The sequence below is a fragment of the Sphingomonas agri genome (genome assembly GCF_038148795.1).
Lineage (GTDB): Bacteria > Pseudomonadota > Alphaproteobacteria > Sphingomonadales > Sphingomonadaceae > Sphingomicrobium > Sphingomicrobium agri.
The window spans coordinates 279422-388839 of record NZ_JBAPEU010000003.1 but is presented as its reverse complement, the minus strand read 5'-3'; the positions used below and the strand labels follow the sequence as shown (position 1 = coordinate 388839).

Below are 109418 nucleotides of genomic sequence, written 5' to 3'. Positions count from 1 at the left end.
GCCGGGGAGCGCCTGGCAGATGTCGCGCAAGTTGGGACAGTTCGTCCACCCTCGGCGCAAACAAATTGTGGAGCGGCCGGGAAGTGATTTCGGTATGCCTGTCGAGGTTAAGCGCATCGTTTGCAGGAACAAGCCGGTTCACCAGAAACTCTTCGAACCCTTCCTTGCTGTCCCAGATCTCGGTGATCCGAAATCCATCGTCGATGGGAGCCGTCATGTGCAGAAAAAGCCCCGGCGCCGGATTGCGCTCGACACCCATTTCGTCGAGCACTGCACGATATTCCTCCGGCGTGAGGCCCGAGACGTCCAATGTCGTCACTACCATTGCAAGTCCTCCTCGCAGCGGCTTGTCATCGGTTCGCCGGGGCAACAAGACGAGCTCTTATGCTAGTATCCGTGCTACTGGCCGGGCTTGCACGGGCCGGTCCAGTGCGATCCCGTCTGATCGATCAGGCAGCGGCGGAACGAGCGGCGAAGGATCGCAGCCGCCAAGCCTCCCAGCGGCTCACATCCATGCTCCGCGCGCCATTGCCGCAGCGCAAAGAAGGATCAAAGCAACGCCTGCAAGCTCAATGGTGACGATGGCCTTGAGGGTTGAGAGCTGGCGTGCCTGAATGGCCGGGGTTCCGGAACTGGGAAGCTCACGGCCCCACGACAAAAAGGTCTTGGTTGGGATGATCGACAGAAGGCCGACCGCGATAAAGAGCGAGATCTTGGCGATGAAGGCGGGGTTCGACAGGTAGAACTCGGCGCCTTTTTCCAAATAGAGCACGCGGACCACGCCGATTGCGAGGACGAGGCCGGCGGATACTCCGAAGATGGCATCGGCAAGCCGCAGCGAACGCGCGACCGACCTCGTGAATTCGAGCCTCAGCAAGACGAATTCCCCCCCAAGCGCCGCGGTGAGGGTTAATGCTGCAAGATGATGCAGGAATGCGAAGAGGGTCGGCACCGCTCAAGTTCTCCCGGCGCGGTTGGCGTTTGAGATTGCTTCGGCGAAACGCATCATGTGGGACATTCCCCCAGTCCGGGACGGCACTCGGTCGCGAGGCCGCGCCCGCAGTCGCAAGTGATCCATAATGGGCAGGATCTCCTTCAAAGTATTATCGCGAGATCTAAGATTCGAGTCAGCATCAGTCCCATGAAACGGTGCGTATTCATTCAATCAGGCAAGTATGACCTTCTTCGACCTTCTGTCGATGATGACGAGATCGATAGTCAAGACGATTAATGGTTCGTGATCCTGACTTGACCATTCACAGGTTACCTTAACGTACGTACCTTTTTAGGGTGTTTATCCCTATATATTTTTATTCTAACCAGTTCCCAAAGCAATTCCGGGGCGGAGAACAAGAGGATACTTCAAGCTTGCACCCGTCGGTTCGGGGAGCTTTGGCCGGGTAACAGGTCCTATTCGGTCAAGAATTCCATGTTTGTTTGTCGAAAGGGAGTTCATGCCTGACCAGCCCATCTTCGAGCTTGCCATCGAGCGTCACTTCAACGCTCCGCCTGTCAGGGTTTGGGAAAGAATGACCGGCAAGCTCGCCGAATGGTGGTCGCCAAGGCCTTGGACGACCGAAGTGACTGCGCTCGAATGGCGCGCCGGCGGCCCCTTCAACATGATCGTGCGCGGACCCGGCGGCGAGCAGATCGAGACGATCGGCGTGCTGCTCGAAGTTATCGAAGGGCGGCAAATCACCTTTACCGATGCGTTCGCCTCGGGTTGGTTCCCAAGACCCGCGTTCATGGTCGGGCAAATGACCATCGAACCCGATCGTGACGGGACACGCTACCGGGCGCTGGCGCGGCACTGGGACCGGGCCGCGCTCGACGAGCATCGCCAGAATGGGTTCGAAGTCGGCTGGGGTGCCGCCGCCGACCAGCTCGAGCAGCTCGTCGAGGCCTAGTCGCATGAGGACTGCAACAGGTGGTGCCAGCCCTGCAGCTCAGCCAGCGAGCGCGTCGCGGGTAGTGGTCGGACCCTTGGGGCTCCGCCATGAACAAGCGTGGCGTCGCTTGTGGGAAGGCTATCTCGCTTTCTATGAGGAAAGCATTCCACCCCAGGTCACCGACCGCAGCTGGCAAATGCTGGTGAACGCCGAGAACAGAACGATGGGCCTTGCCGCCGAAGCCGATGGCGAGCTCGTCGGTTTTGCCAATATTCTCGTTCATTCGCGCACTTGGTCGTCGGGTCCGGCGGCCTATCTCGAGGACCTTTACGTACGCGGCGATTGCCGCGGCCGGGGCGTCGGGCGAGCGCTGATCGAGGCCGTACTGGAGCGTGGGCGGCAACGGGGCTGGAGCGAAGTCTATTGGCACACCGCGGCCGACAACGCCGCCGCGCGAAAGCTCTACGACCAGTTCACAGCGGTCGATGATCATGTGCGCTATCGCGTTTTCCTTCCTTGACTGGTCAGCCGCCTGGTCGTCGCAGCGCAGCAAGTTGTCCGGTTGGGTGGAGGCCCGCGCCTTCACTCGAGGCTCGTCCCTGCAAGTCCATGCCCCCGGCCTTGCAGGGCAGTCTCCTGAACAAAAAGCACCATCATGATTTCCCGCCCGGCGCGCACTTCCGCGGCATCGCCGCGCTTGCACCCGGCTGCGCTGCGGCCGGCATCTTTCCTCCTTACCCGTCGGTGCGTTGCCGGCTTTCGTTTGGTCTGGTTAAGTGCCGTGCGCTCAACACGGCGGGACGACCAATGCGCTTTTACCGACTTGCCGCGATCCTGCTCGGCGCATCCGCGCCGGCCCAGTCGGGCGTCTTTACCGATGACCTTTCGCGTTGCCTCGTCGAGAAATCGAGCGATGCCGACCGGACCGCCTTCATGCGCTGGATGTTCGCGGCCCTGACCCGGGATCCCGCGCTCGCCGACCTTGCACAGGTCAGCCAGGCAAGGCGCGACCGGATCAACAGAACTGCCGCCGATATCTATGGACGGCTCATCTTCCTCGATTGCCGCCCCGAGGCCGTCGCGGCGCTTAAGAACGAAGGATTGGATGCCCTTGGACCGGCGGGCCAGGCCCTGGGTGGAGCGGCGGCGCGGCGGCTCCTGGGTTCGCCCGCCGGCCAGGCCGAACTGCGCAAGTTCGGCGAGCTGACCGACCCCCGAAAATGGAACGCGCTCGCCCGCGAGGCGGGCATTCCTGTGCCCGACAAATAGCGCGCTGGAGGCGCCGAACAGGCGGAAAGTCCTCGACCATGGCGATCGACACCAAGGAAAGTCTCTGCCGACACCTCCAGGCCGCCATCGAGCTGGAGCATTCGACGCTGCCGCCCTATCTTTGCGCGCTCTATTCGATTGTCGCGGGGACCAACGAGGACGCCCGCTGCGTCCTCCAGAGCGTCGCGCTCGAAGAAATGCTTCACCTGACGCTTGCGGCCAACATCCTCAACGCCCTCGGGGGACAGCCCGTGCTCGATGCGCCGACGCTGCTTCCCCCGCATCCCGCCACGCTCCCGCACAGTAACGGCAGCGTTAGCCTCCGGCTGCGCCCATTTTCGAAAGAGGCGGTCAGGGGCTTCATGGAGGTGGAGCGCCCGGCGGACGCCGGCAGCAGCGCGCAGGACGAGGGCTATGCGACGATTGGGCAGTTCTACCAGGCGATCGACGAGGCGCTGGTGCGTCTGAGCCAGGAGCTTGGCGATCGCGAGTTATTCACCGGCGACCCGCAGCGACAGGTGACGGAGGACCTTTATTATGGCGGCGCCGGTCGCATCATCGCCGTCAGCGATCTTGGCTCTGCTCGCCGAGCACTGCGCGAGATCGTCGACCAGGGCGAGGGCCTGGATCATCGCTCGGTATTCGACGGCGACCGCGACATGTTTCATCCCGACCGCGACGAGCTTGGCCATTATTTCCGTTTCGAACAGCTCCTCGTCGGGCGTGCGTTCAAGCGCGGCGATACGCCATCGACCGGTCCCACCGGCGAACCGATCACGGTCGACTGGTCGGCGGTTTATCCGATGCGCGAGAATCCGAGGAGATCAGACCATTTGCCGGGCACTGCAGCGCGCGAGGCGATGGACGCGTTCAACACCTCCTACTGCACCGTCCTTCAGCTTCTCGAGCGCACCTTCAATGGCGTGCCGACCCTGCTCAAGTTCGCAACCGGGGCGATGTACGGCCTCAAGCAGCAGATCATCGACCTCATGGCAATGAACCTGAACGGCGAAGTCGCTTCCGTCGGGCCGAGCTTTGAATGGGTTCCGCCAGAGCAGCGCCGCTTCAGCGGGGCTAGGATTTCGGTCCTTCCCGCAGGGCCCTATCTGATGCGCGGAGAGATCGACGTATTCGATGCTCAAGGGAAGGAGCGCCTTCACGGCGGCGTGTGCGTATTGTGCCGCTGCGGCGGTTCGCGAACCAAGCCCTTCTGTGATGGAACCCACGCGCGCATCGGCTTTAGGGGCGAGGAATCCGCCAGCCACGATACCATGGCGGACCGGCGCAAGGCCTATCCCGCAGCCGGCGGTGCAACGGTGTTCGACGACCGCACGCGGTGCGCACATTTCGGTCAATGCACCGATCGATGTCCGGAGGCTTTCGGGGTCGGCGAGGAGGACTTCGTCAATCCAGCAGCCGCGCCGACCGACATGCTTGCAAGGGTCGTCGCCGGCTGCCCTTCAGGCGCGCTGACCTTTGCGCTTGCAGGCAGCGAGACACTCGAGGAACGCGAGCAGCCCAGCGTTCATCCGATCGTCGATGGCCCTTACCGCCTGCGCGGGGGGATCGAGGTGATTGGCGCGGACGGCGTGCCTTTCGAGGTGCGCGAGCGGCAGACTTTGTGCCGCTGCGGCAATTCGCGCAACAAGCCGTTCTGCGACGGGTCGCACTGGTACGCCGGATTTAGGGACCCGCTTCCGCCCGAACTCGAACATGCCGACCCGTTTCCGTGGACGCAACCGGGCGCCGCCGAGCGCGGGCGCGAACGCTATGCGCGCGAGCAGGCGGCGAAGGCCGCGGCAAGTGGCCGGCCCCAACAGTCCTGAAGATCGTGGAGCGGGGACGCCTGGAGGCCTTTTCAGATGGCGTGATCGCAATCGCGATCACGCTGCTGACGCTCGACATCAAGGTTCCCGCACCGCGCGCGCAGGGGCTGTACCTCGCGCACGACCTCATTGCCCAATGGCCCTCCTACCTTGCCTACGTCGTGTCGTTCCTCACCATCGGCGTCGTCTGGATGAACCACCACGCGACGTTGCAGCGGTTGCGCGCCGTCGATCACACGCTACTTGCGATCAACCTCCTGCTGCTCATGATCATCGCAGCGCTGCCCTGGTCGACCCGCCTGCTCGCCGAATATCTCGCCCAAGCCCACGGCAGCCATCTCGCCGCGGTCGTTTATGCGTTTAGCTTCTGGTTGCTGACCGCGGTCTTCTACGCAATGCAGCGCCACATCCTGTTCGGGCGCAACCAGCTGGCGCACGAACGGGTCGACGAAGCTTCTACGCGCAAGATCGACCGGCGCGGCCGGCAGGGCCTCATTCCTTATCTGGTCGCGGCGGCGCTCGGGCTGGTGTCCGCTTACCTGACACTCGCTATCTGTGCCATCGTCGCGCTCTACTATGCGTTGCCCGCGACCATGTACGAGCGCTCTGGGAAAGCGCCCGGCTAGCCGTCCAACGCAAACTCGCCGACGGGTCATCTTCGACCATGTGATCGCGGAGCTCACGCACCTTCATTGGCAAGATGTTCAAATCTCGCTGCCGCTCCGCGGCTAGTAGACAAACTGGTCTGAAGGGCTCAATCGGGCGCGCTCGCTCCACGGCCTTTTGCCAGGCGGTAGAAGAGCCACGCGAATAGAACCAAGGAGAGCAGGGCCAACGGCCACGTGATCAATATCGCGTAGATGAACTCATGAGCGCCGACGAGAAACGGCCCGACGTCCGTTTGTCCTATTCGGCACCCGAACGGATCATTGATGTAGTCATTGGGTGTTCCGGTGAAGATTTCTCCGTCGCCGATGTAACATCCAAGCGCGTGCGCGCTGGTACTTGCAAGGATGTTGGAGGTCATGGGAGCAGTGCCTACCGCAAGAGAGCCCATTGCGGCCCACAGCAACCGACGATTGCTTGGAAAGCGCCTGTGGCCGTCGATGGTCACCCTGATCCGTTCCCATGGGAGCGGTCCTGTTCCGCGAAGATTGTTTTTGCGCCGGCACGCTCGAACGTCAGGTTCACCGACCTTTCGCCTGCCGGACGGGTGCGATGGAGCGTTCCTGCCGGAACAGTGACGAACTGCCCCGCCTTCACCACCAACTCGCCATCGGGAAATTCGATGATCAGCTCGCCGTCCACCCCGAGGAACGTTTCATCGGAGTCCGGATGCCGGTGCCAGCGGAACTGCTCCGTCATCACGCTCATCCGGATTTCGTGGTCATTGACCTTACCGAGGGAGATGTTCTGGTACGCCTCGAGCAGCGCTTGGCTGAGCGTGAGCGGATCGACGAGGACCGGAGAGCGATCAGTCATGCTCGTCAGTTAGCCGGGCTGAGATGGGGCCGATAATCAATGCACAGGCGCTTCTGATAAGCGATCCTTATGGTTGATCGCAGCTGCCGGTCTGCGCAGCGCAAATTGGGCGATCCAGGAGCGGCCGTTGGCCTTGCCGGACCGCGGCTGAAAGCGGTGCGCCGGGGCGGTAAGCGACGGGCGGACCATCATCCACGGGCACGCAGGATTGGGATGATGCGTACGAAGATCACGCCGTGGATCAGAAGATAAAACGGAACGAGCACGGTCGGAATGAGCGAGAAGGGGAGAAACTGCATCGCCTCGGATCCGGGAGGCGAATGGAAGACTTGCAGCGGCGACCCGCTCGCAGAGGTCACTCCAAGGATGATGGCGCAGATGAGATCGGCGGTGCCGAAGATGTTCCAGGCAAGAATGGCCGCCGCGAGTCCCTTGCGAGGAATACCGGTGCGGGCGAGCGCGAGCGCGAGCGGGATCGAGACCACACCGGTGATGATGTCCCCCCATCCGGCAAAGAAGGGGAAGGGCCCGGCCAAGCGGCCGGCGGAAGCGAGCGCAAGGAACAGGATTGCGGCGATCCGGCCGGTATTGAGGATAATCAGCCAAGGGGTGGGAACGCTCGCGAAGGAGGCACGGAACGGGCCATAGGCTCCTGCAAGCACGCCGAGGATGAGCGGTGTAATCAGGCACAGCCCGATCATCGGAAAGGGGTACGAGATCGCCACCACTCCGAGCGATGCCGCTCCGGTCGCGAATCCGCTCCATGCTGCTGCGACTGCCGCCGCTGCGATACGCAGCACGGGACTGCCCGAGGCAAGCACGGCAATGGATGAGACCATGAAAATGATCAGGGTAAAGATCGCAGTGTATCCCAGAAGATCCAGCATCGTGGTTCCTTTCCTCGCGGCTCGTGACCGCGCTGCGAATTTTGGGCCAGAACGCGGTACAAGGGATCTCCCGTAGGTTGCCGCCTCGCCCGGCAATGAAGCCCGGGGGGACCCTCTTTTCGAGGAACGGCTGCCCAACGAATTGCGGGAAATGGCAGAGTGGGGTTGTGCTTACCAAGTGGTGCGTTGAGCTGCGGCCTTGGTTGCGGTGGGAGGCGAGGCCGGGACCTCGGGCGTGTCGTCGAAATATAGTGCAGAAAGCCGCTCGGTCGCCGGTGAAGCATCGGCTGGCGCTTAATGCGGAAGACATGCCTCTCGCCGCGACACCATCTTCACGGCGTCAGGCTGCTCAATAGATTATCCTTGGCTCCCTCGAGGCGCGCTAACTCGATCTTGAATGGAAGGTCGCGCGCGACTTCGCGGACGGCCGTGAGCAGTTCGCCGTCGACCGATGCTGCGAAGAACAAATCGCGGCAGCCGCCGCCAGTGACTACAGCGACTTCATAGGTTTGCGCGTCCACGTCTTCGAGCTTTGCGAGGAGCCGGTCTTCAAATTCATCGAGCGCGTCGCTCGAGAGCGGAAAGCCGGTTTCGCCGACGCCGTCGCTCGGCAGAACGCATCTTAGCCTCGCCATGAAATTCGCGTCGGCAAATTCACGCAAGGGCGCGTTGGCGAGCCGCGATCGAACGATCACCGGTCGCTCGTCTTTCGAGCGGCGCCTGAAGACGTGCCACTCGGGGCCCTCGCCCGAAATCGAAAAGCTGTTCATCGATGTCTCGTCCTTCGTATGCGGGTCAGGGAATCTGCGGACAGACAGGCGTACTCATTTCGGTGGATTCCGAAGCGTTCGGCTCTCTCATGGCTGCGCCCGGTTCGGGCACTATTTGCGGATCTCCACCTGCATTTCAGCAGCGGTCGCAAGGCCCCATTCGTAGAGGCCCTGAAGCATCGGACGAAGGCCGGCCGTGCGCGCCGTCAACGAATAGCGCATTCGTTGGTCCGCCCCCTTCACGCGGGCAATCAGTCCGTCGGCTTCGAGATCTCGAAGGCGTTCGGTGAGTACCTTGTCACTAAGGTTTGGGACGAGGCGCCGAAGCTCACCGTAGGCGAGCGGCTTTTCCTTCAGTTTTGAAATAATCACGGATTTCCATTTGCCGCCAATCAAGTTCAGCGCAAACTCGATTGGACAGTCGTAGGACCTCCGCGTCCGCGGTCCGATGATGTCGATCATGAAACGCAACCTCGCATCTTTTGGTTTTCCTAACCAAATAGTTAGTGGCGGGGCGTTCGGGGCGGAGCCGATCTCAAGCTCGACTTGGCGGGTCGTTAGATCCTGATCCGGCGTACGTTCTCAACTGCCGAGTGCAGCCACCACCAGCGCAGCCGTTTCAGAGCCGGAGAAATTCTGCTGCCCGGTAATGAGATTGCCGTCCCGCGTTGCAAAAGAACGCCGCAGGCCGCCCTGGGTGAAAATTGCGCCAAGCGCGTCGAGCTCGTCCTCTATCCGCCACGGCATGATCGAGGTGCCGCGCGGCAACGCACCCATCGCCCAGGTCGCCTCATCGGCGGCGTCCTCTTCGGCGTTGGTGAAGCCGGTCACGATCTTGCCCCTGGCAAGGAGAGAGCCGTCGCTGAGACGTGCGTAGCGCAGCACCGCAACGCCGTGACACAGCGCGCAGGCGATCTTCCCCATCTCGAAAAAGCGCGCGAACAGGCGGTGAAGTCCGGTTGCCTCCTCGAACGTGAACATCGGTCCTTGCCCGCCCGCGACGACGATTGCGTCGAATAACTCGGGATCGATCTCGGCGACCGGGGACGTCACTTTCAGAAGGTCGGCATATTCGGGCGTGTGAACGAATCCCGTGGTGATGAGATCGCCCGCCGACCAGCGGCTCGGATCGCGCGGGTCGCTCAGCGGGTCACCTTCGCACGGCCCACCGTCAGGGCTGAAGATTTCGACGTCGTAGCCGTGTTCGGCAAAGACGTGGAACGGATGGGCGATCTCGCTCCACCAGAAGCCGACCGGCCAGCCGGTGGTCGTCGACTTAGCCGGGTTGGAAACCACCAAGGCGATGCGCTTGGGCTTGGGAGACGCCGGGTTAATATCTCTGTGACCGATCGCTTTCATTCACTTGGCTCCGCTGCGCCGGCATGCGTCGATGGACGCCCCAATAAGGAGCTCTGGGAAGGGCAGGTAGGCCAGCGCTTATCCTAGGATTGCCGCCACCACTTTGAGGGCGGACTCGCGATCTGGGCAAAGGGTTATCGGGGTCCGCCTCATCGCCGCCCAATCCTTACCTCAAGATGTCTTCCGAACCGCGGCCGAAGCCGAGAGCAGAGGTTCCGCTGAAGACGTCTTAGGACTTGCCCGCGCGGGTCATCGCGGCGGCGGTCACCTTGTTTCTCGGTGTAATGAAGAAAGTGAGATGATCGTTGAGCGTCGGCAGCGCAAACCGCGTCGACGCAAATTCGAGATGTCCGAGACGGGGATGTTCGAGCACGACGTCGACACTCTGGAGGGGCATCGTTCGATGCTCCCCCCACATCCGGGCAAAGTCGTGGCTCTGCACGGATAGTTCGCTGATGATGGCTTCGAACTCGGGATCCCCGATCCGCGTCGCATAGTTTGAGCGGAGGAAGGCGACACCGCCCGAGATGATGGCTTCCCAGTCGCGGTACAGCGCCTTTCGCTCGGGATCCATGAATCCGCGCCACAAATGGTTTCGTCCGAAGGGGCCGGGGCGTCCCCCGAAATCGAAAACCTCGTCGCCGAGGCGGTTGAATGCCAACACGTCGAGGCGCGGGCTGAGGAGAAAGGCCGGGCCGGCGAGAAAACCGTCGAGAACCACTTGGATCCGAGCGTCGACCTCGGTCGTGCTGCGCTTCATCGGCGCGGCATAGCCAGCGAGCCGAAACAGATAATCCATGTCGGTTTCCGAGAGCTGGAGCGCCCCTGCCAGCCGCTCGAGCATGTCGATCGAGCAATGGATGTCCCGGCCCTGTTCGAGCCACGTGTACCAGGTAACGCTGATGCCGGCGCGGTCGGCAACTTCCTCCCGGCGAAGGCCTGGAGTCCTTCGCCGCTGCCGGGGCCGCCCAGGCGGCGTATCGACGGGAAGGCTGGCGCGTCTTGCCCGCAGGAACTTCTTGAGTTCGGCCTGGCGCGAGGACTGGGCCATCGCTGAAGTCCGTTCTTCAGGGTCGCTCACCTCAGAACCTCGCCGCTACGCCGTCCATCCGGGACCTCGGATCGCTGCGTCAGGCCATAGTCGCGCAAAACCTGCGCCACCCTCAACCGGTAGTCGTCGAACAGGCCCGCCCGGCCGACGGCCTGTGCCGCGCGATGGCTCTCTTGCATCCGCCACGCGCGTACCGCGTCCTCGTCGCGCCAGAAGGAGAGCGACAGGATCTTGGCGGGGTCTGCCAGGCTGCGGAATCTCTCGACGGAAATAAATCCCTCGTTTGTCTCGAGCGTGGGACGAAGGTCGGCTGCACGAGCGAAATATTCCCCTTCCCCGCCGGGCTGGACGATCACTTCGAAGATGACGGCAATCATTGGCTGTCGCTCCCGAGAAACCATCCAACCGCATCGAACAAGGATTGGCGATTGTCTTCGAGATGCATGCGATGCGCGCCCCGCCGCAGTTTCACGTCGCGAACACCACCCGGAACGCTGGTCATCGCTGCGGCGAGCCATCTCGCGTCGTCGTCGCGCGCGATCGGATCCCATTCGCCGCGCACGATCAGCGTCGGAGCGATGATTGGCGAGGGATCGTACGGAAAATGGCCGCTCCACGCCTCGGCAAAATCGGCGTCGGGGCCAGCCGGAACCTGGACAGCGGCGGGATTCCGCGTGCTGCTGGCATGGTCGGTGGCAAGGTAGGTCCGAGCCCAGACTGCAAAACGGCTTGGCGAGATCGGCGAGCGCTCGCCTACAGGTACGCCCGATTGGAAGCTCTCCCACTGGTCCTTGGCCGTCACCATTCGCGACGGCGTCGCGGGCGCCTGGCGATGACCCTGACGCTGCGCGACGGGACCGAAAAGGACGAGCTTGTCGATCTCGCCCGGGTGGCGCGCTGCAAACATCCCGGCGGCGAGCGTTCCCCACGAATGAGCGATCAGCGATACGCGAGCAACCTTTCTGCGCGCTTTGATGTAGCGGACGACGCGCTCGATCTCGCGTTCGGCCTCGGCCGCGCGGCCCGGGATTTCGGCCCGCTTGGAGTTCACTGCAGGCCGATCGGAGCCTCCATAACCGGCAAAATCCAGCGACCAGACGTCAAAGCCGCGGGCATGCAGATCGTCCGCCCATGAGCTGCCGTCGAGACGATAGGCGATCGAAAGTGCCGTCGGAAAGGTAGAACCGTGGATGTAGAGAAGGCTCGAACCGTTGCCGGGCTCATGAAAGACCGCGAGCGCAGGTTCGCCCTTCTCGCGAAGGAGGACGGTGCTTTGTGTGGGAGGCAGCGCGGCGACGGCCATGGTCAGCGCGCCGATCAGATCTAGCATGAGACGTTTCCTTCGCGAGGACTTCGAACGCGGCGCCCAATCGCGGCGCGGAACCCTACTGTCACTTCCAATCGCTTCGGCCGAAACCGAAACGTGTCCTTCGCGACATCAGATGGCGAAGCGCTTATGCTGCACCCAATGAGCGCAAGTCCCTATATTGCGGAGGCCGCCGCGCTGATTGGCGATCCTGCTCGCGCCAACATGCTGGTCGCCCTGATGGATGGTCGCGCCTTGACCGCCACCGAACTTGGGCTCGCCGCGGGCGTTGCGCCTTCAACTGCGAGCGAGCATTTGGCAAAGCTCGTCGAAGGCGAACTCATCAAGGTCGCCGCGAGCGGCCGTCATCGTTATTTCCGACTGGGCTCACCGCGAGTTGCCGCAGCACTCGAGAGCTTGATGGTTGTCGCGTCCGACGGGCCGCGACGATTCCGCCCGCAATCGCGCTGCGACGAGGCTACGGCGCGCGCGCGCACCTGCTACGATCATTTTGCAGGGGGCCTTGGCGTCGGGATCGCCGACAGCCTGGTCGAGCGCGGACACGCGGTGCTGAGCGAGGACGGCGGCGCGATCACCCCATCGGGCCTTGCGCTTCTCGAGCGTTTTGGAGCCGACCTTGCCCCTAAGGGCACCAGCCGCCGAGCCTTTTGCAGGGCCTGTCTCGATTGGAGCGAACGCAGGTGGCACATCGGCGGCAGGGTCGGCGCAGCGATCACCGCACGCAGCTTCGAGCTCGGCTGGGCAGAGCGTCAACGGGACAGCCGTGCCGTCACGATTACGCGAGAAGGTCTGCGAGGATTCGAGAGCCTGTTCGGTCTCAGTCTCGCAGGGGTCGATAAATAGCCAGGGGACAACGGCGCCCTATCCGCCGACCCAGCGGTTTTGAGCGGCCGCGGGTCCATGATTTCCACATGCACAGGCAAGTGTGCTGGCGCGTAAATCACCGCGTTCATCACGACATCGCTGGTCCAGAAGTCGCCCCTTTCGCCGAGTGGCGGAAGGCATTCCCGCCACGTTGCAATGACCGGCCGTCCGTAACGGTCCTCGATCGTCACTGCACCGCCCGCGCGCTCAACGGCGAAGGTCACCGCGGCCGGATCTCCGGTTGCCGAGGTCGCCTCGATCGTCATTGCGGTAGATCCTTCACGCCGAACGATCCGAACCGAGCCGCGGACCAGCCTCACGACCAGCGGCCGGGTGCCCCTCTGGGTGTCCGACCACTGCCACTGGCTCGTTCGGCTGTTTTGGGAAGCAGAGGGCGCGGGCAATGGCGGACCGGCACTTGCAAGGGTGGAAAGGGCCAGCGCGGATCCCGCGACCAATTGACGGATCATGCCCTGTCGACCTTGAAGGCGAAGCAGCCGCGCCGAGCATGGTGGACATGAAGATAGCTGGCGCGCGGGTCGGAAAAGAGCGCTTCGATCAGCGTTTCGAGATCCGCCCCCGGAGCCACATCGGCGTCGACCATTTGATGCACGGCGTCGTAGGCGCGGACCGAGAATAGCCGGCCGCGCATTTCGTCCGGAATCCGGTCCAGCACGGCTGTTGGATGATTGCCTTCGCGCACGTAGATCGGGCCGGACGAGCGGTACGGGGTTACGCCCGGCTGATGCTCATAGGTCAACAGGAGGACCGCTTCGCCAGGCTCGGCGTCGCGAAGCGTCACCCGGCACGGGAATCCCTCGCCGGCGGCCACTCGGACGGCCCCTTCCAGCTTGAGTTCGGTTTCGGATTTCCCGAAAAGATGTTCGAACTCGCTGGCGGCGAGACCGGACAGAAGAAAGGCCACTTGATCCTCTCCTTGGGTGGATGGATCAGTAACCTAGGAAGGCAGAGCTACCCCCGCACTCCGCGCCTTGCTCTTGAATTCAGGTTTTTCGCCGAGACGATGATGCTGTCGCCGGATTGCTTTCAGCAACCAGCGCTGAGGCAAGGTCCAGGATGATCCTCGTCGAGCTAGGCTTGTTCAGGCCGAAACCCCGGCGGGGCCGCTTTTGCCGGCACCGGCCGTAGCTTCACGGTCGAGCAGGAGCTGCTTGCGCGCTGTTCCCCAGCGATAGCCGCCAGTCGACCGGTCGGACTTGACGACACGGTGGCAGGGAATCAGCACGGCAATGCGGTTGGCGGCGCAGGCTTGGGCGACCGCGCGGGTTGCCCTGGGCTGACCGATTTTTTCCGCGATCTCAGCGTAGCTCACCGTCTCGCCAGGCTCGATGTCGCGAAGCGCTTCCCAGACCCGCTGCTGAAACAGAGTGCCGCGGACATCGAGCGGCAGTGTGACCGCTTCCGCGCCCGGATTTTCGATGTGCGAGACGATCGTCTGAATGATTGTTTGGAACTCGGCATCGCCTTCGACCACGTCTGCCTCGTGAAATCGGGCGCGAACCTCGCCGACCAGTTCCTCGGGATCGTCCCCGAACCGAACATCGCAAATGCCCGCGTCGGTTGCTGCGACGATGACCTCACCGAGCGAGCTGTGTGCGAGCGCGAAGCGGACCCGTTCGTGGGCGCCGCCCGATGCATAGGCCTTGGGTTTCATTCCAAGTCTGCTGTGCGCAGTTTCATAGAAGCGGCTCGATGATCCGTAGCCGGCTGCATAGATTGCGGCGGTGACCGATTGTCCGCCCGCGAGGCTGTCCTTGACCCGTTCGGCCTTGCGCGCGGCTGCATAGCCGCGCGGCGTCAGACCCGTTACCCGCTTGAATATCCGGTGGAGGTGAAAAGGGCTGATCGCCACTGCGCCCGCGATTTCCTCGAGGGTCGGGGTTTCTTCCGCTTCGTCGATGAAGCGGCACGCCGCAGCGACGAGTTCCGCGTGGCGGCCGGCAGTTCCGTCGGCGGGCTTGCAGCGCTTGCACGGCCGGTATCCTGCAGAGATCGCCGCTTCGGCTCCCTCGAAAAAGCCGACGTTTTCGCGACGCGCGCGCTTTGCCGCACACGATGGACGACAAAAGATCCCCGTGGTCGAGACAGCGAAAACGAAATGGCCGTCAGCCGCCCGGTCACGCGCACAAACCGCTTCCCAGCGTCGATCGTCGGACGAATAAGGGTCGTAATGGAGCACCGCACTGTCAGCGGCAATTTTCAGAACCTGCATAATTGCTCAATCTAGAGATGGGGAATGTTTGATACACTCCGCCGCTTGCTCTTGAACTCGCCTGGCTGCAGACCGCCGGATGCGGAGGGTGCCTCGCCGATCGGCACATTGCCGCCCACAGGCCTTCCAGTCGTTTCAATGTGGGATCGGGAGAGCCGGGACGCAAGCGCGTCGGGCTCAGGCAAGAAGCCGCCAAAATCCGCCGGCCGCCATATGCCGTGCCGTGCGGACGAGGCGTTGGGCTCTCGAGCGAAGGCTGGGATGATTGACGCGCCAGCGACCAGCCGCCGCGTCGGCGCTTAGAAGCGCGCTTGCGATCTCTCTCTGGTCCGCCCCCGCAATCATTGCATCCCAAGTCCGGAGGAGGAGGATCTGGCGCGCTGAAGCGGCAAAGGCCCGCGGCGCGCGCGGGAACTGGCCGACGGTCATGAAATTCAAAAAGGCGTGGAGTGTGGCGAGCGCTGCGGCGGCCGAACGTATTCCTTCGACACCATAAGACAGTCGAACAGGCCCCAGGCGCGGCGAGGCGCCGGTCACGTCGATCCTTAAGGATCTCAAACCGTCGCTGAGCAGGATCCGTTCGCAGCCGGGGGAAAGTATGACGCGCGCAGACTGCGAGACCGAGTCCAGTAGGAACGCGTCCGCATCCTTGGGGGAAGGTTCCGCCCGGGCGGTGAGGACCGAGGTCATTTTTGCTGCACTCCACATCGGCCGGCCAGCAGCAGCCTCGAGCCGCGGATCTTCAAAGCGGTGCATGCCCCAGGCAAGCGCCGCTACCTCGGCGTCGTCCAGGCTGGCCCCCGTTACGGCCCGCTGAGCGATCGCTCCGCACGCGGCGCGCCGATAATCCTCCGAGCGGCGTAGCCATTCCCACGCGATCGCGGATCTGTCGGCAGCCAAAAGCTCGCGGTAAGCTCCGGCCTCCTTCCAGTTCGCAAGTCCACTCGGGAATTCCACGCAGTTCACCAGCGGGCTGACTTACTTCATGCCTCGGGTACTGCGTGCGCGGCGTGATTGATCGGGCATCATTCGCCTGCTCCGGCAGCTCGAGAGAGCCGCATCCAAGCAGGTGCGGGGCAGAACCGACATTCCCCCACAGAGGGGAATTTACGAGCGGGAATCATCGAGAAGTTCGGTCGGGCGACAGTCGAGCACGAAACGGCCATCCTGAAGCGCACGAACCGCAAGCTGCGTTCGGCTGACCACGTCGTAGGCCAAGCGAGCGCGCTTCACATATTGCCTGGCGGTCTCGCAGCTGATGCCGAGGATGACTGCAATTTCAAAGTCGCTTTTACCCTGCGCGACAAGCTCGACGCATTGAAGTTCTCGTCTGCTGAGGTGCGGCGCTCGGGCGGGTCGGTGTATCCCAAGAATGCGCCGCGCAGACCGGAACGCATGCGCGCCGATCAGTTCCGCGTAGCGCAAATGCCGGACCGGTAAGGCCTTGCCTGAACGGACCGCGAAGGAGCATGAGCCGCGCGGCTCGCCTGGAATGTTCGCGGGAACTGTGAAGCCGCCACCTAGTCCAAAGCGATGGCTTCGAGCGAAGATCGCCCGGTGGCGGTCGCTCAACTCGATGATCGAACTGGCCTCGTCCCAGCAAAAGCCGGTGTTCACGCGGCTGCATGCAAGATGGACTGGATCGTCCCGCGCAAAACCCAAGCGGTCGACCTCGTCGGACCAGCCTTGAGGGTATCGGACCAGCCTTATGAGGCCGCCTCTCTGCCGAACCAAGCTGTCATGATGAAGGAGTGCATAATAATCGAAGCCGAGTTCGAGCGATATCTCGTTTAAAATGAGCGCGAGCCCTGCTAAGTCTTGACATCCCGCTATACTAGCTATGAACTCTTCGATGGCCCTCGTCATTCTGCCTCGTATCAACTTACCAGAAGGTAAGTACTTGCAAGTCTATTAGAGGCAGATCAGTCACCCTTCGTATTAACAAACATATTATTTATTTGCTCAACGGCAAAGCTACGCTATTCTGTACTGCTCGGTTCCTGCGTTGCTGGTCGGATTGAGACCCGTCCTTGCATCTGCGCTTGGAAGAAAGGCCGCTGCGGAAGTGTCGTGCCTTGGAAGCACCCTCCTGCAGCGTCGCGGCGATGCCGCAGCGGGAGATGCTGGATCGCGTACAGGAGTTTGTAAGAGACGTCCGGGGCTTGCGAAACGAAGCCGAATTAACAGAGGCGATCAGCGAGGTCACCGCGGACCTCGGCTTTCGCTATTTCGCGCTCACGCACCATGTCGACGTGCGTCGCTCGAGCAGCGCCATCCGGCTTCACAATTATCCCGCCGGATGGGCCGAATGGTTCGACGAGCAGTCGCTTGGCCGTGTCGATCCCGTTCATCGCGCAAGCAATCTTACCAGCGTCGGCTTTGTCTGGTCGAAGCTCTCGGAAATGATGGCGCTGACGGTGCGCGACAAAGCCGTGCTCGAAGCTGCCCGGCGCGAGGGGATCGGCGACGGCTTCACGGTACCTGCGCATGTCCCGGGCGAAGCCCATGGCTCCTGTTCCTTTGCTTGCGCGACCGGCGAGCATTTTTCCGAGGAACACCTGGCCTTACTTCAGCTTGTAGGGGCGTTCGCCTTCGAAGCAGCTCGGCGCATGCGCCGGATGCGCGACCCAAATTCAGCAGTGCGGCTTACCGACCGGCAAACCGAGTGCGTCATCTGGGCCGCCCGCGGCAAGTCGGACTGGGAGATCTCGCAGATCCTAGGGATCAGCCACGAAACCGTCATCCAGCACTTGAAACAGGCCCGCGAACGTTACGATGTCGGTAAGCGAACCCTGCTTGCGATCCATGCCTTGTTCGACGGGACGATCGGCTTTCTGGACGTCCTTCGCCGTTAAGAGCCCACGAGCGGAGTTCTCGAGCGCCGGCGCTGGCCTTCAGCGCAACATCAAGACTGAAACATTTGGCCGTACTGCGGGCTGAGCATGATGCACGGTCATATTAGATCGCGCAGGACCAGATCGACCGAGCGCAATTGCCCGTCTCGCTTCAATACCAAGGTTACGTGCGATCCCGGTGAAAGGCTCCTCAGCAACATTCGTGCATCAGACAGCTTCTCGGCATGCACACGCTGTCCATTGATCGATTCGATCATGTCGCCCGCCCGGATGCCTGCGGCTTCGCCCGGACTGCCCGTCGCGACCTCAGTGACTTTGTAGCCATCGCTGGTTGCGTTGATCCAAAGCCCTGAACGATCGAACCGGCCGGCGTCAGCCGGCTGCGGGTCGAGGCGTTTCAGGAACATCGTCTGGTGGCTGTAGTCGAAGCTGACGACAAAGCGCTTGAGGAGGCCACTGCCGATATTGCCTTCGAAATTGGGGTCGCTTAGCGAACCGCCTTTGTCCTCGGACAGCCCGGCGACAATATTGTCCGCCTTCACCGTTCCGAGCGTCAAGGAAGGCAGGCGCACGACGTAGGAACGCGAAGCACCGCCCGCCCCCCAGCCCGTAGTGACGTCGATTCCCGGCCGGTAGCGCTCACGGAGTTTCTCCCGCGCGACAAACGCACTCGTGACACTGACTTCGCTTCTTGAACCGGTGTCGATGTCGAGCCGCGCCGGGAGCGTGTCGATGAGGCCGGTGACGGACGGCAGGTGATCGTAGAACTTGAAGGGAACGGGTGCCCCGAGGCCCTTCGGATCGAATGCGCCAAAGTTGCAAATCCGCATCGTCTTCGCGCCATAGTCGAGCGTGACCGCGAACCGCGAGAAGAGCTCGAAGCCGAGCATTCCGTCGACGTCTATGCCTTCGATCGATTTGTCGTAGATGTTGCTGATAAACGCCGGCTGGCCTCTGAGCTTGACCGGGCCGAGCGCAATCTCGCGATATCTGGCAAACCCCGTCTTGGTTGAGCCGGACCCGGCGCCCGTTGAGACGCCCTCGCCCGTCACCTTGAGGCCAACCTCGGCGGCGAGCCGGGGCGACAGCAAGGTATGGCCGCCGGTATCGACAATGAAGGTATAGGGTCCATGGCCGTCGACCATCGCCTCGACGTAGACGTGGTTGTTGAGCAGCCGGAAGGGCAGCGTGACGGACTTGGCGTCACCCTCGATATGCCCCCCGCTCGCGGGTCCCCGGGGCCGCGAAAAGGCGGACGCCCCCAAGGCCGGGCCGCGCGCTGCGCGCTGCATAACCAGTTGGTCGGCGCTTCCGGCTCCCGTGTCGATTGTCTGGCTGTGCGGCAGCATCATGCCGCTTTCGGGGCGATAATTTCCGTAAGCGGTCACGACCTTGAAGAACTGCTGCGGTTCGACGACCTGGACGAGAAAGTGAGTCCTTGTGTCGAACCACGCATCGAAGCTTTTGCCCCCGCGAGGCTTGACCAGTAGGCGGTCCGCCAGATGCCCGTTGATCGTTTCGCGAGAACGATAGGAAATCGAGGCTCCGGCCCGGTCTTTTCGCCACCAGAGGTTTGCGTTGCGATAGGCCTCGCTGACCGCGACCGGAACCCGGTCGCCTCCCTCCTGGGCCGTGCTGACTCCGGAAACGTCTGTTTGCCAGGGAACTTGATTGTCGAACCCATTCGCGCCGCTGATGGCCGAAAGGTCGTAACGATTGACGAACGCGCCCGTCCCAAGGTCGACACTGGTGTCGAATGAGCCATTCAGGCCGCTGCTTCGATAGGTGTAGGAAAGCCTGAGCGTCCCAGCCCCTGGCGTCCGACCCATCGCAGCCCGATTGGCATTAAGGACCCTATCGACCGTCGGTGAATTTCCTGACGCGAGGACGCCGCTTGAGACGAGGATCACCGGAAAAATCAAAAGTACACGCACCGGTCGCTCCGTTGGTGAAATGATGCGAACCGATTAGGAGAGGCGGCGATGGCTCGTCTTGAACGAATTTCACATGATCGCTTCCGCCGCGCCATGCCGGGCCGGACGCGGCACGGCTCCTGCGAAACGCTCCTCCGTCATTGTCACCAGGAGCCATTCGTGACCCTCGTCCTTAGTGGCTGCTATGTCGAAGCCGGGGACACGGGCTGCCATCGGTTGCAGCCCGGCGACGTCATCTGGCACCAGGCCTACGAAAGCCATCTCGATCGGTTCGAGGTTCGCGGCGCCGATGTCTGGGTGATTGAGCTGCCGGGCCGCTGGTCGGGCGGATTGTTCGGCTCCGTCGCCGATGCCGACGAAATCGTCCGTGTCGGCGAAGGGAGCGCAGCCGATGCTTTCAAACTTCTTGCCGAATGCTTCGTTCCGGCGTCGGCTCCCGAGGGAGACTGGCCGGAACAACTGGCAAGAGATTTGCGGGCCGATCCGTCGCTCAGCCTGAGCCAATGGGCGAGCGGGCGGGGGCTTCACGCCAGCAGCCTCAGCCGCGGCTTCAGCCAGATGTTCGGCACGACCCCGGCTTCCTACCGGGCGACCCAGCGCGCCATACAAGCATTAGAGGCGGTCCGTGCGACCAATACGCCGCTCAGCCAGATCGCCGCACAGTGTAACTTTGCCGACCAGGCGCACATGTCGCGCGCGATCGCGGCGCTGACCGGATCTTCCCCCGCCGCAGTACGCCGCCACTCGGCGGGATTCGCGTTTCCCGGATAATCGGGTGTCCCGACCTTGGATCGTTGTTCAGGGGCGCGCAGCGACTGCCTCAATCGAGATCAGCAGACCTTTCGGCAGTTGCACGATCGGCGTGGCGCGTGTTGGCGGCGACGTTGGGAAATACTCTCCAAAAAGCAAGTTGAGGACGCTGAACTGTGACGCGTCCGCGAGATATACCGTCGTCTTTACGACGTCAGTCATCTCAAGGCCTGCAGCAGCGACCACCCTCGACAGGTTTTCGAAGGCATTGCGCGCCTGCTCCTCAAACTGACCAGGCACGTCGCCATTGGCGTCTATTCCTGGCTGTCCCGAAATAAAGACCAGCTCTCCGGAAGCAGCCACGGCGTGCGAATAAGGGCCGAGGGGCGCTGGCATATTTTCGTTGTCGATGACGCGCGATGGTATGGCTCTATTCCTTTACACCGTGAGAGTGACCGGACGCAGTCGAAGATCGTCCGTAGCTACTCGTTTCGTTACACGGCAGTGCCAACAAGAGTGCCGATTCCCGCTGTGGCGGCCATTGCCGCTGCGCCCCAGAACGCAACGCGCAAGGTCGCTCTGACGACCGGCGCGCCGCCAGTCTTAGCTCCAATGGCTCCAAGCATCGCCAAGCACAGCAATGAGGCAACCGAGACCGTGATGATCATCGGCCGGCCGACAGGCGAAAGCCATGCGCTCACCAGAGGTAGGCAGGCGCCGGTGGTGAACGTCGCGGCCGAAGTCAGCGCCGCCTGAATTGGACGTGCCGTGGTTACATGCGTGATGCTGAGTTCATCGCGAGCGTGGGCGGCAAGTGGGTCGTGCGACATCAGCTGCATCGCGACCTCGTCGGCAGTTTTCTCGTCGAGGCCACGTTTTCGATAGATTGCGGCAAGCTCGCGATGCTCGAATTCAGGATCGCTCGCCAACTCGGCCTTTTCACGTGCAAGGTCCGCGGCTTCGGTATCAGCCTGCGAGCTGACGGACACATATTCGCCGGCTGCCATGGACATGGCGCCTGCGACCAGGCCGGCGACACCAGCCAGCAGAATCTGTCCCTTTGTCGAGGCCGCAGCGGCAACACCCACAATCAGGCTTGCCGTCGAGACGATGCCATCGTTTGCGCCAAGAACAGCAGCGCGGAGCCAGCCGATACGCTCCACCTGATGTCGTTCGGGATGGAATTTGGCGCTCGGCATGGCGAATGCTCCTCGGATCGATCCAGGCGGCTGCCCGCCGCGTTACTACCGTCCAGGAGCGATGCCTACCGGCCTAAAGGCCCGCTCGAAACCGATCGCGGACTTACGTCCGTACTAGATCCGAAGGCAGATCCTTGGATGCGCGTCAATCGCGCAGGCCCAGCGACCAATTCTGGCCAATAAGATCTTGGCCGAACGAATGGTGCGGTCTCTCGTCAGCAAGAGTGAAACCGAAGCGCTCGTAAAGACGCCGAGCAGACGAAAGAACACTGTTCGTCCATAAATGGAGCTCTCCATATCCGAGTGCTTTCGCCTGTTTGATGCAGGTTTCGACGAGCAGCCCTCCCACTCCGGCTCCGCGCACGTCAGGCTCGACATACAATAGCCGGAGCTTCGCAATATTTGGCTCATCGCCGCCGACCAGGAAGATTGACCCGACCATGTCTCCTCCCATCTGAGCGATCCATGCGGCATCTCGAGCGGGATCGAACTTCTTGTGGAAGTCCGAGAGTATCTCGGCGACGAGCGCCTCATAATCCTGGTTCCAGCCATATTCCTCGGCGTAGACGAGGGCCTGTCTCGCAGTGACGAGGCCGAGGTCGCCGACGCGTAGTCCGCGCAGGCTGACGCAGGTCGAATCTTCGGCTGGATCGAGCGCTTCTGCCATCGACGTCGCCGCTTGCAGCAGTTGGTCGGTTCGTCGTCGTCCCAGATCCTCCAGGACGCCGCCGATCGCGCTGTCGGTCCGGGCGTTGAGATCTTCGAAAGCGCGCCGCCCGGCTTCAGTCAAAGAGAGCAGTTGCTGCCTGCCGTGGTGGGGGTTGTCGCGAACGGTAACGAGCTCTTGAGTTGAAAAGCGCTTGAGCGTCCGACTGATCTGGGCACGGTCCATCCTCAGCAAACGGGCAATCTCAGCAGCCGTGGTTTCTGAGCGGTGCGCCAGCTCGTACAGTATACGGGCCTCGCTCAGCGTGAAGGCACTGCCATCCAGGCGAGAGTCGAGCAGCCCAAGGCGGTTGGTGTACAACCTGTTGAACGCGCGAAGCCGACCGATTGAATTGAGATCGCTATTCAGCATGTTTCGACGGTGAGGAAGAATGTTGACTGAGTCAACATTGTTTCGACTTGCTTTGCCCGCAGGCTGGCGGAGATCGAATCAACGCAGCCGCGCTCAGACGGCCCGCTTGTGCGGCTCCTCGATGATCTGTTTTTTCAGGATCCGGACTTCGGCGACCATCAGCAGGCGCAAATCCTGGACAATGTGCGCGGCGAGCGCCTCGTCCGAGATATCATCGCCTTCGATGTCGAGACGGAAGCCTTGGCCCTGGAGTCCACCTCCATTGGAAAAATCCACCTCGAAGTCGAATAGAGCTCGATTGTCGGCCACATCGTTTCTCCACCGGCGCGCAGGCGTGCACCGACCTAGAACCGCTTCAATGCCGCATTGGCCGCCTGGTTACCAACTGGTCCGGTGCGCCCGGCTCTGCGTTTGAATGCAGGCCCCCGAGCGCATGAACGCCACATAAGACGGCGGCGCGAGAGCCCGGGGAACGTCCAAGCAGGCATGTCCCCAAGCTTCAGATCAGCGCCACGGTGTTTTCATCGTCGCCTGGGTTAGATCCAGCGAGGTCCGAACTTAGGCGGCGTGAAGCTCAGCTTAGTCGCGGCCCGCCGCTTCGGAGAAGCGAGCGCGCCTCACACGACCTCTTCGCATTATGTCGGTCACGAGCTCGATCTCCCAGAACGACGAGTTTGTCCTAGGCTACCTGAGGCGTTGGTTTGGCTCGCCAACCGACTAAAAGTGACGGTCCCAAGTTTCAGTTCGCCGCGATTCGCTCAGGCCCTAGCCGGGCTGTTCTCGCCCTCGAACAGCGGAACGATCTGCCAGAGCGCGGAGGCTCCGACGAGCGTGTAAACGATCCGGCTCAACATGGACATTTCGCCGAAAAGAGCGGCGACCAGGTCGAAGCCGAACACGCCGACCAGGCCCCAGTTGAGGCCGCCGACGATAAGCAGCAGCAGGGTAATTTTGTTCAATATGCGCATTGAAGAACTCCTGATGTCGTGAAGGGAGCGCCGGCCGCCGAATAGAGCGAGAACAGGCGACCGGCGCTGACGCGGGTTTATTTGGGAAGAAAGACCGCGTCGGTTACGTGGATGACGCCGTTCGACGAGAGAAGGTCCGCCTTCGTGACCATTGCCGTTCCTCCGTTAGCGTCGCTGATTGAGATCCGATCGCCCGACAGGCGGGCCCTCAGCACGCCGCCCTGCACGGTCGTGAGCTTGGCTTCGCCGCCGCTCGCACGGATCATCCGGAAGAGCGCCTTGGACGTCACCTTGCCGGGAACAACGTGATAAGTGAGCACCGTGCGCAGCTGATTACGATTAGCGGGCTGCAGCAGCGTATCGACAGTGCCTGACGGGAGCTTCGCAAAGGCTGCGTCGGTTGGCGCAAATACCGTGAACGGCCCCCGCCCCTTCAAAGTGTCGACCAGCCCTGCAGCCTTGAGCGCTGCGACCAGGGTCTGGTGGTCCTGAGAGCCGATCGCGGCGTCCACAACAGTCGCCCTGGGGCTTCCGGCGATAGCCGTGGCCGTGGGGAGCGTCATCAGGGCGCCGGCGGCTACAAGCGCTCTCAGGTTCAAACGCGAAATCATTAGTCCAACTCCTTGCCTCGTCGCTTTTCCGGCGTCGGACCAGAGCTAGGGTTGCAGCGTCTGCGGCTCCATACCTCCTTTGGTGTGCATCAGAGGCCCGCTTCCACCGCGATGCGAATGGCATCCGCGGAAGTCTCGACGCCAAGCTGCTCGAGCAGCAGCGAACGATGCATCTTCACCGTTGTCTCGCTGAGCTTGAGCTCCCAGGCGATCTGCTTGTTCAGCAGCCCCCGGGCCATCAGCGCCAGGACCTGCATGCGCCGCTTGGGAAGCGTCTTCACCAGTGCCACAGCGCGCGCACGCCGGGCGGCGAACTGCGGCTCATGGTCTGGTCCAAGCTCGACCTGAGAGCCAAGGAACCAGGCGATTGCTCCCTGCTCGTCAAACAGCGGCGTAACCAGCACGCCATTGCGGAACGGGGTTCCGTCGCGGCGGTAATTCAGGATGTCCACCAGGACCGACTGGCGTGAGCAAATCGCTCCACGGATGCGCTCGGTGATCCAGGGCTCGGTCGCTGCCCCTGCAAGGAAGCGGCAATTGCGGCCGATGATCTCCTCCACTCGATAGCCCGTCAGTGCGCAGAAAGCGGGATTGACCACCTCAAGCGGGTTGTCCGCTCGCCGAGGGTTGGTAATGACCGTGGCAATCGGACTGACGGCGATGCTCTCGAGAAGCTGCTCGTGATCCATGCCGTCGTTTTAGCCAGTCGACAGCGATATTGAACTGCCCGAATGCCTTGGGGTGGTCTGACAACGCCTGGATTTTTCATCAGGAAGAAATTGGCTGGGGCGGCAGGATTCGAACCTGCGAATGCCGGTACCAAAAACCGGTGCCTTACCGCTTGGCGACGCCCCAGCAGGCGCTCCGCAATCTGCGGGGGAGCGGCGCTTATAACGCCCGGATGCCGGGTGGAAAGGCCTGATGCCGCAATGGAAAGGCGCGGTTCCTCAGGTCGATGCGGCGGTTCTCGAGCGGGTCGTTCGAGCAGACGGGAGCATTCCGCCTGCGGCCGCCAGGGGAATGAGCGGAACCAGAAACGCGAGGTGGTACCAGATAGGGAACTTGTCCCAGAGCCTCAGGTGCACGGGAAGAAACATGCCAAGGACAATGAGGCCCATGAGCGCAGGCGCCCATCGGCTTCTTGGCGCCACAAGAGCGACGGCGGCACCCGCTGCAACCGATGCTATTGCAGCTTCGACCAGTCGGCCAATCTTCATCGCCAAGGTGAACTGCAGCGTCGCCTCGGCCGCATGGTAGGCCGGAATCGTAAAGCGCAGCCCGAAGTTGAGGAGGGTGGCGATAAGTACCCAGGTGATCAGTCCCGCAATGACGCTTCCGGCGACTCGAAGCATGCAACATCCCCTCTTGATTAGTCGAGTCTTATTAGTTTAATTAAACTATGAACGCAAGATTTCTTGTTCTCGGCGTGCTGCACCGAGGGAATTTTCACCCATATGAAATCAAGCGCCGGCTCGAAGCGGCGATGGTCGAATGCTACATCGAGGTAGATGTCGGTACGCTATACTATGCGGTGCGCCAGCTTGAAAAAGACGGGCTGATCGAGGCCGTTGAGCAGCAGCGCGTCGCCCGCGGCGGCGTGCGCACGATTTATTGCATCACAGCAAAGGGCAAGGAAGCATTTCGTGACGGATTGCACGGGCAGCTCGATATCGAGGGACCAGTGTCCCAGACCCTCTATGGTGCGCTTCTCTTCCTTCATCTCGCCGATCGGCGAACGGTCGAGGCGAGCCTTCGCAAGCGCATTGCACGCCTCGATGACCTCATCGCCAAGCTCCGCCCTATTTCCGAGGAACTTGCACCAAGACTTGGCACCGGCGGAACTCACCTGCTGCGCCACATCGAACTCCAGCGCGGGCTGGATCGGGATTGGCTCAACGCTCTTCTCGCCGACATCGAGGCTAACGGTCTTCGCGACGTTGCCGACCCATCGCGCCTCTCCAAGACCTAGTCGTTGGGAATACGGCCGTTCACCAAGTCATCATAATCCTTCGCGAGCTGGCGCGTCATTTCGCCGACCTCGAAGTTCCAGGGACCCGCTGATCGTACCGGCGTAACCTCGACTGCAGTGCCTGTGAGAAACATCTGCTGGAAAGTCTCAAGCTCCTCAGGCCATATCGCCCGCTCGTTGATCGTGATGCCGCGGCGCTGTGCAAGGTCCTTGACCGTCCGGCGCGTGATGCCGTCCAGAAAACAATCGGGCGTCGGAGTGTGAAGCTCATTGTCGCGCACGAAAAAGACGTTCGCACCTGTGGCTTCGGCGACCCGTCCGCGCCAATCGAACATCAGGGCATCATTATATCCCCTCTGCTCCGCGTGTTGCTTCGACATGGTGCAGATCATGTAAAGACCCGACGCCTTGGATTCGGTTGGCGCCGTGTAGGGCGCCGGCCGGCGCCACGGCGCTATGTCGAGCCGAATGCCGTTCTCCGAAATCCGGGGTTCGTAATATTTGCCCCATTCCCAGGCCGCGATCGCGAGGTGAGGCTTGGTAATGCCGGGAGCGACCCCCATCGATTCTGATCCGCGCCATGCCACGGGCCGCATGTACGCGTCCGTGAAGCCGTTGATCTTCACCACCTCAATGCACGCCGCCTCGATTTCCTCTACGGTCCATGGAAGCTCGAAGCCGAGCAACTGCGCGCTTCGCCGCAGTCGCTCCGTATGCTCGCGCAGCTTGAAGATTTCTCCGTTGTAGGCTCGCTGTCCCTCGAACACGCTGCTTGCGTAGTGCAGGGCGTGCGTGAGGACGTGCACGCGCGCGTCACGCCACGACACCAGCTTGCCATCAAGCCAGATCCAGCCGTCGCGGTCGTCGAACGTGCCTTGCACCTCAGCCATTTTCTTATCCTGTAACGGAGCCGCAACGCGCCTAGGACAGGCGCGGTGCCTCGGCAAGCGAGCGGGCTTCCTGGGCCAGCTCCGCTCCGCGGCGACCCGCCGCTTCGATCGTCAGGAAAATGAGTTCGTCGAGCACGTGTTCGTGATCGAGCACGGCGAGACCTGCTTCGGTCGTCCCCTTGGGACTGGCGACGCGGCGTGCGATCGAATCCATGTTTTCGCCGGTGGTGGCGGCCATCCAGGCCGTTCCAAGTACAGTTTCGCGCGCGATCACGGCTGCAATTTCCTGGGAGAGGCCCCGCTTTTCACCGGCCTTCGTCAACGCAGCGATGAATCTCGCGACATAAGCCGGGCCTGCACCTGCGACAGAACCGAGCGCCGCGAGCTTGCTTTCGTCGGTCATCCAAATCGCAAAGCCAAGCGCCGAAAAGAGATTGTTGAGCTCGTCCTGGGTCTTTGAAGCTGCGTCAGTGCTGTAAAGACCGGTAACTCCGCGGCGAACTGCAACGGGGAGATTGGGCATCGCACGAACGACTGCGCCCGCACCAGGAAACCATTGCCGCAGGCTTTCAGTCTCGACCCCTGCGAGAAGCGAAACGATGGTTGTGCTGGCGCTGAGGAATTGCCGCAGCTGCGGCGCGACCTCACCCAGCTTCTGCGGTTTGAAGCCGAGGACTACGAGCTTGGGGGGCGGGCCCGCCTGCGTAAAGCTCGTTACGACGCGGCAACCGTCGACGGGCGTACCACTCGGGCGGATCACGGTAACCGCGCCAAGGTCCAGTCCGCCCGATCGCCATCCCGCAACAATGGCCCCGCCCATGTTGCCGCAGCCGGCGAACCACGTCGGCTGTGGAAGTTGAAGCGTGCCGCTCATGCTTCGCCGTGCGTGTCGATGAGTGCAGCGGCGATGGCTTCGCCTGGCGCCTTGCCACCCCAGAGCACGAACTGGAACACAGGATAGAAGCGCTCGCATTCCTCGACCGCGGCTTCGGCGATCGCCTCGGCCTGTTCGAGGCTGAGGCCCTCGCCTTCGCGCGCATCAAGGATCGTCGAGTGGCGGAAAACGACCAGCCCCGAAGTCGACCACATTTCGAAGTGGCCAAGCCAGAGCTGTTCGTTGATGAGGCTGAGGGCCTCGTAGATGGCCGATCTCTTCTCCGGTGCGACCTTGATATCCGGAAACGCGAGAAACTGAAGGACCTGGTCCTCCGGGCGCCACACGCCGCGGAGTTCATATTGAGCCCAGCTTCCGGTCGCCGAGGCAACAATTTCCCCTTCGGCCGTCCGTTCACATGCCCAGCCGCGCGCCTCGAAATATTGCTCGAGCACCTCGATCGGAGCGCCGTCGTCGCGCTCGTCCTGGATTTCTTCTTCGCTCAGGATCACGCTCCCGGATTGGTCTTCGGCTTGCGGGTGCCGCTCTTGGGACCGCCGGTGCCACCAGCGCCGATCTTCGCCTCAAGGGCCGCGACGCGCGCCCTCAATGCTTCGTTTTCCTCGCGAGCAGCGGCGGCCATGGCCTTCACAGCCTCGAACTCGTCCCGACCTACAAAGTCGGCGCCGCCCATCCACTCCTTGAACTTTTCGCGCGCGGACGCCTCGGCCTCGCGGCCCATTCCCGCAAAGGTTCCGGCAAAGCCGTTCACCATCTTCACGAAGTCGTCGAACATCCTGTTCTCGGACTGCATCGCAAATCCTCCCTTTCGGCGCGGAAATAGGAAGTTGCGGCCGGTTCTTCCACCCTGGCGCCGAAACCTATCCCCATCTGGCTCAACTATCCCCAGATTTCTGGGCGGCGAGCAGGAACTCCACGTTGCCCTCGGGGCCCGTGATCGGACTGGGGGTTATTCCAAGGACCGTCCAGCCCTGCGTCTCAACCCATTGCTTCACTTCGGCACAAACGCGGTCGTGGACGGCGCTATCACGGACAACCCCGCCCTTCCCGACCTCGGCACGACCAGCTTCGAACTGCGGTTTGACGAGCGCGACCAGTTTCGCACCCTTCTTCGCAAGCCTCAGGGGCGCCCCGAGCACCTTGGCAATGCTGATGAAGCTCGCGTCGCAAACGACGATATCCACTGGCTCCGGAATCAGGGTCTCATCGAGGCTGCGGGCGTTCGTCTGCTCGTGAACGACGACGCGGGGATCGGTCCGTAACTTCCAAGCCAGCTGGTTGGTGCCGACGTCCACCGCATAGACCTTCAAGGCTCCCCGGCTCAGCAGCACGTCGGTAAATCCTCCCGTCGAGCTCCCGACATCCAGCCCAACTGCACCCGCCACGTCGAAGCCAAAATAACCCAGCCCGTGTTCCAGCTTGATGCCTCCGCGCGACACCCAGGGATGATCCTTGCCGCGAACCTCAAGAGGGGCGTCCTGGGCAAGCAGATCGCCGGCCTTGGAGAGTTTCTTCTCGCCGCTGAAGACAGCACCCGCCATGATGAGCGCCTGCGCCCTGGTCCGGCTCTCGGCAAGGCCGCGGCTTACGAGGAGCTGGTCTGCGCGGACCTTGGCTACGCCCGCACCTCTTCGACACCGACGCTGTTGCGGCGGAGGGCCTTCAGGACCGTTTCGACGATATGGGGCGCATTGAGACGCGCTTCGTCATATTGCTTCTTTGGGCTATCCTGATCCTGGAAGGCATCAGGCAGGCGCATCGTCCGGATCTTGAGGCCTGAATCCAGCAGCCCCTCGTCGCTGGCAAGCGTAAGGACGTGGGCGCCAAGGCCTCCGACTGCGGCCTCTTCGATGGTGACCGCAAGCTCGTGCGTACTCAGCAGCTGGCGAATGAGTTCGCTGTCGAGCGGCTTTGCAAAGCGAAGATCGGCCACGCTTGTCGAAAGACCCTTCGCTTCCAGTTCGTCCGCCGCCTTCTCAGCTTCCTCGAGCCGTGTACCGAGCGACAGTATCGCGACGGTCTTGCCGGCCCGGACCAGCCGTCCCTTACCGATCTCGAGGGCGCGGGGTTCATCGGGGAGCCTGACGCCCCTGCCCTCGCCGCGCGGATATCTGACCGCGCTCGGGCCGCTGTCGTGCAGTGCCATAGTGTGCACCATGTGGCAAAGCTCGGCCTCGTCGGCAGGCGCCATCACGACGAAGTTCGGAAGGGTGCACAGATATGCAAGATCGAACGAGCCGGCGTGCGTTGCTCCGTCCGCGCCGACCAGGCCTGCCCTGTCCATCGCGAACCTCACCGGTAGGTTCTGGATCGCGACATCGTGCACGACCTGGTCATAGGCGCGCTGAAGGAAGGTCGAATAAATTGTCGCAAATGGTCGGTACCCCTGCGCTGCCAGCCCGGCTGCAAAGGTCACGGCGTGCTGTTCGGCGATGCCGACGTCGAACACGCGCTCCGGAAACTGCTCGGCGACCTTGTCGAGCCCGGTTCCCGAGGGCATGGCGGCAGTGATCGCGACGACCTTCTCGTCGCGTTCCATCTCCGCGCCGAGCGCTCTTGCGTAGATACTCGTGTAGCTCGGAGCACCCGCAGCCGGCTTTGCCTGAACGCCCGAAATAACGTCAAACTTGACGACGCCGTGATATTTGTCGGCAGCATTCTCTGCCGGCGCGTAGCCCTTGCCCTTCTTGGTGACGACATGGACCAGCATCGGTCCCACCTCGGCTTCACGGACGTTCTCGAAGACTTCGACGAGCGCACGAACATCGTGACCGTCAACCGGTCCGACATAATAGAAGCCCAGCTCCTCAAAGAGCGTGCCGCCAGTCATCCAGCCGCGCGTATATTCCTCGGCCTTGCGGGCCCAGTCGTGGATCGCGTCCGGCATCATCCGCGCAATCTTCTGGGCAACCTTGCGGGGCCCAAGATACTTGCTCGACGAAACGAGCCGGGCGAGGCTGTTGCGCAGGCTTCCGACCGGCGGCGCGATCGACATGTCATTGTCGTTGAGAATGACGATCAGCCTGTTCCCCGCTGACGCCGCATTGTTCATCGCCTCATAGGCCATGCCCGCGCTCAGCGCGCCGTCGCCGATTACGGCTATCGCCTTGCCGGGATCGCCCGAAAGCTTGTTGGCGATCGCAAAGCCGAGGGCAGCCGAGATCGACGTCGAGCTGTGCGCTGCGCCGAACGGATCGAATTCGCTCTCGCTGCGCTTGGTGAAGCCGCTCAGTCCGCCGCCCTGCCGAAGGGTCCGGATGCGGTCGCGGCGGCCGGTGATGATCTTGTGTGGATAGGCCTGGTGCCCAACGTCCCAGATCAATTTGTCGTGGGGAGTGTCGAAGACGTAATGCAGTGCAACTGTCAGTTCGACCACGCCAAGGCCCGCGCCAAGGTGTCCCCCGGTCACGGAAACCGCGGAGATGGTCTCGTGGCGGAGCTCCTCGGCAAGCTGCGGCAGCTGATCCTTGCTCAGTGCACGAAGGTCCGAGGGAAGCTGCACCACGTCGAGCAGCGGAGTTACAGGACGGTCACTCATCGCGTGCGAGCCTTACGCGGACCAGTTTGTGAAGTCACCAATGACGGAACGATTTCAGGGATTGCTCAGGAATTGCTCAGCGGTCCCGCTCGCAGTCTCCGCAGGTACCGCGCACCTCGATGACGGGCCTTGGTGCCGAAAAGCCCGCACCCTTCGCGGCGGCCCGTACACCACTCGTCAGCTTGTCGTCGTCGATATGCACCGCTTGTCCGCACGTGTCGCAGATCAGGAAAATGCAGTCATGAAGGCAGGCCGGGTGCTGGTTGGCCACATAGGCATTCGCGCTTTCGACGCGGCGAGCAAGATTGGATCCGACGAAGAGATCGAGGATCCGGTAGACGCTGTTCGCAGCCACTCGACGGCCTTGCGACTTCGAGACCTGTTCGGCGATGTCGTAGGCGCTCGCAGGCCGATCGAAGCCCGCGAGTGCCTCGAACACCGCGGCGCGCATATCAGTCCATTGCTCGCCCTGGTTGGTCAGCCGATCGCGCGCAGCGGCCGTTAGGGATTGTCCCTCGTGGATCTGATGTTCGTGCTCGGCCATAGTTTGTGGATCAGGAGATACGCTCGGCGGGGCCGCGCGACAAGAAATCAGAAGCCGAGCCGGGCCGCGAGCGCATTCAGGCGGTGACCAAGGGCAAGCAGCGTGACGCCAGCGACCGTGTAGATCGGCTCGGGCCCGCCCTCGGGGAGCGTAAGCGCGTAGGCCATTACGCTAAGTCCAGTGAGGCCGACGGCTGCCGGGAGGATGAAGCCGTGCTCCCGTACACCGCGACCGAGAGCGACGGTCCCGAGAAGCATCGCCACGACGAGCCCAACCTCGTGAATGATCGGCTTTCCAAGAAATCCGCCGGCCGAGGCAAGCAAGCCGATAAGAACGGCAGTCGCAGCGCAGTGGACGAGACAAAGGCCCGAGATCGCCATCGCGATGCGGTCAAGATGACTCGTCGAAGGTGGTCGTGGCGCCATGACCCGCGCGCATATAGGCTGCCGAGCCTAGGGATACAATATAACATTCGTATAAGCCTTACGGCTGCTGCTACCGCGCTGTGAGACTCCCGCCTCCGGCCGATTTGCTGTAAGCTGAGACCCAGCGCGCACGCTCCCGGACCGGACTCAATAAAAGGAGATGCAAGGCATGGCCACCGCCCGCTTCATCAGGACTTTCAGCCTCTGCACGGCCGCCGCGATCGTCGCTGCAAGCCCCGCCCTTGCGGGCGATCCCGCGAGCAAGCCGAAGGACGACCAGAGCCGCCGGATCTGCAAGGAGCAGACCCCGACGGGTTCGCGCTTCACCCGCCGCGTGTGCAAGAGCGCCGAAGAATGGCAGCGCGACGAGGAGTTCGCGCAAACCCGCATCGATGAGAACGCGCGCTCGCTGCGCTCCCCGGACATGCCCGGAGCCGGGCATCCGCAGTAAGGCGCCGGAGTCCTAGCGCTCCGCGGCCGTAACGGCGCGATACAAGGCGTTGGCCACGAGTGCCCGCAGCGATTGCAGGTCAACCGTCAGTCTCTCGCCGGGATTGGCGCAGGACGCGACGTAGATACCGACCTCTGAAACGGCCTTGTCTTCCTGCGGGCTGCCGGGGTCGCTGAGAGCAAGGTCTGTCGCAGCGCCGACATTGTGCGACGCGACGCACAGCCCGAAGTCCTCCGAGACATTGAGCGGAGCCGTAGAGGCAAGGGCCGCGGCCAGCCGCTTGGTGTCCGTTTTCGGTATCTCAGCGCGCACGAAATGTTCGGCCAGCGCACCGACGAGAGTTGACGTTCTGAAGGTCATCTCCCTCTCATGCGTGCCGAGACAATTGTCGCGGCCCACGAGGGCTTCGGCCGCAGCCTTCGCCTGTTCATTGCTAAGGTAGGGATAGGCGAGCGTCGAACGCGCCCAGCTGGGACGAGCCTGCGCAAGGCATACCGTGAATTTGCGGAACGCCTGGCGCTGTTCTGCAGTATCGACGGCGGGCTGGATCGGGACCGCCGCGGGCGGCTGCGACTGGGCCGCGGACGCCAACATTCCGATCAAGGACGCGAGACAATGCTTCTCCATGAGCCGTCCCCTCGTTTCTGACCTACAATAATGCCTCGAAGAAGCTCAAAGCGGAAGTCCCTTGCCATCCGCTTTGCCTCTGCGGATAGCCGTTCGCACAATGAATACCATCATCTCCGCGGCTGCAACGCCGGATCAAAAGCGAGCGCAATCGCTCCCGCTGTCGAACCTTCTTTTCGCCGTCGCTGCACTCGTCTTCGCAATGGTCGTCGTCGGCGGGATCACCCGCCTCACCGAAAGCGGCCTTTCGATCACGCAGTGGAAGCCGATCAGCGGTGCAATCCCGCCGCTCAGCAACACCGATTGGCAACATGCCTTCGACCTTTACAAGCAGACGCCGCAGTATCGCGAAGTTGCGGGACCGGCTGGCATGACGCTCTCCGGCTTCAAGTTCATTTTCTTCTGGGAATGGGTGCACCGGCTGCTCGGCAGAGTGATCGGCCTCGTCTTCTTCGCGGGTGTTGTCTGGTTCGGCCTGAAAGGCGCGATTCCAAAAGGCTTCGGCTGGCGCTTGATCGCGCTGTTCATTTTGGGAGGGCTGCAGGGCGCCGTCGGCTGGTTCATGGTGATGTCGGGCCTGGAGGGCAGGACCGAGGTAAGTCCCTACCGGCTTTCCGCCCATCTTCTCTTCGCGCTGTTCCTTTTTGCAGCCCTCATCTGGACTGCCCTCGACTTGAGACGCCTTGCACGCGATCCCCGGTCACGGACTTCGCGGCTGACGATCTGGGGAGCAATCGCCCTCACGACCCTCTTCATTCAGCTGATGCTCGGTGCCTGGGTCGCAGGCTTCCGGGCCGGCTATGTATCGAACAGCTGGCCCGACATGAACGGAAGCTTCGTTCCGGAAGGGATCGACTGGTCGCGCGGGCCCGGCTTTGCACTGACCCACGACCCCTTCCTCCTCCATTTTGTGCACCGCTGGTGGGCATGGGTCGTCGTGGCAGTCCTCGTCGTCTTCGCACGGAAGGTTCGAAGGATCGAGGGCGCGCGGCGAGCATCCATCGCCATTCACTCAGCGTTCGGGACGCAGGTCATCCTCGGTATAGCAACGGTCCTCTCAGGCATCGCAATCTGGCTCGCCGTGCTCCACCAGGCAACAGGGGCCCTGCTCGTCGCCGCGACAGTCTGGGGCGCTCACGAACTCGGAAGAAAGGAAGCATGAGCGTCATCTCTGTCTACGCGATCTTCGCTGATCGCGCTGAGGCGGAGCGGATCGGCCGGTCGATGGTCGAGCAACGCCTTGCCGCCTGCGCCAACATCCTTGGAGAGGTTCATTCAATCTATCGCTGGAAGGGCGAAATCGAGGAGGCAAAAGAGGTCGCCGCCATTTTCAAGACTTCAGAAAAGAGCGCCGACGCCCTTATTACCCGAATCACGGCGCTTCATAGCTATGACGTGCCCTGCGTTGCGACCTGGCCGATCGACAAGATCCTGGGATCCTATGCCGACTGGGTCGAGCAAAACGTCGGCTAGGCCATCCGGTCCAGATACAGATAGGACGGGTCGAACTCGGCAACGCCTTCAAGCCCCCGGTGATTGAGGATCGTCAGCTGTCGGCTCTCGAGCTCGATCAGTCCACGGCGCCTCAGCTCCTGGATCGTGCGATTCGCGTGGACCACGGTCAGTCCGAGGCATTCGGAAAGTTCACGCTGCGTCAGCGGAAACTCGTAGCCGTCCGGTCGCGCACGACCGACCGCATCGAGGCGGACATGAAGCTCGCAGAAAAGGTGCGCCATCCTTGAAATGGCCGAGCGCTGCCCGAGTGACAGGGCGAGCTCGCGTGTGATCGCTGCGTCAACGTTCGTCGAGAACCAGTAGGCGCGGGCAACTCGCGGATATTGCTCCGTTATCATCTGAAGGCGCTCGTGGGGAACAATGCCGATGATGCAGTCGCTGAGCGTCAGCACGTCATGGTCGAGGCGCTTGAGCGTGAAACTGTGGAGATCCGCAAAATCGCCCGAAACGTGGAGCTCGGTGACCTGTCGCTCCCCGCCTGCAAGATCCTTGCTTCGTGCAAGCCAGCCGTCGAGCAGCAGAACGCTCGAACTGAGCTCCTCACCGCTCCGGATAAGGATCTGGTCCGCGCCGACTCTCCGGGTTTCCGCGACCACTCCCCGAATGGCCTTCTCTTCCTCGGTGCTGAGATCGATACGCCGTCTCAGCTTCTTCAAGTGCACCGTGATCATTGGGCTGTCTTGTGCAACGGGCCACCGGATTTTGCGGTTAACCTAGATTACATGCCAAAGTACATTGCAAAAAAGCGCGAGATTTCAGCAACAAAGGGTTCGAGCCTGTAACGCAGGTGAATCTAGGCGATAAGCGCTCATGCTACGCACGCCCCACTGGGGGTGCGCCTTTGCCAAGCTATCGGTTCTACCGGCTCGATGGAGCCGGAAAGATCATCGGTGCGGATTGGATCGACGCTGAAGACGACGAGCAGGCGCTTCGCGAGGCGCGCAACCTTGCCGATGGGACGCGCTACGAACTGTGGGACCGCCGGCGTCTCGTCACCGCGCCGCCCCGAACCGCCTAGGCGCCGTTGGCCTTCCCGAGCTTGAAAGGGACCTGGTCGAGCTTTCGTCGAAGATCCTCGATCGAAGCCCCGCCCTCGTCGTCTTCCAGATATTTCGACTCGAGTTCGACTTCCTCGGGCGTCTGTTCCCGAAAATAGGTGATTGTCAGCCGCCGGCCGAAAATCTCGTCGCCTCGGATCTTGAGCTCTGCCTGGTGATCTGAGGGAAGATTGTCGCGGATCGTCTCAAGATACCGGATCAGGTCATCGAGCGAGGTATATTCGCTGATGTCGATAAAATCCTTGACGCGTCTCGGCACTATTTAGTGGTCTCCGGCGGCTTTGGGTCTGGCGGCGAACGAGCCTGCGCACCAGTGAAACGGCACTAGGACTCGGGTCCGCTACAGGCAACGCGAATTCGAACCGGAATTTTCCATTTTCGCGATAGCTGGCCGTCTTTGGACGATCAGTCGCATGCTGGCATTCATGAACCTAGTTCAGGCGTTGGCGTCGAGGTACCGTCCCTCGTGGTCGAGATGCAGGTAATTGGGTTTGAACTTCGACGCGTCCATCATCCTGGGAATATCGAGGATCTGGAGCTGCTTGCGCTCGAGCTCGATGAGGCCGTCGCGCCGCAATTTCTGCAGCATGCGGTTGACATGGACGGCGGTGAGGCCGGTTGCATCGGCAAGATCATTCTGAGTGAGCGGAAAGTCGCACCGGCCATCCCGGGCGCGGCCGACCGCCTCCAGTCGCAGGTAAAGCTCCAGCAACATGTGGGCGAGACGCTCATAGGCGCTGCGCTGGCCAAGATTGAGGGTCCATTCGCGCTGCACCGCCGCAGCTACAAGCTCGTGCCACCACAGCGCCTGCGTAATGCGCGGCCTCTCCGCAGTGAGAGCGTTCATCTCCTCCGGTGTGATCGTTGCGACCTTCAGCCTGGTGATGGCACCGATGCTGTGATCCATCTGCCTCAGAATATAGACGTTGACGTCACAAAAATCGCCCGGGACGAACAGAGCAACAATCTGCCGCTTCCCATCTGGCAGCTGCTTGTAGCGGCAGGCCCAGCCGTCGAGGACAAGATGGACATAGCGAGGCTCGTCGCCCTCGCTCACAAGATCGCGTCTCGCGTCCACGAAATGAAAATTGCGGGCGACGGACTGAAGCGCTGCGCGATCGTCCGCTGAAAGCCTCGTAAATGCTTCCAGCTTCGAGACCACCGCTGAACCCGACCCAAAGGAGAATAATCGGGAAGGCTCGGCAAGAGGCGTCAAAGCTTGCACCCTCACTTATGTCACACCATGAACGCGCAGCTGCCGCGCCCTCAACTTGGTCTCAGCCGGGCATATGCCGATGGCCGAGGACAAACGTTATAGAGCAAGTGGCCTGCGGCAAACACTTAAAGGAGCGGGTCAAGGCCGTATGGATCCCTGCCCGGCTTGCAAGGGCGCAGGAGGCATCGTTCACGCTCTCTTTGCGCGCGCTTTCATCGACCTCAGTGCTCCACCTTGCCGGGAGCGGCCGATAAGCGTGCCGCGGATCGAGCAATTCGATCCGCGGCACTCCTTGAGCTTGGGTGGATTATTAAGGTGGACGAGACCCGTCTAAGAGCCGCTCAGATGACGCCGAGCAGCCAAAGGATCAGGATCAGGATCAACAGGCCACCAAGACCGATATACATGTTCGTTCCTCCCGTTTCGTGTTGGTGCTGAAACGATGGGAATGAGCGGCCTGTTCCTTTCGTTGCGAGGCCGTTCCGTTAGGTAAGTGGTATCATTTTACCCTTCGAAAAAGCGCTGGATTTGCTTGACTTTTCGCCTGTGCATCGCAAGAAGCGCCCTTGACGGCGGCGCCCCAGGTGCCGCTTTTCTCGTTAGAAAGAGGTTCAGGCCATGAAGGCGCTGATGAAGACGACCAAGTCGGCCAAGCCGGCCGAGGTCGAGAAGAAATGGCATCTGATCGACGCCGACGGCCTGGTCGTCGGACGCGTCTCGACGATTGTCGCCAATATCCTGCGCGGCAAGCACAAGCCTAGCTTCACCCCGCATGTGGATTGCGGCGACCATGTCGTCATCATCAATGCCGACAAGGTCCGGTTCACCGGTCGCAAGCTCGATCAGAAAATCTATTACAAGCACACCGGCTATGCCGGCGGCATCAAGGAAATCACCGCCGGCAAGGTCCTCGAGGGACGCTTTCCGGAGCGCGTTCTCGAGAAGGCCGTGGAACGCATGATCCCGCGCGGTCCTCTTGGCCGCGACCAGATGCGTGCACTGCACATCTATTCAGGCACCGAGCATCCGCACGGCGGCCAGAACCCCCAAGTCCTCGACGTCGCGTCGATGAACCGCAAGAACAAGGTGGGCGCCTAATGTCCGACACTCGTGAATCCATCGCCGACCAGCTCGGCGCCACCCCTGCCCCGCCGGCTCCGGCGCCGGCCGCTCCTGAGGCACCGGCCGCGGAGGCACCGGCAGCTCCGCCGGTGCAGGCCGCTCCGCTTCGCGAGCAGCAGCTCGACAAATATGGCCGTGCCTATGCAACCGGGCGGCGAAAGGACGCCGTCGCGCGCGTCTGGCTGAAGCCAGGTTCGGGCAAGATCGTGATCAACGGACGCGAGCAGGAGACCTACTTCGCACGCGCAACGCTGCGCCTGGTGATCAACCAGCCGTTCGACGTTGCAGAGCGCGGCGGCCAGTACGACATCGAAGCGACGGTCGTCGGCGGCGGGCTCTCAGGCCAGGCCGGTGCCGTCAAGCATGGCATCGCGCAGGCGCTGACGCGCTACGAGCCGGCACTCCGCACCCTCATCAAGCAGGCAGGATTCCTGACCCGCGATCCGCGCGTCGTCGAACGCAAGAAGTACGGCCGTGCCAAGGCGCGCCGGAGCTTCCAGTTCTCGAAGCGCTGATCAGTTCAAACTGTCATTCAAAAGGGCGGTCCGGGCTTCCGGGCCGCCTTTTTCGATTCTAGGCTGCCTCGATGCGCCGCCTCATCCTTCTCTTCGCTGCTCTCCTGTTCGCTACGCCGGCGCTTGCCGAAACCCTCCTCCTCCGGCCCGCCAGGGTTTTTGATGGACTTGACCCCCGTCCCCACGAAGGCTGGAGCGTCCTGGTCGAGGGCGAGAGGATAGCCGCTGCGGGCCCGAGCGTCACGGCGCCCACCGGGGCTCGTACCATCGAGCTTCCCGGGACCACGCTGATGCCGGGCATGATCGAGGGGCACTCGCACCTGTTCCTGCACCCCTATAACGAGACGCTCTGGGACGATCAGGTCCTCCATGAGCCCCTCGCGCTCCGAACCGCCCGCGCGGTCGTCCACGCCGAGAAGACGTTGATGGCAGGCTTCACCACCGAGCGCGATCTTGGCACCGAGGGCGCCGGCTACGCCGACGTCGGCCTCAAGCAGGCAATTACTCAGGGCATCGTTCCTGGACCCAGGCTCCTGGTCGCCACCAGGGCAAATGTTGCAAGAGGCGCATATGGCCCCAAGGGCTTCGAACCGGGCGTCCTAGTTCCGCAAGGCGCCGAGGAGATCAGCGGCGCCGACGAGATGACGAGGGCTGCCCGGGACCAGATCGCCGCGGGCGCGGACGTCATCAAGATGTATGCGGATTACCATTACCGGCCCCACGAACCCAGCCGACCGACGATGACCGAAGCAGAAATAGCCGCCGGCGTCGCAGTTGCCCATGACGCCGGAAGGCTGGCGGCTGCCCACGCGACAACTGCCGAGGGCATGCGCCGCGCAGCGCTCGCAGGCGTCGATACGATCGAGCACGGCTACGGCGGCACCCCCGAGGTGTTCAAGCTGATGCACGATCGCAAGATCGCGCTCTGTCCGACGCTCGGCGCTTCGGAGGCCTACGCCCGCTACTTCGAGCATTGGAACGGCCAGGAGCCGGCGCCCGAAGGCGTTCAGGAGAACCGCCGCTCCTTCCGCGCGGCCCTGAAAGCAGGAGTGCCGATCTGCATGGGGGGCGACGTCGGCGTCTTCAGCCACGGCAAGAACTGGCTCGAAATGGAAGCGATGCAGCGGGCCGGAATGCCCGCATCCCAAGTATTGATTGCTGCGACATCGGGCAATGCGCAGATCTTTCACCTTGCGGATCGGGGCGCGGTCCGGCCGGGTCTTCTTGCCGACCTCGTCGCAGTGGATGGTGATCCGACGCGCGACGTATCAGCAGTCGAACACGTCCGCTTCGTCATGAAGGGCGGCACTGTGGTCCGCGCGCCATAAAAACCGGAACTCCATCAAAAACGAAGCCTTATCCCGCGACCCATCGGCGCCTACAACCGAGCTCTATGCTTCAACTCCTTCGTCATTGATGCCCCGCGCCTTCACTCGTGCGGTCAGCCCGCTCATCGCCCAATGCCAGCTCACCCACCTCGAGCGCCGCCCGATCGACGCAAGCAAGGCGGCGCTGCAGCATCATTCCTACGAGCAGGCCCTTGCAAGCGCGGGCTATGAGCTTGTTCGTCTGCCGGAGCTGCCTTCCGACCCGGACGCTGTATTCGTCGAAGACACAGCACTGATCCTTGACGGGCATGCCGTCATCACTCGCCCGGGAGCCGCGTCACGTGCGGGCGAGACGAAATCCACGGCCGCGGGCCTCGTGCACCACTTCGAACTCCACAGCATCGAGTGCGGCTTTCTCGATGGCGGCGATGTCCTGAGGATCGGCCGCACTCTTTACGTTGGCCTCTCGACTCGAACGGACCATGCGGGGGTCCAGGCGCTTTCAACCCTCGCCCGGCCTCTCGGGTTTTCCGTGGTCGGAGCCAAGCTCGGCGCCTGCCTTCATCTGAAGACAGGAGCGAGCCTAGCGGGCGCCGACGGCTCGGGTACCCTGGTCCTTCTCTATTGTGGTTCCTCGATCGATCCCACGCAGTTTGCCGGTGTTGAACCGGTAGCAGTGGACGCGGACGAGCCTTCGGCCGCCAATTGCGTGCGAGTGGGCAACAGGCTCGTCATCCCGGCGGGAAATCCAAGGACTGCCGACCTCCTCGGAAGTCGGGGGTTCGACGTCATCGAGGTCGATGTCAGCGAGCTTCAGAAGGCCGAAGCGGGCGTTACCTGTATGAGCCTCATCGACGATCGAGCCTAGAGGTTGACGGTCTCCATCCCGCGTTCGTGATATCGTTCGCCGGCAGCAGCGCCAGCAGGCAGGATCTCGTCCAGGCGCTGAAGCTCATCGGAAGAAAGGCTGACGTCGAGCGCGCCGATATTCTCGTCGAGGTAACGGACGTGCTTGGTGCCCGGGATCGGCACGATGTCCTGCCCCTGGGCAAGGACCCAGGCGAGCGCAAGCTGGGCGGCAGTGCAACCCTTTTCCCGGGCCATCGCTTCGACTTCGCCCACGAGCTTGATATTTTTCTCGAAATTCTCGCCCTGGAAGCGCGGATGGTTCTTGCGGAAATCGTCCTCCGGGAAATCGGCCGGCGACTTGAAACGACCGCTGAGAAACCCACGACCGAGAGGAGAATAAGCAACATAGCCGATCCCGAGCTCCCGGATAGTCGGAATGACCTCGGCCTCGGCGTCCCGGCTCCATAGTGAAAGCTCGGTCTGGACGGCGGTGATCGGGGATGTTGCATAGGCGGCACGGATCGTTCGAGGCGCCGCTTCGGAAAGGCCGAGGAAGCGCACCTTCCCCTCCTGCTGGAGCCGCGACATCTCGCCCACGGTATCCTCGATCGGGACCGACTGGTCGACGCGGTGCTGGTAGTAAAGGTCGATGACATCGATGCCGAGACGCTTGAGGCTCGCTTCGCAGGCTGACCGGACATAGGCGGGATCGCCGCGAACGCCGAGAAACTCGCCCGCTGGCCCCCGCACATTCCCGAACTTCGTCGCGAGGAACACTTGGTCGCGCCGGTCGCGGATCGCCTTCCCGACGAGTTCCTCGTTCCTGCCGACGCCGTACATGTCCGCGGTATCGAGGAAGTTCACGCCTCGTTCGATTGCGTGGTGGATAGTTGCAATCGATTCCTGCTCGCTACCCGAGCCGTAGAATTCGCTCATCCCCATGCAGCCAAGGCCAATGGCGGAGACTTCGGGCCCGTCCTTCCCAAGGCGACGCTTCGTGACCTCGAACATCTTGTTCTCCCATTTTTCAGACGCCGAGACGCGCCCGTGCTTCTTCCAGCCCAAGTGGGATCGCGATCCGCTTGTTGCGAGACGTTCTCCCCGAAATGATCGTCACTTCGGAACGGCTGATCCCAAGTGCCTTCGAAAGCAGCTTCACTACCGCTTCGTTGGCCGAGCCTTCTGTCGGCGCTTCGCTTACCCGCACCTCGAGTTCCTCGCGGCCCGCAGCATCAGTGGACCACCGGCCAAGACCGGGTCGTGCCGATCGAGGACGGACGCGAATTGCGATGATGCTGCTCAATCCATGTGGACCGGAGGACCACCGCCGCCGACCTGGTTGCCGCGGCGCATCAGCAGCAGCAGTGGCAGCACCGCGAAGGTCACCAGCATCATCAGCTTGAAGTCATCGAGATAGGCAATGAAGAGCGCCTGCCGGTTTATCTCCATGTTGATGTAGGCGAGCACGGCGGGACCTGCGACGGGGAAGACCGTCTGCAGCATCGTCGGGTCCAGGGTCGGAATGGTTTGCTCGGTGATATTATGCGCAAGATCCGCATGGGCGACCTGGGTCATCCGGACGAGCTGCGTGCTGACAACCGAGATGCCGACCGATCCCCCGACATTTCGCGAGAGGTTGAGCAATGCTGCAGCGGTCGTCCTTGCCTTTGCCGGCAATGTCTCGAACGCAAGGCTTTGAAGCGGCACGAAGATCAGTCCAAGGCCAAGACCCTGGACCACACCGCTCAGGATTACGGGCTGCGAGGGCTGGTCGATCGCAAAACCGGTCATCATGTAGAGCGACACGCCCATGAAGCAGACGCCGATGCCGACAAGGATGCGGGCGTCGATCTTGCCGGTGAGGCGGCCGGCCATGAGCATGGAAATGAGGGTTCCAACGCCGCGCGGAGCAGTGAGGAAGCCGGACTGCAATACCGAATAGCCGTACAAGTTCTGCAAGAGGGGCGGCAATAGCGCGAGGCCTGCGAGCAGCAGCACGCCCGTCACCGCCATGAACAGCATCCCCGTCGCGAAATTCCGGTCCTTGAACATCGACCGGTCGAACAGCGGGTGCTCGGCCGTCACCATGTGGACGATGAACATCCAGGTTGCAGCAATCGCCAGCCCAAGCTCGATCCGGATCTCCCAGCTCGACAGCCAGTCTGCCTGTTCTCCGCGATCGAGGAAGAGCTGCAGTCCCGCAAGCGCCAGCGCGAGCAGCACGAACCCGAACATGTCGAACTGGCGGCGGTGGGTCTCCGTCTTCGGCATGAACCGCATCATGATCAGCGTGCAAAGGATGCCCACGGGCAGGTTCACCAGGAATACCCACCGCCAGTTGTAATTATCCGTGAGCCAGCCGCCCAGAACGGGTCCCAGGATCGGGCCTATCATCACCCCGCCGCCGAACAGCGCCATCGCCTGCCCGTGCTTCTCCCTGGGGTTGATGTCGAACAAAGTCGCCTGGGCAAGCGGCACGATGAAAGCGCCGCTGACGCCCTGGAAGGCACGGAACATCACCATTTCGCCAAGCGAGGTCGCGGTAGCGCAAAGAACAGAGGCGGCGGTGAAGCACACGACTGAAATCAGCAGCAGGCGCTTGCGGCCTACCCTGTCGGCAAGCCAGCCGCTGATCGGCAAGGCGATCGCGGAGGCGACGATATAGCTCGTCAGGACCCAGTTGATCTGGTCCTGGGATGCGCTGAGGTCGGCCTGCATGTGCGGGAGCGCGACGTTTGCGATCGTCGTGTCGAGCACCTGGAGGAGGACGGCCATCATCACCCCGATGGTGACAATCAGCCGTTCGCCCGATGGCAGCGGATGCGTTGCTTCGTGGGCCGGCGTCTCGGCCATCGCGTCTTATTTCTTCTTGTCGTCGAGTTGGACGGTCGCGGTCACCGACAGACCCGCGATCATTGGCCGCGAAGGCGTCCCGTCGAAGGAAATCCGGACCGGTACGCGCTGTGTGACCTTGACCCAGTTGCCGTTGGCATTCTGGGCAGGGAGGAGGGAGAACTCGCTTCCCGTTCCAGCGCCGATGCTTTGCACGCGTCCGCGGAATTTCTCGCCGCCATAGGCGTCGACCTCGATGGTCGCGGGCTGGCCTGGCGCCATTCGCGCGAGGTCCTTTTCCTTGAAGTTCGCTTCGACCCAGGCTGTCGCACTGTGTACCAGCGAAATCATGCCGATGCCCTGCACGGCCATTTGGCCGACCTGCAGCTTATCGGCGTTCTCGATGACCCCGTCCATCGGAGCCCTGACAGCGGTGCGCTCAAGGTCGAGTCTGGCCTTGTCGACTGCCGCCTGGGCCTGCGCGATCTGTGGCTGCGCGCCGCCAGGTGCAACCGCGGCGTTCGCATTGGCCGCGCGCGCACGCGCATCGGCAAGCTGCGTCTCGGCGCTCCGCACCTCGTTCATCGCGTCTTCGTAATCCGCACGGGTCGTAAAGCCTTGCTTCAGGAGCGCCTGCTGCCGTCCGAACGCGTTGCGCTTGATCGCAAGGTTCGCTTCCGCGCCGGTAATGTCGCCCGACGTACCGGCTGCCGTCGTCCTCAGCACCTGGGTCTGGAGACGCGCGTTGGCGAGCGCGGCCTCGGCCTGTTCGAGCGCTACCCTGTAAGGCTGCGGGTCGATCCTGAAGAGGATGTCACCGCGCTTTGCGCGCGCGCCGTTGCGAACGAAGACCTCGACGATCTGGCCGTTCACCTGGGGGCTGACCGAGACGATGTCCTGGCGGATCTGCGCATCGTCCGTCGAGACGCTACCGCCGCTTGTAAGCCAGTAATAGGCCCCGCCCACGATGAGCAGAGCCGGGACGATGACCAGGAGGATCGTTCGCGTCCAGTTTCGGCCGCCCTCTTTCCGGGCACGCTTCCGCTTCGGTTCTTCGACCGTTTCTGCGGGAGCCATCGGCTGGGTCTGCATTTTATTCATTGATTGGAAGCCCTGTTCATCGGTGCGGTCCGAGAGGCGTTCTCGCGCGCTCTGGCGAGCACTTGCCTCGTGATTTCAATCTCTTTGGGGTCAATTCCTGCAAACGCCTCGGCGATCATCTCGTCGGCCACTCCCCGAAGCTTCTCGACCAGCGGCTGTGCACGTGCGGTGACGTGAAGCCGCCAGACGCGACGATCCGCCGGATCGGCCACGCGTTCGACCAGGCCTCCATCCTCGAGCCGGTCGACGATCCTCGACAATGTGATCGGCTCGATGTCGAGCATGTCCGCGAGCTCGATCTGCCGAAGGCCGGGCTGGCGCGTCAGGCGGAACAGGACTTTCCACTGCGCGCGGGTCACCCCGAGCCCCACGGCACGCCTGTCGAAGGCCTTGCGCAGGGCATGGGCGGTCTCGCCAATCTCGAAGGGAAGGGTTTCCATGAGCAACCGATATAGTAAGCTTGCTTATATTAAGCAACCCTTTAGACGACCGCCGGTTCCCGCTGCCGGCGAATTTCATCTTGCGCCGGCAGCAAGACTTCTGCTTGGCTTGCCCAAGAGCCGCAGGAGACCGGCGATGCAATTCGTTTGGATGGGATTTCTAAAAGCGGGCGAAGCAATCGACCAGGACGTGCAGGAGCAAATCAGCCAGTTCCTGCAGCAGCCCTACATTCCCATCCAGGCCGCGGGGGCACTACGCAACAAAGCGGGCGAGCGAGCGGGCTACCTCATGATCTTCGAGGCCGACCACCGCGACGCCGCCGAGGCGCTCGTGGCGGAAAGTCCGATCCGCGCCGCCGGCCTCTACAGTGAATTCCACTTGTTCCAATATCAGAACGAAGTGGGCTAGCCGTCCGTTCAGCGCTCCGCGCCAGGGTCCATCGATGCCTCACCCCCGTCGCTATCGGCTTGACCGGATGAGACCTGCTGTTCCGCGGACAGAAGCGCCTTGTAATTGCTGACGACCGACCGGCACGTCTTCAGTCCCTCGCTCAACAGTAAATTTGCTGCTTCGAACTCCCCTTCGCGGGGGTCATTCACCTGCGACACGAAAAAACCTCAATCCACCGAACAACCGCGTTTATAAACCGCGGCGGATCGATCGGGTTTCGCAGCTTGTCGCTTTCTTGCGTCGACTCCTGTCGAAGAACGCGCTCCCAGGATCAGGACGACGCGGCGCCCCCGCAAGCACGGCCGATCGCGGCTTCGAGCACCGCTGGAGTAAAGGGCTTGAGAAGCATCTCGACGCCCTTCGGGCGGTCGGAAATGATTTCAGTCTCGGCGTAACCAGTGATGAGAAGCGCCGGGACTTCGGGACACAGCTCCCTTGCTTGGCGCAGAAAGTCGGTGCCGGAGAGGTGGGGCATCGCGTAATCGGTGATGAGGAGGTCGAAATCGCAGTCGCGCTTCTTCAGAAGCACGAGCGCCTCCGCACCATTGTCCGCCTCGACGACCTTGTGGCCGCCGTCCTCGAGCACCGCGGCAGTCGTGCTTCTGACCTCAGGATGGTCGTCGACCAGCAGTACCTTGAGCGAGCGCAGCGTGATCTTGCTTTGCTCTATGACCTTGGGCTCCTCGGCAACCGCGGATTCCGGAGCCCGCGGCAACCACAGTTCAGCTGTAGTCCCGGCACCCAACTCGCTTTCGAGCCGGAACGCACCGTTTGACTGTTTGGCAAAACCATAGACCATGCTGAGGCCGAGCCCGCTGCCCTTGCCTATCTCCTTGGTCGTGAAAAAGGGCTCCATCACCTTTTCGATATTGTCCGACGAAATGCCCGTTCCGGTGTCGGCGACGGCGAGATGGACATAGTCTCCGCCCGCGATTTCCGGCAGTTCCTCGTTTGAAAGCACGCGGTTGCCGGTGATGATCGTGATTGTCCCTCCGGTGGGCATCGCGTCGCGCGCGTTGATGATGAGATTGACGAGCGCGAGCTCGAGCTGCGCCTGGTCCGCGAATACCGGCCAGGTTCCATCCTCGATCTGCCATTCAAGATGGACGAGGCCGCCGAGCGTATGCGTGAGGAGGTCGGCGACAGCCTCGCGAAGCGCAACAAGGTCGATCGGCCGCGGCTCGAGCTGCTGGCGCCGGGCGAATGCCAACAGGCGCCGGACGAGCTCGCTTCCCTGCTCGGCAGCGCGCCTCGTCATGCCCAGGACGCGCCGCTGCTCCTCCGGGAGCTCGACCTTGCGCTCGATGAGGCTGAGGCCACCGATCACCGCTGCAAGCAGATTGTTGAAATCGTGCGCGATGCCGCCCGTCAGCTTTCCGATTGCATCCATCTTCTGGGCCTGGATCAGCTGGCTCTCGAGCGACCGCTGCTCGCTGATGTCGGTCAGCGTGCCAGCGAATTCGACCGGTTTGCCGTCACCATCCCTGAGAAGCACGGCCTGATCATGGAAATGCTTGTAGCCGCCCTCCGCGCACTGCCAGCGATATTCAATGGATCCGCGCCCTGTTTTCCGCCTTGCCTCGAGTGAGGCGATGACCCGGTTGCGATCCTCGGGATGGAGCCGATCGACCCAAATCTGTGGCCGCTCGTGAACCTCTTCCAGGGTAAAACCGCAGATCCCTTCAAGGTCACCGCTCACATAGGTCGGCGCGCGCGGATTGGCGTCATAGGGTTCGAGATAAAGCACCATCGGCAGAGACTGGATGATCGCTGCCTGGCGTTGCTCCGCGCGCCTTAGTTCCTGCTCCGCGCGCAGTCGTTCGGCATTGGCGCGAAGGTTCGCATCGAGAAGCGCCTGCTCGTGCCTTGCCTTTCGCTCGACCTCTTTCGATTTTTCGAACAGTTCAACGAAGACTGCGACCTTGGAACGCAGGATTACGGGATCGACCGGTTTGAACACATAGTCGACCGCACCCATGGAATATCCGCGCAGGAGATGCTCGGTTTCCTTGTTCACAGCCGACAGGAAGACGATCGGAATGCCCTTGGTCTGGTCACGGCTCCGGATGATCTGGGCGGTTTCATAGCCGTCCATGCCCGGCATGTAGACGTCGAGCAGGATTACCGCGAACTCGCCCTTCAAAAGATGCCGAAGCGCCTCCTCGCCAGAGCGGGCGAGCACCACTTCTCCAAGATCCTCGAGCACGGTCGCGACGGCGAGGAGGTTTCGCTCATCGTCGTCAACCAAAAGGACCCGTGCGTGCTCGGGCTGCCGTTCGGCAGCCGGCTCCTCGTCCGCGAGGCGGAGCGGGACTGGTATTTCCCCCACCGGACCGTTCACGGGATTACTCCGCCGCCTCCAGCGGGATCGGCGGCGCGGATGCCGCCAGGGTCTCCCGGCCGCGGGCAACCCAGACGCGCAAGAGAGCAAGGAGAAGCTCGATGTCGACGGGCTTCGCGATATAGTCGGAAGCCCCGGCATCGAGACATTTCTTCCGGTCGCCCTTCATCGCTTTGGCAGTCACCGCGATCAGTGGCAGGTCGGCAAGCTCGGGCCGCGCTCGGATCTGCTGCATCGTTTCATACCCGTCCATCTCCGGCATCATGATGTCGATGAGCGCGACATCGACGCCTGGTGTCTGCTCGAGGATCAGAATTCCGTCCTTTCCCCGCTCGGCGTGAAGCACTTCGACGTCATGGCTCTCCAGAACGCTCGTAAGCGAGAAGATGTTGCGGATGTCGTCATCGACGATCAGCACCTTGGATCCGGCAAGCTCCGCCAGGGGGTTACTCGATGGCGATGCGGCTCCCTCGGTCTTGCGCCGCTTGCGCGGCTTCTTGGCCGTTTCCTCGCGGAGGGCGTCGAATAGCTTGACGAGCTCTGCGCGCTCCGCCGGCTTCTCCGTCACTCCAAAGGCACCCATGCCAATGGCCGCCTGGCTGCGATCGGCGCCCGAAACAACATGAATGGGAACGTTCCTCGTCTCGGGATCGTGCTTCAGAAGGTCGAGCAGTACGAACCCGTCGATGTCGGCCAGGCCCAAGTCCAGCGTAATCGCGCTCGGCTGAAGCTTGCGCGCCATCGCGAGCGTACCGGCACCAGCCGTCGAGACCACTCCCTTGAGCTTTGCCTCGTGCGCTGCATCGAGAAGGATCGACGCGAAGGTCGGGTCGTCCTCGACAATGAGAACGAACGGGTCCTTGCCGATCTCGTCCCGATCATCGCTGACCTCGAACCCGGTTGGAAGGGCCGAAGGCACCACTGCTCCGCTATTGTCATAGCGGGCGGACGTCCCGGAAACCGTGGTCCCGACGTCTGCTTCCGCCTCGAGCGGGATATAGAGCGTGAAGGTTGATCCCTCGCCCGGCCTTGAGCGTACCTGTAACTCGCCTCCGAGCAGCCTTGCGATCTCGCGGCTGATCGAGAGGCCAAGGCCCGTGCCGCCATATTTGCGGCTGGTCGTACCGTCAGCCTGCTGGAATGCCTCGAAGATCAGCTTCTGCTTGTCGTCCGGAATGCCGATACCGGTGTCGGTAACGGCGATCTCGATCGCACGGTCGGCTTTCCGCAGAACCGGGTGGGTCTTGTTCCATCCACTGTGCGCAGTGCGAACGCCCAGGGTGACGCCGCCCTTCGAGGTAAACTTGAAGGCGTTGGAGAGAAGATTGAGCACGATCTGCTGCAGCCTCTTCTCGTCGGTAAGGATCGTTTGCGGCAGTTTGGCGTCGAACTTGACGTTGAATTCGAGGCCTTTGTCTGCGGCTAGCTGGCGGAAGGTGCGCTCCATGTGCTGCTTGAGATGCATCATCGGCATCTCGCCAACCTCGATCGTCACCGTACCCGATTCGATCTTCGAGAGATCGAGGATGTCGTTGATGAGGTTGAGGAGATCCGATCCCGCCGAATTGATGGTCCGAGCGAACTCGACCTGCTTGTCGTTGAGGTTTCCCTGAGCATTGTCGGACAGGAGCTTTGAAAGGATCAGCAGCGAGTTGAGCGGGGTCCTGAGCTCATGCGACATGTTGGCAAGGAACTCTGACTTGTACTTCGAGGTGAGCGCCAGCTGCTCGGCCTTTTCCTCGAGCGCGCGTCGCGCCATCTCGATTTCGAGGTTCTTCGCCTCGACCTGCTTCTTCTCGTTTTCGAGCAGCTGCGCCTTTTCCTGAAGCTCCTCGTTGGTCGCGTGGAGCTCCTGCTGCTTGCGCGTGAGCTCGGTCTGCCGCGCCTGGAGCTCGGTCGTCAGCAGCTGCGACTGCTTGAGAAGACCTTCCGTCCTCATCGTTGCGGCAATCGTGTTGAGCACGATGCCGACCGATTCCATAAGCTGGTCGAGGAAGTTCTGGTGAGTCTCGTTGAACTCGCCGAACGAGGCGAGTTCAATGACCGCCTTCACCTCGTCCTCGAACAGCGCCGGGAGAATGTTGACGTTTGCCGGTCTCGCGTAGCCAAGGCCTGAGCCGATACGGATGAAATCCGGTGGGACGTCCTTCAGGAGGATTGGCCGGCGGTCGGCCGCAGCCTGTCCGATCAGGCCCTCGCGCAGGCGGAAATCCTGCTTGAGTTCGTCGGCGTTTTCCGCGCCGTAGCTCGCGACGAGTTCCAGCTTCGTCTCGTCCTCTTCGCGCTTGGTTACGTAGAAGACACCATATTGCGCGTTCACCAGCGGTGCGAGCTCGGACATGATGAGGTTCGAGACGGTCGCAAGATCGCGTTCGCCCTGGAGCATGCGACTGAAGCGAGCGAGGTTGGTCTTGAGCCAGTCCTGCTCGGCATTCTTCAGCGTCTGCTCCTTGAGGTTGCTGATCATCTCATTGATCGTGTCCTTGAGCGCCGCCATCTCGCCCGACGCCTCGACCGCGATGGAGCGGGTAAGGTCGCCCTTGGTGACGGCGGTCGCAACTTCGGCGATCGAGCGGACCTGGTTGGTGAGGTTCGCGGCGAGCTGGTTCACGTTGTCCGTCAAGTCGCGCCACAGGCCCGCCGCGCCAGGGACGCGCGCCTGCCCGCCAAGCTTGCCCTCGATGCCGACCTCGCGGGCCATGTTGGTGACCTGATCGCCAAAGGTCGAGAGCGTGTCGATCATGAAGTTGATGGTGTCGGCGAGCGCCGCGATCTCGCCCTTGGCATCGACGGTCAGCTTCCGCTTGAGGTTGCCCTGCGCCACCGCGGTCACGACCTCGGCGATGCCGCGCACCTGGTTGGTAAGGTTGGTCGCCATGAGATTCACGTTGTCGGTCAGGTCCTTCCAGGTCCCTCCGACGCCGGGCACCTGTGCCTGCCCGCCAAGTTTGCCCTCGGTGCCGACTTCGCGGGCGACGCGGGTAACCTCGCTCGCGAACGCGTTGAGCTGATCGACCATGGTGTTGATCGTGTTCTTGAGCGCGAGGATCTCGCCCTTCACGTCCACGGTGATCTTCTTGGAAAGGTCGCCCTTGGCGACCGCGGTTGTCACGTCGGCGATGTTGCGCACCTGTCCCGTAAGGTTCGCGGCCATGAGGTTCACGTTGTCGGTAAGGTCCTTCCACGTGCCGGCGACGCCGCGTACCTGCGCCTGGCCGCCTAGCTTTCCTTCCGTGCCGACCTCGCGGGCGACGCGCGTCACCTCGCTCGCGAAGGAATTGAGCTGGTCCACCATGGTGTTGATGGTGTTCTTGAGCTCGAGGATCTCACCCTTCACGTCCACGGTGATCTTCTTGGAAAGGTCACCGGAGGCGACCGCGGTGGTCACCTCCGCGATGTTGCGGACCTGGCCCGTGAGGTTGGCCGCCATCGCGTTCACATTGTCGGTGAGGTCCTTCCACGTGCCGCCGACGCCGGGCACCTGCGCCTGCCCGCCAAGCTTGCCCTCGGTACCGACCTCGCGGGCGACGCGCGTCACCTCGCTCGCGAACGCGTTCAGCTGGTCGACCATCGTGTTGATGGTGTTCTTGAGCTCGAGGATCTCCCCCTTCACGTCCACGGTAATCTTCTTGGAAAGGTCGCCCCGCGCGACCGCGGTCGTCACCTCGGCAATGTTGCGCACCTGGCCCGTCAGATTGCCGGCCATGAGGTTCACGCTGTCGGTGAGATCGGCCCAGGTGCCGGCAACGCCTTCGACCTGCGCCTGACCGCCGAGCTTTCCTTCCGAGCCTACTTCGCGCGCCACGCGCGTCACCTCGGACGCGAAAGAATTGAGCTGGTCCACCATCGTATTGATGGTGTCCTTGAGCTCGAGGATCTCGCCACGGACGTCGACGGTGATCTTCTTGGAAAGGTCCCCCTTGGCGACCGCCGTCGTCACCTCAGCGATGTTGCGGACCTGCGCCGTCAAATTGCCGCCCATGAGGTTCACGTTGTCGGTAAGGTCCTTCCAAGTGCCAGCGACGCCTTCGACCTGCGCCTGGCCGCCGAGCTTTCCTTCCGAACCCACTTCGCGCGCGACGCGCGTCACTTCGGACGCAAAGGAATTGAGCTGGTCCACCATGGTGTTGATGGTGTTCTTGAGCTCGAGGATCTCGCCCTTCACGTCCACGGTGATCTTCTTGGAAAGGTCACCGCGAGCAATTGCGGTCGTCACCTCGGCGATGTTGCGGACCTGGCCCGTGAGGTTGGCCGCCATCGCGTTCACATTGTCGGTTAGGTCGGCCCAGGTGCCGGCGACGCCGGGCACCTGCGCCTGCCCGCCCAGCTTTCCTTCAGTTCCCACTTCGCGCGCGACGCGGGTCACTTCCGAGGCGAAGCCGTTAAGCTGGTCCACCATCGTGTTGATGGTGTTCTTGAGCTCGAGGATCTCGCCCTTCACGTCGACGGTAATCTTCTTGGAAAGATCGCCCTTGGCGACCGCGGTCGTGACTTCTGCAATATTGCGGACCTGGCCGGTCAGATTGTCGGCCATGAGGTTGACGTTATCCGTCAAGTCCTTCCAGGTGCCCGCGACGCCTTCGACGCGGGCCTGGCCCCCAAGCTTTCCTTCCGTTCCCACTTCGCGCGCGACGCGGGTCACTTCCGAGGCGAAGCCGTTAAGCTGGTCCACCATGGTGTTGATCGTGTTCTTGAGCTCGAGGATCTCGCCCTTCACCTCGACGGTGATCTTCTTGGAAAGGTCGCCGCGAGCGACGGCCGTCGTCACTTCCGCGATGTTTCGCACCTGGCCGGTGAGATTGGTCGCCATCGCGTTCACATTGTCGGTGAGGTCCTTCCACGTGCCGGCGACACCCTTCACCTTGGCCTGACCGCCGAGCTTTCCTTCCGTGCCGACCTCGCGTGCGACGCGCGTCACTTCGGAGGCGAAGCCGTTCAGCTGGTCCACCATGGTGTTCACAACCTTACCGATGCGCAGGAATTCGCCGCGCAGCGGCCGGCCGTCGATTTCAACCGTCATGCTTTGAGAAAGGTCGCCCTTGGCGACCGCGCCGATGACGCGGGACACTTCAGCCGTCGGCTGCACCATGTCCTCGATGAGCTCGTTGACCGACCGGACGGCCGTTTCCCAACCGCCGCGCGCATTCTTCACCCGGCCCCGCTGGGTGATCTTGCCTTCCTTGCCGACGACCTTGGAAAGCCGCTCGAACTCCTGGGCCATTTCCTCGTTGAGAGAGACCACCTCGTTGAAGACGGTTGCAATCTCGCCATCGAGCCCGTCGACCTCCTCAGGGAGACGCACGGAGAAGTCGCCGCGGCGCAAAGCGCGCAGCGCGCTGACGAGTTGGCGGCGATCAATGAAGTCGCGCGGTGCTTGGACGTTCACGTGGTTACTCCGGTGGCTACTCTCCCCCCACCCAGGTTGATCCAAGCGCAGCCCCCCGGCTGCGAACTCTCAGCTTATCAAAAGATTTGGTTTATGCTTCCTGAAAATTTGAACCTCAATCGTTCAAATCCTTGGACGGAGCCAATTCTGGTACCCGGTTCGCGCATTTCGCCAATGTGCCGGGGCTGGAGCGGGTAGCGGGAATCGAACCCGCGCGATCAGCTTGGGAAGCTGACAGGCTACCATTACATCATACCCGCCCGAGGTCGCGCCGATGTGGAATTTCGTCGGTCCCAAGTCAACGCCTCGCGAGCCGCAGGATCACGACATTCTTGAAGGGGTCGCGGCAGCTCCGTGGAGCGGACGTCCGTCCATGATGGCCGCGTATGCGCTCCTGCAAGAATGGTCACCCGCCACGGCCGCGAGGGTCAAATTCCGCCCTCGACTGGCTCGAAACCCGCATCCCGCAGCCTTCCGGACAATTCATCGCCGGTGCGACGGGCAAGATCGGCGTCCTCCGACCGGATCACGAAGTTCGCCCCGTAGCTCCCGTCCCTGAAAAAAGGATAGCTTCCGATTGCGACGCCTGGATTGGCGGCCTCCGTCTCCCTCAGCAGGTCCGCGACATCGCTCTCGGCCGCTCGTGCACCAACGGTGACCGAGACTACCGGGCGTCCGCCTTCGAGTTTCCCCCTGAGTGCTTCCAGCATGCTTGCGGCAATCTGTGGCACCCCCGCCAGAATGTAGACGTTCTCGATCTTCACGCCCGGCGCTCCCGAACTGGGGTTTTGGATCAACTCCGCGCCTCGCGGAGTACGCGCCATCCTCAGCCGGGCCTCAGTCAGTCCGCCCGGCCGGTCGCGATAATAATTTTCGAGGATCCTGCGTGCCTCCGGGTGCTCGATGACTTCTACTCCGAAGGCTGTCGCCATGGCATCGACGGTTATGTCGTCGTGAGTGGGTCCGATCCCGCCCGTCGTGAACAGATAATCATAGCTCGTTCGGAGCGCGTTCACCGCCGCCGCGATGCTCCCAATATCATCGGGCACCACCCTCACCTCCCTCAAGCGGATTCCCTGTTCGTTGAGCCATAGTGCGACCTGCGCGATATTCCTGTCCTGGGTTCGACCCGACAGGATCTCATCGCCGATGACCAAAAGCGCCGCGTTCCATTGCTTCGACTGAGCGGCCAAGGACCTTCTCCATTCGACTTCAAGCTGCCCAGTGCCTATCTAGGACCGATGACTCAATACATCACCGTCGCTCCCGACGACCGCATCGAGGCGAAGAGCGGAATCATCAAGCTCCACGGCCCCGAGGGATTCGAGGGAATGCGCCGCGCCGGGCGGCTCGCCGCCGAGATTCTCGATGCCCTCGTGCCCCACGTCGTTCCGGGCGTTTCGACGCAGGAACTGGACGATATCGTCTACCGGATGACGACCGAGGCCGACGGTCTTCCAGCGACGCTTGGCTACCGCGGCTATACGAAGAGCTGCTGCATTTCGATCAACCATGTCGTGTGCCACGGCATTCCAAGCGAGCAGCGCACGCTGAAGGACGGCGACATCGTCAATATCGATGTGACGCCGATAATCGATGGCTGGCACGGCGACTCGAGCCGCATGTACCTGGTCGGGAACGTCCCGCTTCGGGCAATGAAGCTCGTCGACGTGACGTATGAATGCCTGATGCTCGGGCTCGAGCAGGCAAAACCCGGCAACCATCTGGGCGACATCGCGAACGCAATCCAGCGTCACGCGGAATCCAGCCGCTATAGCGTGGTCCGGGATTTCTGCGGCCATGGCGTCGGGCGCGTGTTCCACGACAGCCCGGAAGTCGTGCACGCCGGCAGGCCCGGAACCGGGCCCGAACTCAAGCCCGGCATGATCTTCACCGTCGAACCGATGATCAATATCGGGCGTCCCGACGTGAAGGTTCTTGAGGACGGCTGGACTGCAGTCACGCGCGACCGTTCGCTTTCGGCGCAGTTCGAGCATTCGATCGGGATTACGGAAAGCGGCTGCGAGATCTTCACGAAGAGCCCCGCAGGCCTTGACCGGCCGCCATACGCCTGAACCCTTGCCGGCCGTTCGTCGGCCGGTCGAAAAGGTTCGCAGGGCGACTTGACTGCAACGGTTACCCCCTTGATCAATCGCCCGAAATCCGGGGGGATCAATGCTCGAAATCGCCAGTCTTTCGCACACCTACGCCAATGGCACGGTCGCACTTGACGACGTGAGCCTCTCGATCCCGCGCGGCATGTACGGCCTCCTGGGGCCCAACGGCGCGGGCAAGTCGACGCTGATGCGCACCGTCGCGACCCTCCAGCAGCCAACTGCTGGCTCGATCAGCTTCGGTGACATCGACGTCCTTGCCGACCCGGAACGGCTGCGACGAACGCTCGGCTACCTGCCCCAGGATTTCGGCGTCTATCCGCGCGTCTCGGCCTATTCGATGCTCGACCAGCTCGCCATCCTCAAGGGCATCACCAATGGGAAGGACCGCAAGTCCACCGTCGAGACACTGCTTGAACAGACCAATCTGTGGGCGGTTCGCAACAAGTCGATCGCGGGCTTTTCAGGCGGAATGCGCCAGCGCTTCGGGATAGCACAGGCACTGATCGGCAATCCCGAACTCATCATCGTCGACGAGCCAACTGCCGGTCTTGATCCCGAGGAGCGCAACCGCTTCCTCAACCTGCTCGCCGCGATCGGCGACAATGTCGTCGTCATCTTGTCGACCCACATCGTCGATGACGTCGCCGATCTCTGTCCGCGCATGGCGGTCCTCGCGAACGGCCGCCTGCAGCTGGAGGGCAAGCCTGCCGATCTCATCGCGGCGACGAGGAACAGGATCTGGAAGAAGGTGATCGCCCGCCAGGAGCTCGAGGATTACCAGTCGAAATACGAGGTCATTTCAACGCGGCTGGTCGCCGGCAATTCCGTCATCCACGTCCTTTCCGACAGTCCGCCGGACGGTTTCGAGCCGGTCGAGGGCGGACTGGAAGACGTCTATTTCTCGACGCTCTCCACCCTTCGCCGCGCCGCCTGAGAGGCATCCGCCATGCTTCTTGGAATCACCGGATTTGAAATCCGCTACCAGCTGCGCAACCCCGTTTTCTGGGTCTCGATCGCAATCTTCTTCCTGCTTGGCTTCGGCATCACGGCAAGCGAGAATGTCCGCATCGGAACGCCCGGCGCAGTCCACGAGAACGCGCCCTACGCAATCGCCGTCGCTACCGCGATCCTGACCCTCTTCTACCTGTTCGTCGTCACCGCCTTCGTCGCCAATGCAATCGTGCGGGACGACAGCAGCGGTTTTGCGCCGATCGTCCGGGCAACTTCGGTGAGGGCCTACCAGATCGTCATTGGGCGCTTTCTCGGCGGCCTCATCATCGCCTGGCTCGGCTACCTTGCCGTTCCGCTCGGAATGGCAGCGGGGGCCGCGATGCCCTGGGTCGATCCGGAGACGCTCGGCCCGCAGAGGCTGTCCTTTTACGCCTGGAACTTCGCCGTCTTCGCCCTTCCGAACATCCTCCTCACCTGCGCGCTCCTGTTCGCGCTGGCGACGGTGCTGAGATCGATGATGGCGGCCTATATCGGTGCCGTCCTTCTCGTGATGGGCTATCTCGTCACCGTCAGCGTGCTCGGCCAGAAGATCGAGTATCGGGACACCTTTGCAAGGTTCGAGCCGCTCGGCAACGGCGCGCTTCGCGAGGCGACGCGCTACTGGACGCAAAGCGAGATGAACACGAAGCTCGTCGAACTGACGGGCGCGCTGCTCTTCAACCGAGCCTTTGCGATCGTCCTTGCACTGATGTTCCTTGGCTTCACCCTGTGGCGCTTCTCGATGACCGAGCGCGCGCCGTCCAGGCGCCGGCTCAGGCGGCTTGCAAAAAGGGACGCAAGGGAAGCTCGGATAGCCTCGGTGGTTCCGCACCTGGACGGGGCACGCGTCATTGCCCGCGACCTTCGTCCTTCGCGCCTTGACCAGTTCCTGATGCGCCTGCGGATCGAGACGCAGCTGGTGCTGACGAGCCCTGGGACGCTGGTCCTCACCTTGTTCGGCATCGGCAACACCGCTGCCCTCCTGTGGTTCGGTCGCTCCATCTACGGCACCAGCGACCACCCGACGCTTGCCGCGACGATCACTTCGGTCCGCGGCAATTTCCAGATCGTGCTGTTGATGATCGCTGCCTTCTACGGCGGCGAGCTCGTGTGGCGGGAACGGGACCGGAAGCTCAACGAGCTCATCGATTCCACCGCGGCGCCGAGCTGGGTCATGACCGTCCCCAAGATGCTCGCAATCTTCCTTGTGCTCCTGATCGTCAATCTCGCCGCAATGCTGACGGGTCTTTTCTATCAGCTTGTCGAGGGCGCTCGCGTGGTGGGCATGGCGCAATATCTTGGATGGTTCATCATTCCTGCCGCGATCGACGGCCTGCTGATCGCGATCCTCGCCGTCTTCGTCCAGGTGCTCAGTCCCAACAAATATGTGGGCTGGGGCATCCTGTTCGTCTGGTTCGTAGGCGGGATCTTCCTCAACAACATGGGCTATTCCAACCCGCTCTATACTTATGACGGGACGCCCAACGAGCCGTTGAGCGACTTCGTCGGCGCAGACGGTTTCTGGTGGGGCCAGGCGGTGCTTCAGTTCTACTGGCTCTGCTTTGCCGCCATCCTGGCGCTAGTCGCGCACCTCCTGTGGCCGCGCGGAACGGATCTTGCCGTCGGCAGCCGTATTCGCCGGCTGCCAGGGATGGCAAGCGCTCCGGTTATCGCCATTGCCGGCGTATCGCTTGCCGGAATGGCCGCGACTGGCGCCTATGCTTATTACAACATCAAAGTCCTCAATCGCTACCAGACGGACGACGAAGCCGAGAAATTCAGCGCCGACTACGAGCGCAAATATTTGAAGTTCGAGAAATTGCCGAACCCGGCGATCACCAAGGTGACACTCGCCCTCCAGCTCCATCCTGCACGGCGGCTGCTCATCACGGAGGGCCGCTATGACCTAGTCAACAAGACCGCTGCCCCGCTCCGCGAGATCCACGTGCGCAAGGGAAGCCAGGGCATCGAATGGCTGAAGCTCGATGTCGCAGGCGCCCATCTTGCAAGCGACGACGAAAAGTTCGGCTATCGCATCTACCGGTTCAACAAGCCGCTGGCGCCAGGCGCCATGAGCGCCCTCACCTTCCGCTCGCGCCTGTGGCGCCGGGGCTTTCGCGCATTCGACCCGGCGACCGATGTCATCTCCAACGGCACCTTCGTCAACAATGTCGAATTCGCTCCGATCATCGGGATGGACCGCAATAATCTGCTCACCGATCGCTCAAAGCGGCGGCGCCAGCACCTTCCTCCGGAACTGAGGCCCGCAAGGCTCGAGGACATGTCGGCAACCGCCCGCAACTACATCGGCTCGGACTGGGTGACTTCCGACATCATGCTGACGACCGATGCCGCGCAGACGCCGATCGCCCCCGGGAGCCGGGTCTCGGACGTCACCTCGAACGGACGGCGCACCGCCCATTTCGTCAGCACTGCACCGATCCTCAATTTTTTCTCGGTCCAGTCGGCGGACTATCGCATCGCCAGCATCGTCCACAGCGGCATCCGCCAGAGCGTCTATTATCATCAAGGCCACGACTGGAACGTCGGCAAGATGCTGAACGCGATGAGCGCCGCGCTGGATTATTATCGTGCGAACTTTGGTCCCTACCAGTTCAATTACGCACGGATCATCGAATTCCCCGGGTACCAGAGCTTTGCCCAGGCCTTCGCGGGCACCATGCCTTACTCCGAGACGATCGGATTCAACGCCAAGACGGACGATCCTGAGAAGATCGACTTCACGACCTATGTCGTCGCCCACGAGATGTCCCACCAATATTGGGCACATCAGGTGATCGGCGCCGACATGCAGGGCATGACGATGACCAGCGAGACCCTGGCTCAATATTCGGCACTGATGGTCATGAAGCACCTCTACGGACCCGATAAGATCCGGCGCTTCCTCAAGTACGAACTCGATAATTACCTGCGCAATCGGCAGGGCGAAGCGATCGAGGAAGTGCCCCTCGAGCGCGTCGAGAACCAGCAATACATCCATTACCGGAAGGGCGCGCTCGTCATGTACCTGCTGCAGCAGCGGCTGGGCGAGGACACGGTCAACCGGGCACTTTCACGCTTCCTTGCCAAGTGGCGGTTTGAAGGTCCGCCCTACCTCAGGTCAGTCGACCTCATCCTGGAGTTGCGCAAGGAAGCCCGGACCCCCGAGCAGCAGCAGCTCATCACGGACCTCTTCGAGCGCATCACCCTTTATGATCTCAAGGTTGCCGCCGCCAAAACGCGCAAGGACAAGAGCGGGTGGACAACGACGCTCAGCATCAAGGCCGAGAAGTTCTACGCGAACGGCAAAGGCGTGGAGACCCGGACAAGGCTTGCCGAGCGGATCGAGATCGGCCTCTTCGAGGCACGGCCGGGTCTCGGCGCCTTTTCGGCGAAGGACGTGATCATGATGGAACAGCGCCCGATCGTTAACGGCACGCAAGAGATCGTCATCCACACCGCAAGGAAACCGGCCTTCGCCGGCGTCGATCCCTATAATTTCTACATCGACCGGAACAGCGACGACAATGTGAAGGACGTGACAAGCTGAACCCCGCCGGGGACGCAACCTTCAGCTTATTGACACGTTTGTCAGCTAATGGGACCTTCTGGGGAGTTCCTGATTCGAGGCGATTACCGATGTTCCGGCACCCTGTTGCGATCGAGCCCGCTGACATCGACCACATGGGCCATGTGAACAATGCCGTGTACCTCAAGTGGGTGCAGGAAGCGGTCGTCGATTATTGGAGCAGCGTTGCTCCGCCCAGTGCCGTTGCGAGTCACCTGTGGGTCGCTCTCAAGCACGAGATCACTTACCTCAGGCCTACCTTCCTCCAGGACAATGTGGTCGCCGAAGTGATTGCGGAGAAGGTCGAGGGAGCACGTGCCTTCTTTCACACTGTGCTGCGGCGGGGCGACGACGTGCTGAGCGAGATTTCGAGCTGCTGGTGCTGCCTCGATGCCGCGACCAAACGCCCCGCACGGCTTGCGCTCGACATCGTCGGCCGGTTTCTGCCACCCTCAGGCTAGCTGAAGCATCCATTCAGCCATAGCATCGAGCGCCTCGGCCTCGGCTTCGGCAGCCGTCCTCCCGCTTTTTGCAGGCACCTTGAGACTATGATCGGCATCCGCAATCTCATGGAGGGTGGCGCGTTCGCCAAGACGGGCGACCACGTTCCTGAGAAGGTCGGTTTCCGCCAGGGCATCGTTGGCGCCGGAAACGAACAGCATCGGCACCTCGACACGATCGAGGTGCTCGGCGCGCTCAATGCCGGGCTTTCCTGCCGGGTGCAGCGGGAAGCCGATGAAGGCGAGGCCGATGACCCCCGGAAGCGGTGACTCGGCCTGCGCCTGCGAGGTCATGCGACCGCCGAACGAGCGCCCGCCGGCGAAAAGCGGCAAGTCCGGCGCGAGCCTTGCCGCTTCGCTAGCAGCGGCTCGCACCGTTGCATGCGCAACCTTCGGGACGTCCGGCCGCTTCAGTCCCTTCTCCCTGTAGAGGAATTGATAGCGAAGGGTCGCGACTGCGCGCTCAGAGAGGCCAACCGCATTCGAAACAAGGCTGCTGTGCGTCATCCCCGTGCCCGCGCCATGCGCGAACAGATAGAGCGCCCTGGCATTCGAAGGCCGGATGAGGAGACCAGAGACACTCTCCTTACCGACGGGAATGCGCAGCTCCTCCATCAGGCCGCCGCGGTCTTGACCATTGCGTCCCATCGCTGAACCAGCGCCTGGGCCGATTCAACGTCGGACGGGAAATCGACCTCGCCCCACTCCTCGCCTTGGATGTCGAGTGTCCAAACATCGCCCGCCTGAGCAAGGTGGTGGATGACGCGAAGATACCAGATCGTCGTGCCCTCGGGCGTGCGAAGTGCCTGTTCGATCGCCTCCTTGAAGCGGCCAGCGCCGTCGCCCCTGAACGCAAGGAGGCCGATCGACTCAGCGTTGACGCCGGATTTGAGCCGCTTGCCGATCGCTTTCAGCCTGCCGGCGCTCTCCACGACCTTCATGTCGTCGTCGTCGTAGCGATCCTTGCGATCGATAGTCACCGTGATGCCCGGCTGCTCGTTGGTGATCACGCGCCGCATCAGGTCCCTCGAGACCAGAGTATCGCCGTTCCAGACGAGGCAGTCCCCGGCAAGCTCGTCGCGCGCCATGTAGAGGGAGCCCGTATTGTCCGCGACCTTGTAGAAGGGGTTGAAGATGGTGCGAACACTCGGCCCGCCGTTTCGGGCGGCCAGCGCCTCTTCGACCCGGTCGTCGTGAAAGCCCGTAACGACCACGGCTTCATGAACACCGTTCGCCTCCAGCGTGTCGAGTTGCCGGTCGAGAAGACTGCGTCCGTGGAAGTCGATGAGGCACTTGGGACGCTCGTCGACGAGATGCCCGAGACGCGAACCCTGGCCTGCAGAAAGGATAATCGCTTTCATATCGCGGCGCACTGCCTTCCAAATACGGCGGCGATTGGGCATTAGCGTTGATGCTGTTGCCATGGGGATTGCTGCGTGAAGAAGATCGAAGCGATCATCAAACCCTTCAAGCTCGACGATGTGAAGGATGCACTTCACGAGGTCGGCGTCTCGGGAATCACGGTGACCGAGGTGAAGGGCTTCGGCCGCCAGAAGGGTCATACCGAGCTCTACCGCGGTGCAGAATATGTGATCGACTTCCTTCCCAAGGTGAAGATCGAGGTGGTCGTCGAGGACGGCCTCGTCGAGAACACGCTCGAGGCAATCGAGAACGCTGCGCGCACGGGGCGCATCGGTGACGGCAAGATTTTCGTATTCGACGTCGAGCAGGCGATCCGGATCCGGACCGGCGACCGCGGAGCGGACGCGATCTGATGGCCGATCAGCTGGCGGGCAGCCGCGAAATGCTGGCCTCCATGTCGCCTGAAGAACTGCGCTCGGCCATGCGAAGCCTTGGCTACCGTACGCAGAACGACCTTGCGCAGGCGATCGGAGTTTCGCGTTCGGCTGTGAGCTTGTGGCTGGAGGGCAAAGTGGGCGTTCCTCGCCCGGTCGCGATGCTGCTGCGGATGCTGGTCTCGGCTCAGCGCCGAATTTACTGACGTTGTCGGGCTACTGACGCTGCGGCTGCGCGGGCGGCGCTGCCTGGGGCTGCGCCGGCGCGCGCTGCTCGCGCAACTGCTGGCGCTCCGCAGCGGTCACAACGCCGTCATGATTGAGGTCCTGCGCGTCGAAACGGGCGAGCGCCTGCGCCTCGAACTGCTGAAGGGTGAGCGAGTCGCCGGTTGCAAACGCCTGTTCGAGCATGCGCTGGATGCGTCCTCCGCCGCGACCGTTTTCACCTTGCTGCGTCTGGAACTGCGCTGCGGCCTGCTGCGCCTCGGCGCGGGTAACGACGCCGTCATGGTTGGCGTCGAGCATCTGGAACAGCATGTGGGCGCGCTGCTGGGCTTCCGCGCGGGTCCGGTCCCGTCCTCCGCCATTGCCCTGAGCCAGGAGCGGAGCCGAGATGAACGTTGCGCCCAGCGCGACCGTGACGAACAGCCTCTTCATGCTTCTCAATTCCTTCGATCGGGCGGTTCGGTCGCGCCGCCGTTGCTCCTGTGCCGCAAAGTCACTGCGGGTTTCCCGGTGAACCCCTGATTTATGCAGACATTACAATCCTGTAATTCCCGGTCTTGCGCCCGGCGCCGCTCCTCGCGAATGAGGACGGCCATGCCCGAACTCGACGATCAGCAACAAAGCGCGCGTGACTGGTTCGAGTCGCTGCGTGACCGGATCTGCACCGCATTCGAAGAGATCGAGCGCGAAGCGGGATCGCAGGCGAGCTTCGTCTATACTCCCTGGGACCGTACCGACGTCACGGGAGCACCGGGCGGCGGCGGGGTTCGCGGCCAGATGACGGGCAAGGTCTTCGAAAAGGTCGGAGTGAACGTCTCAACGGTGGGCGGTGAGTTCAACCCTGAATTCGCAGCGAGCATTCCTGGCGCGGAGAAAGATCCGAGCTTCTTTGCAACCGGCATCAGCCTCGTCGCGCACATGGCGAACCCGCATGTCCCCGCGGTACACATGAATACCCGTTTCCTGACCACGACGAGACGCTGGTTCGGCGGCGGAGCGGACCTCAATCCCGCGATTCCCTACGAGGAGGACACGCAAGCCTTTCATGCGAGGCTTCGGGCGGCCTGCGCTGCACATGACGCAACCTTCTATCCGCGCTTTTCGAAATGGGCGGACGAATATTTCTGGCTTCCCCATCGCGGCATCGCGCGCGGCGTCGGCGGCATTTTCTACGACCACCTCGAAGACCATTTCGACGCCCATTTCGCCTTCACGAAGGACGTCGGCGAAGCCTTCCTCGATATTTTCCCCCAGATCGTCCGGCGCCGGCTCGACACTGACTATACGGACGAGGATCTCGACAGGCTCCTTACCTTCCGCGGCCGCTACGTAGAGTTCAACCTTCTTTATGATCGCGGCACGCTGTTCGGCCTCAAGACCGGCGGCAACATCGATGCGATCCTGATGAGCCTTCCGCCCATGGCGAAGTGGAAATGAGCTACGAATCCATCGAACAAGGCGAACTCGCCGCCGTCGTCACCTACCTCGAGATGACCAGGCCGCCCGAGCACGAACCTCATGGCTCGCCCCTGTCGCTGAAGCACGTCGGCGTCCCCGACCCCGAACATTACCGGAGGCTGTTCCGCCTAATCGGCGCGCCCTGGCTGTGGTTTTCGCGGCTCATCATCGATGACGCACATCTCGCGACCGTGATTCAGCATCCCAAGGTCGAACTTCACGTGGTCCTCGACGGGCGCCGTCAAGAAGTCGGAATGGTCGAACTGGACTTTCGCGAACCTCGCGAGTGCGAGCTCTCGTTCATTGGCCTCGTACCGGAGCATTCCGGCAAGGGCCACGGCCGCTGGCTGCTTGCCGAGGCCCTTCGTCTTGCCTGGCGCGAAGGCGTCGACCGGGTCCACGTACACACCTGCTCGCTCGACCATCCAGCAGCACTGCCCGCCTATCGGCGAGCCGGATTCGTTCCCTACAAGCGCGCCGTCGAGCGTTTTCCCGATCCTCGCCTGCTAGGCATATTGCCCAAAGATTGCGCTCCTCAGATCCCGCTGCTCGGCACGCTCGCCTGAACACCGGATCCTCGCGCCAGCTGCAGGTAGAGCCGCGCCAGCATCACCGCGAACAGGGTCGTGATTGCAGCACTGACAAAGGCGTCGATGAGTGCGAGCGCGAGTGCAGGCCCCGACATCGGCTGGATCTTGCCGAACAGCAGGCCGATCACCACTCCCGCGGCGCTCCCGATCGCAAGAACGACAAGCGCCGCGCCAGCGAAGAAAATGAGGAGAAAACCGAAAAGCTGCCACCAATGGCCCTCGGTAAGACGCCAGCTGCGCTGCAGGATCGCGATCGGGCCCACATGCTCGGCGCTCGCAACGGGAGCCGAGAGGACCATGCGAACGAAAAGGAAGATGAAGATCGCAAGGAACAGCAGCACTGCAACGAGTGCTGCAGGGCTCATCTGCGCTGTCATCTGCCGATCGACGCGCACGCCCAGCGCTCCAAGGACAAGGCTGATGACGACGAGAACAATCAGAAGGAGGATCACCACCAGGAAAACGGCAGCGATGTAGACGGGAAGCCGCTTGGTCCCGTGGACGATTGCTCCCCCCACCGTGATCGAGGGCCCAAGCGCAAGCCTGATCAGCGACAATTGCCCGGCGAGCGCGATGAGGTAGACAACCAGTGCCACGCAATCCATCCACAAGGGCGTCGAGGCGGCATTCACGCCACCCGGATTGATGAGCGTGTTCACCGTCGTCGGCAGCGCGATGAGCGCCAGCGCCACGGTCGTCAAAAGGCGGCCGTCGCGGGCGAGGATATCCCTCGTTTCCTCCCATGCCGCCGAGATCGACAGTCCGCGCATCGCATTCCTTTCCCTTGTTTGCGCGGTCGTTATGCGGACAGCGCCGGATCTGCGCAACGCTTGCCCTCGAGAGAGCTGCTCGCCATCTGCGACAGGTGGATGACATGCCGACAGACATTGAATGGCGGATAAGCGATGCGCCCGTGCCCTATGAGGAGGCGCGCGCATTCATGGAACGGAGGGCCGCGGCGATCCGGGACGAGGGCGCGCCCGAGTGCATTTGGCTCCTTCAGCATCCGCCGCTGTTCACGGCCGGAACCAGTGCCGATGCCGCCGAACTGTTCAATTCGCAGAATTTCCCGGTCTACGAGGCAGGACGGGGCGGCCGCTATACCTATCATGGGCCGGGGCAGCGGGTCGGCTACGTCATGCTGGATCTCGAAAAACGCGGAAAGGATATCCGACGCTTCGTCCACGCGCTCGAAGGCTGGATGATCGACGCCCTCGGAGGGCTCGGCGTCGCTGCGCACCGGGCGCCCGGGCGTATCGGAATCTGGGTTGGAGAAGGTTCCGAGGAGGCAAAGATCGGTGCTCTTGGCGTTCGCGTGAAGCGCTGGGTGACGCTTCACGGATTCGCGCTCAACGTTGCTCCGGACCTGTCGCATTTCACCGGTATCGTCCCGTGCGGCATCGCCGAATTTGGGGTTACGAGCCTTGCGGCGCTTGGGAAACAAATGCCTCTCGAAACGGTTGATGCCGGCTTGAGGCGCAGTTTTCCAGCGTTTCTCAAGGCGTTGGAAGGCTCTTGCAAAGAGTCTTGATGGAACGTTGCGCTTCAGACTATTGTCCGCGCGATTTGCGGGACGGGAAACCGTTGCAGATCGCAATAAATAGGGAGTCTTGAATGCGTGCTCTTATCCTGGTCGCTGGTGCGGCCCTGGCGGTTGCCGCTTGCAGCAGCAACGACAACGCCAACAATACCATGAACGTCGATGAGAACCTCACGACGACGGACATGAACACGACGACGACGACCGACATGAACGCGACCGACATGAACGCTACGGGCATGAACGCCGCCGACATGAACGCGACGACGACGACGACCAACACGACGACGACGACGACCAACAACGCGATGTAATCGTCCTGACGCCTCCTTTGCGGGAGGCGTTGGCTTTTCAAGAGGCTGCCGGTACTTGCCGGCAGCCTCTTTTTTGACTCAGCGGGAGTTAGCCATGCGTGTCCCTCTCCTATTTGCCGCAGCACTCGCCCTTGGCGCCTGCGGCAATAACGATCAGAAGGACAATACGCAGAACGCCGACGAGAACCTTACCGCGGAAAATATCGTATCCAACGATGTTACTGCGATCGACGCGGTCACTGGAGATGCAACCAACATGGCGGCCGACGTCGATATGAATTATGGCAATATCGACGAGAACGGCACCTCCGTCCCATCGAACGAGCCGCAGAAGATCAGGACGCCGGCCCCGAAGACGCCCCGCGAGGGAACGCTCAGTCCGGCGCCCGAACCTGGGACCACCACGACCAACACCGACTAGGCATTATGGCAGGCCCACGACCTTGTGGGTCTGGAGCGACAAGCGCCACTTCGGCCGCTCCATCGCGAGCGCTACGGCGGCCCTTAGCGCTTCGGCTCGCGCCTCGCAGTCCATCGGCTGCACCAGGAAATGATCGAAGCTCCACGTCTCGAGCTCGGTTGGATCGACGCCCTCCTGCGGCCAGACGAGCTTCAGCTCGTTTCCGCTGCGCTGAACAATGCTCGTTCCGGCCTTGGGACTGACACAGATCCAGTCGAGACCGGCAAGTGCGGGAAGCGTTCCATTGGTCTCGAGGGCCACGCGGAAACCGCGTCCGTGCAACGCCTCGAGAAGCTTATCGTCGAGCTGGAGCATGGGTTCGCCTCCCGTGATGACGACGAGACGCTGGTCGGTCCCCTCGCCCCAAAGTGAAGCAACCCGGGAAGCCAGCTCGTCTGCCGAATTGAACTTCCCGCCGCCCTTGCCATCGGTGCCGACGAAATCGGTGTCACAGAAGCGGCACTGGGCAGTGTCTCGGTCCTGCTCGCGCCCGGACCAGAGATTGCAGCCCGAAAAGCGCAGGAACACGGCGCGGCTGCCTGCCTGCACCCCTTCGCCCTGGAGCGTCAGGAAGCATTCCTTGACTGAGTAAGTCATGCGTAGGCCGTCGGATCGATGAGGCCTGCGTCCGCGAAGCCCTTGGCGCGGAGCCGGCAGGCATCGCACTTCCCGCAATGGCGTCCGTCGGCAAGCGGATCATAGCAGCTGTGACTAAGTCCCGCGTCCAGCCCGAGGCGCTCGGACTCGCGCGCGATATCCGCCTTGCTCATGTCTTGCAGGGGCGCATGAATGGTGAACTCATCGCCTTCGACGCCCGCCTTGGTGGCAAGATTTGCAACATTCTGAAACCCGGCGATGAACTCCGGACGGCAATCCGGGTAACCAGAAAAGTCGAGCGCGTTGACGCCGATGAAGATGTCGCGGGCACCGCTCGCTTCGGCAAGGCCGAGCGCCAGACTGAGGAAAATGGTGTTGCGAGCGGGGACGTAGGTAACTGGAATTCCAGATCCAACTCCCGACTTGGGAACGTCGATGTCATCGGTCAGCGCAGAGCCGCCGAACGCCCTCAGGTCGAGCGGCACCACGATGTGACGAAGCGCGAGTTGCGCCGCGATGGTGCGTGCAGCTTCGAGCTCGATCCGGTGCCGCTGATTATAATCCACCGTCAGTGCGATCACGCCGAACCCGCGTTCGCGCGCAATAGCCGCTGCAACCATCGAATCGAGGCCGCCTGAAAGAAGCACAACGGCATTTTTCACAGGCCGATGCCCACGCGCGGAGCAAGCCAGAACCAGAAGGCATAAAGCGCGAGCGTTCCGGCCACGACGATTCCAAGACTGATCCAGAAACTAACGCCCGAGCGTAGAAGCATCGGGAGCGCGATGAAGAGAGGCACCGAAGGAACGAAGAACCATATTGCGCCGACCGACAGCTCCGCAACCCGCTGCGGGTCTCTCGTATCTCGGAAGAGCCAGATCATAGCGAGAAGCGATGTGAGCGGCAGCGATGCGACAAGTCCGCCCCACCCCGGGTAACGGCGGCTTATCTCGGATACTGCGGCGACAACCAGCCCTGAAAGCGCGGCCTTGATCATGAGATAGAGCATGCGCGCGCCCTTAGAACGCGCAGATACACAAAAGAAGGGCCGCCGGTCTTGCGACGGGCGGCCCAGGTATCGGGCATACCTGCCCGATTGGGAGGAAAGCGTGCCGAATCCGGCACAATCTCCGCCTTAGCGCAGGATGGTTAAACGAGGCCTTAATGGCGTGTCAGAGAAGCGTTTTTCGGACAATCGTCGACGCGCCGGGCCTGAAGCACGTAGTTGAAGGGCAGTCCTTCCGAGATCCCCTGAGTACTGATCCTCAGTGACCTGGGCGTAAGAACATCGATCTGGCTATGCCCGAAGCCGGCGCCGGGACAGTTGTAATCGATCTGTGCCGTGCTTCCGACGTCCTTGAGGACATTGGCGGTGCAATTGTTGGTGCGATGTTCGAAGCGCGCGAGCGCAGTGACATCGAGGAGGCATTGACGGATGGGAGCATGTGCTCCTGGAGCGCCGCTGATCTCCCACAGCCCGGGTTGAACCTGCGCGAATACCGACGGGTGGACGGCTGCGGTCACAGCAAAGGCTGCGGCAAGTCCGCCCGGAATCAACGCGCGTTTCGACGACCGGCCCATCAGCTCCAGTTTAGCACGGGACCATTATCGAGGTGAAATGACAAAACGCTAGCCAAGTTCGTTCGGCTCGATCGCGAAGCTCGACGAACAGAAGGCACAGTCGACGCGTATAACCCCGTCGTCCCCGACCATCGCTTCACGCTCGTCTGCCGGAAAACGGGCGATCACCGAGCGGACGTAATCGGGGTCGCACCGGCAACCTCGACTGAGCCTGGTCGCGCCAAGGGTGCGCACCTCCTCCTCCTCATGGAAGAGGCGCCAGATGAGATCATCCAGAGGAAGATCAGGATCGATGAGCTCATCAGGTTTCACCGATCCGCCAAGGATCGCGACATGCGGCCAGTCGGGATGGTCAAGGCGCGTGTGGAGACGCTCCCGACCTTCCTCGCCCTCCGGCAGGTGCTGCAGCAGCAGGCCGCCGGCGAACCATTGATCGCCGCGCTTCTCGGCGGCGAGGCGAACCAGGCTCGGGATCTGCTCCGATTGTGCAAAGTAGCTCTGTGCCGCTTCGGCAAGATTCTTGCCTTCGAGCGGCACGATCCCCTGGTAACGTTCCTTTGCTACTGGCTGGTCGAACGTGATGGCGAGATAGCCATTGCCGAACAGCTCCTTTAGATCCGGCTCCCTGCTCGCATCGGCAAGCCGTTCGGGATCGTGACGGACATAGCCGCGCAGCTCACCGCCAAGATAATCGCAGACCATGAGATCGATGATCCCGCCCTGCGTCTGGGCCTGAAGCGTCAGCTGCCCTTCGGGCTCTTTGAGGAGCGAGCCCAGGAGCGAGGTCAGCGTGAGAGCCTCGGCAAGGAGCTTCTCGATGACCGGAGGGTAACCGTGCTTGGCAAGGACAGAGTCGATCACCGGGCCGAGGCGCGCGATCCGTCCGCGCGCGTTGCGCGAGGGGATCGCGACGCCGAGCGCGACGTCGCTATTGAGCTTCATTGTGGGCATAAGAAATAGATAGGATGAGTTGCATGCAGCGACAACCAAGTCGAAGACCCAGCCCTAACGGTGTCCGATCAGCCTCGTCTGACCTTCTTAAAACTAGAGGATCGAGCGAACGCTAGGCCGCCGCTGCCGGCAATTCATATTCGGCAGCCGCGGCGGACAGCGTATCGATGAATTCGCGGATATGCTCTTCCTCGATGGTGAGCGGCGGAAGCACGCGCATCACATTGTCGCCGGCTGCAACCGCGAGCAGCCCCTTGGTTCGAAGATAATTCACGAACGCTCGGCTGTCGGCCTTCATCCGGATCCCGAGCATGAGGCCGACGCCTCGAACGCTTTCGAACAGGTGATCATGATTGGGGATCATCTGCTCCAGCGCAGCGCGAAGGCGCTCCCCCTTCTGGCGGACCGCGGCCAGGAACTCCTCGGTCGCAACCACATCGAACACGGCTTGGCCGGCCGCCATGGCCAGAGGGTTGCCGCCATACGTCGACCCATGTGTTCCGATCACCATGCCGGCCGCGGCTTTCTCGCTTGCAAGGCAGGCGCCCATCGGAAAGCCTCCGCCGATCCCCTTGGCCGACGCCATGATGTCCGGGACCACGTCATAGTGCTGATAGGCATAAAGCTGGCCGGTTCGGGCGACACCGCACTGGACTTCGTCGAAGACCAGCATGAGATCATGTTCGTCGCAGGCCGAGCGAAGGCCCGACAGGAATTCATGCGTTCCCGGCCGGATGCCGCCCTCGCCCTGGATGGGCTCGAGCAGAAAGCCGGCAGTATTCTCGTCGATGGCTGCAAGCGCAGCGTCGAGATCGTTGAATTCGACGACCTTGAATCCCGGGAGCAGCGGCGCGAAGCCGTCGATCATCTTGGCCTGGTCCGTTGCGCTGATCGCTCCCATCGTCCGCCCGTGAAAGGCGTTTGAGAAAGTGATCAGGTCGTGCTTGTGCGGATTGCCTTTGGCATAATGATATCGCCGGGCAGTCTTGATCGCGCATTCGACGGCTTCCACACCCGAATTGGTGAAGAACACCGTGTCGGCGAACGTGAGGTCGCAAAGCCTCTTGGCGAAAGCTTCCCCCTGGGGTGAGCCATAGAGGTTCGAAACGTGCATCAGCCTCGCCGCCTGCTCTTGAATGGCCTTAGTGAGGTGCGGGTGGCCGTGACCCAAAATGTTCACCGCAATGCCGGCCGCAAAGTCGAGGTAGCGCTCGCCCTGCTCGCCATAGAGATAAACTCCCTCGCCGCGTACGGGCCGAACCGGCGAGCGCGGATAGACGGGCATGAGCGGCGTTATGGCCATGGAAAACGGGCTCCTTGTCGGCGATGTTTTGGTATTGGCGGGGCTATAGCCACGGCCCCCGAAAAGGGCAAAAGCGCAACGAAAAAGGCGCCGCGGATTGATCCGCAGCGCCTCTCCTGGAAGGGCCTGGCTGGCAAACCCGGCCTTAGTAGCCCCGGAACCGGTCCCAGCGGCGTTCGCGAGCCCACTGGACCTGCTGCTCGAGACGCTGGAGCCGGTATTGGATGTCGCCAGCCTCGCGCGGATCGAGGCCGCCGCGAGCACGACGGTGCAACCGGTCTTCTATGCGGCTGGCTTCGTCGCGAAGGCGGTTCGCCATCCGGTCGCCGATCCGGTCACGCCGATCGAGACGGTCGATCTGCCGCTCGATGTTTCCGAGCCTCATCTGAAGTTCGCGAACCTGGCCAAAACCCTGGCCGTAGCCCCACCCCGGACCCGGCCGCCCCGGATAATATTGGGCCGCTGCGGGGCTCGTTGCGGCAAGAGCCGCACCTGCTGCAACTAGTGAAAGAACGATTCTACGCATCAGGGCTCTCCTTGTGAGCGAGTTGATGCATGAGTGTATGCCGGAACGGTTTTGATGCTCGTCTGAACGGCCGCGTTATGAATTGTTCAAAATCGTAAACCGGCCATGTCATTGATTTGACTAGTTCTTGATCTTCCAGCCGCGGCGCAGGAGGCTGTAGCAGACAAACCATAGCGCAAGGTTGAGCAATAAAAGTCCGACACCTCCGACCAACAGGGGCGAATCGCTCGTCCCCAGGAACCCGGCGCGGAAACCCGAGATCACATAAAAGAACGGGTTGGCGTGACTGATTTTCTGAAAGGTCGGGGCGAGCTGCCTTACCGAATAGAAGGTCCCCGAGAGGAGCGAGAGCGGAGTCACGACAAAATTGGTGACGGCGGCCGCATGGTCAAACTTGTCGGCCCAGAGCGAGGTCAGGAGGCCAAGCAAGGACAGCAGCAGAGCGCCCATGAGGCCGAACCAGAGCACCAGCTCGGGTCTACGCACTTCGACCGAGACCCCCGGCCAAAGAAGCATTGCGAGCCAGACTGCGAAGCCCACGAGGAAGGCCCGGGTAAGGGCCGCTCCAACCAGTCCGGCGATCAGTTCGCCCGTCGACAGCGGCGGCATCAGATAGTCGACGATATTGCCCTGGATCTTGCCGACCAGAAGCGAGAAGCTCGCGTTTGCAAAGGCGTTTTGGATCATCGCCATGACGATGAGGCCAGGACCGATGAAGTTGGCGAACGGCACACCCATTACGGTGCGCCCGCCGCGCCCCAGCGCCACTGTAAAGATGGCGAGATAGAGGAGAGTGGTGATAGCCGGCGCCCAGACCGTCTGCATCTGGACCTTGAAGAAGCGCCTGACCTCCTTGATATAGAGGGTCTTGAGGCCTCCCCAATTGACGCCCTTCAGCACCGGGATACCGGGCGCGAAGCGCACCCATTGATTGGCTTGGTCATTCACGGACAAGGCGCCTATCGGGTGGTGGCCTGCCGGGCAAGTTTGGAGCATTGATTAAAAATGTCGTGGACCGAAGAGCGTATCGAGCGCCTGAAGAAGATGTGGCACGACGGAGCCACCGCCAGCCAGATTGCCGACGAGCTCGGCGGCGTCAGCCGCAATGCCGTTATCGGCAAGGCGCATCGGCTCGGTCTCGAGCAGCGTCCCTCTCCTGTGAAGCCGGGAGAGGAAAAGGAAGCGAAGAAGGCGGCTCCGGCCACTCCCGCTCCCAAGCCGGCTGCGCCGAAGGCTGAGGCTCCCAAGCAGGCTTCCGCGGCAGCGACTGCGCCGCACGCAGCCCCGGCTGCTCCGCAGCGCCCATCGGCCCAGGAAATGCAGTACCGGTCGATCGGGCCTGGCGGCTTCATCCGCCAGGGGCCCGGCGAGCAGCAAGCTCCTATCCCGCCCGCTCCGCCGCGCCGCCTAGTTCCCGCCAAGCCGAGCCCCGAGGTCGCCGACAAAACGGGCCTTCTCGAGCTCAACGATCGCATCTGCAAATGGCCGATCGGCCACCCTGGCGAGCCTGACTTCTATTTCTGCGGCGAGCCGGCGAACCCGGGCTTTCCCTATTGTGTCCAGCATTGTGGCGTCGCCTATCAGGCGCAGCTGCCGCGGCGCGATCGTCGACCACCACCTCCGCTGCCGTTCGGCGGCCCCAGGGTCCGCTAAACCCAAGTCGCTGATCTTGAACGGGCGCACGCTCCTCCGCTGGTGGCGCGCACCGCTCTGGCTGCTGGCGCTCGGAACGGGCGCCAAGAGCTTCGTCGACAATCCGATCCTTGCCTCCAAAGCGCTCAATCGCCGGGGGCTCCACGTCGGCAGGCTGAAGCTTGCCCATCGCATCGCCTGGCTTCGCCGGAAGCGACTGGCTCAAGACGTTCCCGGCGCGTGGCGAGAGCAATTCGACAGAGATGGATTTGTCGAGGTTCGCGACTTCCTCCCAGCCGACAGTTTCGCCCGGCTGCAGCAGGAAGTGCTCCACGGTGAATTCGAGACGCGTGCCCAGCAACAGGGCGACACCCTCACGCGCCGCGTCCCGATCGGACCCGACCTTCTGAGAAGAATACCGGAACTTCGCTCGCTGCTGGAAAGCGGCAGGTGGCGCTCGCTCCTGGCTTATGTCGCAAGCACGCGGACCGAGCCGCTATACTACATCCAGACCATCTCGACTGCGAAAGGTCGGGGCCCAGCCGATCCACAGCTCGAGCTGCATGCCGACACGTTTCATCCCTCCCTCAAGGCGTGGCTGTTCCTGACGGACGTGACCGACGATCAAAGTCCGCTCACCTACGTTCCCGGGTCGCACCTGCTGACCGCGGCGCGCCTCGAGTGGGAGCGCGCGCGCAGCGTGACGATCAGCGAGAGCGATTTTCTCTCGCAGCGGGGTTCCTTCCGGATTTCCCCTGAAGAGCTCCAGCCGTTGGGCCTACCCGAAGCGAAGCGCTTCGCCGTCCCGGCAAACACGCTGGTCGTGATCGATACCTGCGGCTTTCATGCGCGCGGGAGCTCGACCTCGCCGACCGTTCGTGCGGAAATCTGGGCGTTCGTACGTCGTACGCCATTCGTCCCCTGGACCGGGTTCGATCTGCTCTCATGGAAGCCCCTTGCAATCCGGCGCACCGGCTGGATGTCCGCAATCGTTGATCGGCTCGACCGGCTCGGGATCAGGAAGCAGCACTGGCAGTCGGCTGGCCGTCGAAGGCCCATCGATCCCTGACCGATCAACACCTTCCGCCAAGGAAGCGGCGGAGCTCTGTCGTGAACCGCTCCCATGCCGGCTCGTCGCCCAGCAGGATGTGGTTGCGGCTTTCAAGCGGGATAAATTCTGCATTGGGAATTCCCGACGCAAGCTCGGCCCCTTGCGAAAATGGTACGGCCTGGTCGTTTCGCGAATGAAAAATCAGCGTCGGCGTGCGCACTTCTGGCAGAAGATGACGCACGTCGATCTTCGAGAGCACTCGCTGCAGCCGGACGGCGTTCGCGGGCGAGGTAGAGACGCGCTGCATCTCGTTGAACCATCCCATCTGCTTGGGAGTGGCACCGGGGATATAGTGCTGCGTGAAAAGCTGGCGGTAGGCCGGATTATCCGCGCCCCAGCCGGTTTCCGCGAGCGTCACCATCGCCTCGCGGCGGGCGACTTCGACCGGATCGCCCCGCACTGCCCAACCTGCAGCATATCCATTGCAGATGATGAGCCTGCGCACCCGGCCGTGATGGCGTGCCGCGTAGGCGAGCGCGACGGCTGCGCCCTGGCTGATCGCCAATAGGTCGAACTGGTCGGCGCCCGCGCGCTCCACCACACTCTCGAGGTCATCGACAAAGGCTTCGAAAGACAAATCCGGACTGTCCCAGTCCGAAAGGCCATTGCCGCGCTCATCGTAGCGGATGAGCGAACGTCCGCGGGTGAACTCGTCGATCCAATGGCGCCACAGTGGGCTGTCCCAGTCGTGCTGGATGTGATTCAGCCAATTTGCGGTCTTGACGATCGGTGGTCCCTCGCCGTTCACCGAATAGGCAAGGCGGGTCCCGTCCTGCGCCTTGCAGTAAAGCACCTTCTGTGGCGGAAGTTCGCGCTGGTCGGCGCGCTTCGCGTTCGCCGCTTCCTCAGCCTCGGCCTGCTTTTGCCAGGTCGCCGGTGGCATCCCATATTCGCGCTTGAAGGCCCGGTTGAAGGCCGCCTCACTCGCGAAGCCGACCGCATAAGCAACATTTGCAGTGTTCATTCCGCCGTCTCGCAGAAGATTTGCTGCCATTCGCATGCGCCAGGATGCGCAGTAACGCATTGGCGAGTCATTCAGGAGATCGCTGAACCGCTCCCCCAGCACGCTGCGCGACACCCCCGCCTCGCGCGCCAGCATCTCGACGTCGAGATCTTCTGCGTAACGCTCGTGGATGATCGAAAGCGCCTTGGAAACCGCCGGATCGGTGAGACCCCGGAGCCAGCCCTTGGAAGTTGACGGGAGCTGTTCGATATATTCGCGGATCGCCTGGGCGAGGAAGAGTTCCGCCATCTTGGCGACCATCTCTGGCGGTGGACTGCCCTCTGCGAGGAAGCGCATCGAACTGTCGAGCCATTGCGCTTCCTGGCCGGCGACGTTGAGCGTCAGAAGCGGCGGCAAAGCATCGATGAGCGGATGGTCAGCGGCCTTGCCGCTTCCAAGGAACCCGCACCAGACTTCGGTCTTTTCGCCGTCTGTCCCGGTCGCAACCCGATGGATGCCGTCCGCCGTGATCCACGTGATCTCGCTGACGTCGGCTGGCGGAACGCCGCTTCGATTGGTGAGGATGTGAGCGTCGTTGCGCGGCAGGATCACGATACTTCCGGTTTCCAGCGTCACCGGGTCCATGCCCTCGACCTGCGCAATCGTTCGTCCCGATCGCACGTAATGATAGGCGATCAGTCTTTGAGGCACGGAGAACCAGGGCGAGCAATGGTCCGGCGTGAACTGCGCGCGGACGCAATAGTCGCCGGTGAATTCGGCGTCGATGACGACCCCGCCGGTCAGGCGGAGCGAGCCTAGGATCTCGTCCAGAACATCCAAGCTTGGGCCCCTGTCCGCATGCGAATGCGGCGTTTCGATCAAATTATCCGGCAGCGCGGTCATTTTGGCAAACGCTCGGTTCAACTACATCAAATTCATCAAGTGCGGGAGAAGTTCGCGACCGCCTGGAAGGATTGCTTCCGGGAATGAGCGAGCTCGTCCCAATTGGAGAAGGGGAACGAGAGATGACTGAACACGAAATTGAACTTCAGAAGCGGCGAGCAGCGTCGCTCTTCTTTGCTCTTCTGAGCGGCATGGTCGCCGTTTCGAGCGCCGTAGTACCTGCTATTTTGAATATCTAGAGGAAAAATAATGTATCACGATTTCAATTATGAGGCGACGCTTTCCTCTTCGCTCCGCGCGCAGTGGGAACTCGACGGTGTGCTTCGGACCGACCAGGAACTCGATTTCTCGCGCAATTTCATGCCCGAGAGCCTTGCCCGGACGGCTGCGATTGCGACACTCAATCCTTTCGAGCAGCGGGTCCTCAACCAGATCAGCGCCCATCAGTACCTGAGCATCTTCGGCATCGTCGAAGAGTTCATCCTGCCGTTTCTGATCGACCATGCGCGTCCTCACCTGCTCGGTGATGACTGGCGGGCGCGGGCATTGCTCAACTTTGCCGGCGAGGAAGCCAAGCACATCCACCTATTCAAGCGCTTCCATCAGGCTTTCGTCCGGGGCTTCCCGGTCGAGTGCAAGATGATCGGCCCGTCGGAAGCGATCGGGGCAGAAGTGCTCCGCCACGATCCGCTCGCGGTCGGCCTTGTGATCCTCATGATCGAGTGGATGACGCAGCAGCATTACCTCGGCTCGATCAGGGACGACGGTGACCTCGACCCATTGTTCAAGAGCCTCATGAAGCACCACTGGATGGAAGAGGCCCAGCACGCGAAGCTCGACACTCTCATCGTCGATGCACTCGCGGTCGGCCGAAGCGAGGAACAGATCGACAGGGCGATGGACGAGTTCTTCGAAATCGGCGGGTTCCTCGACGAGGGGCTCAAGACCCAGGCGGCCTTTAACCTTGACTCACTCGAGACAGCGATCGGCCGCAAGCTCGAGGACCGCGAAGAGATCCTGGCCCAGCAGCACCAGGCGGGACGCTGGACCTACATCGGTTCGGGGATGGTGCATGAACGCTTCAAGGATGCCCTCAACGCCATTTCGCGGCGCGCTGCCGAACGCATCGCCGAAGCTGCACCCGTCTTCGCCTGAAGTACCCATAAAGGAGAACTGCAATGCTCGACACCGTCAAGAACGAGCGCGTCAATGGTCTCGACCTCAAAGCCCTCGGCGAAGTGGTCGACGCAATCCAGAAGGACCCCTCACAGGCGAAGGTCGCGTTCAACGTGACCACCCGCTGGGCCGGCCAGACCCGGACCGAGACGGTGGTCGACGGCTATACGATCGGCGGCCAGCGCGTCACCCGCACGCACAAGGTCGTCGCCGACGAGCCGTTCGAGCTACTGGGTGGGGACAGCGCGCCCAACCCGCAGGAGCTGCTGATGGCGGCGCTCAATGCCTGCATCACGGTTGGATATGTCGCTGGCGCCTCCCTCCAGGGAATCACGCTGGAAAGGATCGAGATCCGCACTCGCGGTGAACTCGACCTGCGCGGTTTTCTTGGCCTCAGCGACACCGTGCCGGCTGGCTACGAGCAAATCGAATACGAAGTCCGGATCAAGGGCGATGGCACTCCCGAGCAGTTCGAGGCCATCCACCAGACGGTCCTCAAGACCTCGCCCAATTACTTCAACGTCAGCAGGCCCGTCAGCGTAAAGGCAACCTTGAGCGTCGAGTGAGCTCCACTGATCGCGGTCGCGAGCGGCATCAGCCAGATGGGCGCGATTGCGGCGCGCTAGGACCTTCATCAGTTTCCGGGCGCGCTGGTTCCCTCCCCCTTCCAGCCGCAGCTGGCGCGCCCGGATCCCCACCAGAAAGGATGAAATCGTTGAGACATTTGCTGATGAACCCGGCCTTTCCGGATATCGTGGGTCAGCACGCCAACGCGCAGATCGACAACCGCGCCCGGGCGTGGATCGTCGAGCGTGGCTCCGACGGACGCCTGGCGGAACGCATCGATCCTGATTTTCTGGCCGTGCCCGATGGGCGTGAAGAGGTCGACGAGATTCTCGAAGCGCTGATCGTAGCGGCAGCCGAGCAGGACATCTCACAGACCCGTCTCTGGTAATCGATGAAGGCTATTGAACGATGAGTGTCACTGAAATCGACAAGATCAATCCCAATCGCGCGCTCTGGGAGAAAGGAGATTTCACCCGGATCGCCGAGACGATGCGCGAAAGCGGCGAGGAACTCGTCGGCGCGCTTCATATCGGCGAAGGGATGAGAGTCCTTGACCTTGGCTCCGGCGATGGAACGACGGCGTTACCGGCCGCAAGGAGCGGCGCCGACGTATTGGGCGTCGATATCGCGGCCAATCTCGTCGATGCGGGCAACGCGCGCGCCAAGGCGGCCGGGCTTCGCAATCTCAGATTTCAGCACGGCGATGCCTCGAACCTTTCCGAAATCGCGGATTCAAGGTTCGATCTCGTTCTCTCGGTGTTTGGCGCCATGTTCGCGCCGAGGCCCTTCGACGTTGCCGCGGAAATGGTCCGGGTTACGAAAAGCGGCGGACGTATCGTCATGGGTAACTGGATTCCGGGCGATCCGACCCTGGTTGCGCAGATCCTCAAGGTCAGCGCCGCGTACACGCCTGCACCTCCGCCAGGAGCCGTGAGCCCGATGACATGGGGAGACGAAACCCAGGTCAGGGAGCGCTTCACGGCTGCAGGCCTCAGCCCGGACGCCATCACCTTTGAACGCCGGACCTGGCACTTTCGCCAGCTCGGGCCACCCTCACGGCTGCTTGAGACATTCCGCGCCTTCTACGGCCCCACGATGAATGCGTTCGAAGCCGCCGAGAGCAACGGCCTTGCAGGAGATCTCGGCAAGGAGCTCGAGCAGCTCTTCAACAGCCAGAATCGCGGCGGCTCCGACACCGACATTCCTGCAACTTACCTCAAGGTGACGGCAATCAAGGCTTAACGAAAAAAGGCCCCCCGAGCCTCTTTGCTCGAGGGGCCTTGTCACCGCTGTTCCAAAAGGTCGCCTAAGCGTGCTCCGCCTCGGCATCGACGGTCCGCTCGGAGGCGGGCTGGCCGCCGATCGCGGAATGCTCCTGCGATCCTGCGATGTTGATTTTCTTGGGCTTCATCGCCTCGGGGATCTCGCGCACCAGTTCGATCGCAAGCAGGCCGTCCTTCATGTCCGCGCCCCTGACCTGGATATGGTCGGCAAGCGCGAACCGACGTTCGAACGAGCGGGTCGCGATCCCGCGATAGATGTAATTGTTCGACTTTTCGTCCGACTCGTCCTTCTTCCGGCCCGTCACAATCAGCACGTTCTGCTGGGCCGTGATGTCGAGTTCGTCGGGCCTGAACCCGGCGACGGCGAGCTCGATGCGGTAATCATTGTCGCCAAGCTTGATCAGGTCGAACGGCGGATAATTCTCGCCGGCCTGCCCGAACGAGCTGTTCTCCAACATGTCGAAGAGCCGGTCGAACCCGACGGTGGAGCGCCGGAATGGCGCAAAATCAAAAGCACTACGCATGGTTCATGTCCTCCATTTGAGCGACTGGCGGAGCGAAGGCGCGCGTGTGCGGGCGTCTGCGCCCCGTCGCCGGCCCCAGGGATGGCGGCCGGCAGCCTCGCAGATGGTTAGAAAGCAATCGTTTTCAAGACCATTCGCAGCATCGCAAAGGTTGCAGCCCTCGCCTTCAGCCTGCTGCTGGTAGGCCCCTCATCGCAGCACGCCCGTCCCCGCGCCGGGATCGCCTGCATTGTATTGGCGCCGTTCGGCGGCAGAAGCGAGTACCGGGACGTATGATCGAGCTGTGGAAAAGGCGCCTGAGCGCGCTTGGCACCCTTCAGGCCTACGCCCTATAGCCGTCGTCAAATGGCCGACCTGTTTTCGTCTTCCGCTTCGTCCACGCCCGATAGCTATGATGCTTCCGCGATCGAGGTTCTTGAGGGACTGGAGCCCGTCCGCCGGCGCCCCGGCATGTATATCGGTGGCACCGACGACCGCGCGCTGCACCACCTCGCGGCCGAGGTCATCGATAATTGCATGGACGAGGCGGTCGCCGGCCATGCCACGCGCATCGAGGTGGAGCTCGGCCGCGACAACCGCCTGAGCGTGAGCGACAACGGTCGCGGAATTCCGATCGACCCGCATCCCAAATATCCGGGAAAGTCTGCCCTCGAGGTCATCATGACCACCCTCCACTCAGGAGGTAAGTTCGAAGGCAAGGCCTATTCGACCTCCGGCGGCCTGCACGGGGTGGGTGTCAGCGTCGTCAACGCGCTCTCGATCGAAACCACGGTGGAGGTTGCCCGCGAGCGCACGCTCTATCGCCAGAGGTTTTCGAAAGGAGTTGCAATTTCGCCGCTCGAGACGGTGGGTTCGGCTCCCAACCGGCGCGGCACGACGGTGACCTTCACCCCCGATCCGGAGATCTTTGGGGACGGTGCGAGATTCAGCGCCGAGCGCCTCTACAAACTCGCGCGTTCCAAGGCGTACCTCTTTGCCGGTGTTGAAATCCGTTGGCGCTGCGATCCCTCGCTCGTTTCAAGCGACGTTCCTGAACAGGCAATCTTCCAGTTTCCTGGCGGCCTTGCCGACCATCTTGCCGACCAGCTCGGCGATCGCCCGACCGTCACCAACCAGCCCTTCATCGGCCGCCAGGATTTTCCCAATGACCAAGGGAGCGCCGAATGGGCTGTCGCCTGGCCGCTCTACAGCGATGGCAGCGAAAGCTATTATTGCAATACGATCCCGACGCCTGACGGCGGAACCCACGAGGCGGGCCTTCGCGCCGCCCTCACGAAGGGGATCCGCGCATTCGGTGAGTTGATCGGCAATAAGAAAGCGAAGGACATCACCGCGGACGACGTCTTCAACGGCGTCGAGCTCATGCTCAGCGTATTCATCCGTAATCCTCATTTCCAGAGCCAGACGAAGGATCGCCTGACCAGCCTCGAGGCGGCGCGGTTCGTCGAGGCGGCCGTCCGCGACCATTTCGACCATTATCTTGCCGACAATATGGATCGCGGCCGCGCCCTCCTCGGGGCGATCCTGGAACGGATGGACGAACGCCTCCGCCGCCGTGCCGAACGCGAGGTCCAGCGAAAGACCGCGACCTCCGCACGCAAGCTTCGTCTTCCAGGCAAGCTCACCGACTGCTCGTCGGACGAACCCGACGGCACCGAGCTGTTCATCGTCGAGGGCGATAGCGCCGGCGGTTCAGCCAAGCAGGCGCGAGACCGGAAGACGCAGGCGATCCTTCCAATTCGGGGCAAGATCCTCAACGTCGCCTCGGCTACGGCGGACAAGATCCGCGCGAACAGCGAGATCGGCGACCTGCTATTGGCCCTCGGGTGCGGGACCCGGGACAAATGGGCCGAGGAGTCGCTTCGTTACGAGCGCGTCATCATCATGACCGACGCCGACGTCGACGGAGCTCACATTGCGACCCTCCTGATGACGTTTTTCTTCCAGGAAACACCCGAGCTGGTGCGCAGAGGGCACCTCTTCCTTGCCCAGCCGCCGCTCTATCGCCTCACCGCCGGCGCGAAGACCCTCTACGCCCGCGATGACGCTCACCGGGCCGAACTCGAGGCAGCCGAGTTCAAGGGCAAGAAGGTCGAGGTCAGCCGCTTCAAGGGCCTGGGTGAGATGAACCCTTCGCAGCTTAAAGAAACGACGATGGATCCCGCAACGCGTTCTCTACTGAAAGTCACCCTGCCAAGCGCCTATGAAGACCGGCAGCCGATCAAGGACCTCGTAGAGCGACTGATGGGCCGGGACCCCGCGCCGAGGTTCGAGTTCATCCAGAGCAGAGCAAGCGCTCTTGAGGACGGTGCGATAGACGCCTGATTTTCTGGTGCTCAGCCTCCTTCGAACGTCGCCTGAAAGAGCCCATCCCTGCAAGTGTCGGGAACCCGACTGAAAGTCGAGAGTTAGCGGATCGTGCCGTTCCCCCCGATGCGGCACTCAGCATGGGGGCGACCTCGATCGAGGCCGCCCCTTTTTCTTGCCCCGTGTAAATTTTCACAGAAAGATTGTCTGCTATTTCAATGTCTTGCCGGGGCAGGCTGAAATACCGCTTCCGACGGTAATGAGGCGGGTTCATGCCGCGGATCCGGCAAGTCCTTGATAAGCATCTCGACCAACCCGGCTCGCATCTCGTGCGTCCCCGGGCCCCCCATATCTGCGGATAACTATGATCGGGCGAAGCTCTCTAATATAACGGCTTTAGGCACCAGCGCGGCGAATTCCTGATCCCGGATCGGCGCGGGGGCTCTCGGCCCGGCGCGTAACCCTTTCCGCCGGGCCGCTTTGCATGCCCTGCTGCCGAGCATTGACCGCCGTGTCGTAAGACTGATCCTTGCTCAGAGATCGGGGCGCCGAGCTGCAGCTCAGTCCGGATCCTTGTTAAAGCCGTGGACCAGGCTGATCGGCCCCTTTGCAACTGTCTGCCAATCGTGGTCACATCGGCCCCTTTGCAACTGTCTGCCAATCGTGGTCACCGAGCAATCCCGCGCCGGCAAAGCCGCAGAGGACCCACACCACAACCGCGCCAATGATATAGGGCTTCATCGGATCCCCCAGCAGGAGGTCAGGCAAGCATAGGGCCGTTCTCGGGTCAAAGCCGTCGAACGGCAATTCTGCGCGTCCTACCGTTAACTGCTCAACTTGCCCAGCCGCAGATTGAGGCCCACGTCGCCTCCTGCTTCATCTTCGCCAGAAGTTCAGGTTCGATCAGTTCGTCGAACCGGATCCCGCACAGATTGGCGGTTCGCCAAACGACCCGAGCCATCGCATCAAATGGTCCGACGACCATCATTACGTCATCGCCCGGCGGCGGCAGATCCCGCCCGGCAAGCGCAGCGCCGCTTTCGGAGATGTCCTGCACGATAATCGAACGCGAACGTGTGACCGCAAGAGCAGAGCCCGCGAGCATCACCTCTTCGCGCTTGCATTGGCGCCGGCAAAGCGGCGCCTCTCTCTTTCCGAATGGCACGGAAAATCGACCTCCGGTTGCCTTGGGACTTCGCATGTCGCACCGCCGGCGAACATTCCAAACCACGTAGATTTGATTGTGCCGGGACGGGACGGACTGTTCAGACCGGGCATTCCATGTCGAACACGGCTTCGACGACCTGCGCCTCACGCGCCACGATGCGGGCGCGGATGCGGCCCATCCGGTAGAGATGAAGGGAAACCGCCTCTCCGGGGGCAAACTCCTCATCACATTCGAATTCGCATCCATCGTAGCCGAGAAGCCTCAGGCGCACGGCGACTTCCGATCCGTTGGCCCGGCAAACCCTGACGGGCATGTCCGCATTGCATTGCTGCGAAGGCAGAAGGTCCATGTCGTGCATCACCTTACTCCCGCTTTCCGGAAGAGCAGTCGGGAGTGAAGATTGTCCTTCCTCATTGGGTGAAGCGGGGATTCACTAGCGCCCGAGCGGACTTCAGGCACGCGTTCGTGCAGCGGGAAGTCCAGAGGAGCTCCCGCTGCACGAGACGTCAGTGACGGGGGAATTCCCCCGAGGGCTTAGCCGCGCTCGCCGGCGCGCCGCGGAGGCGGCGGAGGCGGAGGCGGAGTTGGGCAAGTCGCGCCTGCCGGTACCGTCGTGCCGTCCGGACATGTCGTCATCGCAGGCGGCGGCGGAGGTGGCGGTGGCGGCGGACAAGGCGTCGTGACCGGGATCTGCGTCCCGTCCGCACAGGTCTGCATGGCCGGTGGCGGCGGCGGCCTCGTTGCGCAAGCCGCCAGCACGACCGTCGCTGCGAGGATAAGCGTAAGCCTCATTTCCCTCTCCTTCTGACAAATGTCGGCAGGCCAACGAAAGCGCCGCCGCAACGTTCCGTCAACGATAACCGTGGCTCATTGCGGGGCCGGAACAGGTCGCCGCTTGGCCCCGGCAAGCTCCTGATTCATATAGCGGACCTCGGCTGCGGCGGCGCGGTCGCTGATGAACCAATCGGGATGAAGCGCCTTTAGCCTGAGAGGGATTGAGGCGATGAGCGCATCTTCCCCGAGACCCTCGTTGCGCGCGGATGCAACGAGGCGCTGAAGGTCGAGAAGGTAGCTCCTGAAATCCTTAACGTCGGCAAGGTTCGCGACTTCGCCGTGCCCAGGCACAAAGCGGATGCGGAAGGCCCCGGGCATGGCCGCGAAACCGGCATCGGTCGCAGTCCATTCCTTCACCGAGGCGTCGATTAGATTGGGAGCGATCCTGCGCCAAAGAAGGTCGCCGGTGAACAGCACCTGCGCGTCGGGAACGAAAACGGTAAGATCGCCCCCCGTATGCCCAAGAACGGGCTTGATGAGGATCCTGCGCGATCCCAGCCAGATCGTGAGCTGTTTGTCCGTGACAATGTCCGGCAGGGGAAGGGCAGCGATGCTGGCCCTGAGCGCGGGCGTTATCCTGTCCCCGAGCAGGTTAAGGTTCTCGGTTCGCACCCAGCTGCGAACGTTGCGGTGAGCCAGAATGAGTGCCCCGGCATCCTTAAGTGCCTGATCTCCCCCGGTATGGTCGACATGATAGTGGGTGTTGACGAGGTAACGGATTGGCTTTGGCGTCAGCCGATGAATCTCCGATACGAGTGCGCGCGCCGCCTCGAGATTGAAGAACGCGTCGATCACGAGCACGCCATCGTCGCCGATGACAAATCCGGCGTTTGAGCCCGCTTTATGTTGAGGCCCGTCGGTGGCGGCGTAGACGCCTGGCCCGACTTGCGTCAGCTGGAATGGCAGCGGCGACGCATGGCCAGCGCCTGCGAAGCCCACCAATCCAAACAAAGCGGGCCGCATTTGCCGGATCATCTTACCGAGACTGGAGGGATTCCTCGCTGTTCGCAATGCCCCGGAACCCCGGGGTAGGTTTGGCCGGCCGTGCAGGAGGGAGCTTTACCGTGACGGAGCTCTTGGGATTGTCCTGCGGCAGCTTGTTGCATGCTGCAGGCGGAAGTGCGAGCGCAACGAGCAGCGCGCTCAGCCGGAGATCGGCCATTCGATCTTCGTCACCCTTTGATCGGGAGCATTCTCGTTGTGATCGGAGGATACGGGTACGAGCAGCGGCCGACGGATCGACCGCTGTTTTGAAATGACGCGTAGCCGCTCCAGCGACGCAGGCTTGATCATTGCAGCACGTTCCGAATTTCTAGAGGATCGGAAGCTTCTGAAACCTGATCTTCGCGCTCGCGCTGCCGATATCGGCTCGCGATGGCGGTCAAACGCGCGTCACGTGCCCGGTCCTCCTCGGACTGGGCGGCTTCGTTGGCCTTGAAAAATCTCATGAGCGGTGCCCCCTTCTTGCCACCGCTCCACGCCGCTTCCGATCATCCGGGGAATAGGTTGACGAACCGTAACCAGGATCCCGAGCCGTCGGAATGTCCGGGAACCGAAGGTCTCTTGCCCTATTGTCCATCGGGACATGGGATCCGCGATCGCTTTCCTCTTCGACCTCGACGGCACTCTGGTGGACAGCGTCTACAATCACGTCCGCGCCTGGCACCTCGCGCTTCGGGAGGAGGACATCGAGCTCTCCGTCTGGAGGATCCACCGCAAGATCGGCATGAGCGGTGGTTTGTTCACCCATCAGCTCCTGCGCGAGATTGGTCGGCCCATCGACGAGGCGACGATCCAGCGACTTCGTTCTCGGCACGCGGAGCATTTTCTGGCGCTGTCGGATGAAGTGGTGCCGTTGCCAGGCGCAGTCGAGCTGCTGGGGGCGCTGACCGATCTTGAAATCCCGTGGGCGATTGCAACCAGCGGGCGAACGCTAACCGCGCAGGCGAATCTCCAAAGTCTCGGGATCAGCCCCGAAACCGCGACCATAGTCACCCGCGACCAGGTCAATTATGCCAAGCCCGATCCGGACTTGTTCATAGAGGCCGCACGAAGGCTCGGGACGGCGACGCAGGGTTCCTACGTCATAGGCGACAGCATCTGGGACATGATCGCGTCTGCCCGTTGCGGTGCACTTGGGATCGGGCTTCTATCTGGCGGGTACGGTCGAGAGGAGCTGGAACGCGCCGGCGCACTGAGAGTCTACGACGATCCCGCCGACATGCTACTTCATCTGGATGAGCTTGCACCGCGCACCCGCGACTGACCACCGGACCGTATTGCCGCCCCACTCGCTCGCGGTCGCCGCATTCTCGACGGTCGTCGAATGGTATGATTTCACCCTCTACCTTTACTTCGCAACCGTGTTGGCGCGGGTTTTCTACGGCGGGGGCAGCGGGTCTCTCCTGATGACCTTGGGCGGCTTTGCCATCGCCTATCTCATGCGCCCCCTGGGAGCCGTCTTCTTCGGCCACATCGGTGACCGCCACGGCCGACGACGAATGATGCTTCTCTCGGTCGCACTCATGACAGCCGCGATGCTTATAACCGCCTTCCTTCCGACACGGGCCGAGGCGGGACCCGCCGCGGGCTGGCTCCTTCTCGTGCTGCGCTGCGTCATGGGATTCTCCGTTGGCGGCGAATATACGGGTGTCGTTGCCTACCTCCTCGAAGGGGCGCCCGCGCGCCGACGGGGCCTGATCACTTCGTCTGCCTCGGCTGCAAGTGAAATCGGCGGCCTGCTTGCCGTCGGCGTATCGGCGCTGACGGTCAGCGCGCTGGGCCCTGCAGATCTCGATTCCTGGGGATGGCGTATCCCTTTCCTCGTGGGTGCCGCACTGGCCGGAACCGTCTGGATCGCGCGTTCGACGATGGCCGAGTCGCCTGAGTTTCGCCGGCAGCGGGAAGAGGCAAGCGTACCCGATCACCCTTTCCGCCACGCGCTCACTCATCATCGTCTTGGCATTCTGCGCTCCTTTTCCATCTCGGCGCTGGGATCGATCACTTATTATGTCGGGATTACCTATGTCCCCGCTTTCCTCACCTCTGTCGGCAAGCTCACCGAACGCGAATCCCTCTGGCTGTCGACCATTGCCGCATTTGCAGTCATCCTCGTGACGCCCCTAACGGGCGCCCTCAGCGACCGCATCGGCCGCAGGCCCGTGCTCATCGGCCTTTGCATCGCGAGCGCCGCACTGCCGACCGCGATGTTCTCACTAATGGCGAATGAGGCACATTCCGAGGTGCTTGCAGGAGCGGTCATCCTTGCGCTGCTCGCAGGAGCGGTGAGCGCGGTGGGAGCGGTCGCGACTGCCGAGCAATTCCCAGGCGAAGGCCGGATCACCGGCCTTGCGCTCGGCGCGACGATGGCGACGGCCGTCTTTGGAGGCCTGACGCCATTTGGTGCACAGCTGCTCGTCGAGCAGACAGGCTGGGCGAGCGTGCCGGGGGTCATGATCGCGCTCGTCGCTGCTGCTGTACTGCCTTTGCTGATCAGGATTCCGGAGACCGCGCCCACAATGAACCGTCTGGCGCTCGTGCGCCCCTAAGCGTCGACGACAGTCGTTTTTGCTCAGCTTCGGTTCAAGTTCCAACGCCGTAACGAGGCGCGCCCCACGTCCAGGGAGACCTCGCCATGGATCTCAACTACGTCTTCCTCCGGCAGCAGGTGGAGCGGACCCTGGCGGAAGCTGCGGACAATGCGGCAGCGCGGTCCGCCCATGAAAAACTCGCCCGCGCCTATGAACTCCAGATAGAGCGCAAGAGTGGCGGGCGCATCAATTTCCCACGGCACCGGAGCGAGTTTGACCAAGCGTTGAGTTCGACACTGACCGCGCCGCGCTCGCCCGAAAATGCGGGAAACCCAAAGGTTCAGGCTGTTGCGACCGAGGGCCGCCCGCGGCCGACCCCGTAATACACGAGGCCCGCCTCCTCCGCTTCCTGCCGGTCGTAGACGTTTCGAAGGTCGACAAGAACCTTGCCCTTGAGGGATGCCGCGATGCGGTCGAGGTCAAGCGCCCGAAACTCGTCCCATTCCGTCACGATGACGAGAACGTCCGCGCCCTCCGCAGCTGCGTAGGCATCATCGGCAAACTCGATTCCCTTGAGCACCTTCTCGGCCTGCTCGCGGGCAACGGGATCGAATGCGCGAACCTGAGCGCCGAGCTTCACGAGCCCCTGGACCAGCGGGATCGATGGCGCCTCGCGCATGTCATCGGTATTCGGCTTGAAGGCTAGCCCGAGGACGCCGACGCGCCTCCCCTCGAGGCTCCCGCCCATCGCGGCAACGACCCGATTGACCATCTGGGATTTCCGGTCATCATTCACGTTGACGGTCGTGCGCACGATCCGCTGGTCGATCCCCGCCTCATCCGCCGTCTGCAGGAGGGCCAGCGTGTCCTTGGGGAAGCAGCTACCACCATATCCAGGGCCCGCGTGCAGGAATTTGGGACCGATGCGGTTGTCGAGGCCGATGCCGCGGGCAACGTCCTGCACGTCTGCGTCAACGGCTTCGCACAGGTCCGCGATCTCGTTGATGAAGCTGATCTTCACGGCGAGAAATGCATTGGCCGCATATTTGGTCAATTCGGCCGTCCTGCGGCCGGTGATCAAGATTGGCGCCCGATTGAGAAACAATGGTCGGTAGATTTCGCGAAGAACGTCCTGGGAGTGGGCATCCTCGGCGCCAACCACGATGCGATCCGGATGCTTGAAGTCCGCGATCGCTGCGCCCTCGCGCAGGAACTCAGGATTGGACGCGACCGATACCTTTTCGACACCCTCGTCTCTGAGGATCGCTTCGATCTTGTCCCCGGTACCGACAGGAACGGTCGACTTGGTGACGACGACCGTGCCTGGTTTCATGACCTTGGCGAGTTCGCGAACGGCTTCGAAGACAAAGGTGAGATCGGCGTGCCCGTCACCGCGGCGCGCCGGTGTGCCGACCGCGATGAACACCGCCTCCGCGTTCTTCACCGCTTCTGCAAGATCGGTCGTGAAAGTGAGCCGGCCCCGCTCGACGTTCGACTTGACGATCGCTTCCAGTCCCGGTTCCCAGATCGGCATGACGCCGGCGTTGAGGCCATTGATTTTCGCCGAATCCTTGTCGACGCAGCAGACCCGATGACCAAAGTCAGCGAAGCAGGCGCCGGAAACGAGCCCCACATAACCGGTGCCGATCATCGCGATACGCATGCTTGCTCCTCTTGCATTGCTGGCGCCTTAGCCGCGCTTTGCTCGCCTGAACAAGGCGTTCAGCCGCACGCCTAGTTTTCGCCCCAAAATCACTATATTGGCGCGGCTCTTCCGATGAACATCACAACTCTACCCAAGCCCCCGCGCGTCGGGCTGGTCTCTCTTGGCTGTCCCAAGGCACTCGTCGACAGCGAGCGCATCATGACCAAGCTGCGCGCCGATGGATATGACATGTCGCCCGATTACGCAGGCGCCGACGTCGTGCTGGTCAACACCTGCGGTTTCCTCGATTCTGCCAAGGAGGAGAGCCTGGAAGCAATCGGTGAAGCGATCGCGGAGAATGGCCGCGTCGTCGTCACCGGCTGCATGGGCAAGGAGGCCGAACTGATCCGGGAGCGCTTTCCGGACGTGCTCGCGGTCACCGGGCCTCAACAATATGAGGAAGTGGTTGCCGCCGTGCACAGCGCAGCCCCTCCAGTCCCATCGCCGTTCGTCGACCTCGTGCCGGAAGCCGGCCTCAAGCTGACACCGCGGCATTACAGCTATTTGAAGATTTCCGAGGGGTGCAACCATCGCTGCGCCTTCTGCATCATCCCGCACCTGCGGGGAGACCTCGTAAGCCGCCGCCCCGACGCCATTTTGCGCGAAGCCGAAAAGCTCGTTGCAGCGGGAACTCGGGAACTGCTGGTCATCAGTCAGGACACGAGCGCCTATGGGGTGGATCTGCGCCACGCGGTCTGGCCCTGGAAAGGTGGCGAAGTCCGGGCGCACATGACGGATCTCGCGCGGGAATTGGGCAAGCTCGGCGCCTGGGTACGGCTGCACTATGTCTATCCCTACCCGCACGTGAACGACGTAATCCCGCTCATGGCCGAGGGCCTCGTCCTCCCCTACCTCGACATTCCGTTCCAGCACGCGAGCCCGGACGTGCTGCGACGCATGCGGCGTCCGGCGAACGACGCGAAGGTGCTGCAGCGGATCCGTAGCTGGCGGGAGCAAGTCCCCGAACTTGCAATCCGCTCGAGCTTCGTCGTCGGCTTCCCCGGAGAAACGGAGCAGGATTTCGCCTATCTCCTCGCCTGGCTCGAGGAAGCCCAGCTCGATCGCGTCGGGGCTTTCAAATTCGAGGCGGTCGAGGGAGCTCCTGCGACCGCGATGGAAAATCAGGTCCCCGAAGAGCTGAAGCAGGAACGCTACGAAGCGCTGATGGCACTATCGAGCCGGATTTCGGCTGCGAAGCTCACCGCCAAGATCGGCTCGAGGATCGACGTATTGATCGACGCCGTCGACGAGGACACCGGCGGCGCTACCGGGCGATCCAAGGCCGATGCGCCGGAGATCGACGGCGAGGTCCACCTTCGCGACGCCGCCGGGCTCAGTCCCGGCGACATCGTGACGACACAGGTCGAAGACGCCGACGAGCACGACCTCTTCGGCGTTCCCGCTTAAGCGCTCAAGGCGAACCGGGGAGCCGCCTTTCGCCGCCGCCTGAATTCGATCGAGCCGCCGACGATGCCCAAGCCAAGCAGCATCATGAGCCACGAGGACGGTTCCGGAACGGCCGGAAGAATTCCATTGACGCCAAGCAGCGCATTATTGGGCGCAAAATCAGAGATTTGGCTGTTATTCGTGACTGTTGCCCCGAAACGTGGCCAGATGTTGAAGCCGTAACTGGCAGGGCTTGCGCCTGTGGACGGGAGAAGCGCGGTCGGAACGGTGACGATGAATTGGTTTCCAACCATCGAAACGCCAAGCGCGTTAGCACCAAGAGTGGCTGTTCCGTTCTTCTGCACGACGATCACCTGGTCAAAGATCACGTTCGGCTCCCCGATGGCGCCAAAGGGCCTGATCGCGCCCGCTCCGGTATCGACGCCGATCACATAGAAGCCCGCCATTGCAGGATCGATCTGCCCGGCAAGGACAGCGCCGAGCGTGAAGCTTGTGGCTGCAGGATTAAGACTGACCGAGAAGCTCGTTACGTCAAGGTCGGGACTGGCGGTACCGACAAAACTTGGCAGGAAATCATTGGCGGGGTCCGAAACGGTTGCCGCGACCGCGGATGACCCAAGGATGATCGGGAGAACGGCGACTGCGAACGTAATGCTCCTCATGGGGCTACCCCTATTGGCTGGGTGCCCCCCCGACGCGGTCAGTGCGGTCTCGGGGAGGAGAGGTTCAAGCGCCGGACTGGTCCTGTCCTTGCCCGCGCACTAGAGCCGCTTTCATGACCGATTTTGCGCAATTGCTTGTCGCTGATCGCGGGCAGAAGGCCCGGCCGATCCACCTCGTCGACAAAAACAGCTTCGCCGATTGGATGAAGAAGCGGCCGGCCGAGGATCGCGCGCTCCTGGAGGCACAGAGGTTCGACGGCAAGACTGCTCATTCCAGTGCATTGCTGCCGCGCGGCAACGACTTCGAAGTCGTGAGCGTGGTCAACGCCATTGATGAGCTCTCGCCCTGGTGCCTCGCAAGCCTCGCGGAAAAACTGCCGCAGGGGACGTACAAGCTTGCGCAGGGCGAGCCCGGCGAGGCGGCGCTCGGATGGCTCCTCGGGCAGCACGCCTTCGATGAATATCGCTCAAAGAACGAAGAACCGGAGCGCGGCCCGCGAATTCTCCTCAGCAAGGATGCCGCGAGGATTGATGGTTTGGTTCGCGAGGCTGGTGCGACCGCTCTTGTCCGAGATCTGGTCAACAGGCCGGCTGGCGATCTTGGACCCGCCGAACTTGAGGAGGCGGTTCGCGAGACGGCCAACGAACTCGGCGCGAGGGTTCAGGTCACGGGTGGAAAGGATCTCGCGGAGGGTTATCCCCTCATCGCCGCAGTCGGCGCCGGCGCTGCCGAACGCCGCGCGCCCCGACTGATCGAGCTCGAGTGGGGCAAGCCTGGTGACCCTTATGTTGCGATCGTCGGCAAGGGCGTCTGCTTCGACAGCGGCGGTCTCGACCTCAAGCCTGCTTCAGGGATGCGCCTGATGAAGAAGGACATGGGCGGAGCAGCCCATGCGCTGGCGCTGGCGCGCTTGATCATTGCCGAAAGGCTGCCGGTCAGGATTCGGCTCCTCATTCCCGCTGTCGAGAATGCCGTTTCGGGAAGCGCCTACCGTCCAGGAGACGTGATCCGGTCCCGCAAGGGACTGTTCGTCGAAATCGACAATACCGACGCTGAGGGGCGGCTGATCCTTGCAGACGCGCTTGCGAGGGCAGCAGAGGATCATCCAGAACTCATCATCGACTTTGCGACCCTGACGGGCGCCGCACGGGTTGCGCTGGGACCAGATCTTCCTGCCTTCTTTTCAACCAGCGAGGAGCTCGCCGCCGAAGCGGCCGCGGCGGCAGGCCGCTCCGACGACCCGATCTGGCGAATGCCGCTGTGGGATCCCTATGACGAAATGCTCAAGAGCGACATCGCGGACCTCGCAAATGCCGCAAACAGTCCGATGGCCGGAAGCATCATCGCCGCGCTGTTCCTGAAACGCTTCGTTCCTGACCAAATTCAATGGGCGCATTTCGACACTTACGCCTGGCGCGATGCTGCAAAACCTGGCCGCCCCAAGGGCGGTGAAGCGCTCGGACTGCGGGCCATGTTCGCGTTCATGAAAGCCCGTTACTTACACGCGTGAAACAGCAATTGGCGAAGATCACGCTTTTTTAAAGACACGGCACTGCAACAATTCCGGCTCTGGCCGGTTTACTTCGCCAAGCTAACGCGGCGCAGAATTGGAGTTTTGCGGTTATGGGCGAGGTATCGCTGACGGGATGGATGAAGGCCCTTATCGCCTATGTCCGCTCGGGTGAGCCGGACCTCACGAACCGGCAGATGGCACTGTTGATGCTGGTCTACCTCACCCCTGGACCTCACACGGTGCGCGGTCTGGCAAGAGTGCTGGGGGTTTCAAAACCCGTGGTCACTCGCGCCTTGAACACGCTGGGTGCGCTCGGCTATCTGCGGCGCGAGCGAGACCAGGACGATCGCCGGAACGTGTTTGTCGTCCGCACCAGCAGCGGGGCAGATTTTCTTGAAGGCTTCAAACGCAACCTCCGCGAGAGCGACAGTGGCTCCGCGGGCCACCGGCCAATCATCGGCCAAGCCCCGGCCTACGCCCACCAGCGCTGACGAGTACGCACTTTCGGGGCCGTCGAATCCGCCAGATCCTGAATTCAACGCCTACCGGAAGGACCTCGCCGACGTCTCCCTCGCCGGGAGTGTGATTGCGTCCCATTATGCCGAGCCGCTGCATCGCCTGCTCAGCCGGCGGGCGTCGCTGCGCAGCGCTCCTTCCGATGAAGCCTCTGTCATCTGCGAGCTTGGTGAGGGCGAGCGATTCGAGATGCTGGATGACAGCATCGGATGGGCCTGGGGATATGGGGGGACCAAACGGCGCGTCGGCTACGTGAGAAGCGAGGCGCTGGCGGCCGACCCCCGCGGCGCGAAAGACAAAGCTGGTCAGAAAAACCGGTAGGTCAACGCCGAGCCAGCAGCGATGCGGGCGGGCGCCGGAGCGAGCAGTTTATCCTCACATCTGCCCTCGCTGCCGGCGAATCGCATACCATCTTGCGACATTGGCATTCTGCTGGGCGAGTGTGTCGGCGAACACATGTCCACCCGTTCCGTCGGCGACGAAATAAAGCGCCTTGGTTGGCGCGGGGTGAAGCACTGCCTCGATGCTGGCCTTGCCGGGGTTCGCGATCGGCCCCTCGGGCAATCCGCTTCGGCGATAGGTATTATAACCGTTCTCGGCATTCAGTTCCGACTTCAGGATGCGGCGGCCGAGCGGTTTGCCCTTGGTGATCGGGTAGATCACCGTCGGGTCGGCATCGAGCTTCATGCCGATTCTCAACCGATTGCAGTAAACCCCGGCAATCATCGGACGCTCGGCGGCCTTTCCGGTTTCCTTCTCGACGATCGAGGCCAGGATTACTGCTTGCTCGGGCATCACGATGGGGCAATCGCTGCTTCGGCTCGCCCAGAGCGCTGCAACCGTCTTCTGCATGGCTCGCTGCATTCGACTGACGAGCGCAGCGCGCGTCTCACCTCGCTGGTAGCCGTAGCTGTCCGGTAGCAGCGAACCCTCGTCTATGCTGGGTAGCGGCCCCGCAAGATACGGGTTCGCGGCGAGTTTCTCGGTCACGGCGATCGCCGGCATGCCCTCGGTTACGGTGATCAGCCGTTGGACGGGTTTGCCGTGCTGAAGCAGGTCCAGGATGGCGGAACCGCCCATTCCCCTTGGAATCTCGAACTCTCCCGCCTGGATCGGATCGTGCGACCCGAACAGTCGCGCCATCAGGTAATAGGTGCGAGCCGAGCCAGGGATCACTCCTTCTTTCTCGAGCTTGCGCGCAACGGATCCGACCGTCGCGCCCTCCTCGATCATGACGTTATGCGGGCCAGGCCTTGGTCCGCTACTCCACCAGAGAAGATAGATGCCGAGCAATATCGCGGCGACAAGCGCCGCCCCGGCAACAAGGAGCCGCCTCACACCGCCTTCATGACCAGCGAAGCATTGGTACCGCCGAAGCCGAAGCTGTTGTTGAGGACGGCCCGGACCGGCCGCTCCTTGGCCTTGTGAGGCACAAGGTCGACGCCTTCACAGCTCTCGCTCGGATTATCCAGGTTCAGCGTGGGGGGCACCACCTGGTCGCGCATGGCCAGAATGCAGAAGATGCTCTCGACCGCGCCCGCTCCGCCGAGCAGATGTCCAATCGCCGACTTGGTCGAACTCATCGACACGTTCGCGATGGCATTGCCGAACAATCGCCGCACGGCTCCAAGCTCGAGTTCGTCGCCAAGCGGCGTCGAGGTGCCGTGAGCATTGATATAATCGATATCGGAGGGCTGAAGCCCCGACTTCTTCAGTGCCATCTGCATCGCCCGGTATCCGCCGGACCCTTCCGGGTGCGGCGCGGTCACGTGATAGGCGTCGCCGGACAATCCGTAGCCGATCACTTCGGCGTAGATTTTCGCGCCGCGCGCCTTTGCGTGCTCATACTCCTCGAGCACGACGACTCCTGCACCCTCGCCCATCACGAAGCCGTCACGGTCCCTGTCATAGGGCCGGCTAGCCTTTTCGGGGTGATCATTGAAATTCGTGCTGAGTGCCCGGGCCTGCGCAAAGCCCGCGATGCCGATCGGACAGATGGTCGATTCGGAGCCGCCGGCAAGCATGATGTCGGCATCGTCCATCGCGATCATTCGTGCCGCGTCACCGATCGAATGGGCGCCCGTCGAGCAGGCCGTCACCACTGCATGATTGGGCCCCATGAGCCCGTATTTGATCGAAACCTGACCCGAGATGAGATTGATCAGGCGGCCATGGACGAAGTGAGGGCTGACCCGGCCCGGACCCTTTTCGTGCAGCACGAGGCTTTCGCTCTCGATCCCCGGAAGTCCCCCAATGCCCGAACCGATGGAAACACCGGCTCTAAGCCGCGTCTCCTCGTCCATGTCGACAAGGCCCGCATCTTCGATCGCCTGGCCGGCTGCATCGAGACCGTAGACGATGAAGGGATCCACCTGCCGCTGGATCTTGTGGTCGACGCGCCTGGACGGATCGAACCCATATTCGTGATCCGCAGGCTTCACCTCGCAGGCGATCCGGCACTTCTGATCGCTCGCGTCGAACTTGGTGATTGGTCCGGCGCCGCTCTTCGAGGCAATGAGGTTTTTCCAGCAGGTCTCGACGTCGGCGCCCAGCGGCGTCACCAAACCCAGACCCGTCACGGCGACACGGCGCATCATTTCCACTCCGTCAGTCCTTCCAAAACAAACGGCCTCCCGATGGGTTCGGGAAGCCGTTCGATGCCGCCTTACTAGGCGTGCGGCGGCAGGTCAGCGGACCCGATCAGCCCTTGTTCTGATCAATATAGTCGATCGCGTCGCGAACCGTGGTGATTTTCTCGGCGGCGTCGTCCGGAATCTCGACTCCGAACTCTTCCTCGAATGCCATCACCAATTCGACGATGTCGAGGCTGTCCGCGCCGAGATCGTCGATGAAGCTTGCATCCTCAGTCACCTTGTCCGGCTCGACGCCGAGATGTTCGACGACGATCTTCTTCACCCGATCGGCAGTCTCGCTCATGGAAACCTTCCTCCGTTTTGCTTTTGTCGTTGCCCTAGCGATGCACCGATAAGCCCGCAAGTGGCGCACGGAGCGACGGCCCGCTAGCCTTGGCGAATGGAGCGGCGTTCCCTGACGCAAGGCGAGATCGAACTACTCCGCTCGATCTTTGAAGATGCGATCGATTATTCAAGGGTGCGTCTCGTCAAGGGCAAGTGGTGGCCCTTTCATCCGCGCCAGGCCGCGATGGCGCCGATGGGGAACATCTGGTTCCACCCCGATGGCGGCGGCTGGTCGGAGGACTTTTCAAAGGAGCCGCTGGGACTGCAGGGCTTCTTCATCCATGAAATGACCCACGTCTGGCAGTCGCAAAGGGGAGGATCCTTCTACTTGCCGATGATGCGTCACCCATTCTGCCGCTATGATTACAGGCTCGAGCCCGGCAAGCCCTTCGGAAGCTACGGGATCGAGCAGCAGGCGGAAATCGTACGCCATCGGTTCTTTGCCGACCGCGGCGCACCGCAGGCCCAAGTCCCTCCGGCCGACCTGCTCCCTTTCCGCAGGTGATGTCACAATCCTGCAACAGCTGCTGCATGAAAGTGACGTGACTGCTCGCCCCGTCTTCCGCGAATGCTGTTGTTTCGGGCATAGTGTCGGCAAGGCAACAAAACCGGGGGATTATTTATGCGAGCTGCAGCTATCTTGCTTGTTGGCGTATCCGTCGTCGCAGTCTCAGCGCCGGCATCCGCGCAAACCGGGCAGGAGCAGCGGGCGCAAGCCGCCAATCCGCGGCCCAATGCGTCGCCGGCGGCGCCTGCGCCAACCCAGGGCGAAATCATCGTCACCGCGACCAAGCGTGCGTCCACGGTGCAGGACGTTCCTTTCTCGGTAAACGCACAGACTCAGCAGGATATACAGCGAGCCCACGCCCAAACCCTTGAGGACATCAGCCGCAATGTCGCGGGACTTGCCGTGCAGAACCTCGGTCCCGGCCAGAGCCAGGTGTCGATCCGCGGCGTGTCGGCGGGTCAGATCGTCAGAGACCAGCCTGGCGTGAAGGAACAGGTCGGTATCTACCTCGATGAGAGCGTCGCCTCGCTGTCGCTGTTCACGCCGGACTTCGATCTGTTTGATCTTAATCGCGTGGAGACGCTCCGCGGGCCGCAGGGTACGCTTTTCGGTTCGGGTTCAGTGGGCGGCACGATCCGCTACATCACCAACCAGCCGCGAACGGACAGGATCGAGGGAACGGTCGAAGCCGGGGTCAATGTCCTCAAGGGCGGCGACATTGGCTACGATGCCAAGGCCGCGCTCAACATTCCCATGTCGAACGAGGCTGCACTGAGGATCGTTGGCTATCACACCCATTTCGCCGGATTTGTCGACGCCGTCGGGCCTGCTCATGGCAAGAACGTCAACGACGGCAACCGGACCGGCACAAGGATTTCGCTCCTGTGGCAACCAGCGCCGCAAGTGAAGGTCACGCCGAGGCTGGTGTATCAGGAGGCGAAGGCCAACGGCTTCAATCGTGAGGAATTCTATAACCTCTACGACAACCAATTCACGTCCGGTGCCGCGGGAACGGATCTTGGGGAGCGTAAAGTCTATCTCAAGCTGCCAGAGGAATTTCGCGACAAGACGGCACTTGCCGACCTGACCGTCAGCTATGACTTCGGACCGGTCGAATTGACTTCGGTCAGCAGCAAGTTGTGGCGCAACATCCTGGTCAGCCGGGATGCATCGGCGCTGACAAACTCCGTCACCGTAAGCTTCGCGGAGGCCTTCCTTGGGACCGATCCGACCCGTTCGCTCGCGATTGCCCAGCAAGCAACCTTGCCTTCGAACCTGCGCGATACGACGCGTCTCAATCAATTCACGCAGGAGCTGCGGCTCGCGTCAACCGGCAACGGGCCACTGCAATGGGTCTTCGGCGGCTTCTACAGCGATGTGCACCGCCAATATCATCAGCGGTTGCCCACTCCGGGTTACGATGTCGCAGGCGACCTGTTCCTCCAGGAACTTTGCTTCGACCAGGCACAGGCAAGCGCGACGTGCAAAGTTAATGCACCCCTGCCCGCGAACCGCGTTCCCTTCACTTCTGCAGACGCGGCGATCTCAAACGGCTTTCCTCTCAACTCGCCGTACAACGCCGACCTGCCGTATGTCATTAAGCAGAAGGCCGTGTTCGGCGAGGCGAGCTACAGGTTCAGTCAGTTCAAGATTACCGCGGGTGGCCGCTGGTACGACTTCAAGGAACGGCGCGACTTCATTTCGGGCGGCATCTTCTCCAACGGAGATACCCGGATCGGCGACCGCACCAAGTCCAACGGCTTCTCGCCCCGCGGGATTCTCAGTTGGGAGCCCAGCAGAAGCCTCAGCGTGAACGTTCAGGCGGCCAAGGGCTTCCGCCTCGGCGGGGTTAACGATCCGCTCAACATCCCGCTTTGCTCTGGAGGCGCGACGGGTATCGATGCGCAAACCTTCGGCAACCATCCGACCTATAAGGATGAAACGCTCTGGAACTACGAAGCGGGCGTCAAATATTCAAAGCACGGAATCACCTTCAACGCCGCGGCATTCTACAATGATATCAAGAATCTCCAGGTGACCGCCGATGCCGGCAGCTGCTCTTCTCGTGTAGTGTTCAACGTACCTAAAGCACACAGCGAGGGCATCGAGGCGGAATTCAGCGCACACCCCTTGGAGGGCCTTGATTTCTCGCTCGCAGGCAGCCTGCTCAGTTCCAAGTTCGACAGCAGTGTGACGACACCCACCGGTGGGATCGTGGCTGGGATTCGCGATGGAAACCGTTTGCCGACGGTTCCGAAATACCAAATAGCTGCAAGCGCCACCTATGGCACACATCTCACTCCCACCACCGAATGGTATGTGAACGGAAGTGTCCAGCGAGTTGGGAGCCGATTTACGCAGCCCGGCGACCAGGAAGCTGGGGCGGGAGTGTTCGACTCAATCTTCTACGATCCGGTGACCGGCGCCTTCGGCGACCGCCCCAATACGAACTTTGGCTCGCTAAGGCTGCCGGCTTACACACTGGTCAATGCGTCGCTCGGGATCACTTGGGACAGCGGGCTTGAGATCTCCGCCTATGTGAACAACATTTTCGACAAGGATCCCAAACTCTCGCTCGACAGGGAACGCGGCGGCCGCGCGAGATTGGGCTACAATATCGGGCAGCCGCGGACGATCGGGCTGACCATCCGCAAGAGTTTTGGAAGTTCAGTCGCAGCACCTCTGCCGCCTCCGCCTCCTCCGCCGCCGCCCACGCAGACTTGTCCGGACGGCTCGGCGATCCCGGTGACGGCGACGTGCCCGGCTCCGCCGCCACCGCCACCGCCACCGCCTCCTCCGCCGCCGCCTGCGCCGCAGCGCGGCTGACGGGAAAAGAAGGTTGAGGGTAACGCGCCGCTCGCTCCTTCTTGGAGCGGGCGGCGCAGCCGTTTCACCAGGGCTCGCGAAGACCTACAAGCGAGACATGAAGGACCATGTGGCAGTCGTAGGCGCCGGGGTATTCGGGGCCTGGACTGCACATCATCTGCAACAGCAGGGACACCGCGTCACTCTGATCGACGCTTGGGGGCCCGCGCACACCCGCGCATCCTCCGGCGGCGAATCCCGGTTGACCAGAGCCGCCTATGGCAAGGATGCAATCTACACGCGGATGGCGGCACAGTCGCTGCCCCAATGGAAGTCACTGAGCGCCATATCGGGCCTGCCAATCCTCGTTCAGTGCGGCGTCCTGTTCTTCTTTCAGACCGAAGAGGCCTATGTCGCGGACAGCATCTCGGCGCATAGGGAAGTAGGACTTCGAACCGAAGTGCTGGCAAGGGCAGAGATGGCCCGCCGCTTCCCGATGATCGACTTCGACGGGATCAGTGTTGGTCTCTACGAGCCTGATTTTGGAGCGTTGATGGCGCGACGGTCGGTCCTGACGCTTGTGGACCGCTTCGTCAGAGCGGGCGGTGAATATACAAAGGCCCTCGTGACGCCCCCCGCGCGCGGCGGGACCCGCCTCGCCGAGATCGTCCTATCGTCGGGAGAGCGCATCAGCGCGGATCGGTTCGTCTTTGCAGCAGGACCATGGCTGCCCAAGCTCTTTCCCGAAGTAATCGGTCCAAGGATCCTGCCGACCCGGCAGGAAGTCTTCTATTTCGCCGCACCTGCCGGAGACCGCCGATTTCTGCCCGGATCAATGCCTGGCTGGGCCGATTTCAACGGCGGCGATATTTTCTACGGTTTCCCGGACCTCGAGACCCGCGGGGTCAAGTTCGCCCACGATGCGCACGGTGTGGAGGTCGATCCCGACACGCAGAGCCGGCGTCCGAGCGAAGCCGCGCTCCAGGAGGTCATCGAGTTTCGCGATCGCCGTTTTCCCTTGCTCAAGGGCGCACCGCTCACCGGGGCCGAGGTCTGCCAGTATGAGAACAGCTCAAACGGCGATTTCCTTATCGACATCCACCCGCAGTGGCCCAACGTGCTGCTCCTGGGCGGCGGCTCTGGCCACGGGTTCAAGCATGGACCCGAGGTGGGGCGCTACGCAGCGGCGCTCCTTTTGGGGGAAGCCAAAGGTGAGCGCAGGTTCAGCCTTTCGACCAAGAGCGAGGAACATCACCGCGAAGTTCACTAGTGCTTCAGTCAGGCTTCTTTGCAACTCCCACGAGCGCAGGACGAAGGAGCCGGTCCTTCATCATGTAGCCGGGCTGCATTTCCTCAACGATGGTTCCAGGCTCCTGATCGCTCGGCATTTCGAGCATCGCCTGGTGCCGGTGAGGATCGAGATCTTCTCCGACCGACTTGATGCGGGTGACGCCGTGACGCTGAAACACGGAGTCCAGTTCCCGGGACGTCGATTCGATTCCGGCAAGAAACTGCGCGGCCGTTTTATCGTCCCGGAGCTCCGGACCCACCGCTGCGAGCGCCCGATCGAGGTGGTCCTTGATCGCGAGCATGTCGCGGGCAAAGCCGGCAGCGGCGTAGCTGGTTGCCTGCTGAAGCTCCTGCTCGAGCCGGCGCCGGACGTTCTGGGTCTCCGCGGCTGCATAAAGCGCCTTCGACCTCGCCTCCTCGAGCTGACGCTCGAGCTCGGCGACATGATCGTGCTCGGCTACTTCGGGCGAGGCCTTCGCGGTCTCCTTGCGCAGTTCGTCCGCCTGTTCATGGAGCTGTTCTTCGTCTTTGGTCGCCTCTGTCATGCCATCAATCTCGTAAGTGCTTTCGCTGTGAAATCCACCATGGGCACCACGCGAGCATAGTTCAACCGCGTGGGGCCGATTACACCGACAACGCCAACCACCTCCCCCTGGCTCCCTCGATAGGGTGCGGCGATGACCGAGGAGCCGGACAAGGCGAACATCCGGTTCTCGGATCCGATGAAGATCCGGCATCCCGGAGCATCACGCGCGCTTTCCAAGAGCCGGCCGATCTCCTGCGCCTCCTCAAGCTCATCGAGTAGCCGGCGTATTCGCTCGAGGTCGTCTGCCGCGTGAGCATCGATGAGCTTTGCATGCCCGCGGACAATCAGCACCGGTCGCCGTGCATGGTCCTGGCTCCACGCCGCAAGGCCGGAAGCAACCAGCTCGGCAGCAGCGGCATCGACGAGTTCCTTGCGTTCACGCACCTCGACCCGCAATCGCGCCTCCGCCTCCGCGAGGGTCAGGCCTGAAAAACGCGCGTTGATGAAATTGCTGACCTCGGTCAGCGCCGATGCGCCGGCCCCTGCGTCAAGTGACAGGATCCGGTTCTCGACGCTGCCGTCGGTGCCCACGAGCACCGCAAGAGCGCGCGTGTTGCTCAAGGGAACGAAGTTCAGCTGCTTGAGCGTCAGTTCGCGCTTGGGGGCAAGCACCACGCCCGCGGCCTGGCTCAACCCGGACAGCGCTGCGGAAGCCGCTGCAAGCGCGTCCTCGATCGGCTGATCGCGCACGATCTGCCGCTCGATCTCGCGCCGTTCGAGTGGATCCGGGGCGGCAGCCTGCATGATGCCGTCGACGAAGAGACGAAGCCCGCTGTCGGTCGGAATGCGGCCGGCCGATGTATGTGGATGGGTGAGCAGCCCTCTTTCCTCGAGCTCCTGCATCACGCCGCGGATGGAGGCAGGCGAGAGACTTACGCTCCCGCTAAGGGCCTTGGAGCCAATCGGCAGGCCGCGTTCGAGATAGGCCTCGACCACGAGCCCGAAGATCTCGCGCATCCGGTCGGTGAGTTCTCCAATGGGCTGTGCCATTCGACCCATCTAGGATTGCCGATCTTGCCGGTCTAGGGACGCGGCGCACCAGTATCAGGAGAGTCCCATGCGTCCGTCCGGCCGCGCGCCCGACCAAATGCGATCATTGAAATTCGAACCCGGCTTCACCCGTCATGCCGAAGGAGCGTGCCTCGTCAGCTTCGGCGACACGCGTGTTCTGTGCACTGCCAGTGTAGAAGACAGGCTTCCTCCTTTCCTACGCGGCAAGGGCCAGGGCTGGGTGACGGCGGAATATGGAATGCTGCCGCGTGCAACGCACACACGCGGCAACCGGGAAGCGGCCAAGGGCAAGCAGTCGGGACGAACTCAGGAAATCCAGCGGCTGATCGGCCGCTCCCTTCGCGCGGTAGTGGATCTTCCAAAGCTCGGCGAACGGCAGGTCATCGTCGACTGCGATGTCATCCAGGCCGACGGCGGCACTCGGACCGCGTCCATCTCCGGTGGCTGGGTTGCACTTCGCATCGCCATCGACCGGCTGCTCGAGGCAAAGGCGATCCCCTCCGACCCCATTCGCACGCAGGTCGCAGCCGTCAGCTGCGGCATCCACCAGGGAACAGGGGTCCTCGACCTCGACTATGAAGAGGACAGCCAGGCGGGCTGTGACGGCAATTTCGTGCTGACCGCCGACGGCTCCATCGTCGAGGCGCAGGTCACGGCGGAAGGCGAATGCTACGACGAGGAAGGGCTGCTGAGACTGCTGCGCCTCGCGCGTATCGGCTGCTCTGAGATCTTCCAGGCCCAGCTGAAGGCGACCGGCCGATGAGGCCGATCGGCGAGAAGCTCGTCATCGCGACCCACAACCCGGGCAAGCTGCGCGAGATCGCGGAGCTTGTAGCGCCCCTGGGGATCGCATGTGTCGGGGCCGAAGAACTCGGACTTCCCGAGCCCGAGGAGATCGGGAACACCTTCGCTGACAATGCCGATCTTAAGGCGCGCGAAGCTGCAGACCTTAGCGGCCTGCCTGCGCTTGCCGACGACAGCGGCTTGTGCGTGGACGCTCTTCACGGGCGTCCGGGCATTTTTTCGGCCCGCTGGGCCGAGGACGAGGAGGGAAACCGCGATTGGATGCGCGCCATGGAGCGCGTCTGGCGCGAAGTGGTGGCTACCGAACCCGATGCGCCCGCCGCCGCGCACTTTGTCTGTTCGCTGGCGATTGCGTGGCCGAACGACGGACAGACCGAGACGTTCGACGGCCGCGTCGACGGCACCCTGGTCTGGCCGCCGCGGGGCGATCGCGGTTTCGGCTATGATCCGATGTTCGTGCCGGTCGGCTATGAGGAAACCTTCGGTGAACTCGAACCCCAGCACAAGCATTCGATAAGCCACCGCGCCGATGCGTTCCGCAAGTTGCTGGCGGCGATGAACGAATGAACGGAGAAGCGCTCGCTCTCTATGTCCACTGGCCGTTCTGCGTCAGCAAATGCCCCTATTGCGATTTCAACAGCCACGTGCGGGCGAGTATCGATCAGGACGCCTGGCGCGAGGCACTCCTGAGCGATCTCGCCCACGAAGCCCGCCTGCTTCCAGGACGAGAGCTGTCTTCCATCTTTTTTGGCGGCGGCACTCCCTCCTTGATGGACCCGCGCACGGTCGAGGCAGTCATTGCCGCAGCGTTCGAAGCGTGGACGCCCACCGACGGGGTCGAGATCACGCTCGAGGCCAACCCCAACTCGGTCGAGGCGAACCGTTTCGCGAGCCTTCGTGCCGCGGGCGTCGGCCGCCTGTCGCTCGGATTGCAAAGCTTCGATGATGACGCTTTGCGCTTTCTTGGCCGCGCACATTCGGCGCGCGAAGGGTTCGCGGCCCTCGAGATTGCGCAGAAGAACTTCCGCCGGGTAAGCTTCGACCTCATCTACGCGCTTCCGGCCGATACCGAGGACAAATGGTCCGTGACGCTGGCGCAGGCGCTGTCGCTCGGAACGAGCCACCTTTCCCTCTACCAGCTGACCATTGAGCCCGGGACGCGCTTCTCCGCCATGGTAGGCAAAGGTCAGTTGCACCCCCTGGACGCAGATGCCGGCGCAGCGCTCTATGAGCTGACCGACGCCATGACGACGGCAGCTGGAATGCCGGCGTATGAGATCAGCAATTACGCCCGGCCAAATGCGCAAAGCCGGCACAATCTCGCATACTGGAGGTATCGCGATTACGCGGGTATCGGCCCTGGCGCACATGGTCGCAGGCTCGGCCTGCGCACCGTCCGCCACCGAAAACCCGAGAACTTCCTCACGGGCATCAGGCGCAACGGTCACGGGATGTCGGAAGAAGCTGCTCTCTTGGCCTCGGAAGGGGCCGACGAGGCATTGGTCATGGGACTGCGCCTCTCCGAAGGAGTGGACGCGGATGCCGTTGCCCGGCGCTTCGGCTTCAACACGATCGTCAACTGGAACAAGGTGGACCGGCTTGTGGCGTCAGGTCACCTGACCCGCAGCGACGGGCGCATTGCCCCGACTTTGGCGGGACGCCTTCTGCTCGACCATGTCCTCGCCGAGATCTCGGCGCTCGAACCTAGTTCTTCGGTTGGGCGGCAGGCGTCGGCGGCGGCGTAGCAGCCGGCAACTTCTGTGGAAGGGATGAGCCGGCCATGTACTTGTAGTGGTCGAGCGCGCTCGAAACGAAATCCGAGATCATCGAATCGGCATCTTCAGACGCGTCTTTCCTCGACATCTTGTTGCCCATGTCGAACTTGACGGTCGCCGTCCTAAAGCCGCCCAGCTCGTTGGTGCAGGCGGTGCGGACATAGGCCTCGTACCCCTCGGCGGTTACCTTGGCGCCAAGGGCCTTGCTGCTTGCGTCCTTAAGACAGGTCTTGAATGCGTCGCGAGGCGCATTGATCGAAGCTTGAAGGGCGGTCAGAGTGATCGAAGATGCCGCCAGTAATACAATCATCAAACCTCTCCCCAGGCAGACGATGAATATCCCGATGATGACTCTTTTGCATTTGATTTGGAAGAACTTTTTCGCGGTTAATGAATGACTGAAGACCTCCCTCCGGGCCTCCACATCGTGGCAACCCCGATCGGCAATCTGGCCGATCTTGGACAGCGCGCCGCCGACACCCTGCGGTGCGCCGATCGGATTCTTGCCGAAGACACCCGTGTAACCGCCAAGCTGCTGGCTCACATCGGCAGCAAAGTGCCGATGAGCCGCTACGACGATCATACGAGCGAAAGCGAGCGCGGGCGGATCGTCAACAGGCTTGGAGAAGAGGCAATTGCACTGGTCAGTGACGCGGGAACGCCCCTGATTTCGGATCCTGGCTATAAACTCGTCCGGGCTGCGCGCGCAGCCGGCCATTCCGTCCACACCGTCCCGGGGCCCTCGGCCGTTATCGCTGCGCTCACCCTTGCAGGATTACCGACTGACCGGTTCCTCTTTTGCGGTTTCCTGCCCGTCAAGGCCAAGGCGAGGACCGATGCGATCGGCGAAATCGCCGCCGTTCGGGCAACGCTCGTCTTCTACGAGAGCGGTCCCCGCCTTGGAGAAACGCTGGCGGCGCTGGCCGCCAATCTTGGCGGCAGAGAAGGTGCGGTCGCACGGGAGATAAGCAAGCTTCACGAGGAGTGCGTCACCGGCACGCTTGGCGAGCTTGCGCAGCATTATGCGGACTCTGCTCCAAAGGGCGAGATCGTCCTTCTCGTCGGTCCGCCCGGCGAAGCGCTCGAGGCCAGCGATGCCGAGCTCAACGAGGCGATCGATGAAGCGCTCTTGCGGCTGTCGCCCTCGCGCGCTGCTGCCGCGGTCGCCGACAAGCTGAACGTGCCGCGAAAGCGCGCCTATGCCCGCGCTCTCGAGCGCAGCAAAGTGACCGGGACCGACCGGCGCGTGACAAAAACCAGGTGACCCCTTAGGCCGCGCGAATGCATCTTCGCATCGCCGTTCAGATGGACCCGCTCGACCGGATCAGGATCGCGGGCGACTCCACCTTCGCGATCATGCTCAAGGCGCAGGAACTCGGCCACGAGCTTTACTATTATGCTCCCGAGGACCTCAGCTGGGCGCAGGACCGGCTATGGACGATGGGCTATCCCCTCACCGTCCGGCGAGTCGAAGGGGACCATTACAATCTGGGAGAGCCGAGGATCCTGGACCTTGGCCGCGATGTCGACGTCGTGCTGATGCGGCAGGATCCGCCGTTCGACCTCGGCTACATCACTGCAACGCACCTCCTCGAGCGGATCAAGGACGAGACTCTCGTCGTCAATGATCCGGCGAGCGTCCGGAATGCGCCCGAGAAATTGTGGGTGCTCGACTTTCCCCAGTTCATGCCGCCCACGGTTCTGACACGCTCCCTCGGACTGACGCGCAAGTTCCTCGCCGAGCAGGGTGAGATCGTCATCAAGCCGCTGCATGGATTTGCTGGCGGATCCGTGTTCCGGATCGGCGCCGACGGGCGCAACCTTGCCTCACTGATGGAGCTCTTCAACAGCAACTATCGAGAGCCGCACGTCATCCAGAAGTTCATCCCGGAGATCTCAGAGGGCGACAAGCGCATCATCCTCGTCGACGGCGAGGTCGCAGGCGCGGTGAACCGCGTTCCGGGCCAAGGAGAGATCCGATCCAATCTCGCCGTCGGCGGAACCGCGGCCAAGGCAACACTTACGGACGGGGAAGAGGAAATCTGCTCCACCCTTGGCCCGGAACTGAAACGCCTGGGCCTACTGTTCGTGGGGATCGACGTGATCGGCGGCCGGTGGCTGACCGAAATCAATGTCACTTCGCCAACCGGGATTGTCGCGGTCGATGGGTTTAATGGCACCGACACGCCCGCCCTGATCTTCGATGCGATTATCAAGCGACTTAACAACTAGCTCCAGAATGGTTTCGTCGCTTCTCTTGGAAGCCCGGAAATAATCCAACCGAAACGGTTGTTTAGCATTCGCTTTACCGCTGTTCTTTATCGATGTCCGGGTCGCGGCGAGGCGGTTGCCCCACTAGCTGCCGAGCCGCGGCAAACTGGTTTACCTCCTGAAAATCCGCCGCGGACTTGCGGCGGTCTGGGCCTCTGCTCAGGCGCGCGGGTGGGCGTGGCGATAGACATCCAGTAGTCGCGCCGCGTCCACCGCCGTGTAGATCTGGGTCGACGACAGGCTTGCGTGCCCGAGCAGCTCCTGAAGCGACCTCAGGTCCGCGCCGCGGGCAAGCAAATGCGTTGCGAAGCTGTGCCGGAGTGCGTGAGGCGTCAGGGATTCGGGGAGACCAAGACGCCGCCGGGCAGCCGCGACCGCGCGCCGCACCAGGTCAGGGTTGAGCGGGCCGCCACGCGCACCCACGAACAAGGGGACCGGGCCCTCGAGTGGAAACGGGCTTTGCCGCACATAATCCTCGATCGCCTCGCGCACCGCGGCAACGATCGGTACGACGCGCATTTTCGATCTCTTGCCCATCACCCGGAGCGTTGATCCCAAGGGCAGTGCGTCGGCGGTAAGCGACATCGCCTCGGCGACCCGCAGGCCGGCGCCATAGAGCAGCAGCAGGATCGCGAGATCGCGCGCACCGATCCACGGCGAGCTCGCAGCCTCGGCCGCCTCATGCGCGAGATTGAACGCATCTTCAGGAGCAGCGGGACGCGGGAGTGTTCCCGGCTTCTTGGGCCCCCTGGTCCGCGGAAGCTGTGCAGGTATCCCCTGCTGTTCTGCTGCATATTTGAGGAAGGCGCGGACCCCGGAAATCTCGCGCGCGGCCGATGCCGCACCCAAGCCTTCTGAACGCCGCTCGGCGAGAAATGCCCGTAGGTCCGCCGCTCCGAGGTTAGCGAGGCCCGAGATATCGATGGACGTCCCTCGATAGTGCCCAAGAAATCCGATCAGGCGGTGCGCGGTCGCGGCATAAGCGCGGACCGTGTGCGGCGAACGACGACGATCATTCTGGAGATGTAATGCCCAGCGCACGGCAACCTCGCGCGCCGGATGGTCCTTCAGACTTGCGGGATCGTCAGCCACTTGCGGATCATAGCCGCAAGACTCTTCCCAAGGAACATCAGCAGCTCGGAGCCGTGGCGCGCGTCGAGGTTCAACTCCGCCCGCTGGCCAAGCGCCAGCAGTCCGAGCGGCAGCGGAGGCTCGCAATCGATCCTGATCAGCGCCTGCGCGCGAAT

The 109418-nt window shown here is 62.3% G+C and carries 127 protein-coding genes, 2 tRNA genes and 1 pseudogene (2 of these 130 running past the window's edge); 52 read left to right on the top strand and 78 right to left on the bottom strand.

The features are described 5' to 3' along the window. A protein-coding gene (locus V8192_RS14095) for a hypothetical protein (RefSeq protein WP_341633733.1) crosses the window boundary here: on the bottom strand, positions 1–325 show its 5' portion. Its footprint begins 5 nt before the window's first position; only the first 325 of its 330 coding nucleotides appear in the window; its start codon is at positions 323–325; the stop codon falls past the left edge of the window. 180 nt (positions 326–505) lie between these two features. Next, a complete protein-coding gene (locus V8192_RS14090) occupies positions 506–952 on the bottom strand; it encodes a DUF2214 family protein (protein WP_341633732.1) in 447 nt (148 codons plus the stop codon). Positions 953–1454: 502 nt separating this feature from the next. Between V8192_RS14090 and V8192_RS14085 the strand changes: the two genes are divergently transcribed. The 5 genes from V8192_RS14085 (at position 1455) to V8192_RS14065 (ending at position 5610) form a co-directional block, all read left to right on the top strand. Then, a complete protein-coding gene (locus V8192_RS14085) occupies positions 1455–1907 on the top strand; it encodes an SRPBCC domain-containing protein (protein WP_341633731.1) in 453 nt (150 codons plus the stop codon). Between the two features lie 4 nt (positions 1908–1911). Further along, the gene (locus tag V8192_RS14080; RefSeq protein WP_341633730.1) at positions 1912–2409 is read left to right on the top strand and encodes a GNAT family N-acetyltransferase; all 498 of its coding nucleotides are present in this window, start codon (positions 1912–1914) and stop codon (positions 2407–2409) included. A gap of 287 nt (positions 2410–2696) precedes the next feature. Further along, on the top strand, positions 2697–3158 hold the full coding sequence (locus V8192_RS14075) for a hypothetical protein (RefSeq protein ID WP_341633729.1): 462 nt from the start codon (positions 2697–2699) through the stop codon (positions 3156–3158). Between the two features lie 38 nt (positions 3159–3196). After that, the gene (locus V8192_RS14070; protein WP_341633728.1) at positions 3197–4984 is read left to right on the top strand and encodes a ferritin-like domain-containing protein; all 1788 of its coding nucleotides are present in this window, start codon (positions 3197–3199) and stop codon (positions 4982–4984) included. Next, on the top strand, positions 4888–5610 hold the full coding sequence (locus V8192_RS14065; protein WP_341633727.1) for a TMEM175 family protein: 723 nt from the start codon (positions 4888–4890) through the stop codon (positions 5608–5610). The genes V8192_RS14070 and V8192_RS14065 overlap by 97 nt, the downstream gene beginning before the upstream one ends. 128 nt (positions 5611–5738) lie before the next feature. Here the strand turns inward: V8192_RS14065 and V8192_RS14060 are convergent, their stop codons facing one another. The 9 genes from V8192_RS14060 to V8192_RS14020 form a co-directional block, all read right to left on the bottom strand. Then, positions 5739–6011, bottom strand: a complete 273-nt coding sequence (locus V8192_RS14060; protein ID WP_341633726.1) for a hypothetical protein — start codon at positions 6009–6011, stop codon at positions 5739–5741. Positions 6012–6094: 83 nt separating this feature from the next. Then, positions 6095–6466, bottom strand: a complete 372-nt coding sequence (locus tag V8192_RS14055) for a cupin domain-containing protein (RefSeq protein ID WP_341633725.1) — start codon at positions 6464–6466, stop codon at positions 6095–6097. A gap of 188 nt (positions 6467–6654) precedes the next feature. Beyond that, a complete protein-coding gene (locus tag V8192_RS14050) occupies positions 6655–7353 on the bottom strand; it encodes a DUF8737 domain-containing protein (protein ID WP_341633724.1) in 699 nt (232 codons plus the stop codon). Positions 7354–7685: 332 nt separating this feature from the next. Next, complete coding sequence (locus V8192_RS14045) at positions 7686–8123, bottom strand: DUF695 domain-containing protein (protein WP_341633723.1); 438 nt, start codon at positions 8121–8123, stop codon at positions 7686–7688. A gap of 111 nt (positions 8124–8234) precedes the next feature. Next, positions 8235–8585, bottom strand: coding sequence for a winged helix-turn-helix transcriptional regulator (locus V8192_RS14040; RefSeq protein WP_341633722.1), 351 nt, complete (start codon positions 8583–8585; stop codon positions 8235–8237). A 120-nt stretch (positions 8586–8705) separates the two neighbouring features. Further along, positions 8706–9482 carry a type 1 glutamine amidotransferase domain-containing protein gene (locus V8192_RS14035; protein WP_341633721.1) on the bottom strand — a complete coding sequence of 259 codons (777 nt, stop codon included), beginning with the start codon at positions 9480–9482 and terminating at the stop codon, positions 8706–8708. Between the two features lie 229 nt (positions 9483–9711). After that, positions 9712–10563 carry a helix-turn-helix transcriptional regulator gene (locus tag V8192_RS14030; protein ID WP_341633720.1) on the bottom strand — a complete coding sequence of 284 codons (852 nt, stop codon included), beginning with the start codon at positions 10561–10563 and terminating at the stop codon, positions 9712–9714. Next, entirely contained in the window at positions 10560–10910 is a 351-nt protein-coding gene (locus V8192_RS14025; protein WP_341633719.1) for an antibiotic biosynthesis monooxygenase family protein, read from the bottom strand. The genes V8192_RS14030 and V8192_RS14025 overlap by 4 nt, the downstream gene beginning before the upstream one ends. After that, positions 10907–11863 (bottom strand): alpha/beta hydrolase, encoded by a 957-nt coding sequence (locus tag V8192_RS14020; protein ID WP_341633718.1) that lies wholly within the window; start codon positions 11861–11863, stop codon positions 10907–10909. Before V8192_RS14020 ends, V8192_RS14025 begins: the two co-directional genes overlap by 4 nt. Positions 11864–12001: 138 nt before the next feature. Here V8192_RS14020 and V8192_RS14015 point away from each other — a divergent pair, with 138 nt between their 5' ends. Next, complete coding sequence (locus V8192_RS14015) at positions 12002–12703, top strand: ArsR/SmtB family transcription factor (protein WP_341633717.1); 702 nt, start codon at positions 12002–12004, stop codon at positions 12701–12703. A gap of 487 nt (positions 12704–13190) precedes the next feature. On the opposite strand, the gene V8192_RS14010 is transcribed toward V8192_RS14015, so the two are convergent. The 4 genes from V8192_RS14010 to V8192_RS13995 all read right to left on the bottom strand — a co-directional run bounded on the left by V8192_RS14010 (position 13191) and on the right by V8192_RS13995 (position 16823). Further along, the gene (locus V8192_RS14010; RefSeq protein ID WP_341633716.1) at positions 13191–13649 is read right to left on the bottom strand and encodes a DUF1203 domain-containing protein; all 459 of its coding nucleotides are present in this window, start codon (positions 13647–13649) and stop codon (positions 13191–13193) included. A 177-nt stretch (positions 13650–13826) separates the two neighbouring features. After that, positions 13827–14957 carry a bifunctional DNA-binding transcriptional regulator/O6-methylguanine-DNA methyltransferase Ada gene (gene ada, locus V8192_RS14005; RefSeq protein WP_341633715.1) on the bottom strand — a complete coding sequence of 377 codons (1131 nt, stop codon included), beginning with the start codon at positions 14955–14957 and terminating at the stop codon, positions 13827–13829. A 177-nt stretch (positions 14958–15134) separates the two neighbouring features. Beyond that, a complete protein-coding gene (locus V8192_RS14000; protein ID WP_341633714.1) occupies positions 15135–15914 on the bottom strand; it encodes a DNA -binding domain-containing protein in 780 nt (259 codons plus the stop codon). A 150-nt stretch (positions 15915–16064) separates the two neighbouring features. After that, positions 16065–16823, bottom strand: coding sequence for a LuxR family transcriptional regulator (locus tag V8192_RS13995; RefSeq protein WP_341633713.1), 759 nt, complete (start codon positions 16821–16823; stop codon positions 16065–16067). Between the two features lie 254 nt (positions 16824–17077). On the opposite strand from V8192_RS13995, the gene V8192_RS13990 reads away from it, so the two are divergent. Further along, positions 17078–17812, top strand: coding sequence for a LuxR family transcriptional regulator (locus V8192_RS13990; protein WP_341633712.1), 735 nt, complete (start codon positions 17078–17080; stop codon positions 17810–17812). 98 nt (positions 17813–17910) lie between these two features. Here V8192_RS13990 and V8192_RS13985 read toward each other — a convergent pair whose 3' ends face one another. Continuing rightward, on the bottom strand, positions 17911–19746 hold the full coding sequence (locus tag V8192_RS13985; protein WP_341633711.1) for an aspartyl protease family protein: 1836 nt from the start codon (positions 19744–19746) through the stop codon (positions 17911–17913). Positions 19747–19905: 159 nt separating this feature from the next. On the opposite strand from V8192_RS13985, the gene V8192_RS13980 reads away from it, so the two are divergent. Beyond that, the gene (locus tag V8192_RS13980) at positions 19906–20517 is read left to right on the top strand and encodes a helix-turn-helix domain-containing protein (RefSeq protein WP_341633710.1); all 612 of its coding nucleotides are present in this window, start codon (positions 19906–19908) and stop codon (positions 20515–20517) included. A gap of 27 nt (positions 20518–20544) precedes the next feature. Here the strand turns inward: V8192_RS13980 and V8192_RS13975 are convergent, their stop codons facing one another. The 9 genes from V8192_RS13975 to V8192_RS13935 form a co-directional block, all read right to left on the bottom strand. After that, a complete protein-coding gene (locus V8192_RS13975; RefSeq protein ID WP_341633833.1) occupies positions 20545–20907 on the bottom strand; it encodes a RidA family protein in 363 nt (120 codons plus the stop codon). A gap of 83 nt (positions 20908–20990) precedes the next feature. Continuing rightward, complete coding sequence (locus V8192_RS13970; protein WP_341633709.1) at positions 20991–21695, bottom strand: VIT1/CCC1 transporter family protein; 705 nt, start codon at positions 21693–21695, stop codon at positions 20991–20993. A gap of 145 nt (positions 21696–21840) precedes the next feature. After that, positions 21841–22773, bottom strand: a complete 933-nt coding sequence (locus V8192_RS13965; protein WP_341633708.1) for a bifunctional helix-turn-helix transcriptional regulator/GNAT family N-acetyltransferase — start codon at positions 22771–22773, stop codon at positions 21841–21843. Positions 22774–22866: 93 nt separating this feature from the next. Further along, entirely contained in the window at positions 22867–23082 is a 216-nt protein-coding gene (locus V8192_RS13960) for a hypothetical protein (RefSeq protein ID WP_341633707.1), read from the bottom strand. Positions 23083–23531: 449 nt separating this feature from the next. Then, positions 23532–23741: a DUF378 domain-containing protein gene (locus tag V8192_RS13955; RefSeq protein WP_341633706.1), complete on the bottom strand. Its 210-nt coding sequence runs from the start codon at positions 23739–23741 to the stop codon at positions 23532–23534. A 77-nt stretch (positions 23742–23818) separates the two neighbouring features. After that, a complete protein-coding gene (locus V8192_RS13950; RefSeq protein ID WP_373276363.1) occupies positions 23819–24352 on the bottom strand; it encodes a fasciclin domain-containing protein in 534 nt (177 codons plus the stop codon). 89 nt (positions 24353–24441) lie between these two features. Continuing rightward, entirely contained in the window at positions 24442–25041 is a 600-nt protein-coding gene (locus tag V8192_RS13945; RefSeq protein WP_341633705.1) for a LuxR C-terminal-related transcriptional regulator, read from the bottom strand. 91 nt (positions 25042–25132) lie between these two features. After that, positions 25133–25207: transfer RNA gene (locus V8192_RS13940), tRNA-Gln, on the bottom strand. A 92-nt stretch (positions 25208–25299) separates the two neighbouring features. Next, positions 25300–25704: a hypothetical protein gene (locus V8192_RS13935; RefSeq protein WP_341633704.1), complete on the bottom strand. Its 405-nt coding sequence runs from the start codon at positions 25702–25704 to the stop codon at positions 25300–25302. A 47-nt stretch (positions 25705–25751) separates the two neighbouring features. On the opposite strand from V8192_RS13935, the gene V8192_RS13930 reads away from it, so the two are divergent. Further along, entirely contained in the window at positions 25752–26321 is a 570-nt protein-coding gene (locus V8192_RS13930; RefSeq protein ID WP_341633703.1) for a PadR family transcriptional regulator, read from the top strand. On the opposite strand, the gene V8192_RS13925 is transcribed toward V8192_RS13930, so the two are convergent. The 8 genes and pseudogenes from V8192_RS13925 to V8192_RS13890 form a co-directional block, all read right to left on the bottom strand. Beyond that, positions 26318–27211, bottom strand: a complete 894-nt coding sequence (locus V8192_RS13925; protein WP_341633702.1) for a branched-chain amino acid aminotransferase — start codon at positions 27209–27211, stop codon at positions 26318–26320. The two genes, V8192_RS13930 and V8192_RS13925, sit on opposite strands and share 4 nt — an antisense overlap. 31 nt (positions 27212–27242) lie before the next feature. After that, positions 27243–28085 (bottom strand): pyrroline-5-carboxylate reductase family protein, encoded by an 843-nt coding sequence (locus tag V8192_RS13920; RefSeq protein ID WP_341633701.1) that lies wholly within the window; start codon positions 28083–28085, stop codon positions 27243–27245. Next, positions 28082–28594, bottom strand: coding sequence for a type III secretion system chaperone family protein (locus V8192_RS13915; protein WP_373276368.1), 513 nt, complete (start codon positions 28592–28594; stop codon positions 28082–28084). Before V8192_RS13915 ends, V8192_RS13920 begins: the two co-directional genes overlap by 4 nt. Beyond that, positions 28594–28899: an accessory factor UbiK family protein gene (locus tag V8192_RS13910; protein WP_341633700.1), complete on the bottom strand. Its 306-nt coding sequence runs from the start codon at positions 28897–28899 to the stop codon at positions 28594–28596. The genes V8192_RS13915 and V8192_RS13910 overlap by 1 nt, the downstream gene beginning before the upstream one ends. Before the next feature lie 82 nt (positions 28900–28981). Continuing rightward, positions 28982–29725, bottom strand: a pseudogene (locus V8192_RS13905) (TlyA family RNA methyltransferase); the annotation flags it as partial. Beyond that, positions 29722–31644, bottom strand: a complete 1923-nt coding sequence (dxs, locus tag V8192_RS13900; RefSeq protein WP_341633699.1) for a 1-deoxy-D-xylulose-5-phosphate synthase — start codon at positions 31642–31644, stop codon at positions 29722–29724. The gene dxs and the pseudogene V8192_RS13905, both read right to left, overlap by 4 nt. A 76-nt stretch (positions 31645–31720) precedes the next feature. Further along, positions 31721–32188: a Fur family transcriptional regulator gene (locus V8192_RS13895; RefSeq protein WP_341633698.1), complete on the bottom strand. Its 468-nt coding sequence runs from the start codon at positions 32186–32188 to the stop codon at positions 31721–31723. 47 nt (positions 32189–32235) lie between these two features. Further along, positions 32236–32568 (bottom strand): MerC domain-containing protein, encoded by a 333-nt coding sequence (locus V8192_RS13890; RefSeq protein WP_341633697.1) that lies wholly within the window; start codon positions 32566–32568, stop codon positions 32236–32238. A gap of 214 nt (positions 32569–32782) precedes the next feature. On the opposite strand from V8192_RS13890, the gene V8192_RS13885 reads away from it, so the two are divergent. Next, positions 32783–33064 (top strand): hypothetical protein, encoded by a 282-nt coding sequence (locus V8192_RS13885; RefSeq protein WP_341633696.1) that lies wholly within the window; start codon positions 32783–32785, stop codon positions 33062–33064. A gap of 12 nt (positions 33065–33076) precedes the next feature. Here the strand turns inward: V8192_RS13885 and V8192_RS13880 are convergent, their stop codons facing one another. Further along, entirely contained in the window at positions 33077–33691 is a 615-nt protein-coding gene (locus tag V8192_RS13880) for a hypothetical protein (protein WP_341633695.1), read from the bottom strand. A gap of 100 nt (positions 33692–33791) precedes the next feature. Between V8192_RS13880 and V8192_RS13875 the strand changes: the two genes are divergently transcribed. Beyond that, positions 33792–34853: a COX15/CtaA family protein gene (locus V8192_RS13875; protein WP_341633694.1), complete on the top strand. Its 1062-nt coding sequence runs from the start codon at positions 33792–33794 to the stop codon at positions 34851–34853. Next, the gene (gene cutA, locus V8192_RS13870) at positions 34850–35164 is read left to right on the top strand and encodes a divalent-cation tolerance protein CutA (RefSeq protein ID WP_341633693.1); all 315 of its coding nucleotides are present in this window, start codon (positions 34850–34852) and stop codon (positions 35162–35164) included. The genes V8192_RS13875 and cutA overlap by 4 nt, the downstream gene beginning before the upstream one ends. Here cutA and V8192_RS13865 read toward each other — a convergent pair. Then, positions 35161–35877 (bottom strand): Crp/Fnr family transcriptional regulator, encoded by a 717-nt coding sequence (locus tag V8192_RS13865; protein WP_341633692.1) that lies wholly within the window; start codon positions 35875–35877, stop codon positions 35161–35163. The two genes, cutA and V8192_RS13865, sit on opposite strands and share 4 nt — an antisense overlap. A 170-nt stretch (positions 35878–36047) precedes the next feature. Here V8192_RS13865 and V8192_RS13860 point away from each other — a divergent pair, with 170 nt between their 5' ends. Then, complete coding sequence (locus V8192_RS13860) at positions 36048–36224, top strand: hypothetical protein (protein WP_341633691.1); 177 nt, start codon at positions 36048–36050, stop codon at positions 36222–36224. Here V8192_RS13860 and V8192_RS13855 read toward each other — a convergent pair. Then, positions 36221–36523 carry a hypothetical protein gene (locus V8192_RS13855; RefSeq protein WP_341633690.1) on the bottom strand — a complete coding sequence of 101 codons (303 nt, stop codon included), beginning with the start codon at positions 36521–36523 and terminating at the stop codon, positions 36221–36223. The two genes, V8192_RS13860 and V8192_RS13855, sit on opposite strands and share 4 nt — an antisense overlap. A 177-nt stretch (positions 36524–36700) precedes the next feature. Continuing rightward, positions 36701–37426: a Crp/Fnr family transcriptional regulator gene (locus V8192_RS13850; protein WP_341633689.1), complete on the bottom strand. Its 726-nt coding sequence runs from the start codon at positions 37424–37426 to the stop codon at positions 36701–36703. A gap of 672 nt (positions 37427–38098) precedes the next feature. On the opposite strand from V8192_RS13850, the gene rplM reads away from it, so the two are divergent. The 4 genes from rplM (at position 38099) to V8192_RS13830 (ending at position 41313) form a co-directional block, all read left to right on the top strand. After that, complete coding sequence (gene rplM, locus V8192_RS13845; RefSeq protein ID WP_341633688.1) at positions 38099–38578, top strand: 50S ribosomal protein L13; 480 nt, start codon at positions 38099–38101, stop codon at positions 38576–38578. After that, positions 38578–39117 (top strand): 30S ribosomal protein S9, encoded by a 540-nt coding sequence (gene rpsI, locus V8192_RS13840; RefSeq protein ID WP_341633687.1) that lies wholly within the window; start codon positions 38578–38580, stop codon positions 39115–39117. Before rplM ends, rpsI begins: the two co-directional genes overlap by 1 nt. A gap of 71 nt (positions 39118–39188) precedes the next feature. Further along, positions 39189–40445 (top strand): metal-dependent hydrolase family protein, encoded by a 1257-nt coding sequence (locus V8192_RS13835; protein ID WP_341633686.1) that lies wholly within the window; start codon positions 39189–39191, stop codon positions 40443–40445. Between the two features lie 88 nt (positions 40446–40533). Beyond that, positions 40534–41313, top strand: coding sequence for a dimethylarginine dimethylaminohydrolase family protein (locus V8192_RS13830; protein WP_341633685.1), 780 nt, complete (start codon positions 40534–40536; stop codon positions 41311–41313). Here V8192_RS13830 and V8192_RS13825 read toward each other — a convergent pair. Genes V8192_RS13825 through V8192_RS13805 form a run of 5 tightly spaced genes read right to left on the bottom strand, consistent with a single transcriptional unit; the run spans position 41310 to position 45667 of the window. Then, positions 41310–42305: an aldo/keto reductase gene (locus V8192_RS13825; protein ID WP_341633684.1), complete on the bottom strand. Its 996-nt coding sequence runs from the start codon at positions 42303–42305 to the stop codon at positions 41310–41312. The two genes, V8192_RS13830 and V8192_RS13825, sit on opposite strands and share 4 nt — an antisense overlap. Positions 42306–42321: 16 nt before the next feature. Then, the gene (locus tag V8192_RS13820; RefSeq protein WP_341633683.1) at positions 42322–42597 is read right to left on the bottom strand and encodes a DUF167 domain-containing protein; all 276 of its coding nucleotides are present in this window, start codon (positions 42595–42597) and stop codon (positions 42322–42324) included. Then, entirely contained in the window at positions 42594–44147 is a 1554-nt protein-coding gene (locus V8192_RS13815; RefSeq protein WP_341633682.1) for a DHA2 family efflux MFS transporter permease subunit, read from the bottom strand. Before V8192_RS13815 ends, V8192_RS13820 begins: the two co-directional genes overlap by 4 nt. Before the next feature lie 6 nt (positions 44148–44153). Beyond that, positions 44154–45218 (bottom strand): HlyD family secretion protein, encoded by a 1065-nt coding sequence (locus V8192_RS13810; RefSeq protein ID WP_341633681.1) that lies wholly within the window; start codon positions 45216–45218, stop codon positions 44154–44156. A gap of 5 nt (positions 45219–45223) precedes the next feature. Next, the gene (locus V8192_RS13805; RefSeq protein WP_341633680.1) at positions 45224–45667 is read right to left on the bottom strand and encodes a MarR family winged helix-turn-helix transcriptional regulator; all 444 of its coding nucleotides are present in this window, start codon (positions 45665–45667) and stop codon (positions 45224–45226) included. A 136-nt stretch (positions 45668–45803) separates the two neighbouring features. On the opposite strand from V8192_RS13805, the gene V8192_RS13800 reads away from it, so the two are divergent. Continuing rightward, positions 45804–46076 carry a YciI family protein gene (locus V8192_RS13800; RefSeq protein ID WP_341633679.1) on the top strand — a complete coding sequence of 91 codons (273 nt, stop codon included), beginning with the start codon at positions 45804–45806 and terminating at the stop codon, positions 46074–46076. 8 nt (positions 46077–46084) lie between these two features. Here V8192_RS13800 and V8192_RS13795 read toward each other — a convergent pair whose 3' ends face one another. The 5 genes from V8192_RS13795 to V8192_RS13775 form a co-directional block, all read right to left on the bottom strand. After that, positions 46085–46276 (bottom strand): hypothetical protein, encoded by a 192-nt coding sequence (locus V8192_RS13795; RefSeq protein ID WP_341633678.1) that lies wholly within the window; start codon positions 46274–46276, stop codon positions 46085–46087. A gap of 113 nt (positions 46277–46389) precedes the next feature. Further along, positions 46390–48459 (bottom strand): PAS domain-containing hybrid sensor histidine kinase/response regulator, encoded by a 2070-nt coding sequence (locus V8192_RS13790; protein WP_341633677.1) that lies wholly within the window; start codon positions 48457–48459, stop codon positions 46390–46392. Between the two features lie 4 nt (positions 48460–48463). Next, positions 48464–53845, bottom strand: coding sequence for a HAMP domain-containing protein (locus tag V8192_RS13785; protein ID WP_341633676.1), 5382 nt, complete (start codon positions 53843–53845; stop codon positions 48464–48466). A 186-nt stretch (positions 53846–54031) separates the two neighbouring features. Then, positions 54032–54105: transfer RNA gene (locus V8192_RS13780), tRNA-Gly, on the bottom strand. Between the two features lie 168 nt (positions 54106–54273). Beyond that, positions 54274–55038: a competence/damage-inducible protein A gene (locus tag V8192_RS13775; RefSeq protein ID WP_341633675.1), complete on the bottom strand. Its 765-nt coding sequence runs from the start codon at positions 55036–55038 to the stop codon at positions 54274–54276. A gap of 48 nt (positions 55039–55086) precedes the next feature. On the opposite strand from V8192_RS13775, the gene map reads away from it, so the two are divergent. The 4 genes from map to V8192_RS13755 all read left to right on the top strand — a co-directional run bounded on the left by map (position 55087) and on the right by V8192_RS13755 (position 60981). Continuing rightward, positions 55087–55920 (top strand): type I methionyl aminopeptidase, encoded by an 834-nt coding sequence (gene map / locus V8192_RS13770; protein ID WP_341633674.1) that lies wholly within the window; start codon positions 55087–55089, stop codon positions 55918–55920. A gap of 100 nt (positions 55921–56020) precedes the next feature. Beyond that, positions 56021–56896 carry an ABC transporter ATP-binding protein gene (locus V8192_RS13765; protein WP_341633673.1) on the top strand — a complete coding sequence of 292 codons (876 nt, stop codon included), beginning with the start codon at positions 56021–56023 and terminating at the stop codon, positions 56894–56896. Positions 56897–56908: 12 nt separating this feature from the next. Beyond that, positions 56909–60502: a M1 family aminopeptidase gene (locus V8192_RS13760; RefSeq protein ID WP_341633672.1), complete on the top strand. Its 3594-nt coding sequence runs from the start codon at positions 56909–56911 to the stop codon at positions 60500–60502. An 89-nt stretch (positions 60503–60591) separates the two neighbouring features. Then, on the top strand, positions 60592–60981 hold the full coding sequence (locus tag V8192_RS13755; RefSeq protein WP_341633671.1) for an acyl-CoA thioesterase: 390 nt from the start codon (positions 60592–60594) through the stop codon (positions 60979–60981). Here the strand turns inward: V8192_RS13755 and V8192_RS13750 are convergent. Both V8192_RS13750 and V8192_RS13745 read right to left on the bottom strand, forming a co-directional pair. Continuing rightward, complete coding sequence (locus V8192_RS13750; RefSeq protein WP_341633670.1) at positions 60973–61668, bottom strand: alpha/beta hydrolase family protein; 696 nt, start codon at positions 61666–61668, stop codon at positions 60973–60975. The two genes, V8192_RS13755 and V8192_RS13750, sit on opposite strands and share 9 nt — an antisense overlap. Continuing rightward, positions 61635–62381, bottom strand: a complete 747-nt coding sequence (locus V8192_RS13745) for a phosphocholine cytidylyltransferase family protein (protein WP_341633669.1) — start codon at positions 62379–62381, stop codon at positions 61635–61637. Before V8192_RS13745 ends, V8192_RS13750 begins: the two co-directional genes overlap by 34 nt. Before the next feature lie 75 nt (positions 62382–62456). Between V8192_RS13745 and V8192_RS13740 the strand changes: the two genes are divergently transcribed. Continuing rightward, positions 62457–62795: a P-II family nitrogen regulator gene (locus V8192_RS13740; RefSeq protein WP_341633668.1), complete on the top strand. Its 339-nt coding sequence runs from the start codon at positions 62457–62459 to the stop codon at positions 62793–62795. Further along, positions 62795–63022 carry a helix-turn-helix domain-containing protein gene (locus V8192_RS13735; protein WP_341633667.1) on the top strand — a complete coding sequence of 76 codons (228 nt, stop codon included), beginning with the start codon at positions 62795–62797 and terminating at the stop codon, positions 63020–63022. The genes V8192_RS13740 and V8192_RS13735 overlap by 1 nt, the downstream gene beginning before the upstream one ends. A 10-nt stretch (positions 63023–63032) precedes the next feature. Here V8192_RS13735 and V8192_RS13730 read toward each other — a convergent pair whose 3' ends face one another. Then, positions 63033–63473, bottom strand: a complete 441-nt coding sequence (locus V8192_RS13730; protein ID WP_341633666.1) for an EF-hand domain-containing protein — start codon at positions 63471–63473, stop codon at positions 63033–63035. A 162-nt stretch (positions 63474–63635) separates the two neighbouring features. On the opposite strand from V8192_RS13730, the gene hemF reads away from it, so the two are divergent. Together hemF and V8192_RS13720 are read left to right on the top strand one after the other, a co-directional pair. Further along, positions 63636–64478, top strand: coding sequence for an oxygen-dependent coproporphyrinogen oxidase (hemF, locus tag V8192_RS13725; RefSeq protein WP_341633665.1), 843 nt, complete (start codon positions 63636–63638; stop codon positions 64476–64478). Then, entirely contained in the window at positions 64475–65065 is a 591-nt protein-coding gene (locus V8192_RS13720; protein ID WP_341633664.1) for a GNAT family N-acetyltransferase, read from the top strand. Before hemF ends, V8192_RS13720 begins: the two co-directional genes overlap by 4 nt. Here the strand turns inward: V8192_RS13720 and V8192_RS13715 are convergent. After that, positions 65035–65859, bottom strand: a complete 825-nt coding sequence (locus V8192_RS13715; protein WP_341633663.1) for a DUF7847 domain-containing protein — start codon at positions 65857–65859, stop codon at positions 65035–65037. The genes V8192_RS13720 and V8192_RS13715 overlap by 31 nt on opposite strands. Before the next feature lie 104 nt (positions 65860–65963). On the opposite strand from V8192_RS13715, the gene lipB reads away from it, so the two are divergent. The 3 genes from lipB (at position 65964) to V8192_RS13700 (ending at position 67364) form a co-directional block, all read left to right on the top strand. After that, positions 65964–66620, top strand: a complete 657-nt coding sequence (gene lipB, locus V8192_RS13710; protein ID WP_341633830.1) for a lipoyl(octanoyl) transferase LipB — start codon at positions 65964–65966, stop codon at positions 66618–66620. 83 nt (positions 66621–66703) lie between these two features. Further along, a complete protein-coding gene (locus tag V8192_RS13705; RefSeq protein WP_341633662.1) occupies positions 66704–66943 on the top strand; it encodes a hypothetical protein in 240 nt (79 codons plus the stop codon). 94 nt (positions 66944–67037) lie between these two features. Beyond that, complete coding sequence (locus tag V8192_RS13700) at positions 67038–67364, top strand: hypothetical protein (RefSeq protein ID WP_341633661.1); 327 nt, start codon at positions 67038–67040, stop codon at positions 67362–67364. Between the two features lie 3 nt (positions 67365–67367). Here V8192_RS13700 and queE read toward each other — a convergent pair whose 3' ends face one another. The 8 genes from queE to V8192_RS13660 form a co-directional block, all read right to left on the bottom strand. Continuing rightward, positions 67368–68000, bottom strand: a complete 633-nt coding sequence (gene queE, locus V8192_RS13695) for a 7-carboxy-7-deazaguanine synthase (protein ID WP_341633660.1) — start codon at positions 67998–68000, stop codon at positions 67368–67370. Next, the gene (queC, locus tag V8192_RS13690) at positions 67997–68662 is read right to left on the bottom strand and encodes a 7-cyano-7-deazaguanine synthase QueC (protein WP_373276362.1); all 666 of its coding nucleotides are present in this window, start codon (positions 68660–68662) and stop codon (positions 67997–67999) included. Before queC ends, queE begins: the two co-directional genes overlap by 4 nt. Beyond that, positions 68659–69009: a DUF3147 family protein gene (locus tag V8192_RS13685; RefSeq protein ID WP_341633659.1), complete on the bottom strand. Its 351-nt coding sequence runs from the start codon at positions 69007–69009 to the stop codon at positions 68659–68661. The genes queC and V8192_RS13685 overlap by 4 nt, the downstream gene beginning before the upstream one ends. 152 nt (positions 69010–69161) lie before the next feature. Continuing rightward, positions 69162–69524, bottom strand: coding sequence for a DUF3617 domain-containing protein (locus V8192_RS13680; protein WP_341633658.1), 363 nt, complete (start codon positions 69522–69524; stop codon positions 69162–69164). 105 nt (positions 69525–69629) lie between these two features. After that, positions 69630–70532 carry an Hsp33 family molecular chaperone HslO gene (hslO, locus tag V8192_RS13675; RefSeq protein WP_373276361.1) on the bottom strand — a complete coding sequence of 301 codons (903 nt, stop codon included), beginning with the start codon at positions 70530–70532 and terminating at the stop codon, positions 69630–69632. A 112-nt stretch (positions 70533–70644) separates the two neighbouring features. After that, entirely contained in the window at positions 70645–71835 is a 1191-nt protein-coding gene (locus V8192_RS13670; protein WP_341633656.1) for an aspartate aminotransferase family protein, read from the bottom strand. Between the two features lie 145 nt (positions 71836–71980). Then, positions 71981–72361, bottom strand: a complete 381-nt coding sequence (locus V8192_RS13665; RefSeq protein ID WP_341633655.1) for a hypothetical protein — start codon at positions 72359–72361, stop codon at positions 71981–71983. 120 nt (positions 72362–72481) lie between these two features. Next, a complete protein-coding gene (locus tag V8192_RS13660; protein ID WP_341633654.1) occupies positions 72482–73315 on the bottom strand; it encodes an ABC transporter permease in 834 nt (277 codons plus the stop codon). Positions 73316–73366: 51 nt separating this feature from the next. Here V8192_RS13660 and V8192_RS13655 point away from each other — a divergent pair, with 51 nt between their 5' ends. After that, positions 73367–74014, top strand: coding sequence for a GcrA family cell cycle regulator (locus V8192_RS13655; protein WP_341633653.1), 648 nt, complete (start codon positions 73367–73369; stop codon positions 74012–74014). Between the two features lie 16 nt (positions 74015–74030). Further along, positions 74031–75062: a phytanoyl-CoA dioxygenase family protein gene (locus V8192_RS13650; protein WP_341633652.1), complete on the top strand. Its 1032-nt coding sequence runs from the start codon at positions 74031–74033 to the stop codon at positions 75060–75062. 4 nt (positions 75063–75066) lie between these two features. Here V8192_RS13650 and V8192_RS13645 read toward each other — a convergent pair whose 3' ends face one another. Then, positions 75067–76887, bottom strand: coding sequence for an alpha/beta fold hydrolase (locus tag V8192_RS13645; protein WP_341633651.1), 1821 nt, complete (start codon positions 76885–76887; stop codon positions 75067–75069). A 312-nt stretch (positions 76888–77199) separates the two neighbouring features. Between V8192_RS13645 and V8192_RS13640 the strand changes: the two genes are divergently transcribed. From V8192_RS13640 to V8192_RS13625, 4 genes are all read left to right on the top strand, one after another. Next, complete coding sequence (locus tag V8192_RS13640; RefSeq protein WP_341633650.1) at positions 77200–78105, top strand: diiron oxygenase; 906 nt, start codon at positions 77200–77202, stop codon at positions 78103–78105. A 23-nt stretch (positions 78106–78128) separates the two neighbouring features. Then, positions 78129–78692, top strand: coding sequence for an OsmC family protein (locus V8192_RS13635; protein WP_341633649.1), 564 nt, complete (start codon positions 78129–78131; stop codon positions 78690–78692). Positions 78693–78841: 149 nt separating this feature from the next. Then, entirely contained in the window at positions 78842–79081 is a 240-nt protein-coding gene (locus V8192_RS13630) for a hypothetical protein (protein WP_341633648.1), read from the top strand. A gap of 20 nt (positions 79082–79101) precedes the next feature. Beyond that, entirely contained in the window at positions 79102–79935 is an 834-nt protein-coding gene (locus V8192_RS13625) for a class I SAM-dependent methyltransferase (RefSeq protein ID WP_341633647.1), read from the top strand. A 64-nt stretch (positions 79936–79999) separates the two neighbouring features. Here V8192_RS13625 and V8192_RS13620 read toward each other — a convergent pair whose 3' ends face one another. Next, positions 80000–80500 (bottom strand): Hsp20 family protein, encoded by a 501-nt coding sequence (locus V8192_RS13620; protein ID WP_341633646.1) that lies wholly within the window; start codon positions 80498–80500, stop codon positions 80000–80002. A gap of 345 nt (positions 80501–80845) precedes the next feature. On the opposite strand from V8192_RS13620, the gene parE reads away from it, so the two are divergent. After that, positions 80846–82825, top strand: a complete 1980-nt coding sequence (parE, locus tag V8192_RS13615) for a DNA topoisomerase IV subunit B (RefSeq protein WP_341633645.1) — start codon at positions 80846–80848, stop codon at positions 82823–82825. A 612-nt stretch (positions 82826–83437) separates the two neighbouring features. Here the strand turns inward: parE and V8192_RS13610 are convergent. From V8192_RS13610 to V8192_RS13600, 3 genes are all read right to left on the bottom strand, one after another. Further along, a complete protein-coding gene (locus V8192_RS13610) occupies positions 83438–83575 on the bottom strand; it encodes a hypothetical protein (RefSeq protein ID WP_341633644.1) in 138 nt (45 codons plus the stop codon). A 64-nt stretch (positions 83576–83639) separates the two neighbouring features. Next, entirely contained in the window at positions 83640–84008 is a 369-nt protein-coding gene (locus V8192_RS13605) for a PilZ domain-containing protein (RefSeq protein ID WP_341633643.1), read from the bottom strand. Positions 84009–84072: 64 nt separating this feature from the next. After that, entirely contained in the window at positions 84073–84333 is a 261-nt protein-coding gene (locus tag V8192_RS13600) for a hypothetical protein (protein WP_341633642.1), read from the bottom strand. Between the two features lie 255 nt (positions 84334–84588). On the opposite strand from V8192_RS13600, the gene V8192_RS13595 reads away from it, so the two are divergent. Further along, positions 84589–84783 (top strand): hypothetical protein, encoded by a 195-nt coding sequence (locus tag V8192_RS13595; RefSeq protein ID WP_341633641.1) that lies wholly within the window; start codon positions 84589–84591, stop codon positions 84781–84783. Positions 84784–84842: 59 nt separating this feature from the next. Here V8192_RS13595 and V8192_RS13590 read toward each other — a convergent pair whose 3' ends face one another. The 4 genes from V8192_RS13590 to V8192_RS13575 are packed head-to-tail and all read right to left on the bottom strand — an operon-like array spanning position 84843 to position 86257. Next, complete coding sequence (locus V8192_RS13590; protein ID WP_341633640.1) at positions 84843–85784, bottom strand: MBL fold metallo-hydrolase; 942 nt, start codon at positions 85782–85784, stop codon at positions 84843–84845. A 1-nt stretch (position 85785) separates the two neighbouring features. Then, entirely contained in the window at positions 85786–85971 is a 186-nt protein-coding gene (locus tag V8192_RS13585) for a hypothetical protein (RefSeq protein ID WP_341633639.1), read from the bottom strand. Further along, positions 85953–86102, bottom strand: coding sequence for a hypothetical protein (locus tag V8192_RS13580; RefSeq protein ID WP_341633638.1), 150 nt, complete (start codon positions 86100–86102; stop codon positions 85953–85955). The genes V8192_RS13585 and V8192_RS13580 overlap by 19 nt, the downstream gene beginning before the upstream one ends. Then, positions 86099–86257, bottom strand: coding sequence for a hypothetical protein (locus tag V8192_RS13575; RefSeq protein WP_341633637.1), 159 nt, complete (start codon positions 86255–86257; stop codon positions 86099–86101). Before V8192_RS13575 ends, V8192_RS13580 begins: the two co-directional genes overlap by 4 nt. Before the next feature lie 137 nt (positions 86258–86394). On the opposite strand from V8192_RS13575, the gene V8192_RS13570 reads away from it, so the two are divergent. From V8192_RS13570 to V8192_RS13560, 3 genes are all read left to right on the top strand, one after another. Next, on the top strand, positions 86395–87075 hold the full coding sequence (locus V8192_RS13570) for an HAD family hydrolase (protein ID WP_341633636.1): 681 nt from the start codon (positions 86395–86397) through the stop codon (positions 87073–87075). Next, a complete protein-coding gene (locus V8192_RS13565) occupies positions 87047–88357 on the top strand; it encodes an MFS transporter (protein ID WP_341633635.1) in 1311 nt (436 codons plus the stop codon). The genes V8192_RS13570 and V8192_RS13565 overlap by 29 nt, the downstream gene beginning before the upstream one ends. Before the next feature lie 86 nt (positions 88358–88443). Beyond that, positions 88444–88722, top strand: coding sequence for a hypothetical protein (locus V8192_RS13560; RefSeq protein WP_341633634.1), 279 nt, complete (start codon positions 88444–88446; stop codon positions 88720–88722). Here the strand turns inward: V8192_RS13560 and V8192_RS13555 are convergent. After that, the gene (locus tag V8192_RS13555) at positions 88680–90002 is read right to left on the bottom strand and encodes a UDP-glucose dehydrogenase family protein (RefSeq protein ID WP_341633633.1); all 1323 of its coding nucleotides are present in this window, start codon (positions 90000–90002) and stop codon (positions 88680–88682) included. The two genes, V8192_RS13560 and V8192_RS13555, sit on opposite strands and share 43 nt — an antisense overlap. 114 nt (positions 90003–90116) lie before the next feature. On the opposite strand from V8192_RS13555, the gene rimO reads away from it, so the two are divergent. Further along, positions 90117–91451: a 30S ribosomal protein S12 methylthiotransferase RimO gene (gene rimO, locus V8192_RS13550; protein WP_341633632.1), complete on the top strand. Its 1335-nt coding sequence runs from the start codon at positions 90117–90119 to the stop codon at positions 91449–91451. Here rimO and V8192_RS13545 read toward each other — a convergent pair. Further along, entirely contained in the window at positions 91448–92113 is a 666-nt protein-coding gene (locus tag V8192_RS13545; protein ID WP_341633631.1) for a PEPxxWA-CTERM sorting domain-containing protein, read from the bottom strand. The two genes, rimO and V8192_RS13545, sit on opposite strands and share 4 nt — an antisense overlap. Before the next feature lie 113 nt (positions 92114–92226). On the opposite strand from V8192_RS13545, the gene V8192_RS13540 reads away from it, so the two are divergent. From V8192_RS13540 to V8192_RS13530, 3 genes are all read left to right on the top strand, one after another. Next, a complete protein-coding gene (locus tag V8192_RS13540) occupies positions 92227–93624 on the top strand; it encodes a leucyl aminopeptidase family protein (protein ID WP_341633630.1) in 1398 nt (465 codons plus the stop codon). Positions 93625–93737: 113 nt separating this feature from the next. Further along, positions 93738–94118 (top strand): MarR family transcriptional regulator, encoded by a 381-nt coding sequence (locus tag V8192_RS13535; protein ID WP_341633629.1) that lies wholly within the window; start codon positions 93738–93740, stop codon positions 94116–94118. After that, positions 94057–94464 (top strand): SH3 domain-containing protein, encoded by a 408-nt coding sequence (locus V8192_RS13530; RefSeq protein WP_341633628.1) that lies wholly within the window; start codon positions 94057–94059, stop codon positions 94462–94464. Before V8192_RS13535 ends, V8192_RS13530 begins: the two co-directional genes overlap by 62 nt. A 54-nt stretch (positions 94465–94518) precedes the next feature. On the opposite strand, the gene mltG is transcribed toward V8192_RS13530, so the two are convergent. The 3 genes from mltG to V8192_RS13515 all read right to left on the bottom strand — a co-directional run bounded on the left by mltG (position 94519) and on the right by V8192_RS13515 (position 97080). Next, positions 94519–95481: an endolytic transglycosylase MltG gene (gene mltG / locus V8192_RS13525; protein WP_341633627.1), complete on the bottom strand. Its 963-nt coding sequence runs from the start codon at positions 95479–95481 to the stop codon at positions 94519–94521. Further along, positions 95478–96737, bottom strand: a complete 1260-nt coding sequence (fabF, locus tag V8192_RS13520) for a beta-ketoacyl-ACP synthase II (RefSeq protein ID WP_341633828.1) — start codon at positions 96735–96737, stop codon at positions 95478–95480. Before fabF ends, mltG begins: the two co-directional genes overlap by 4 nt. A gap of 106 nt (positions 96738–96843) precedes the next feature. Continuing rightward, positions 96844–97080, bottom strand: coding sequence for an acyl carrier protein (locus V8192_RS13515; RefSeq protein ID WP_341633626.1), 237 nt, complete (start codon positions 97078–97080; stop codon positions 96844–96846). A gap of 96 nt (positions 97081–97176) precedes the next feature. Between V8192_RS13515 and V8192_RS13510 the strand changes: the two genes are divergently transcribed. From V8192_RS13510 to V8192_RS13500, 3 genes are all read left to right on the top strand, one after another. Beyond that, positions 97177–97626, top strand: coding sequence for a vgr related protein (locus tag V8192_RS13510; RefSeq protein ID WP_341633625.1), 450 nt, complete (start codon positions 97177–97179; stop codon positions 97624–97626). A gap of 117 nt (positions 97627–97743) precedes the next feature. Beyond that, entirely contained in the window at positions 97744–100455 is a 2712-nt protein-coding gene (locus V8192_RS13505) for a TonB-dependent receptor (protein ID WP_341633624.1), read from the top strand. Between the two features lie 13 nt (positions 100456–100468). Continuing rightward, positions 100469–101704 carry an FAD-dependent oxidoreductase gene (locus V8192_RS13500; protein WP_341633623.1) on the top strand — a complete coding sequence of 412 codons (1236 nt, stop codon included), beginning with the start codon at positions 100469–100471 and terminating at the stop codon, positions 101702–101704. Between the two features lie 4 nt (positions 101705–101708). Here the strand turns inward: V8192_RS13500 and grpE are convergent, their stop codons facing one another. Continuing rightward, positions 101709–102269 (bottom strand): nucleotide exchange factor GrpE, encoded by a 561-nt coding sequence (gene grpE, locus V8192_RS13495; protein ID WP_341633622.1) that lies wholly within the window; start codon positions 102267–102269, stop codon positions 101709–101711. Further along, a complete protein-coding gene (gene hrcA, locus V8192_RS13490) occupies positions 102266–103300 on the bottom strand; it encodes a heat-inducible transcriptional repressor HrcA (RefSeq protein ID WP_341633621.1) in 1035 nt (344 codons plus the stop codon). The genes grpE and hrcA overlap by 4 nt, the downstream gene beginning before the upstream one ends. Positions 103301–103367: 67 nt before the next feature. Here hrcA and rph point away from each other — a divergent pair, with 67 nt between their 5' ends. Genes rph through hemW form a run of 3 tightly spaced genes read left to right on the top strand, consistent with a single transcriptional unit; the run spans position 103368 to position 105870 of the window. Beyond that, complete coding sequence (gene rph / locus V8192_RS13485) at positions 103368–104084, top strand: ribonuclease PH (protein ID WP_341633620.1); 717 nt, start codon at positions 103368–103370, stop codon at positions 104082–104084. Next, positions 104081–104692, top strand: a complete 612-nt coding sequence (gene rdgB, locus V8192_RS13480; protein ID WP_341633619.1) for an RdgB/HAM1 family non-canonical purine NTP pyrophosphatase — start codon at positions 104081–104083, stop codon at positions 104690–104692. Before rph ends, rdgB begins: the two co-directional genes overlap by 4 nt. After that, on the top strand, positions 104689–105870 hold the full coding sequence (hemW, locus tag V8192_RS13475; RefSeq protein WP_341633618.1) for a radical SAM family heme chaperone HemW: 1182 nt from the start codon (positions 104689–104691) through the stop codon (positions 105868–105870). The genes rdgB and hemW overlap by 4 nt, the downstream gene beginning before the upstream one ends. Here hemW and V8192_RS13470 read toward each other — a convergent pair. Then, positions 105830–106210: a hypothetical protein gene (locus tag V8192_RS13470; protein ID WP_341633617.1), complete on the bottom strand. Its 381-nt coding sequence runs from the start codon at positions 106208–106210 to the stop codon at positions 105830–105832. The two genes, hemW and V8192_RS13470, sit on opposite strands and share 41 nt — an antisense overlap. Before the next feature lie 84 nt (positions 106211–106294). On the opposite strand from V8192_RS13470, the gene rsmI reads away from it, so the two are divergent. Then, positions 106295–107164, top strand: coding sequence for a 16S rRNA (cytidine(1402)-2'-O)-methyltransferase (gene rsmI / locus V8192_RS13465; protein ID WP_341633616.1), 870 nt, complete (start codon positions 106295–106297; stop codon positions 107162–107164). Positions 107165–107181: 17 nt separating this feature from the next. After that, positions 107182–108132 (top strand): glutathione synthase, encoded by a 951-nt coding sequence (gene gshB, locus V8192_RS13460; protein ID WP_341633615.1) that lies wholly within the window; start codon positions 107182–107184, stop codon positions 108130–108132. A 198-nt stretch (positions 108133–108330) separates the two neighbouring features. Here the strand turns inward: gshB and V8192_RS13455 are convergent, their stop codons facing one another. Both V8192_RS13455 and V8192_RS13450 read right to left on the bottom strand, forming a co-directional pair. Further along, on the bottom strand, positions 108331–109263 hold the full coding sequence (locus tag V8192_RS13455; RefSeq protein ID WP_341633614.1) for a tyrosine recombinase XerC: 933 nt from the start codon (positions 109261–109263) through the stop codon (positions 108331–108333). Further along, positions 109239–109418, bottom strand: partial view of a DUF484 family protein gene (locus tag V8192_RS13450; RefSeq protein WP_341633613.1) — the 3' end only. The gene runs 390 nt beyond the window's last position; 180 of the gene's 570 nt are visible here — the last part of the coding sequence; the start codon falls outside the window, past its right edge; the stop codon is at positions 109239–109241. The genes V8192_RS13455 and V8192_RS13450 overlap by 25 nt, the downstream gene beginning before the upstream one ends.

Excerpts from the sequence above, each read along its gene's own strand:
- V8192_RS14085 (WP_341633731.1), top strand. The coding sequence starts at position 1,455 with ATGCCTGACCAGCCCATCTTCGAGCTTGCCATCGAGCGTCACTTCAAC.
- V8192_RS14080 (WP_341633730.1), top strand. The coding sequence starts at position 1,912 with ATGAGGACTGCAACAGGTGGTGCCAGCCCTGCAGCTCAGCCAGCGAGC.
- V8192_RS14075 (WP_341633729.1), top strand. The coding sequence starts at position 2,697 with ATGCGCTTTTACCGACTTGCCGCGATCCTGCTCGGCGCATCCGCGCCG.
- V8192_RS14070 (WP_341633728.1), top strand. The coding sequence starts at position 3,197 with ATGGCGATCGACACCAAGGAAAGTCTCTGCCGACACCTCCAGGCCGCC.
- V8192_RS14060 (WP_341633726.1), bottom strand. The coding sequence starts at position 6,011 with ATGACCTCCAACATCCTTGCAAGTACCAGCGCGCACGCGCTTGGATGT.
- V8192_RS14055 (WP_341633725.1), bottom strand. The coding sequence starts at position 6,466 with ATGACTGATCGCTCTCCGGTCCTCGTCGATCCGCTCACGCTCAGCCAA.
- V8192_RS14050 (WP_341633724.1), bottom strand. The coding sequence starts at position 7,353 with ATGCTGGATCTTCTGGGATACACTGCGATCTTTACCCTGATCATTTTC.
- V8192_RS14045 (WP_341633723.1), bottom strand. The coding sequence starts at position 8,123 with ATGAACAGCTTTTCGATTTCGGGCGAGGGCCCCGAGTGGCACGTCTTC.
- V8192_RS14040 (WP_341633722.1), bottom strand. The coding sequence starts at position 8,585 with ATGATCGACATCATCGGACCGCGGACGCGGAGGTCCTACGACTGTCCA.
- V8192_RS14035 (WP_341633721.1), bottom strand. The coding sequence starts at position 9,482 with ATGAAAGCGATCGGTCACAGAGATATTAACCCGGCGTCTCCCAAGCCC.
- V8192_RS14025 (WP_341633719.1), bottom strand. The coding sequence starts at position 10,910 with ATGATTGCCGTCATCTTCGAAGTGATCGTCCAGCCCGGCGGGGAAGGG.
- V8192_RS14020 (WP_341633718.1), bottom strand. The coding sequence starts at position 11,863 with ATGCTAGATCTGATCGGCGCGCTGACCATGGCCGTCGCCGCGCTGCCT.
- V8192_RS14015 (WP_341633717.1), top strand. The coding sequence starts at position 12,002 with ATGAGCGCAAGTCCCTATATTGCGGAGGCCGCCGCGCTGATTGGCGAT.
- ada (WP_341633715.1), bottom strand. The coding sequence starts at position 14,957 with ATGCAGGTTCTGAAAATTGCCGCTGACAGTGCGGTGCTCCATTACGAC.
- V8192_RS13995 (WP_341633713.1), bottom strand. The coding sequence starts at position 16,823 with ATGACGAGGGCCATCGAAGAGTTCATAGCTAGTATAGCGGGATGTCAA.
- V8192_RS13990 (WP_341633712.1), top strand. The coding sequence starts at position 17,078 with ATGCTGGATCGCGTACAGGAGTTTGTAAGAGACGTCCGGGGCTTGCGA.
- V8192_RS13970 (WP_341633709.1), bottom strand. The coding sequence starts at position 21,695 with ATGCCGAGCGCCAAATTCCATCCCGAACGACATCAGGTGGAGCGTATC.
- V8192_RS13965 (WP_341633708.1), bottom strand. The coding sequence starts at position 22,773 with ATGCTGAATAGCGATCTCAATTCAATCGGTCGGCTTCGCGCGTTCAAC.
- V8192_RS13955 (WP_341633706.1), bottom strand. The coding sequence starts at position 23,741 with ATGCGCATATTGAACAAAATTACCCTGCTGCTGCTTATCGTCGGCGGC.
- V8192_RS13950 (WP_373276363.1), bottom strand. The coding sequence starts at position 24,352 with ATGATTTCGCGTTTGAACCTGAGAGCGCTTGTAGCCGCCGGCGCCCTG.
- V8192_RS13945 (WP_341633705.1), bottom strand. The coding sequence starts at position 25,041 with ATGGATCACGAGCAGCTTCTCGAGAGCATCGCCGTCAGTCCGATTGCC.
- V8192_RS13935 (WP_341633704.1), bottom strand. The coding sequence starts at position 25,704 with ATGCTTCGAGTCGCCGGAAGCGTCATTGCGGGACTGATCACCTGGGTA.
- V8192_RS13930 (WP_341633703.1), top strand. The coding sequence starts at position 25,752 with ATGAACGCAAGATTTCTTGTTCTCGGCGTGCTGCACCGAGGGAATTTT.
- V8192_RS13925 (WP_341633702.1), bottom strand. The coding sequence starts at position 27,211 with ATGGCTGAGGTGCAAGGCACGTTCGACGACCGCGACGGCTGGATCTGG.
- V8192_RS13920 (WP_341633701.1), bottom strand. The coding sequence starts at position 28,085 with ATGAGCGGCACGCTTCAACTTCCACAGCCGACGTGGTTCGCCGGCTGC.
- V8192_RS13910 (WP_341633700.1), bottom strand. The coding sequence starts at position 28,899 with ATGCAGTCCGAGAACAGGATGTTCGACGACTTCGTGAAGATGGTGAAC.
- dxs (WP_341633699.1), bottom strand. The coding sequence starts at position 31,644 with ATGAGTGACCGTCCTGTAACTCCGCTGCTCGACGTGGTGCAGCTTCCC.
- V8192_RS13895 (WP_341633698.1), bottom strand. The coding sequence starts at position 32,188 with ATGGCCGAGCACGAACATCAGATCCACGAGGGACAATCCCTAACGGCC.
- V8192_RS13890 (WP_341633697.1), bottom strand. The coding sequence starts at position 32,568 with ATGGCGATCTCGGGCCTTTGTCTCGTCCACTGCGCTGCGACTGCCGTT.
- V8192_RS13885 (WP_341633696.1), top strand. The coding sequence starts at position 32,783 with ATGGCCACCGCCCGCTTCATCAGGACTTTCAGCCTCTGCACGGCCGCC.
- V8192_RS13880 (WP_341633695.1), bottom strand. The coding sequence starts at position 33,691 with ATGGAGAAGCATTGTCTCGCGTCCTTGATCGGAATGTTGGCGTCCGCG.
- V8192_RS13875 (WP_341633694.1), top strand. The coding sequence starts at position 33,792 with ATGAATACCATCATCTCCGCGGCTGCAACGCCGGATCAAAAGCGAGCG.
- cutA (WP_341633693.1), top strand. The coding sequence starts at position 34,850 with ATGAGCGTCATCTCTGTCTACGCGATCTTCGCTGATCGCGCTGAGGCG.
- V8192_RS13865 (WP_341633692.1), bottom strand. The coding sequence starts at position 35,877 with ATGATCACGGTGCACTTGAAGAAGCTGAGACGGCGTATCGATCTCAGC.
- rplM (WP_341633688.1), top strand. The coding sequence starts at position 38,099 with ATGAAGGCGCTGATGAAGACGACCAAGTCGGCCAAGCCGGCCGAGGTC.
- rpsI (WP_341633687.1), top strand. The coding sequence starts at position 38,578 with ATGTCCGACACTCGTGAATCCATCGCCGACCAGCTCGGCGCCACCCCT.
- V8192_RS13835 (WP_341633686.1), top strand. The coding sequence starts at position 39,189 with ATGCGCCGCCTCATCCTTCTCTTCGCTGCTCTCCTGTTCGCTACGCCG.
- V8192_RS13830 (WP_341633685.1), top strand. The coding sequence starts at position 40,534 with ATGCCCCGCGCCTTCACTCGTGCGGTCAGCCCGCTCATCGCCCAATGC.
- V8192_RS13825 (WP_341633684.1), bottom strand. The coding sequence starts at position 42,305 with ATGTTCGAGGTCACGAAGCGTCGCCTTGGGAAGGACGGGCCCGAAGTC.
- V8192_RS13815 (WP_341633682.1), bottom strand. The coding sequence starts at position 44,147 with ATGGCCGAGACGCCGGCCCACGAAGCAACGCATCCGCTGCCATCGGGC.
- V8192_RS13810 (WP_341633681.1), bottom strand. The coding sequence starts at position 45,218 with ATGCAGACCCAGCCGATGGCTCCCGCAGAAACGGTCGAAGAACCGAAG.
- V8192_RS13805 (WP_341633680.1), bottom strand. The coding sequence starts at position 45,667 with ATGGAAACCCTTCCCTTCGAGATTGGCGAGACCGCCCATGCCCTGCGC.
- V8192_RS13800 (WP_341633679.1), top strand. The coding sequence starts at position 45,804 with ATGCAATTCGTTTGGATGGGATTTCTAAAAGCGGGCGAAGCAATCGAC.
- map (WP_341633674.1), top strand. The coding sequence starts at position 55,087 with ATGACTCAATACATCACCGTCGCTCCCGACGACCGCATCGAGGCGAAG.
- V8192_RS13765 (WP_341633673.1), top strand. The coding sequence starts at position 56,021 with ATGCTCGAAATCGCCAGTCTTTCGCACACCTACGCCAATGGCACGGTC.
- V8192_RS13760 (WP_341633672.1), top strand. The coding sequence starts at position 56,909 with ATGCTTCTTGGAATCACCGGATTTGAAATCCGCTACCAGCTGCGCAAC.
- V8192_RS13755 (WP_341633671.1), top strand. The coding sequence starts at position 60,592 with ATGTTCCGGCACCCTGTTGCGATCGAGCCCGCTGACATCGACCACATG.
- V8192_RS13750 (WP_341633670.1), bottom strand. The coding sequence starts at position 61,668 with ATGGGACGCAATGGTCAAGACCGCGGCGGCCTGATGGAGGAGCTGCGC.
- V8192_RS13745 (WP_341633669.1), bottom strand. The coding sequence starts at position 62,381 with ATGAAAGCGATTATCCTTTCTGCAGGCCAGGGTTCGCGTCTCGGGCAT.
- V8192_RS13735 (WP_341633667.1), top strand. The coding sequence starts at position 62,795 with ATGGCCGATCAGCTGGCGGGCAGCCGCGAAATGCTGGCCTCCATGTCG.
- V8192_RS13730 (WP_341633666.1), bottom strand. The coding sequence starts at position 63,473 with ATGAAGAGGCTGTTCGTCACGGTCGCGCTGGGCGCAACGTTCATCTCG.
- hemF (WP_341633665.1), top strand. The coding sequence starts at position 63,636 with ATGCCCGAACTCGACGATCAGCAACAAAGCGCGCGTGACTGGTTCGAG.
- V8192_RS13720 (WP_341633664.1), top strand. The coding sequence starts at position 64,475 with ATGAGCTACGAATCCATCGAACAAGGCGAACTCGCCGCCGTCGTCACC.
- V8192_RS13715 (WP_341633663.1), bottom strand. The coding sequence starts at position 65,859 with ATGCGCGGACTGTCGATCTCGGCGGCATGGGAGGAAACGAGGGATATC.
- lipB (WP_341633830.1), top strand. The coding sequence starts at position 65,964 with ATGCCGACAGACATTGAATGGCGGATAAGCGATGCGCCCGTGCCCTAT.
- V8192_RS13705 (WP_341633662.1), top strand. The coding sequence starts at position 66,704 with ATGCGTGCTCTTATCCTGGTCGCTGGTGCGGCCCTGGCGGTTGCCGCT.
- V8192_RS13700 (WP_341633661.1), top strand. The coding sequence starts at position 67,038 with ATGCGTGTCCCTCTCCTATTTGCCGCAGCACTCGCCCTTGGCGCCTGC.
- queE (WP_341633660.1), bottom strand. The coding sequence starts at position 68,000 with ATGACTTACTCAGTCAAGGAATGCTTCCTGACGCTCCAGGGCGAAGGG.
- V8192_RS13685 (WP_341633659.1), bottom strand. The coding sequence starts at position 69,009 with ATGCTCTATCTCATGATCAAGGCCGCGCTTTCAGGGCTGGTTGTCGCC.
- hslO (WP_373276361.1), bottom strand. The coding sequence starts at position 70,532 with ATGCCCACAATGAAGCTCAATAGCGACGTCGCGCTCGGCGTCGCGATC.
- V8192_RS13670 (WP_341633656.1), bottom strand. The coding sequence starts at position 71,835 with ATGGCCATAACGCCGCTCATGCCCGTCTATCCGCGCTCGCCGGTTCGG.
- V8192_RS13665 (WP_341633655.1), bottom strand. The coding sequence starts at position 72,361 with ATGCGTAGAATCGTTCTTTCACTAGTTGCAGCAGGTGCGGCTCTTGCC.
- V8192_RS13655 (WP_341633653.1), top strand. The coding sequence starts at position 73,367 with ATGTCGTGGACCGAAGAGCGTATCGAGCGCCTGAAGAAGATGTGGCAC.
- V8192_RS13640 (WP_341633650.1), top strand. The coding sequence starts at position 77,200 with ATGTATCACGATTTCAATTATGAGGCGACGCTTTCCTCTTCGCTCCGC.
- V8192_RS13635 (WP_341633649.1), top strand. The coding sequence starts at position 78,129 with ATGCTCGACACCGTCAAGAACGAGCGCGTCAATGGTCTCGACCTCAAA.
- V8192_RS13625 (WP_341633647.1), top strand. The coding sequence starts at position 79,102 with ATGAGTGTCACTGAAATCGACAAGATCAATCCCAATCGCGCGCTCTGG.
- V8192_RS13620 (WP_341633646.1), bottom strand. The coding sequence starts at position 80,500 with ATGCGTAGTGCTTTTGATTTTGCGCCATTCCGGCGCTCCACCGTCGGG.
- parE (WP_341633645.1), top strand. The coding sequence starts at position 80,846 with ATGGCCGACCTGTTTTCGTCTTCCGCTTCGTCCACGCCCGATAGCTAT.
- V8192_RS13605 (WP_341633643.1), bottom strand. The coding sequence starts at position 84,008 with ATGCGAAGTCCCAAGGCAACCGGAGGTCGATTTTCCGTGCCATTCGGA.
- V8192_RS13600 (WP_341633642.1), bottom strand. The coding sequence starts at position 84,333 with ATGCACGACATGGACCTTCTGCCTTCGCAGCAATGCAATGCGGACATG.
- V8192_RS13590 (WP_341633640.1), bottom strand. The coding sequence starts at position 85,784 with ATGATCCGGCAAATGCGGCCCGCTTTGTTTGGATTGGTGGGCTTCGCA.
- V8192_RS13585 (WP_341633639.1), bottom strand. The coding sequence starts at position 85,971 with ATGGCCGATCTCCGGCTGAGCGCGCTGCTCGTTGCGCTCGCACTTCCG.
- V8192_RS13580 (WP_341633638.1), bottom strand. The coding sequence starts at position 86,102 with ATGATCAAGCCTGCGTCGCTGGAGCGGCTACGCGTCATTTCAAAACAG.
- V8192_RS13575 (WP_341633637.1), bottom strand. The coding sequence starts at position 86,257 with ATGAGATTTTTCAAGGCCAACGAAGCCGCCCAGTCCGAGGAGGACCGG.
- V8192_RS13570 (WP_341633636.1), top strand. The coding sequence starts at position 86,395 with ATGGGATCCGCGATCGCTTTCCTCTTCGACCTCGACGGCACTCTGGTG.
- V8192_RS13565 (WP_341633635.1), top strand. The coding sequence starts at position 87,047 with ATGAGCTTGCACCGCGCACCCGCGACTGACCACCGGACCGTATTGCCG.
- V8192_RS13560 (WP_341633634.1), top strand. The coding sequence starts at position 88,444 with ATGGATCTCAACTACGTCTTCCTCCGGCAGCAGGTGGAGCGGACCCTG.
- V8192_RS13555 (WP_341633633.1), bottom strand. The coding sequence starts at position 90,002 with ATGCGTATCGCGATGATCGGCACCGGTTATGTGGGGCTCGTTTCCGGC.
- rimO (WP_341633632.1), top strand. The coding sequence starts at position 90,117 with ATGAACATCACAACTCTACCCAAGCCCCCGCGCGTCGGGCTGGTCTCT.
- V8192_RS13545 (WP_341633631.1), bottom strand. The coding sequence starts at position 92,113 with ATGAGGAGCATTACGTTCGCAGTCGCCGTTCTCCCGATCATCCTTGGG.
- V8192_RS13540 (WP_341633630.1), top strand. The coding sequence starts at position 92,227 with ATGACCGATTTTGCGCAATTGCTTGTCGCTGATCGCGGGCAGAAGGCC.
- V8192_RS13535 (WP_341633629.1), top strand. The coding sequence starts at position 93,738 with ATGGGCGAGGTATCGCTGACGGGATGGATGAAGGCCCTTATCGCCTAT.
- fabF (WP_341633828.1), bottom strand. The coding sequence starts at position 96,737 with ATGCGCCGTGTCGCCGTGACGGGTCTGGGTTTGGTGACGCCGCTGGGC.
- V8192_RS13515 (WP_341633626.1), bottom strand. The coding sequence starts at position 97,080 with ATGAGCGAGACTGCCGATCGGGTGAAGAAGATCGTCGTCGAACATCTC.
- V8192_RS13510 (WP_341633625.1), top strand. The coding sequence starts at position 97,177 with ATGGAGCGGCGTTCCCTGACGCAAGGCGAGATCGAACTACTCCGCTCG.
- V8192_RS13505 (WP_341633624.1), top strand. The coding sequence starts at position 97,744 with ATGCGAGCTGCAGCTATCTTGCTTGTTGGCGTATCCGTCGTCGCAGTC.
- grpE (WP_341633622.1), bottom strand. The coding sequence starts at position 102,269 with ATGACAGAGGCGACCAAAGACGAAGAACAGCTCCATGAACAGGCGGAC.
- hrcA (WP_341633621.1), bottom strand. The coding sequence starts at position 103,300 with ATGGCACAGCCCATTGGAGAACTCACCGACCGGATGCGCGAGATCTTC.
- rph (WP_341633620.1), top strand. The coding sequence starts at position 103,368 with ATGCGTCCGTCCGGCCGCGCGCCCGACCAAATGCGATCATTGAAATTC.
- rdgB (WP_341633619.1), top strand. The coding sequence starts at position 104,081 with ATGAGGCCGATCGGCGAGAAGCTCGTCATCGCGACCCACAACCCGGGC.
- hemW (WP_341633618.1), top strand. The coding sequence starts at position 104,689 with ATGAACGGAGAAGCGCTCGCTCTCTATGTCCACTGGCCGTTCTGCGTC.
- V8192_RS13470 (WP_341633617.1), bottom strand. The coding sequence starts at position 106,210 with ATGATTGTATTACTGGCGGCATCTTCGATCACTCTGACCGCCCTTCAA.
- rsmI (WP_341633616.1), top strand. The coding sequence starts at position 106,295 with ATGACTGAAGACCTCCCTCCGGGCCTCCACATCGTGGCAACCCCGATC.
- gshB (WP_341633615.1), top strand. The coding sequence starts at position 107,182 with ATGCATCTTCGCATCGCCGTTCAGATGGACCCGCTCGACCGGATCAGG.